Source organism: Pseudomonas sp. N-1-13 (assembly GCF_057787095.1).
Genome location: NZ_JBYNRI010000001.1, coordinates 933,193 through 1,047,708, shown reverse-complemented (window position 1 = coordinate 1,047,708; position 114,516 = coordinate 933,193). Strand labels below are relative to the sequence as shown.

The 114,516-nt window shown below is 58.9% G+C and carries 108 protein-coding genes, 1 tRNA gene and 4 pseudogenes (2 of these 113 cut by a window edge); 37 read left to right on the top strand and 76 right to left on the bottom strand.

The genetic code is table 11. The features are described 5' to 3' along the window. The 13 genes from AC3I65_RS04765 to AC3I65_RS04705 all read right to left on the bottom strand — a co-directional run. On the bottom strand, window positions 1-109 hold the 5' end (the start) of the coding sequence (locus tag AC3I65_RS04765; RefSeq protein WP_047227529.1) for a flavohemoglobin expression-modulating QEGLA motif protein. It extends 1,169 nt beyond the left edge of the window; only the first 109 of its 1,278 coding nucleotides appear in the window; its start codon is at window positions 107-109; the stop codon falls past the left edge of the window. A 36-nt stretch (window positions 110-145) separates the two neighbouring features. Next, window positions 146-700 carry a hypothetical protein gene (locus tag AC3I65_RS04760; protein WP_076386205.1) on the bottom strand — a complete coding sequence of 185 codons (555 nt, stop codon included), beginning with the start codon at window positions 698-700 and terminating at the stop codon, window positions 146-148. A gap of 154 nt (window positions 701-854) precedes the next feature. Then, window positions 855-1,571 carry a TetR/AcrR family transcriptional regulator gene (locus tag AC3I65_RS04755; RefSeq protein ID WP_047227527.1) on the bottom strand — a complete coding sequence of 239 codons (717 nt, stop codon included), beginning with the start codon at window positions 1,569-1,571 and terminating at the stop codon, window positions 855-857. Window positions 1,572-1,673: 102 nt separating this feature from the next. After that, window positions 1,674-3,176 (bottom strand): lysine--tRNA ligase, encoded by a 1,503-nt coding sequence (lysS, locus tag AC3I65_RS04750; protein ID WP_047227526.1) that lies wholly within the window; start codon window positions 3,174-3,176, stop codon window positions 1,674-1,676. 109 nt (window positions 3,177-3,285) lie between these two features. Further along, window positions 3,286-4,381 (bottom strand): peptide chain release factor 2 gene (gene prfB / locus AC3I65_RS04745; RefSeq protein ID WP_107321555.1). Its coding sequence is split into 2 segments (ribosomal slippage): window positions 3,286-4,308 and window positions 4,310-4,381, totalling 1,095 coding nucleotides; the frame shifts between segments, so codons are not numbered across the junction. Between the two features lie 256 nt (window positions 4,382-4,637). Continuing rightward, window positions 4,638-5,639, bottom strand: a complete 1,002-nt coding sequence (locus tag AC3I65_RS04740) for a diguanylate cyclase (RefSeq protein WP_076386206.1) — start codon at window positions 5,637-5,639, stop codon at window positions 4,638-4,640. 46 nt (window positions 5,640-5,685) lie between these two features. Beyond that, on the bottom strand, window positions 5,686-6,696 hold the full coding sequence (gene cheB / locus AC3I65_RS04735) for a chemotaxis response regulator protein-glutamate methylesterase (protein ID WP_076386207.1): 1,011 nt from the start codon (window positions 6,694-6,696) through the stop codon (window positions 5,686-5,688). Further along, window positions 6,693-8,954, bottom strand: a complete 2,262-nt coding sequence (locus tag AC3I65_RS04730; protein WP_107321552.1) for a hybrid sensor histidine kinase/response regulator — start codon at window positions 8,952-8,954, stop codon at window positions 6,693-6,695. Before AC3I65_RS04730 ends, cheB begins: the two co-directional genes overlap by 4 nt. Beyond that, the gene (locus AC3I65_RS04725; RefSeq protein WP_047227521.1) at window positions 8,951-9,622 is read right to left on the bottom strand and encodes a chemotaxis protein CheW; all 672 of its coding nucleotides are present in this window, start codon (window positions 9,620-9,622) and stop codon (window positions 8,951-8,953) included. The genes AC3I65_RS04730 and AC3I65_RS04725 overlap by 4 nt, the downstream gene beginning before the upstream one ends. Continuing rightward, on the bottom strand, window positions 9,619-10,896 hold the full coding sequence (locus tag AC3I65_RS04720) for a CheR family methyltransferase (protein WP_188251281.1): 1,278 nt from the start codon (window positions 10,894-10,896) through the stop codon (window positions 9,619-9,621). Before AC3I65_RS04720 ends, AC3I65_RS04725 begins: the two co-directional genes overlap by 4 nt. Next, on the bottom strand, window positions 10,893-11,429 hold the full coding sequence (locus AC3I65_RS04715) for a chemotaxis protein CheW (protein ID WP_076386210.1): 537 nt from the start codon (window positions 11,427-11,429) through the stop codon (window positions 10,893-10,895). The genes AC3I65_RS04720 and AC3I65_RS04715 overlap by 4 nt, the downstream gene beginning before the upstream one ends. Beyond that, window positions 11,429-13,051, bottom strand: coding sequence for a methyl-accepting chemotaxis protein (locus tag AC3I65_RS04710; protein ID WP_488523505.1), 1,623 nt, complete (start codon window positions 13,049-13,051; stop codon window positions 11,429-11,431). The genes AC3I65_RS04715 and AC3I65_RS04710 overlap by 1 nt, the downstream gene beginning before the upstream one ends. 271 nt (window positions 13,052-13,322) lie before the next feature. Further along, the gene (locus AC3I65_RS04705) at window positions 13,323-14,036 is read right to left on the bottom strand and encodes a tellurite resistance TerB family protein (protein WP_047227517.1); all 714 of its coding nucleotides are present in this window, start codon (window positions 14,034-14,036) and stop codon (window positions 13,323-13,325) included. Window positions 14,037-14,232: 196 nt separating this feature from the next. Between AC3I65_RS04705 and AC3I65_RS04700 the strand changes: the two genes are divergently transcribed. Next, on the top strand, window positions 14,233-15,657 hold the full coding sequence (locus AC3I65_RS04700) for a gamma-aminobutyraldehyde dehydrogenase (RefSeq protein ID WP_047227516.1): 1,425 nt from the start codon (window positions 14,233-14,235) through the stop codon (window positions 15,655-15,657). 267 nt (window positions 15,658-15,924) lie between these two features. Here the strand turns inward: AC3I65_RS04700 and AC3I65_RS04695 are convergent, their stop codons facing one another. Next, window positions 15,925-16,110: a hypothetical protein gene (locus tag AC3I65_RS04695; protein ID WP_047227515.1), complete on the bottom strand. Its 186-nt coding sequence runs from the start codon at window positions 16,108-16,110 to the stop codon at window positions 15,925-15,927. Window positions 16,111-16,474: 364 nt separating this feature from the next. On the opposite strand from AC3I65_RS04695, the gene AC3I65_RS04690 reads away from it, so the two are divergent. Then, window positions 16,475-18,100, top strand: coding sequence for a glucan biosynthesis protein D (locus AC3I65_RS04690; RefSeq protein ID WP_488523504.1), 1,626 nt, complete (start codon window positions 16,475-16,477; stop codon window positions 18,098-18,100). A 202-nt stretch (window positions 18,101-18,302) separates the two neighbouring features. Here the strand turns inward: AC3I65_RS04690 and AC3I65_RS04685 are convergent, their stop codons facing one another. The 3 genes from AC3I65_RS04685 to AC3I65_RS04675 form a co-directional block, all read right to left on the bottom strand. Next, window positions 18,303-19,409 carry an NADH:flavin oxidoreductase/NADH oxidase gene (locus AC3I65_RS04685; protein WP_047227513.1) on the bottom strand — a complete coding sequence of 369 codons (1,107 nt, stop codon included), beginning with the start codon at window positions 19,407-19,409 and terminating at the stop codon, window positions 18,303-18,305. A gap of 346 nt (window positions 19,410-19,755) precedes the next feature. Further along, complete coding sequence (gene recJ, locus AC3I65_RS04680; RefSeq protein WP_488523503.1) at window positions 19,756-21,465, bottom strand: single-stranded-DNA-specific exonuclease RecJ; 1,710 nt, start codon at window positions 21,463-21,465, stop codon at window positions 19,756-19,758. A 171-nt stretch (window positions 21,466-21,636) separates the two neighbouring features. Next, entirely contained in the window at window positions 21,637-22,179 is a 543-nt protein-coding gene (locus AC3I65_RS04675) for a YaeQ family protein (protein WP_047227511.1), read from the bottom strand. Window positions 22,180-22,325: 146 nt separating this feature from the next. Between AC3I65_RS04675 and AC3I65_RS04670 the strand changes: the two genes are divergently transcribed. Next, window positions 22,326-23,525 (top strand): CaiB/BaiF CoA transferase family protein, encoded by a 1,200-nt coding sequence (locus AC3I65_RS04670; RefSeq protein WP_047227510.1) that lies wholly within the window; start codon window positions 22,326-22,328, stop codon window positions 23,523-23,525. A gap of 332 nt (window positions 23,526-23,857) precedes the next feature. Here the strand turns inward: AC3I65_RS04670 and AC3I65_RS04665 are convergent, their stop codons facing one another. From AC3I65_RS04665 to ffh, 11 genes are all read right to left on the bottom strand, one after another. Continuing rightward, on the bottom strand, window positions 23,858-24,145 hold the full coding sequence (locus AC3I65_RS04665; RefSeq protein ID WP_047227509.1) for a DUF3509 domain-containing protein: 288 nt from the start codon (window positions 24,143-24,145) through the stop codon (window positions 23,858-23,860). A 185-nt stretch (window positions 24,146-24,330) separates the two neighbouring features. Next, window positions 24,331-25,701 (bottom strand): transporter substrate-binding domain-containing protein, encoded by a 1,371-nt coding sequence (locus tag AC3I65_RS04660; protein ID WP_047227508.1) that lies wholly within the window; start codon window positions 25,699-25,701, stop codon window positions 24,331-24,333. Between the two features lie 120 nt (window positions 25,702-25,821). Continuing rightward, window positions 25,822-27,231, bottom strand: coding sequence for a threonine synthase (gene thrC / locus AC3I65_RS04655; RefSeq protein WP_047227507.1), 1,410 nt, complete (start codon window positions 27,229-27,231; stop codon window positions 25,822-25,824). A 103-nt stretch (window positions 27,232-27,334) separates the two neighbouring features. Beyond that, on the bottom strand, window positions 27,335-28,639 hold the full coding sequence (locus AC3I65_RS04650) for a homoserine dehydrogenase (protein WP_047227506.1): 1,305 nt from the start codon (window positions 28,637-28,639) through the stop codon (window positions 27,335-27,337). A 132-nt stretch (window positions 28,640-28,771) separates the two neighbouring features. After that, the gene (dsbC, locus tag AC3I65_RS04645; protein ID WP_092402674.1) at window positions 28,772-29,503 is read right to left on the bottom strand and encodes a bifunctional protein-disulfide isomerase/oxidoreductase DsbC; all 732 of its coding nucleotides are present in this window, start codon (window positions 29,501-29,503) and stop codon (window positions 28,772-28,774) included. 321 nt (window positions 29,504-29,824) lie between these two features. Beyond that, a complete protein-coding gene (gene xerD / locus AC3I65_RS04640) occupies window positions 29,825-30,721 on the bottom strand; it encodes a site-specific tyrosine recombinase XerD (protein WP_488523502.1) in 897 nt (298 codons plus the stop codon). 131 nt (window positions 30,722-30,852) lie between these two features. After that, a complete protein-coding gene (gene rplS / locus AC3I65_RS04635) occupies window positions 30,853-31,203 on the bottom strand; it encodes a 50S ribosomal protein L19 (RefSeq protein ID WP_003175895.1) in 351 nt (116 codons plus the stop codon). A 9-nt stretch (window positions 31,204-31,212) separates the two neighbouring features. Further along, window positions 31,213-32,022: a tRNA (guanosine(37)-N1)-methyltransferase TrmD gene (trmD, locus tag AC3I65_RS04630; RefSeq protein ID WP_171061421.1), complete on the bottom strand. Its 810-nt coding sequence runs from the start codon at window positions 32,020-32,022 to the stop codon at window positions 31,213-31,215. Then, window positions 32,004-32,540 carry a ribosome maturation factor RimM gene (gene rimM, locus AC3I65_RS04625; RefSeq protein WP_047227502.1) on the bottom strand — a complete coding sequence of 179 codons (537 nt, stop codon included), beginning with the start codon at window positions 32,538-32,540 and terminating at the stop codon, window positions 32,004-32,006. Before rimM ends, trmD begins: the two co-directional genes overlap by 19 nt. Before the next feature lie 5 nt (window positions 32,541-32,545). Next, the gene (rpsP, locus tag AC3I65_RS04620) at window positions 32,546-32,797 is read right to left on the bottom strand and encodes a 30S ribosomal protein S16 (RefSeq protein WP_003198088.1); all 252 of its coding nucleotides are present in this window, start codon (window positions 32,795-32,797) and stop codon (window positions 32,546-32,548) included. 251 nt (window positions 32,798-33,048) lie between these two features. After that, window positions 33,049-34,425, bottom strand: coding sequence for a signal recognition particle protein (gene ffh, locus AC3I65_RS04615; protein ID WP_047227501.1), 1,377 nt, complete (start codon window positions 34,423-34,425; stop codon window positions 33,049-33,051). Window positions 34,426-34,632: 207 nt separating this feature from the next. Here ffh and AC3I65_RS04610 point away from each other — a divergent pair, with 207 nt between their 5' ends. The 8 genes from AC3I65_RS04610 (at window position 34,633) to cmoB (ending at window position 43,782) form a co-directional block, all read left to right on the top strand. Then, window positions 34,633-35,445, top strand: a complete 813-nt coding sequence (locus AC3I65_RS04610; protein ID WP_047227500.1) for a cytochrome C assembly family protein — start codon at window positions 34,633-34,635, stop codon at window positions 35,443-35,445. Window positions 35,446-35,457: 12 nt separating this feature from the next. After that, window positions 35,458-36,699: an HlyC/CorC family transporter gene (locus AC3I65_RS04605; RefSeq protein ID WP_488523501.1), complete on the top strand. Its 1,242-nt coding sequence runs from the start codon at window positions 35,458-35,460 to the stop codon at window positions 36,697-36,699. A 172-nt stretch (window positions 36,700-36,871) separates the two neighbouring features. Next, a complete protein-coding gene (locus AC3I65_RS04600; RefSeq protein WP_047227498.1) occupies window positions 36,872-38,185 on the top strand; it encodes an MFS transporter in 1,314 nt (437 codons plus the stop codon). Between the two features lie 150 nt (window positions 38,186-38,335). Continuing rightward, window positions 38,336-40,750 (top strand): endopeptidase La, encoded by a 2,415-nt coding sequence (gene lon, locus AC3I65_RS04595; protein WP_488523500.1) that lies wholly within the window; start codon window positions 38,336-38,338, stop codon window positions 40,748-40,750. A gap of 209 nt (window positions 40,751-40,959) precedes the next feature. Then, window positions 40,960-41,352: a protease inhibitor I42 family protein gene (locus tag AC3I65_RS04590; RefSeq protein WP_107321546.1), complete on the top strand. Its 393-nt coding sequence runs from the start codon at window positions 40,960-40,962 to the stop codon at window positions 41,350-41,352. Between the two features lie 2 nt (window positions 41,353-41,354). Then, the gene (locus tag AC3I65_RS04585) at window positions 41,355-41,990 is read left to right on the top strand and encodes a lysoplasmalogenase (protein ID WP_445577496.1); all 636 of its coding nucleotides are present in this window, start codon (window positions 41,355-41,357) and stop codon (window positions 41,988-41,990) included. 95 nt (window positions 41,991-42,085) lie between these two features. Then, entirely contained in the window at window positions 42,086-42,829 is a 744-nt protein-coding gene (gene cmoA, locus AC3I65_RS04580; protein ID WP_139051087.1) for a carboxy-S-adenosyl-L-methionine synthase CmoA, read from the top strand. Further along, window positions 42,826-43,782, top strand: a complete 957-nt coding sequence (gene cmoB, locus AC3I65_RS04575; RefSeq protein ID WP_488523499.1) for a tRNA 5-methoxyuridine(34)/uridine 5-oxyacetic acid(34) synthase CmoB — start codon at window positions 42,826-42,828, stop codon at window positions 43,780-43,782. Before cmoA ends, cmoB begins: the two co-directional genes overlap by 4 nt. A 236-nt stretch (window positions 43,783-44,018) precedes the next feature. Here cmoB and tadA read toward each other — a convergent pair whose 3' ends face one another. The 4 genes and pseudogenes from tadA to AC3I65_RS04555 form a co-directional block, all read right to left on the bottom strand. Beyond that, on the bottom strand, window positions 44,019-44,516 hold the full coding sequence (tadA, locus tag AC3I65_RS04570) for a tRNA adenosine(34) deaminase TadA (protein WP_488523498.1): 498 nt from the start codon (window positions 44,514-44,516) through the stop codon (window positions 44,019-44,021). Then, window positions 44,516-45,892, bottom strand: coding sequence for a multicopper oxidase family protein (locus AC3I65_RS04565; protein ID WP_076386220.1), 1,377 nt, complete (start codon window positions 45,890-45,892; stop codon window positions 44,516-44,518). The genes tadA and AC3I65_RS04565 overlap by 1 nt, the downstream gene beginning before the upstream one ends. Before the next feature lie 168 nt (window positions 45,893-46,060). Continuing rightward, window positions 46,061-46,585, bottom strand: a complete 525-nt coding sequence (locus AC3I65_RS04560; protein ID WP_288914163.1) for a helix-turn-helix transcriptional regulator — start codon at window positions 46,583-46,585, stop codon at window positions 46,061-46,063. Between the two features lie 3 nt (window positions 46,586-46,588). After that, window positions 46,589-46,863, bottom strand: a pseudogene (locus AC3I65_RS04555) (hypothetical protein). Between the two features lie 495 nt (window positions 46,864-47,358). Here AC3I65_RS04555 and AC3I65_RS04550 point away from each other — a divergent pair. Beyond that, window positions 47,359-48,258, top strand: coding sequence for an alpha/beta hydrolase (locus AC3I65_RS04550; RefSeq protein WP_488524299.1), 900 nt, complete (start codon window positions 47,359-47,361; stop codon window positions 48,256-48,258). Between the two features lie 268 nt (window positions 48,259-48,526). After that, a complete protein-coding gene (locus tag AC3I65_RS04545; protein ID WP_488523497.1) occupies window positions 48,527-50,824 on the top strand; it encodes an autotransporter family protein in 2,298 nt (765 codons plus the stop codon). Window positions 50,825-51,007: 183 nt separating this feature from the next. On the opposite strand, the gene guaA is transcribed toward AC3I65_RS04545, so the two are convergent. The 3 genes from guaA to AC3I65_RS04530 form a co-directional block, all read right to left on the bottom strand. Continuing rightward, window positions 51,008-52,585 carry a glutamine-hydrolyzing GMP synthase gene (guaA, locus tag AC3I65_RS04540; protein ID WP_139051090.1) on the bottom strand — a complete coding sequence of 526 codons (1,578 nt, stop codon included), beginning with the start codon at window positions 52,583-52,585 and terminating at the stop codon, window positions 51,008-51,010. Between the two features lie 79 nt (window positions 52,586-52,664). Continuing rightward, window positions 52,665-54,134 (bottom strand): IMP dehydrogenase, encoded by a 1,470-nt coding sequence (gene guaB / locus AC3I65_RS04535; RefSeq protein WP_047227487.1) that lies wholly within the window; start codon window positions 54,132-54,134, stop codon window positions 52,665-52,667. A gap of 243 nt (window positions 54,135-54,377) precedes the next feature. Continuing rightward, the gene (locus AC3I65_RS04530; RefSeq protein ID WP_488523496.1) at window positions 54,378-54,926 is read right to left on the bottom strand and encodes a sugar ABC transporter ATPase; all 549 of its coding nucleotides are present in this window, start codon (window positions 54,924-54,926) and stop codon (window positions 54,378-54,380) included. A 151-nt stretch (window positions 54,927-55,077) separates the two neighbouring features. Between AC3I65_RS04530 and xseA the strand changes: the two genes are divergently transcribed. The 3 genes from xseA to leuA all read left to right on the top strand — a co-directional run bounded on the left by xseA (window position 55,078) and on the right by leuA (window position 59,430). Continuing rightward, window positions 55,078-56,457, top strand: a complete 1,380-nt coding sequence (gene xseA, locus AC3I65_RS04525; protein ID WP_107323227.1) for an exodeoxyribonuclease VII large subunit — start codon at window positions 55,078-55,080, stop codon at window positions 56,455-56,457. A 3-nt stretch (window positions 56,458-56,460) separates the two neighbouring features. After that, entirely contained in the window at window positions 56,461-57,282 is an 822-nt protein-coding gene (locus tag AC3I65_RS04520; RefSeq protein ID WP_316912647.1) for a peptidoglycan DD-metalloendopeptidase family protein, read from the top strand. 468 nt (window positions 57,283-57,750) lie between these two features. After that, window positions 57,751-59,430, top strand: a complete 1,680-nt coding sequence (gene leuA / locus AC3I65_RS04515; RefSeq protein WP_047227484.1) for a 2-isopropylmalate synthase — start codon at window positions 57,751-57,753, stop codon at window positions 59,428-59,430. A 206-nt stretch (window positions 59,431-59,636) separates the two neighbouring features. On the opposite strand, the gene AC3I65_RS04510 is transcribed toward leuA, so the two are convergent. The 22 genes from AC3I65_RS04510 to trmJ all read right to left on the bottom strand — a co-directional run bounded on the left by AC3I65_RS04510 (window position 59,637) and on the right by trmJ (window position 79,071). After that, the gene (locus AC3I65_RS04510) at window positions 59,637-60,053 is read right to left on the bottom strand and encodes a hypothetical protein (protein ID WP_047227483.1); all 417 of its coding nucleotides are present in this window, start codon (window positions 60,051-60,053) and stop codon (window positions 59,637-59,639) included. A gap of 70 nt (window positions 60,054-60,123) precedes the next feature. After that, entirely contained in the window at window positions 60,124-60,915 is a 792-nt protein-coding gene (locus tag AC3I65_RS04505) for an amidohydrolase (protein ID WP_076386229.1), read from the bottom strand. Next, window positions 60,903-62,051 (bottom strand): pyridoxal phosphate-dependent aminotransferase, encoded by a 1,149-nt coding sequence (locus AC3I65_RS04500; RefSeq protein WP_488523495.1) that lies wholly within the window; start codon window positions 62,049-62,051, stop codon window positions 60,903-60,905. The genes AC3I65_RS04505 and AC3I65_RS04500 overlap by 13 nt, the downstream gene beginning before the upstream one ends. Before the next feature lie 237 nt (window positions 62,052-62,288). Continuing rightward, complete coding sequence (der, locus tag AC3I65_RS04495) at window positions 62,289-63,761, bottom strand: ribosome biogenesis GTPase Der (protein WP_076386232.1); 1,473 nt, start codon at window positions 63,759-63,761, stop codon at window positions 62,289-62,291. A 199-nt stretch (window positions 63,762-63,960) separates the two neighbouring features. Next, complete coding sequence (gene bamB / locus AC3I65_RS04490; RefSeq protein WP_047227480.1) at window positions 63,961-65,112, bottom strand: outer membrane protein assembly factor BamB; 1,152 nt, start codon at window positions 65,110-65,112, stop codon at window positions 63,961-63,963. Continuing rightward, window positions 65,105-65,746, bottom strand: a complete 642-nt coding sequence (locus AC3I65_RS04485) for a YfgM family protein (protein ID WP_076386234.1) — start codon at window positions 65,744-65,746, stop codon at window positions 65,105-65,107. The genes bamB and AC3I65_RS04485 overlap by 8 nt, the downstream gene beginning before the upstream one ends. A gap of 40 nt (window positions 65,747-65,786) precedes the next feature. Further along, on the bottom strand, window positions 65,787-67,076 hold the full coding sequence (gene hisS, locus AC3I65_RS04480) for a histidine--tRNA ligase (protein ID WP_047227478.1): 1,290 nt from the start codon (window positions 67,074-67,076) through the stop codon (window positions 65,787-65,789). Window positions 67,077-67,100: 24 nt separating this feature from the next. After that, a complete protein-coding gene (gene ispG, locus AC3I65_RS04475) occupies window positions 67,101-68,210 on the bottom strand; it encodes a flavodoxin-dependent (E)-4-hydroxy-3-methylbut-2-enyl-diphosphate synthase (protein WP_003185136.1) in 1,110 nt (369 codons plus the stop codon). Window positions 68,211-68,213: 3 nt separating this feature from the next. Beyond that, window positions 68,214-69,257 (bottom strand): RodZ domain-containing protein, encoded by a 1,044-nt coding sequence (locus AC3I65_RS04470; RefSeq protein ID WP_488523494.1) that lies wholly within the window; start codon window positions 69,255-69,257, stop codon window positions 68,214-68,216. After that, window positions 69,257-70,015 (bottom strand): type IV pilus biogenesis/stability protein PilW, encoded by a 759-nt coding sequence (gene pilW, locus AC3I65_RS04465; protein ID WP_488523493.1) that lies wholly within the window; start codon window positions 70,013-70,015, stop codon window positions 69,257-69,259. The genes AC3I65_RS04470 and pilW overlap by 1 nt, the downstream gene beginning before the upstream one ends. Before the next feature lie 12 nt (window positions 70,016-70,027). Further along, window positions 70,028-71,176, bottom strand: coding sequence for a dual-specificity RNA methyltransferase RlmN (gene rlmN, locus AC3I65_RS04460; protein WP_047227475.1), 1,149 nt, complete (start codon window positions 71,174-71,176; stop codon window positions 70,028-70,030). Between the two features lie 28 nt (window positions 71,177-71,204). After that, window positions 71,205-71,630, bottom strand: coding sequence for a nucleoside-diphosphate kinase (gene ndk / locus AC3I65_RS04455; protein WP_042727994.1), 426 nt, complete (start codon window positions 71,628-71,630; stop codon window positions 71,205-71,207). An 88-nt stretch (window positions 71,631-71,718) separates the two neighbouring features. Then, on the bottom strand, window positions 71,719-71,919 hold the full coding sequence (gene iscX / locus AC3I65_RS04450) for a Fe-S cluster assembly protein IscX (protein ID WP_274090881.1): 201 nt from the start codon (window positions 71,917-71,919) through the stop codon (window positions 71,719-71,721). Between the two features lie 13 nt (window positions 71,920-71,932). Next, window positions 71,933-72,274 carry an ISC system 2Fe-2S type ferredoxin gene (fdx, locus tag AC3I65_RS04445; protein ID WP_046063912.1) on the bottom strand — a complete coding sequence of 114 codons (342 nt, stop codon included), beginning with the start codon at window positions 72,272-72,274 and terminating at the stop codon, window positions 71,933-71,935. Between the two features lie 3 nt (window positions 72,275-72,277). Further along, window positions 72,278-74,140 (bottom strand): Fe-S protein assembly chaperone HscA, encoded by a 1,863-nt coding sequence (gene hscA, locus AC3I65_RS04440; RefSeq protein ID WP_047227473.1) that lies wholly within the window; start codon window positions 74,138-74,140, stop codon window positions 72,278-72,280. 50 nt (window positions 74,141-74,190) lie between these two features. Continuing rightward, complete coding sequence (gene hscB / locus AC3I65_RS04435; protein WP_047227472.1) at window positions 74,191-74,712, bottom strand: co-chaperone HscB; 522 nt, start codon at window positions 74,710-74,712, stop codon at window positions 74,191-74,193. An 8-nt stretch (window positions 74,713-74,720) separates the two neighbouring features. Then, window positions 74,721-75,044, bottom strand: a complete 324-nt coding sequence (gene iscA, locus AC3I65_RS04430) for an iron-sulfur cluster assembly protein IscA (protein WP_047227471.1) — start codon at window positions 75,042-75,044, stop codon at window positions 74,721-74,723. A 24-nt stretch (window positions 75,045-75,068) separates the two neighbouring features. Continuing rightward, window positions 75,069-75,455, bottom strand: a complete 387-nt coding sequence (gene iscU / locus AC3I65_RS04425) for a Fe-S cluster assembly scaffold IscU (protein ID WP_003185157.1) — start codon at window positions 75,453-75,455, stop codon at window positions 75,069-75,071. 43 nt (window positions 75,456-75,498) lie between these two features. Next, window positions 75,499-76,713, bottom strand: coding sequence for an IscS subfamily cysteine desulfurase (locus AC3I65_RS04420; protein ID WP_305467486.1), 1,215 nt, complete (start codon window positions 76,711-76,713; stop codon window positions 75,499-75,501). 50 nt (window positions 76,714-76,763) lie between these two features. Further along, window positions 76,764-77,255 (bottom strand): Fe-S cluster assembly transcriptional regulator IscR, encoded by a 492-nt coding sequence (gene iscR / locus AC3I65_RS04415; RefSeq protein WP_047227469.1) that lies wholly within the window; start codon window positions 77,253-77,255, stop codon window positions 76,764-76,766. A gap of 266 nt (window positions 77,256-77,521) precedes the next feature. Beyond that, window positions 77,522-78,298, bottom strand: coding sequence for a serine O-acetyltransferase (gene cysE, locus AC3I65_RS04410; RefSeq protein ID WP_488523492.1), 777 nt, complete (start codon window positions 78,296-78,298; stop codon window positions 77,522-77,524). Between the two features lie 2 nt (window positions 78,299-78,300). Further along, complete coding sequence (gene trmJ, locus AC3I65_RS04405; RefSeq protein WP_047227467.1) at window positions 78,301-79,071, bottom strand: tRNA (cytosine(32)/uridine(32)-2'-O)-methyltransferase TrmJ; 771 nt, start codon at window positions 79,069-79,071, stop codon at window positions 78,301-78,303. 144 nt (window positions 79,072-79,215) lie between these two features. Between trmJ and suhB the strand changes: the two genes are divergently transcribed. Both suhB and AC3I65_RS04395 read left to right on the top strand, forming a co-directional pair. Then, a complete protein-coding gene (gene suhB, locus AC3I65_RS04400) occupies window positions 79,216-80,034 on the top strand; it encodes a type III secretion system regulator SuhB (RefSeq protein ID WP_003185165.1) in 819 nt (272 codons plus the stop codon). 103 nt (window positions 80,035-80,137) lie between these two features. Further along, window positions 80,138-81,360, top strand: a protein-coding gene (locus tag AC3I65_RS04395) for an IS3 family transposase (protein WP_316911973.1) whose coding sequence is annotated in 2 segments (ribosomal slippage) — window positions 80,138-80,489 and window positions 80,489-81,360 — 1,224 coding nt in all. Because the reading frame shifts where the segments join, the coding sequence is not laid out codon by codon here. A 281-nt stretch (window positions 81,361-81,641) separates the two neighbouring features. Here AC3I65_RS04395 and AC3I65_RS04390 read toward each other — a convergent pair. The 6 genes from AC3I65_RS04390 to queA form a co-directional block, all read right to left on the bottom strand. Next, window positions 81,642-82,190, bottom strand: a complete 549-nt coding sequence (locus AC3I65_RS04390; RefSeq protein ID WP_047227466.1) for a glycine zipper 2TM domain-containing protein — start codon at window positions 82,188-82,190, stop codon at window positions 81,642-81,644. Window positions 82,191-82,306: 116 nt separating this feature from the next. Then, the gene (secF, locus tag AC3I65_RS04385) at window positions 82,307-83,221 is read right to left on the bottom strand and encodes a protein translocase subunit SecF (protein WP_188251294.1); all 915 of its coding nucleotides are present in this window, start codon (window positions 83,219-83,221) and stop codon (window positions 82,307-82,309) included. 9 nt (window positions 83,222-83,230) lie between these two features. Further along, a complete protein-coding gene (gene secD / locus AC3I65_RS04380) occupies window positions 83,231-85,099 on the bottom strand; it encodes a protein translocase subunit SecD (protein ID WP_047227464.1) in 1,869 nt (622 codons plus the stop codon). A 63-nt stretch (window positions 85,100-85,162) separates the two neighbouring features. Continuing rightward, window positions 85,163-85,498 carry a preprotein translocase subunit YajC gene (yajC, locus tag AC3I65_RS04375; protein WP_007956696.1) on the bottom strand — a complete coding sequence of 112 codons (336 nt, stop codon included), beginning with the start codon at window positions 85,496-85,498 and terminating at the stop codon, window positions 85,163-85,165. Window positions 85,499-85,541: 43 nt separating this feature from the next. Further along, window positions 85,542-86,657 carry a tRNA guanosine(34) transglycosylase Tgt gene (gene tgt / locus AC3I65_RS04370; protein WP_160891620.1) on the bottom strand — a complete coding sequence of 372 codons (1,116 nt, stop codon included), beginning with the start codon at window positions 86,655-86,657 and terminating at the stop codon, window positions 85,542-85,544. A gap of 14 nt (window positions 86,658-86,671) precedes the next feature. Then, window positions 86,672-87,721 (bottom strand): tRNA preQ1(34) S-adenosylmethionine ribosyltransferase-isomerase QueA, encoded by a 1,050-nt coding sequence (gene queA / locus AC3I65_RS04365; protein ID WP_025211994.1) that lies wholly within the window; start codon window positions 87,719-87,721, stop codon window positions 86,672-86,674. A gap of 108 nt (window positions 87,722-87,829) precedes the next feature. Here queA and AC3I65_RS04360 point away from each other — a divergent pair. The 4 genes from AC3I65_RS04360 to AC3I65_RS04345 all read left to right on the top strand — a co-directional run bounded on the left by AC3I65_RS04360 (window position 87,830) and on the right by AC3I65_RS04345 (window position 89,815). Further along, window positions 87,830-87,914 (top strand) — tRNA-Leu (locus AC3I65_RS04360). A gap of 356 nt (window positions 87,915-88,270) precedes the next feature. Beyond that, the gene (locus AC3I65_RS04355) at window positions 88,271-88,600 is read left to right on the top strand and encodes a hypothetical protein (protein ID WP_488523491.1); all 330 of its coding nucleotides are present in this window, start codon (window positions 88,271-88,273) and stop codon (window positions 88,598-88,600) included. A 98-nt stretch (window positions 88,601-88,698) separates the two neighbouring features. After that, complete coding sequence (locus tag AC3I65_RS04350) at window positions 88,699-89,103, top strand: hypothetical protein (RefSeq protein WP_488523490.1); 405 nt, start codon at window positions 88,699-88,701, stop codon at window positions 89,101-89,103. A gap of 355 nt (window positions 89,104-89,458) precedes the next feature. Continuing rightward, on the top strand, window positions 89,459-89,815 hold the full coding sequence (locus AC3I65_RS04345; RefSeq protein ID WP_488523489.1) for a colicin E1 family microcin immunity protein: 357 nt from the start codon (window positions 89,459-89,461) through the stop codon (window positions 89,813-89,815). Here AC3I65_RS04345 and AC3I65_RS04340 read toward each other — a convergent pair. Further along, the gene (locus AC3I65_RS04340; protein WP_488523488.1) at window positions 89,783-90,118 is read right to left on the bottom strand and encodes a colicin-like pore-forming protein; all 336 of its coding nucleotides are present in this window, start codon (window positions 90,116-90,118) and stop codon (window positions 89,783-89,785) included. The two genes, AC3I65_RS04345 and AC3I65_RS04340, sit on opposite strands and share 33 nt — an antisense overlap. Before the next feature lie 34 nt (window positions 90,119-90,152). On the opposite strand from AC3I65_RS04340, the pseudogene AC3I65_RS04335 reads away from it, so the two are divergent. Continuing rightward, window positions 90,153-90,326: pseudogene (locus tag AC3I65_RS04335) on the top strand (PD-(D/E)XK nuclease domain-containing protein); the annotation flags it as partial. 33 nt (window positions 90,327-90,359) lie between these two features. Here the strand turns inward: AC3I65_RS04335 and AC3I65_RS04330 are convergent. Next, the gene (locus AC3I65_RS04330) at window positions 90,360-90,686 is read right to left on the bottom strand and encodes a low molecular weight protein tyrosine phosphatase family protein (protein WP_488523487.1); all 327 of its coding nucleotides are present in this window, start codon (window positions 90,684-90,686) and stop codon (window positions 90,360-90,362) included. Further along, entirely contained in the window at window positions 90,683-90,877 is a 195-nt protein-coding gene (locus AC3I65_RS04325; protein ID WP_488523486.1) for a hypothetical protein, read from the bottom strand. Before AC3I65_RS04325 ends, AC3I65_RS04330 begins: the two co-directional genes overlap by 4 nt. Window positions 90,878-91,060: 183 nt before the next feature. On the opposite strand from AC3I65_RS04325, the pseudogene AC3I65_RS04320 reads away from it, so the two are divergent. The 3 genes and pseudogenes from AC3I65_RS04320 to AC3I65_RS04310 form a co-directional block, all read left to right on the top strand. Continuing rightward, window positions 91,061-92,087: pseudogene (locus tag AC3I65_RS04320) on the top strand (DUF927 domain-containing protein); the annotation flags it as partial. A gap of 91 nt (window positions 92,088-92,178) precedes the next feature. Further along, on the top strand, window positions 92,179-93,021 hold the full coding sequence (locus AC3I65_RS04315) for a chromosome segregation protein SMC (RefSeq protein WP_488523485.1): 843 nt from the start codon (window positions 92,179-92,181) through the stop codon (window positions 93,019-93,021). A gap of 66 nt (window positions 93,022-93,087) precedes the next feature. Next, entirely contained in the window at window positions 93,088-93,276 is a 189-nt protein-coding gene (locus AC3I65_RS04310; RefSeq protein WP_488523484.1) for a hypothetical protein, read from the top strand. 353 nt (window positions 93,277-93,629) lie between these two features. Here the strand turns inward: AC3I65_RS04310 and AC3I65_RS04305 are convergent, their stop codons facing one another. The 4 genes from AC3I65_RS04305 to AC3I65_RS04290 all read right to left on the bottom strand — a co-directional run bounded on the left by AC3I65_RS04305 (window position 93,630) and on the right by AC3I65_RS04290 (window position 99,677). Next, window positions 93,630-94,493 (bottom strand): AlbA family DNA-binding domain-containing protein, encoded by an 864-nt coding sequence (locus AC3I65_RS04305; RefSeq protein ID WP_488523483.1) that lies wholly within the window; start codon window positions 94,491-94,493, stop codon window positions 93,630-93,632. A gap of 23 nt (window positions 94,494-94,516) precedes the next feature. Continuing rightward, the gene (locus AC3I65_RS04300; RefSeq protein WP_488523482.1) at window positions 94,517-97,552 is read right to left on the bottom strand and encodes an ATP-binding protein; all 3,036 of its coding nucleotides are present in this window, start codon (window positions 97,550-97,552) and stop codon (window positions 94,517-94,519) included. Between the two features lie 588 nt (window positions 97,553-98,140). Next, window positions 98,141-98,833, bottom strand: coding sequence for a nucleotidyltransferase domain-containing protein (locus AC3I65_RS04295; RefSeq protein WP_488523481.1), 693 nt, complete (start codon window positions 98,831-98,833; stop codon window positions 98,141-98,143). Between the two features lie 253 nt (window positions 98,834-99,086). After that, window positions 99,087-99,677, bottom strand: a complete 591-nt coding sequence (locus AC3I65_RS04290; protein WP_488523480.1) for a pentapeptide repeat-containing protein — start codon at window positions 99,675-99,677, stop codon at window positions 99,087-99,089. Window positions 99,678-100,754: 1,077 nt separating this feature from the next. On the opposite strand from AC3I65_RS04290, the gene AC3I65_RS04285 reads away from it, so the two are divergent. Next, window positions 100,755-101,498 carry a hypothetical protein gene (locus tag AC3I65_RS04285; protein WP_488523479.1) on the top strand — a complete coding sequence of 248 codons (744 nt, stop codon included), beginning with the start codon at window positions 100,755-100,757 and terminating at the stop codon, window positions 101,496-101,498. Between the two features lie 253 nt (window positions 101,499-101,751). Beyond that, a complete protein-coding gene (locus tag AC3I65_RS04280) occupies window positions 101,752-101,952 on the top strand; it encodes a KTSC domain-containing protein (protein ID WP_488523478.1) in 201 nt (66 codons plus the stop codon). A 244-nt stretch (window positions 101,953-102,196) separates the two neighbouring features. Here AC3I65_RS04280 and AC3I65_RS04275 read toward each other — a convergent pair whose 3' ends face one another. Further along, window positions 102,197-102,556: a DUF6124 family protein gene (locus AC3I65_RS04275; RefSeq protein ID WP_488523477.1), complete on the bottom strand. Its 360-nt coding sequence runs from the start codon at window positions 102,554-102,556 to the stop codon at window positions 102,197-102,199. Window positions 102,557-103,047: 491 nt separating this feature from the next. Here AC3I65_RS04275 and AC3I65_RS04270 point away from each other — a divergent pair, with 491 nt between their 5' ends. Continuing rightward, the gene (locus tag AC3I65_RS04270; RefSeq protein WP_488523476.1) at window positions 103,048-104,241 is read left to right on the top strand and encodes a colicin E3/pyocin S6 family cytotoxin; all 1,194 of its coding nucleotides are present in this window, start codon (window positions 103,048-103,050) and stop codon (window positions 104,239-104,241) included. Further along, entirely contained in the window at window positions 104,238-104,468 is a 231-nt protein-coding gene (locus tag AC3I65_RS04265; protein ID WP_139051116.1) for a DUF7683 domain-containing protein, read from the top strand. The genes AC3I65_RS04270 and AC3I65_RS04265 overlap by 4 nt, the downstream gene beginning before the upstream one ends. A 41-nt stretch (window positions 104,469-104,509) precedes the next feature. On the opposite strand, the gene AC3I65_RS04260 is transcribed toward AC3I65_RS04265, so the two are convergent. After that, window positions 104,510-105,217, bottom strand: a complete 708-nt coding sequence (locus AC3I65_RS04260) for a class I SAM-dependent methyltransferase (RefSeq protein WP_274090871.1) — start codon at window positions 105,215-105,217, stop codon at window positions 104,510-104,512. 231 nt (window positions 105,218-105,448) lie between these two features. Between AC3I65_RS04260 and AC3I65_RS04255 the strand changes: the two genes are divergently transcribed. Together AC3I65_RS04255 and AC3I65_RS04250 are read left to right on the top strand one after the other, a co-directional pair. After that, window positions 105,449-105,847 carry a DUF488 domain-containing protein gene (locus AC3I65_RS04255; RefSeq protein WP_305467467.1) on the top strand — a complete coding sequence of 133 codons (399 nt, stop codon included), beginning with the start codon at window positions 105,449-105,451 and terminating at the stop codon, window positions 105,845-105,847. Window positions 105,848-105,982: 135 nt separating this feature from the next. Next, the gene (locus AC3I65_RS04250) at window positions 105,983-107,491 is read left to right on the top strand and encodes a DUF6630 family protein (RefSeq protein WP_488524298.1); all 1,509 of its coding nucleotides are present in this window, start codon (window positions 105,983-105,985) and stop codon (window positions 107,489-107,491) included. Window positions 107,492-107,551: 60 nt separating this feature from the next. On the opposite strand, the gene AC3I65_RS04245 is transcribed toward AC3I65_RS04250, so the two are convergent. Together AC3I65_RS04245 and AC3I65_RS04240 are read right to left on the bottom strand one after the other, a co-directional pair. Continuing rightward, a complete protein-coding gene (locus AC3I65_RS04245; RefSeq protein ID WP_488523475.1) occupies window positions 107,552-108,151 on the bottom strand; it encodes a hypothetical protein in 600 nt (199 codons plus the stop codon). Window positions 108,152-108,470: 319 nt separating this feature from the next. Continuing rightward, window positions 108,471-109,007, bottom strand: a complete 537-nt coding sequence (locus tag AC3I65_RS04240; RefSeq protein ID WP_488523474.1) for a DUF4256 domain-containing protein — start codon at window positions 109,005-109,007, stop codon at window positions 108,471-108,473. Between the two features lie 80 nt (window positions 109,008-109,087). Here AC3I65_RS04240 and AC3I65_RS04235 point away from each other — a divergent pair, with 80 nt between their 5' ends. From AC3I65_RS04235 to AC3I65_RS04225, 3 genes are all read left to right on the top strand, one after another. Continuing rightward, complete coding sequence (locus tag AC3I65_RS04235) at window positions 109,088-109,615, top strand: GNAT family N-acetyltransferase (RefSeq protein ID WP_488523473.1); 528 nt, start codon at window positions 109,088-109,090, stop codon at window positions 109,613-109,615. An 80-nt stretch (window positions 109,616-109,695) separates the two neighbouring features. After that, entirely contained in the window at window positions 109,696-110,427 is a 732-nt protein-coding gene (locus AC3I65_RS04230; protein ID WP_488523472.1) for a transporter substrate-binding domain-containing protein, read from the top strand. Between the two features lie 125 nt (window positions 110,428-110,552). After that, the gene (locus AC3I65_RS04225; protein ID WP_488523471.1) at window positions 110,553-110,969 is read left to right on the top strand and encodes a VOC family protein; all 417 of its coding nucleotides are present in this window, start codon (window positions 110,553-110,555) and stop codon (window positions 110,967-110,969) included. Between the two features lie 251 nt (window positions 110,970-111,220). Here the strand turns inward: AC3I65_RS04225 and AC3I65_RS04220 are convergent. Next, window positions 111,221-111,745: pseudogene (locus AC3I65_RS04220) on the bottom strand (hypothetical protein); the annotation flags it as partial. Window positions 111,746-112,301: 556 nt separating this feature from the next. Between AC3I65_RS04220 and AC3I65_RS04215 the strand changes: the two are divergent. Beyond that, on the top strand, window positions 112,302-112,613 hold the full coding sequence (locus AC3I65_RS04215; protein ID WP_160893502.1) for a hypothetical protein: 312 nt from the start codon (window positions 112,302-112,304) through the stop codon (window positions 112,611-112,613). 129 nt (window positions 112,614-112,742) lie between these two features. On the opposite strand, the gene AC3I65_RS04210 is transcribed toward AC3I65_RS04215, so the two are convergent. Then, window positions 112,743-113,114 carry a PH domain-containing protein gene (locus AC3I65_RS04210; protein WP_047229441.1) on the bottom strand — a complete coding sequence of 124 codons (372 nt, stop codon included), beginning with the start codon at window positions 113,112-113,114 and terminating at the stop codon, window positions 112,743-112,745. 449 nt (window positions 113,115-113,563) lie between these two features. Between AC3I65_RS04210 and AC3I65_RS04205 the strand changes: the two genes are divergently transcribed. Next, window positions 113,564-114,516, top strand: partial view of a TRAP transporter substrate-binding protein gene (locus AC3I65_RS04205; RefSeq protein ID WP_047229440.1) — the 5' portion only. 43 nt of this gene lie beyond the right edge of the window; the window shows 953 of its 996 coding nt (coding positions 1-953); the start codon lies at window positions 113,564-113,566; the stop codon falls past the right edge of the window.

The following is a 114,516-nucleotide window of genomic DNA, read 5'->3' as shown; positions in this document are numbered from 1 at the left end:
CCTTGCGGATGCTTTCGTCCCACTTTACTGCGTCGAGAATGCGAATCGGCGTTTGCGCCAGCACAATGCGATCGGACAAGGTGCGTATCGTCTGCTGGTAATCGTCCACCCGGAACTCCTGTGAAAAAACGTCCGCTTGTTGCAATTATTGGGATTTGACCAGCCGCTGGTAGCGCACGGCCTCCGAGAACACATCGGAGTTGGCCGGGTCGTCGAGGTAACGGAAAACCGTCCCCATGTCGCTGTCCACCAGCACGCCGTCACCTTCTTCGCTCTGGTTCGGCTGGCCACTGAGGATCTTCTGGCTGATGGCCTGGTTGATCTGATCCATATCCAGGTTGTAGATCACCAGTTCCTGCTTGTCGGTCAGTTCAAAACCGGCGATCACGAAATGCCCTCCAAAGCGGGCCGGCACCTTGGCCGACAGATACCAGCGGCTGCCGTGACGGGAGACGGTCACCGGGATGGCTTCGCGCTCCAGAGGCCTGGCCCTGAAGTAGGTGACGGCTTGATAACGGCGCGGGCCCACTTCGACCAACTCCAGATTGAGCGGCTCGCCCCAGGCGTTGGTACTGGTCCAGTGGCCGACCAGCCCTTGGGGCGCGGCTTCGCTGTCGGGCAACGGCGCCTTGAAGGACACCAGGCAGCCACTGAGCAGCAGCAACGACACGGCCATTACAACGGCACGCCAGGCTTTCATTTGAACTCCCTATGGCATACGGCGCCTAGTCTTTGTGAGGAGCCTTTGTGGCGAGGGAGCTTGCTCCCGCTTGAGTGCGCAGCGCTCACAAAAGGGGCCGCTACGCAGCCCAGCGGGAGCAAGCTCCCTCGCCACATGTGGTGCTCCTGAAAAACTAAACCGACGCCAATACCAGATGCATGTAGCGGGTCAGGATGCCGAGCATTTCTTCTGCCGCTACCGGCTCGGCGCCATTGAGCAAGCCTTGATATTCCATCCGTCCGATAATCGCCGTCAACACTTTGGCATCCTGCTGGGGTTCACGCGAGCCCAAAACCTGGAAAAACTGACAAGTGCCGTGCAACAGGATCTGCTGGTGAGAGCGCACCAGCTCCGCCAGGCGCGGGTTGAGCAGCGCTTCCTGACGAAAAGCCTGTTCCGCCATCAGGTATTCGCGCCGGCTGTGCAATTGATGCTGCACGTAGTCGGCGGTCATCCGGGCGATGTCGTCCGCCAGCTGCGAGCGGGATTCGGCGCTGCCGTCTCCGTAGGCAACCATCTCCCGCAGCAGGCCTTCATTGTTGGTCCACAACTTGGCCATGAACGCCGCGCTGCGCTCCACGTACTGGGCGAAGGTATCGGTCAACAGGTCATCGATGTCCTTGAAATAATAAGTCGTGGCCGACAGCGGCACACCCGCTTCGGCGGCCACGGCGCGGTGGCGTACCGCCCGCACACCATCACGCACCACAATGCGCATGGCCGCATCGAGAATCTCCTGGCGACGCTGTTCACTGCCCTGCCGGCTGGCCTTGCGACCCTGGTACTGAACACTTTCAGCGACAGCAGTGGCGACGCCCGCCGCACCTTCTGGAGCCATTACACGATTCACGACAGGTCTTTCCTCGCTATTTCAAAATTAACCAATTGATACGTTTGTACCAGACAGGCAATAAAAAGCCGCCTGTTCGAGGCGGCTTTTTAATTGAAACACTTACGCTTGGGGCCGCATGTGCGGGAAAAGAATGACATCCCGGATCGACGGTGAGTTGGTCAGCAACATCACCAGGCGATCGATGCCGATGCCTTCGCCGGCCGTCGGCGGCATGCCGTACTCAAGGGCGCGAACGAAGTCGGCATCGTAGTGCATGGCCTCGTCGTCGCCGGCGTCCTTGTCGGCCACCTGGGCCATGAAACGCTCTGCCTGATCTTCTGCGTCGTTGAGCTCGGAGTAGGCGTTGGCGATTTCGCGACCACCAATGAACAGCTCGAAACGGTCGGTCACGCTTGGGTTCTCGTCATTGCGACGGGCCAGCGGCGACACTTCGAACGGGTACTGGGTGATGAAATGCGGCTGCTCCAGCTTGTGCTCGACCAACTCTTCGAAAATCATCACTTGCAGCTTGCCCAGACCCTCGAAGCCGAGCACCTTGGCGCCGGCCTTCTTGGCGATGGCGCGGGCCTTTTCGATGTCCTGCAGGTCGGCCGCGGTGATGTCCGGGTTGTACTTGAGGATCGAGTCGAACACCGACAGGCGCACGAACGGTTCGCCGAAATGGAACACCTTGTCGCCGTACGGCACGTCGGTGGTCCCGAGCACCAGCTGCGCCAGTTCGCGGAACAGCTCCTCGGTCAGGTCCATGTTGTCTTCGTAGTCGGCGTAGGCCTGGTAGAACTCGAGCATGGTGAACTCGGGGTTGTGCCGGGTCGAAACGCCTTCGTTACGGAAGTTGCGGTTGATCTCGAAGACTTTCTCGAAGCCACCCACCACCAGGCGCTTGAGGTACAGCTCCGGCGCGATACGCAGGAACATTTCCATGTCCAGAGCGTTGTGGTGGGTTTCGAACGGCTTGGCCGCCGCACCGCCGGGGATGGTCTGCAGCATCGGCGTTTCGACTTCAAGGAAGTCACGCTTCATCAGGAAGCTGCGGATGTGGGCGATGACCTGCGAGCGCACGCGGAAGGTCTGGCGCACGTCTTCGTTGACGATCAGGTCGACGTAACGCTGACGATAGCGTTGCTCAGTGTCGGTCAGGCCGTGGTGCTTGTCCGGCAGTGGGCGCAGGGACTTGGTCAGCAGGCGCACGCTGGTCATTTCGACGTACAGGTCGCCCTTGCCGGAACGGGCCAGGGTGCCTTCGGCGGCAATGATGTCGCCCAGGTCCCAGGTCTTGACGGCGGCCAGGGTTTCTTCCGGCAGGGTCTTGCGGTTGACGTAGACCTGGATGCGCCCGGTCATGTCCTGGATCACCATGAACGAACCACGGTTGAGCATGATACGACCGGCCACCTTGACTGGAATCGCCGCCTCGGCCAGCTCTTCCTTGGTCTTGTCCGCATACTGCTTCTGCAAGACGTCGCAGTAGGCGTCGCGGCGGAAGTCGTTGGGGAAGGCCTGGCCCTTGGCGCGCTCGGCAGCAAGCTTTTCCTTGCGCAGGGCGATCAGGGAGTTTTCTTCCTGTTGCAGGGCTTGCGGGTCGAGTTCTAGGTCGCTCATGTCTTTAAAGATTCCATCACAGGTTCGTTGCCCCCGGCCCCGGGCCGGAGTTTGCGGCCAGGCCTCGCTCCTGGGTGGAAGCGCGCCTGCCCGCCGCATGGGTGTCGCGTTACAGCCCTTGTTTGAGGCTGGCGATCAGGTATTCGTCGATGTCGCCATCGAGCACCTTGTCACAGTCGCTGCGTTCGATGCTGGTGCGCAGGTCCTTGATGCGCGAGGCGTCAAGTACATACGAACGGATCTGGTGACCCCAGCCGATGTCCGACTTGGTGTCTTCCAGGGCCTGGGACGCCGCGTTGCGCTTCTGCACTTCCTGCTCGTACAAACGGGCCCGCAGCATTTTCATCGCGGTGTCTTTGTTCGCGTGCTGGGAGCGTTCGTTCTGGCAACTGACCACGGTGTTGGTCGGTACGTGGGTAATCCGTACGGCCGAGTCGGTGGTGTTAACGTGCTGGCCACCGGCCCCGGAGGAACGGTAGGTGTCAATGCGCAGGTCCGACGGGTTGATGTCGATTTCGATGTTGTCATCGATTTCCGGCGAAACGAACACCGCCGAGAACGACGTGTGACGACGGTTACCGGAGTCAAACGGGCTTTTGCGCACCAGGCGATGCACGCCGATCTCGGTGCGCAGCCAGCCAAAGGCGTATTCGCCCTTGATGTGCACGGTGGCACCCTTGATTCCGGCGACCTCACCGGCCGACAGCTCCATGATGGTCGCGTCGAAGCCGCGTTTGTCGGCCCAGCGCAGGTACATGCGCAGCAGGATGTTGGCCCAGTCCTGGGCTTCGGTGCCGCCGGAACCGGCCTGGATGTCCAGGTAGGCGTTGTTGGCATCCATCTCGCCACTGAACATGCGCCGGAATTCCAGCTTGGCCAACGCCTCCTCGAGGCGTGTCAGCTCGGCGACGACATCGCCGACGGCACCTTCATCGTTTTCTTCGACAGCCATGTCCAACAGGTCGCGGCAGTCGGCCAGGCCGCTGGACATTTCATCCAGGGTCTCGACGATCTGCGCCAGCGCAGCGCGCTCGCGGCCCAGTTCCTGGGCGTACGACGGGTTGTTCCAGACATTCGGATCTTCAAGCTCGCGATTGACTTCGGTCAGACGCTCATGCTTTTGATCGTAGTCAAAGATACCCCCGAATAGTTTCGGAGCGCTCGGACAGGTCCTTGATGGTGTTCAGGATCGGGTTGATTTCCATGGCGGGCAGCACTCGTTGGCGAACTTTTGAAAGCCGGCGAGTATAACGTAATCAAGCGCCAGCGGCAGCCCGCCTGGCGGCTTTAGGGACACCAATTCTTGTGGCGAGGGAGCTTGCTCCCGCTGGGCTGCGCAGCAGCCCTAAAAAACACAGCTCAGTCAACCTGACTCACCGAGCTATCTGGTTTCGGGGCCGCTACGCGCCCCAGCGGGAGCAAGCTCCCTCGCCACAAGAACTCTCCAGCCGGCCGGACGCACTACTCGATACCCACCCGATTACGCCCATTGTGCTTGGCCGTGTACAGCCCTTTGTCCGCCGCCGAAATCAGCTGGCGGCAATCGCCACCTTGCTGTGGCGTGAAGGTCGAGACGCCAACGCTGACAGTCAGGTTCGCCCCCTCATGAGGCGTGATGTGGGGGATGTTCAGGGCAACGACGCTCTGGCGCAGCTTTTCGGCCATCAACCGCGCGCCGCCAGCCGAGGTGCCGGGCAGTACCAGGGCGAACTCCTCGCCGCCGTAACGGGCCGGCAGGTCGGACGGACGACTGCACGCATCACGGATCGCCGTGGCGACCTTGCGCAGGGCTTCGTCCCCCTCCAGGTGGCCGAAATTGTCGTTGAAGGACTTGAAGTAATCCACGTCGATCATCAACAGCGAGAGCTGGGACTGGTCCCGCAGCGCCCTTCTCCACTCCAGCTCCAGGTATTCATCGAAGTGCCGGCGGTTGGACAGCCCGGTCAGACCGTCGGAATTCATCAGCCGTTGCAGCACCAGATTGGTGTCGAGCAGTTGCTGCTGGCTGACCCGCAGGGCGCGATAGGCCGCATCGCGTTGCAGCAGCATCATGTAGGACCGCGAGTGGTAGCGAATGCGCGCCACCAGTTCGATGTTGTCCGGCAACTTGACCAGGTAATCGTTGGCCCCGGCGGCGAACGCCGCGCTTTTGACCAGCGGGTCCTCCTTGGTGGACAGGACAATGATCGGAATATCCCGGGTCGCCGGATGGTTACGGTATTCGCGCACCAGGCTCAAGCCATCAAGACCGGGCATCACCAGGTCCTGGAGGATCACCGTTGGCTTGATGCGGACCGCATGGGCGATGGCCTGGTGTGGGTCGGCGCAGAAGTGAACGTCGATGTTCTCTTCATTGGCCAGCCCGCGCCGCACCGCCTCGCCGATCATCGCCTGGTCGTCGACGAGCAAGACCATGGCCGCGTTCTCGTCACGCTTGAAATCGTCGAGCTGTAAATCACTCATGGGAACTCACCTGAATACGGCTGGTGGACAAGGCTGCCGGGGTTCTTCATTGGGTAAAAATCTCCACTAACCGTGGCGCTATATGGTCCAGCGCAAGAATCTGCGCAGCCGCGTCGATGGCCGCGGCCGCTTTGGGCATGCCGTACACCGCGCTGCTCTGCTGGTCCTGGGCGATGGTCAGATAGCCCTGCTGGCGCATGAGTTTAAGCCCTTGGGCACCGTCGCGGCCCATGCCAGTGAGCAAAACGCCCACCGCGTCACCGCTCCAGAAGTGGGCGACGCTCTCGAAAAAGACGTCGATGGACGGCCGGTAGATCTCGTTGACCGGCTCGGCGGTGTAGGCCAGGGTGCCATTTTTCAATAGGCGCAGATGGTGGTTGGTGCCGGCCAGCAGCACCGTACCGCTTTGCGGCGGCTCGCCGTGCCGGGCCAGGCGCACCTGGTGGCCTGACGCACTGCTCAGCCATTGGGCCATGCCCGCAGCAAACACCTCGTCCACATGCTGGACCAGCACAATGGCCGGGGCGAAATGTCGGGGCAGGCCCTTGAGCAGGATCTCCAGCGCGGCCGGCCCACCCGCCGACGACCCGATGGCAACCAGGCTATTGCGTGACACCGACATCCGCTGCGCAGCCGGTGCAGCGCGCTCACGGTGATTGCGCTCACCGATCAGCCAGCCGATGTTGGTGATCTTGCGCAGCAGCGGTGCCGCCGCATCCGCGGGGTTGCCCACCCCCAAGGTAGGGGTATCAACCACATCCAGCGCGCCATACCCCATGGCTTCGAACACCCGGTGAACGTTCTGCTGGCTGTCACCGGTGACAATCACAATGGCGCACGGGGTTTCGGCCATGATCCGCCGGGTCGCCTCCACGCCATCCATGATGGGCATGAGCAGGTCCATCAGAATCAGGTCCGGGGTGTATTCGGCGCAACGCTGAACCGCCTCGGCACCGTTGGCGGCCACCCAGACCAATTGGTGCGCCGGCTCGAAAGCCAGGGCACGGCGCAGGGCTTCGACCGCCAGGGGCATGTCATTGACGATGGCGATCTTCAAGCGCGTGCTCCTCCGATCAATTCGACGACGGCATCGAGCAAGGCGTCGTCATGGAAACTGGCCTTGGCTAGATAATAGTCAGCGCCGGCATCCAGGCCACGGCGACGATCTTCTTCACGATCCTTGTAAGACACCACCATCACCGGCAGCGACTGCAGACGGTTATCGCGCCGCAACAGCGACACCAACTCGATGCCGTCCATGCGCGGCATGTCGATGTCGGTGATCAGCAGGTCGAAATCCTCCGCTCGCAGCGCGTTCCAGCCGTCCATGCCGTCCACGGCCACCGCCACGTCATAACCACGATTGAGCAACAGCTTGCGTTGCAGCTCGCGCACGGTCAGGGAGTCGTCCACCACCAGGATCCGCTTGCGCGGTGTCTGCGTCTGGTTCTGGCGGGCGATGCGTTCCAGGCGCCCGGTGTCGAGCAACTTGTCCACCGAGCGCAGCAGGTCTTCGACATCGACGATCAGCACCACCGAACCATCGTCCAGCAAGGCCCCGGCGGAGATGTCCTGGATCTTGCCCAGGCGTTCGTCCAGGGGCAGGACCACCAGCGTGCGCTCACCGATGAACCGTTCGACCGCCACGCCGTAGATGGCCTCGCGCTCACGGATCACCACGACCTTGAGCGCCTGGCTGCTGTTCTGTGATGCCGGACGATTGAGCAACTGACTGGCGGCGACCAGCCCGACATGCCGCCCTTCGTGCCAGAAGTGCTGGCGCCCTTCGACCTGCACAATGTCCTCAGGAGCGAGATCGCACATGCGCTCGATGTGAGCCAGGGGAAAGGCGTAGGCTTCCCCGCCGACTTCCACCACCAGGCTGCGCACCACTGAGAGCGTCAGCGGCACCTCAAGATGGAAGCGGCTGCCCTCGCCCGCTGTCTGCTCCAGCACCACCGCGCCGCGCAACTGCCGGACCATATGCTGGACGGCGTCCAGGCCGACGCCGCGCCCGGACACCTCAGTGACGGTGTCGCGCAGGCTGAAGCCGGGCAGGAACAGGAACGTCAGCAGTTCCTCTTCGCTCAAATTGGCTGCGGTCTGCTCAGGGGAAAGCCCTCGTTCGACGACGCTGCGCCGCACCCGTTCCAGGTCCACACCGGCGCCGTCGTCCGCCAGTTCCAGCACCAGCAGGCCAGCCTGATGGGAGGCGCGCAAGCGGATCAGGCCTTCGGCGGGCTTGCCGGCCAGCACCCGTTGCTCCGGAGATTCGATGCCATGGTCTACGGCGTTGCGCAGCAGATGGGTCAGCGGCGCTTCGAGTCTTTCCAGCACGTCGCGGTCGACCTGGGTTTTATCACCCTCAATCTCCAGGCGCACCTGCTTGCCCAGGCTGCGCCCCAGGTCACGGACCATCCGGGCCTGGCCGGAGAGCACATCGGCAAACGGTCGCATGCGACAGGCCAGCGCCGTGTCGTACAACACCTGTGCTCGCTGACCGGCCTGCCAGGCGAACTCGTCCATCTCCGCGGTTTTCTGCGCCAGCAATTGCTGGGTTTCGGCCAGCAAACGGCGGGCGTCGTTGAGCGCTTCCTCGGCCTGCAAACTCAACGCATGTTCCTTGAGGTGCACATTCAGCTCTTCCAAGGCCCGCAAGCCGTTGCTCTGTTGGCGCTTGAGCCGCTGCATCGTCGCCAGCCAGGGCTTGAGGCGCTGGGTTTCCACCAAGGATTTACTGGACAGGTCCAACAGGCTATTGAGGCGCTCGGCGGTGACCCGCAAGACCCGCTCGCCCCCTTCGGTGACCCGCTTCCCCTTGGGCAGCGGTTCCGTTGCCGCGAGCGGTTCTGCCTCGGCCGGCTCAACGCGAAAAGCCTCCGCTTGCATCTCGATTCGCGGCGACACGACAGGCGCTTGCGCAGCGGCAGGATCGAGCAGTTGCCCCATCAACGCCACATACGCATCGACGTCCTGGGCTCCGACGCTGTTGCCTGGCGTGGCAATTCGCGTCAACAGGTCGGTGCCTTGCAGCAAGGCGTCGATGTGCTCGGCGCGCAGGACCAGGCGACGCTCCTGGGCGCTGACCAGGCAATCCTCCATGACATGCGCCACGCTGACCCCGGCGTTCACGCCAACGATCCGCGCCGCGCCCTTGAGGGAATGGGCCGCGCGCATGCACGATTCAAGATAATCGGCCTGGGTCGGGTCGCGTTCCAGGGCCAGCAGGCCGGCGCTGAGCACCTGAGTCTGGGCTTCGGCTTCCAGGCTGAACAACTCCAGCAACGAGGCGTCACGCATTTGATCAGGGGTCATGACAGGCTCCGGGTCATGGCGGACAACAATTGTTCTTCGTCCAGCCAGCGCAGGCTGCGGCCCTTGAACTTCAATACGCCACGGGTGTACTTGGCCGCCGATTGCGAGGCCGCGCCCAGGACGCGCTCATCAATGGCGTGAATGCCGTCCACCTCGTCCACCGGCACCACTACCGGACCGCCCTGGGCCGCGACGATCAACATGCGCGGCATGACCCGCGCGCCGGCCACCACTGCCCCGCCGGGTTCCAGGTCCAACAGTTCCACCAGCGACAGGCAGGCCACCAAGGCCCCGCGCACATTCGCCACGCCCAACAAGGCCCGCGAGCGCTGGTGGGGCAGCGAGTGAATCGGCTGCAACGGCGCCACTTCCACCAGACTGCGGGTGGTCAGGCCCAGCCACTCTTCGCCCAGTCGGAACATCAACAGCGATCGTGTGACGATATCGGTGTCCAGCGGCGCGTGGGCCAGATCCCGGTCGTCGTGCTGCAAGGTGTAGCGATCGAGCAAACGGGTGGCAGCCGCCGAATACACCGCGCAGTTGCGGCAGTGAATATGCTCGGCCAGCAACGGACAGGATTTATCGCCATGCACCCCGATGCGATTCCAGCAATCGTCGATGGCCTGGGCATCGTCATGGGTCAGGTTGTCATTAGCCGAACCACTCATTGTTTACGCTCACTGTCAGCCATGCGCCCGCTGCGAGCGGCGCGGTCCTGCAATCGACGGGCACCGGCCGCGTCTCCCTGGGAAGCCAGCAACGCCGCCAGATGCACCAGGGCCTCGGCGTGTTGCGGTTCAAGATAGAGCGCCTTGCGATAAAAACCCTGGGCCTCAAGCGCGCTACCGGCCATGTCACTGAGCAGCCCCAGCCAGTAGAACACTTGGGCCGCCGGCGCATGATTGCGCAGGTACTGCTGGCAGGCCGCACGGGCTTCGGCGCTTTTGCCAGCATTGGCCAGCGCCGCGATATTGGCCAGTAAGGTAGTGGCGTCGCTGTTTTTCGGCTCAGTGATCGGGGTCACGCTGGCTGCGAACGGCCGAGGCCGGACCACCGGTGGAATGACTCGAGGCGCGACCTGGCCAAGCGGCAGCGGGGCCGGCAGTGGCGTCGACATCAAGGCGGGCACTGGCTGTGGCTGCGGGGCACCTTGGCGACTGAAAGCAAACGACTGGGCAATCCCGATTGAACGCATGCCCAACCGCCCCAGCAAACTGCCCTCGGCGGGGCCGATAAACAGCACGCCGTCCTGGTGGGTCAGGCGCTTGAGCACCTCGAACACCTGCTGCTGGGTCGGCTGGTCGAAATAGATCAGCAGATTGCGGCAGAACACAAAATCGTAAGGGGCCTCGTTCACCAGCAAGGTCGGATCCAGCAGGTTGCCCACTTGCAGACGCACCTGTTCACTCACCCGCTCGCTGAGGCGATACCCCTCTGCCTCGGCGCTGAAATATCGCTCGCGAAAGCCGAGGTCGGCGCCACGGAACGAGTTCCTGCCGTAAAGCGCTTGCCTGGCACGTTCTATCGACAGCGGACTGACGTCCAGCGCGTCCACCTTGAACTGATGCGGTCCCAGGCCCGCGTCGAGCAAGGCCATGGCAATGGAGTAAGGCTCTTCGCCAGTGGAGCAGGGCAAGCTGAGGATGCGCAGCGCACGCAGGTGCTTGATCTCGGCCAGGCGCTTGATGGCCAGCCTGGCGAGGGTGGCGAAGGACTCGGGATAACGGAAGAACCAGGTCTCCGGGACAATCACCGCTTCGATCAGCGCCTGTTGCTCCTGGGCAGAATGTTGCAGGCATTGCCAGTACTCATCTGCCGTACGCCCAGGCACGGCAATGATGCGCTGGCGCACGGCCCGCTCGATGATGGCGGTGCCGACGGAGGTGACATCCAGGCCGATGCGCACCTTGAGAAAATCGAAAAACCGCTGGTCGCTGTTCATGCCCGTCCCTCGAGGTCATCGAAGTTCAAGGGCGGCGTGGGAAACAGCACGGCACGGACCGACTCGTCGAGCAGGTCATTGACCCGCACCCATTGCAACAGGCCTTGCGCGTCTTCGCGCACCGGGCCCAGATACGGCGCCTGTGGGTTATCCAAGCCATAAGGTCGGAAATCCGCCGGATCGCAACGCAAGGTGTCGGTGGCCTGTTCCAGAATCAGCCCCAGAACCTGCCCCGCCTGCTGCGCGTCGGGTCGGTAATGCACCAGCACCAGTCTCGTACTGGTACGCGTCTGGGCGCTCTGACCGAAGGTCAGCGTGCACAGATCGATCACGGGCACCACCGCGCCGCGCCAGGCAAACACCCCCGCCACCCAGGACGGTGCCTGGGCAATCGGTTTGAGGGGCAAGCGCGGCAGCACTTCCACCACATCGATGGCTTGCAGGGCGTAGCGTTCGTTGCCGATGCAAAACACCAGGAACAACGACTGACGGGCCGCCGACACGGCGCCACGTCTGGCCTCGAACTCGCTCATCAGACTTTGAAACGCGAGACGCCACTGCGCAGCCCCACGGCCACCTGGCTCAGTTCATCGATGGCAGAACTGGCCTGGCGCAGGGACTCCACCGTCTGACTGCTGGCATCGCCCAATTGCACCAGGGCATGGTTGATCTGCTCGGCGCCGGTGGCCTGGGCCTGCATACCTTCATTGACCATCAACACCCGCGGCGCCAGCGCCTGTACCTGATGGATGATCTGCGACAGTTGCTCGCCGACCTGCTGCACCTCGGCCATGCCACGGCGCACTTCTTCGGAAAACTTGTCCATGCCCATCACTCCAGCGGATACGGCGGACTGGATCTCGCGCACCATCTGCTCGATGTCGTAGGTCGCCACGGCTGTCTGATCCGCCAGGCGCCGAACCTCAGTGGCGACCACGGCAAAACCGCGGCCATACTCTCCCGCCTTCTCGGCCTCGATGGCGGCATTGAGGGACAACAGGTTGGTCTGGTCGGCCACCTTGACGATGGTCACCACCACCTGGTTGATGTTGCCGGCCTTCTCGTTGAGGATCGCCAGCTTCGCGTTCACCAGATCCGCCGCGCCCATCACCGAGTGCATGGTTTCTTCCATGCGTGCCAGGCCTTGCTGGCCGGAACCGGCCGCCACCGAGGCCTGGTCGGCGGCGCTGGAAACTTCGGTCATGGTGCGCACCAGATCCCGGGACGTGGCGGCAATTTCCCGAGAGGTCGCGCCGATCTCCGTAGTGGTAGCGGCGGTTTCGGTGGCCGTGGCCTGTTGCTCGCGGGAGGTGGCGGCGATCTCGGTGACCGAGGTGGTGACCTGCACCGAAGAGCGCTGGGCCTGGGACACCAGCGATGTCAGCTCGGCCATCATGTCGTTGAAGCCGGTTTCCACCGCACCGAACTCGTCTTTACGCGCAAGGTTCAGGCGCCCGCTCAGGTCGCCGCTGCGCATGATGCCGAGGATTTCCACAATGCGGTTCATCGGCGCCATGATCGCGCGCATCAACAACAGGCCACAAAGCATGGCAATGAGCACCGCCACGAGAAACGACAGCCCCATGGCAACTTCAGCGGCGGTTACCGACTGACTGATGGTCAGGGCGGCTTTTTCCGCCAGCTCCCGGTTGCGTTCGATGATCTGGTTCAAATGCCCGCGACCGTCGAGCCATGCCGGCGTCAGCTCTTTCTCCAGCGCCAGCTGTGCCCCTTCGAAATCCTTGCGTTCATACAGGTCCAGAACCTTCGCCAGGGCCTTGTTGAAGTCCTGATGATTGACCTCGAATTCATCGAAGGAGACTTGATCGGCAGGGTCCTGGATCAGCTTTTGATAGTGCTGGATTTTCTCGCGCAGATGCTGCTCGTAGCCCTGGTAGAGGGCCTTGTCCTCGGCAGTGATTTCCCGCTGGCCCGAGAGGCCGACGATCTGCTGGGTCTTGACGTAGCTGTCGACCCAGCCACCGCGAATCATGGAACTGTAATACACCCCCGGCACCGCGTAGACGCGTACTTTTTCTTCGCTGGCCTCGATCCTCAATAACCGCGAATACGTGACGACCACCATCAGCAGCATGATGGCGATGATCACCGCAAAACTCGCCAGGATGCGTTGGCGCAACGTCCAGTTCTTCACAGTACAACCTCGGGCATTTTGAAATGCTGGGGAGTATAGCCGAGGGCGACGTTGCGGCTGTATGGCGGTGAGGAAGGAGTTTGGTGATTCGCTCAGCTGTTCAAACAGCTCAAGCCAGGCATCAATGTGGCAGTCGATGCAAAAGTTCTATGGGAGCGAACCTGCTCGCGATTGCGATGCATCAGTCAATAATAGTGTCGACTGACATACCGCTATCGCGAGCAGGCTCGCTCCCACAAGAGGTGATGTTTACCCAAGGGTCAGGCCTGACTCAAAGAGACGCCTGACGTACCTGCTTCTCCAGCTCAGTCTTCAACCCCGGCTCCAGTTTGAGCTGGCGCGCCAGTTCATCGAGGTAGGATTTCTCCATGAAGTTTTCCTCATCCACCAGCATCACACTGGCGATGTACATCTCGGCGGCCATTTCCGGCGTGCTGGCGGCCCGGGCGACGTCGGCGGGGTCCAGGGGTTTGTTGAGCTCGGCGTGCAGCCAGTGTTGCAGCTCCTGATCGTTGTCGAGCTTGGTGAACTCGCCTTCGATCAACTGCTTTTCACGCTCGTCGACATGGCCATCGGCCTTGGCCGCCGCCACCAGGGCCGTGAGGATCGCCTGGCTGTGCTGCTCGACCTGGGCCGGGGGAAGACGATCCAGCGTCTGCGGTTCAGTTTTCGGCGCACTGCCCTGCTGGGCTTGCCAATTGCCATAGGCCTTGTAGGCGATCACGCCCAATGCCGCCAGACCACCATAGGTCAGGGCCTTGCCGCCAAACTGGCGAGCCTTCTTGTTGCCCAGCAACAGGCCCATGGCTCCGGCGGCCAGCGCCCCGCCACCCGCGCCAGAGAGCATCCCGCCCAAATTGCCAGCACCACCGCCGAGCAAACCGCCCAGGCCGCCGGATGACTTGCCTTGGGAGCCGCCAGCCTTGTTCTGCAACATTTCCTGACCGGACTTGAGAAGCTGATCGAGCAATCCACGGGTGTTCATTTGCTGCCTCCACGCATTCGGGTAACCGGATCATTAAGGCAATCAGCCTAGTTCGAAAGTGCCCGAGTCTGTCGGTGAGAGTGCTTCGAGATGTTGCTTGCCAATTTTCCTGTGGCTGCGGCGAACCCGATAAAACGATATAGACTCGAATCAACTGAAAAACCGCAGCAAAAACAGCTTTGACGAGGGCTTGGACATGCAAACCAAACTGCTGATCAATGGTCACCTGGTGAACGGCGACGGGCCCGGCCAGGCCGTGTTCAACCCCGCGCTGGGCCGGGTGCTGGTGGAAATCAACGAAGCCAGCGAAGCTCAGGTCGATGCCGCCGTGCGCGCGGCCGACAGTGCCTTCCAAAGCTGGTCCCAGGTATCGCCCAAGGACCGCTCCCTGCTCCTGCTCAAGCTGGCCGACACCATCGAAGCCCACGGCGAAGAACTGGCCAGGCTCGAATCGGACAATTGCGGCAAACCTTTGAACGCCGTGCTGAACGACGAGATCCCGGCAATTGCCGACGTGTTCCGTTTCTTTGCCGGCGCCAGCCGTTGCATGAGCGGCTCGGCGGGTGGCGAATACCTGCCGGGGCACACGTCGATGATCCGCCGCGATCCGGTGGGCGTGATCGCCTCCATCGCGCCGTGGAATTACCCGTTGATGATGGTCGCCTGGAAAATCGCCCCAGCCCTGGCCGCCGGTAACACCGTAGTGCTCAAACCCTCGGAGCAGACCCCACTGACGGCGTTGCGGCTGGCGGAACTGGCGTCGGAAATTTTCCCCGCGGGTGTACTCAACGTGCTGTTCGGTCGTGGTCAGACGGTCGGGCAACCGTTGGTCACTCACGCAAAGGTGCGCATGGTTTCGCTGACCGGCTCCATCGCCACAGGCGCGAACATCATTTCCAGCACCGCCGACAGCGTCAAACGCACCCACATGGAACTGGGCGGCAAGGCCCCGGTGATCATTTTCGACGATGCCGACATTGACGCAGCCGTGGAAGGCATCCGCACCTTCGGTTTCTACAATGCCGGCCAGGACTGCACCGCTGCCTGCCGCATTTACGCCCAACAAGGCATCTACGACAGGTTCGTCGAGAAACTCGGTGCGGCGGTGGCCAGCATCAAATACGGCCTGCAAACCGCCCCGGACACCGAGATGGGGCCGCTGATCACTGCCCAGCACCGCGACCGCGTGGCCGGCTTTGTCGAACGGGCCATCGCCCAGTCGCATATTCGCCTGATTACCGGTGGCAAGGCCGTGGACGGCAACGGATTCTTCTTTGAACCAACGGTATTGGCCGACGCCCAGCAGGACGACGAAATCGTGCGCCGCGAGGTTTTTGGGCCGGTGGTGTCCGTCACACCGTTCATCGACGAAGCGCAGGTGCTGGCCTGGGCCAACGACTCGGACTACGGCCTGGCGTCTTCAGTCTGGACCGCTGACATCGGCCGCGCCCATCGCTTGGCGGCACGCCTGCAATATGGCTGCACCTGGGTGAACACCCACTTCATGCTCGTCAGCGAAATGCCCCATGGCGGTCAGAAACGTTCCGGTTATGGCAAGGACATGTCGATGTATGGACTGGAGGACTACACAGTAGTGCGGCATGTGATGTTCAAGCATTGAACCAAAGAACGACTACCACGGCCGGACGGCAGAGTCTGGTCGTGGCGGTTCAAGTGTCATGACGGCACTACCAACGCCACTGAGGGAAAATAACTTCGGTAGCGTTTGGCATCACGAGTGAGCAAAGGCAGGCCATTCACAGCCGCATGGGCACCGATAAAAAAATCGGCCAGCACGTTATTTTTTCCGCCTCCTACTGGCTGATGTGAAACCAGAAAGATGGATAAAGGCGCAATCCGAGCTCTCTACGAGCTGATCCGCACTCATTCAAAACCTCGAAACACTGCGCATCGCATCCATCAGGCAACGCATGGCGATCCGGTCGTTTTCCGACAGTTCGCGATAGCGTTCCACCAGTCTTAGTTCGTCCATGCTGAGCGGCCGGGTCCGGCGCGCGCTCGTCAAGCATGGAAGGATCCCCAGCAATTGGGTGATGCCCTGTATTTTTGTCATTGAGCCTTGTCCTTCTGTACGTCGAATTGACCGATAGCACCTGCTGAATCCGCGGGTTCAACCTCTATCACGCTAAAGGATAGGGAGGATTCACACCGTGAACAGGGAGTTTTAGAGTAATTAGTCAAAAAATGCAGAGTTACCCGTTAAAAAAGGAAATATCTGTAAGGAAATTTAACTAAACCACGCTTTCCTCTCTCTCCCGTGCCACGTATCCCCTATGATTTTGCGCCTCGGTGAACCGATCCAGCTCTCAGGTATCTGTTCTAACGTCCGTCGCGTTTGGCCAAAGGCATGTCCGAACTTCTTTACCAGTCTCTGTTGCCAGGAAAGGCTCGGGATTGTTTCCAGAAAGGTTGTATTTATGCACCGCAGGAATCTGCTCAAGGCGTCCATGGCTTTCGCTGCCTACACCGGGCTTTCGGCCTCAGGGCTTATGGCCGCACGCGCCTGGGCTGCTGACCGGACCGCCGACGGCGAGGCCCGTCCTTTCGATTTCAATGGGTTGAAAGAACAGGCCCGGGAACTGGCCAAGAGCCGTTACGTCGACACCAAGCAAGTTTTGCCGCCGACACTGGCGATGATGTCCCCGCTGCAATTCAACGCCATCCGCTACGACGCCAACCACTCGCTGTGGAAGGAGCTGGACGGTCAACTGGACGTGCAGTTTTTCCACGTCGGCATGGGCTTCAAGCAACCGGTGCGCATGTACAGTGTCGATGCCAAGACCCGCATGGCCCGTGAAGTGCACTTCCGCCCGGAGTTGTTCAACTATGAGAAAACCACGGTCAACACTTCGCAGTTGACCGGAGACCTGGGCTTCTCAGGGTTCAGGGTGTTCAAGGCGCCGGAGCTGGACCGGCACGATATCGTTTCGTTTCTGGGGGCCAGTTATTTCCGCGCCGTGGACAACACCGGCCAGTACGGATTGTCGGCCCGGGGCCTGGCCATCGACACTTACGCCAAGAAGCGTGAGGAATTCCCGGACTTCACCAAGTTCTGGTTCGAAATCCCGGACAAGAACAGTACCCGTTTCGTGGTCTACGCCCTGCTCGACTCGCCCAGCGCCACCGGCGCCTATCGTTTTGACATCGATTGTCAGCCCACCCGCGTCGTGATGGAAATCGATGCGCACATCAATGCCCGTACCGCCATCGAGCAATTGGGCATCGCGCCGATGACCAGTATGTTCAGCTGTGGCACCGTTGAGCGGCGCATGTGCGACACCATCCACCCGCAAATTCACGACTCCGACCGGCTGGCGATGTGGCGCGGCAATGGCGAGTGGGTTTGTCGCCCGCTGAACAACCCCGCCACCCTGCAGTTCAACGCCTTCGCCGACAACAACCCCAAAGGCTTCGGCCTGGTGCAGACCGATCACGACTTCGCCAGCTACCAGGACACCGTGGACTGGTACAGCAAGCGCCCGAGCCTGTGGGTCGAACCGACAACGGCCTGGGGCGAAGGCTCGGTCGATCTGCTGGAAATTCCTACGACCGGTGAAACCCTGGACAACATCGTCGCATTCTGGACGCCGAAGAAGCCGGTCGCTGCCGGTGAATCGCTGAACTACGGCTACAAGCTCTATTGGAGCGCCTTGCCACCGGTGAGCACCGAGCTGGCCCAGGTCAACGCGACCCGTTCAGGCATGGGCGGCTTCATCGAAGGCTGGGCACCGGGCGAGCACTACCCCACCGTCTGGGTCCGACGTTTTGCCGTGGACTTCAACGGCGGCGGCCTCGACCAGCTCCCCCCTGGCACCGGTATCGAACCGGTAGTGACCTGCTCCCACGGCGAGGTGAAGGACTTCAACGTGCTGGTGCTCGATGCGATCAAGGGTTACCGCATCACCTTCGACTGGTACCCGACCGACGACCGCGTGGACCCGGTGGAGATGCGCCTGTTCCTGCGCACCAATGACCGGACCTTGAGCGAGACCTGGCTGTACCAGTACTTCCCGCCGGCGCCGGATAAGCGTAGATACCCTTGATCCTTGCGCGTCAGGGATGACGCCATCGCGAGCAGGCTCGCTCCCACAGGGTGGGGTGTGGATCACAAATTCTGTGAATAACACCAATCCACTGTGGGAGCGAGCCTGCTCGCGATGAGGCACGTACAGACGCCGTACCATCCAGCCCAATAAACAAAAGCCCCGGCCAAAACGACCGGGGCTTTTTGTTTCAAGCTAACCCTTAATCGCGCAAATCCGACTCATGAATCGGCTGGTCCCGATGCGTGGCTCTCTGATACTGCGCTGGCCACGTGGCCTTGCGGCCCCCCAGGTCATCATCGGCATGCAACGCCCAGTACGGATCACGCAACAGTTCGCGGGCCAGGAAAATGATGTCGGCCTGGCAGGTCCGCAAGATGTGCTCGGCCTGGGCCGGTTCGGTAATCATGCCGACAGTGCCGGTGGCGATTTCCGACTCCTTGCGCACCCGTTCGGCAAAGCGCGTCTGATACCCCGGACCGGTGGGAATTTCCGCATTCACAGCGGTGCCGCCCGATGACACATCGATCAGGTCCACCCCCAGCGCCCTGAATCGCCGCGCCAGCTCCACGGTTTCATCCGGGTTCCAGCCATCCTCGACCCAGTCGGTGGCCGATACGCGCACGAACACCGGCAATTCCTCAGGCCATACCGCCCGGACCGCTTCGGTCACTTGCAGCACCAGCCGGATGCGATTCTCGAACGAGCCGCCGTATTGATCGCGCCGCTGATTGCTCAAGGGAGACAGGAATTGATGCAGCAGATAACCGTGGGCTGCATGGACTTCCACGACTTTGAACCCGGCCGTCAGGCTACGTTTGGCCGCCTCCACGAACGCCTGGATGACACCGGCAATCTGCCCCTCGTCCAGTTGGATCGGCTGGGTGTGCTGCGGATCGAAGGCAATCGGCGACGGGCCGACCGGAACCCAGCCGCCCTCCTCCGGTTTTACGCTGCCATGCTTACCGAGCCAGGGTCGCCAGGTGCTGGCCTTGCGTCCGGCGTGGGCCAGTTGAATGCCGGGCACGGCCCCTTGAGCGGTGATGAAGCGGGTGATGCGTTGCAGGGGGCCGATCTGTTCATCGTTCCACAACCCCAGGTCCTGATCAGTAATGCGGCCGTCGGCAGTGACGGCAGTGGCTTCGGTGAACACCAGGCCGGCACCGCCCACGGCGCGGCTGCCGAGGTGTACCAGGTGCCAGTCATTGGCCAGGCCATCGGCGCTCGAGTACTGGCACATCGGCGACACCGCGATGCGATTGGGCAGGGTCAATTGGCGAAGGGTATAGGGTTCCAGCAGCAGACTCATGGGGCACCTCTCGAATCAGTGGGCAGGCTCCAGGGTTCTGTTTGAAAAGTCGACGAGTGACAAAAGGTGCAACACCCGCCCCCGCGGGCAAAGAAATCCGACAAGACGTCACAAGGGCTATCAAGCAGTGCTTAGAGCCTAGTCGACAACCTGGGAGGCGGGAGGGTTCAGAACTTAAAAATCGACGGTGTGACGCAATGGTGTACCCCTGTGGCGAGGGAGCTTGCTCCCGCTGGGCTGCGAAGCAGCCCCGGCATTGCAGCCATCACATCGCAAGGGGACGCTGGCGCGTCCAGCGGGAGCAAGCTCCCTCGCCACAGAGTACGAACGCAAGATGGCGGCGTGTCTACCGCGGTTCGATATGGGCAATCATCAACTGCACCGTTTCCTGGCCGCGAAACTCGTTGAGGTCGAGTTTGTAGGCCAGTTCCACCCAGCGCACAGTGGGGTTTGGCCAGATATCGCGGTCGATGCCGAAGGCGATACCGTCCAGTTTCACCGAGCCGCATTCGCTTTTGAGGACGACCTTGAGGTGCCGTTCGCCCACCACGCGCTGCTCGACCAACTGGAACACACCGTGAAACATCGGCTCCGGGAAATGCTGCCCCCAGGGCCCGGCGTGACGCAGCGCCCGAGCCAGCTCCAGGTGAAACTCTTCCACCGCCAGGGTGCCGTCCGACAACAGGCGCCCGGTCAGGTCTTCTTCGCGCAATTGCCGGCGGACTTCAGCGTCGAACGCCTCGGCGAACAGTGGAAAATTCTCTTGCGCCAACGTCAGGCCCGCCGCCATGGCGTGGCCGCCATACTTGCTGATCAGCGTTGGATGTTGCGCCGCCACCACACTCAGGGCATCACGAATATGAAAACCCGGCACCGAGCGCCCCGAGCCCTTGAGCAGGCCGTCTCCGGCATCGGCAAAAGCAATGGTTGGGCGGAAATACCGCTCCTTCATCCGCGAGGCGAGGATCCCGATAACGCCCTGGTGCCACTGAGGATCGAACAGACATAGACCGAACGGCATGGACTCCACCGGCAAGTCCTTGAGCTGGGCCAGCGCTTCACGCTGCATGCCCTGTTCGATGGATTTGCGATCCTGGTTCATGCCGTCCAGTTGCGCCGCCATCTCCCGCGCCAAGGCCGGATCGTCAGTGAGCAGGCATTCGATGCCCAGGCTCATGTCGTCCAGACGCCCGGCTGCGTTCAGGCGCGGGCCGAGGATAAACCCGAGGTCCGTGGAAGTGATACGAGAATGATCGCGCCTGGCCACTTCCAGGATCGCCTTGATGCCGGGTCGGGCGCGCCCTGCACGAATGCGTTCCAGGCCCTGATGCACCAGGATCCGGTTGTTGGCGTCCAGAGGCACCACATCCGCCACGCTGCCCAGTGCCACCAGATCCAGCAGTTCGCCGATGTTTGGCTGGGGGCTGCTGGCATACCGGCCCAGGCTGCGCAGACGCGCCCGCAAGGCCATCAGCACATAAAAGATCACACCGACACCGGCCAATGCCTTGCTCGGGAACTCACAGCCCGGCTGGTTCGGGTTGACGATGGCATCCGCCACCGGCAGTTCGAGGCCCGGCAAATGGTGGTCGGTAACCAGCACTTTGAGCCCCGCCGCTTTCGCCGCTGCCACACCTTCGACGCTGGAAATGCCGTTGTCCACGGTGATCAGCAACTGCGGCTCACGGGTCAGGGCGACCTCGACAATTTCCGGGGTCAGTCCGTAGCCATACTCGAAGCGATTGGGTACCAGATAATCGACATGGGCCGCACCGAGCAAACGCAGGCCCAACATGCCCACCGTGCTGGCTGTCGCCCCGTCGGCATCGAAGTCGCCGACGATCAGGATGCGCTGGCGCTGCTCCAGCGCCACCACCAACAGATCCACGGCCGCGTCGATACCCTTGAGTTGCTGATAAGGAATCAAGCGCGCCAGGCTCTTGTCCAGTTCAGCCTCGGACTGCACGCCACGGGCCGCATACAGGCGCGTCAACAGGGGTGGCAGGTCACCGAGGAATGGCAGGGTGTCGGGTAGCTGGCGGGGTTCTATGCGCATGGGGTGACAAAGTTTTCTCTGGAAATCGTGAAGGTTGTGGCAAGGAAAGCTTGGGTGGGAGCGGGCTTGCTCGCGAAAGCGGCGGCACATTCAACATCAATGCAAACTGATCTGCCGCCTTCGCGAGCAAGCCCGCTCCCACAAGGGCTCACTCAATACCGGGTCAATGGCTCAGCCGCGCTCACCCAGCAACCATTGCAATTGGACTTCATGCTGGCCGCGATCATCGGTCACGAAAATCGTCCCCTCGCTGATCATCACATCCCACTTGATCACGCGGGGCATATCCTTAGCGAGCGTCTCCAGCACTTCCTGGGGCACGGCGGCGATGTTGACGTTCTTGAGGTTCTTTACCGCCGGGATCACCTTGCCTTCCCAGACTCGCAGGCTGCCGTAGGCCAGCAGGCTGGTGCGTTCAGTGCGTCGCGAGCACCAGGTCAGGCGGTCGGCGTCGGGTTGGCCCACTTCGATCCAGTGCAGCACACGGTCATCCAGGCTTTTTTCCCACAGCGCAGGTTCATCGACATCCGACAGACCTCGGCCAAATGCCAGCAGCTCGTTGTACCAGAAAGCGTAGGCCAACAGGCGCACGGTCATGCGTTCTTCGGTTTCCGAAGGATGACGGGCGATGGTCTGCTTCACGTTCTCGTACACACTGCGGTCGAGGTCGGTGAGGTTCAGTTCAAACTTATAGGTCGTGGACGGCTGGGCCATGAACGGGCTTCTTGATACGAGGAAAGGCGGCAAGTCTAACCGATGAGGAGGGCATTCCACGAATTGCCGACCATCAACCTGCGGCGACTGACGCCGGCCTATGATAAAACGCTCTTTCGTTCTGCCTTTGTTCTACAGGATCCGTCATGTCGCTTACTGCCAAACCCCTTGCGGGCGTCAAAGTCATCGAACTCGGCACCTTGATCGCCGGACCTTTTGCCTCGCGGATCTGCGGTGAATTCGGTGCCGAGGTGATCAAGGTCGAATCGCCCGATGGCGGCGACCCGTTACGTAAATGGCGCAAGCTGTATGAAGGCACGTCCTTGTGGTGGTTCGTCCAGGCGCGGAACAAGAAATCCCTGACCCTGAACCTCAAGCACCCTGAAGGTCTGGCGATTCTGAAAAAGCTGATCGGCGAAGCCGACATCCTGATCGAGAACTTTCGCCCCGGCGTGTTGGAAAAGCTCGGCCTGGGCTGGGATGTATTGCATGCGCTGAACCCGAAGCTGGTCATGGTGCGGCTCTCGGGCTTCGGTCAGACCGGGCCGATGAAAGATCAGCCCGGGTTTGGCGCAGTGGGCGAGTCCATGGGCGGCCTGCGTTACATCACCGGGTTCGAAGACCGGCCACCGGTGCGCACCGGCATATCCATCGGCGATTCGATTGCCGCCCTCTGGGGCGTGATTGGCGCACTGATGGCGCTGCGTCATCGCGAGGTCAACGGCGGAACCGGGCAAGTGGTGGATGTGGCGCTGTACGAGGCGATTTTCGCCATGATGGAAAGCATGGTGCCGGAGTTCGATGTGTTCGGTTTCATCCGTGAGCGCACCGGCAACATCATGCCCGGCATCACCCCGTCGTCGATCCACACCAGTGCCGATGGCAAGCACGTGCAGATTGGCGCCAACGGCGACGCGATCTTCAAGCGCTTCATGCAGGTCATCGGCCGTGAGGATCTGGCCAATGACCCACAACTGGCCAGCAATGACGGGCGCGACAGCCGCCGCGATGAGCTTTACGGGGTCATCGATCGCTGGGTCAATTCACTCCCGCTCGATACCGTTATCGAGCATTTGAACCAGGCGGGAGTGCCGGCCAGCCGGATTTTCAGCGCCGAAGATATGTTCAGCGATCCACAGTTCCTGGCCCGGGAAATGTTTCTCCAGGCCAAGCTGCCGGACGGCAAGGCGTTCAAGATGCCGGGCATCGTACCGAAACTCTCCGACACACCGGGCACCTCTGAATGGGTGGGACCGACGCTGGGTGAGCACAATGCCCAAGTGCTAGGCGAGCTTGGCTATGATGCACAGCAGATCGCCCAACTGCGCATCGACGGCGCCATTTGATGCCGTGAACGAAAGTCTGTGGCCACTGAAGATCAACTGTGGGAGCGAGCCTGCTCGCGATAGCGTCGGTTCAGTCGACTTGATATTGACTGACACACCGCAATCGCGAGCAGGCTCGCTCCCACAAGGGTTCGGCATCGCTCAGCGCCAGAGCACGCTAAAACCTTAAACGCCGGGCAAAAAGAAACCCCGAGAAGTGGGGAGACAACTCGGGGTTAAACGCGACCATTCAGGTCCGTACAACAAGCGACAAGCACCGGAGCACAATGCTTGATCTTGCTGGTAAAGGGTCTGACTCATCAGGACGTAGGAAGGTTCCCACGAAATAGTGTTCAATTTGGGAGAGCCATCACCTTGTCACGTGCCAGATTACGCAGCGCCGCGATCACACAGGGCTCAAGCCGGCCCTCGGCAATCAGCACGTCGCGGTGCAGGCCATCGACCACGTCCGTCAGTTGGCGTCTGTCGGTCAATTGCGCTTGGTTGAACATACGTTCGACCATGATGGCCCCGGAGGCATTCTTCAGCGTTACCAGACACTCGCCCCTGGCGCCAGAGGGAGTCAGCGTCACCTGATACGGGCTCAAAGCCTCACCCAGCAATAGGCTGATACTTTCCATTCGCTCACCCTTCAATAGTCCGAAAACAACTGCGTATTCACAGTAAATGACCGTGGGCCGCAGCAGAAAGTTCGTTCGCATACCGAGCCGGTACACCTCGACGTCGTTCAACCGAGCATGCGCGTCCAATATGACAGGCAAACAACAGCTACCGCTTGAAGAAATTTCCTCACGAGCAGCCTGCATCAAGCCAGCAATGGCTCAGCGCGGTTCCACCGGCGCCCGACATCGATCCAGCCTCCCAGCAAACCGCGCAACTGCCCATCGGCCCCATAAAAAGGCACCGACCAATGATAGATTTTGCGTAATCCACTCCTGAACATCAGTTGACGATCGACGAACCGGGACTGGCCGGTTCGCAGTTGTTCCATGACCTCTCCATGCAGCAGCTCGGCAGTCGCCGGCGGGAACACCGCGGAATCCGTCAGCCGGGTCCCCCGCAACTTTTCAAAGCGCGTCGCGAACTGCTCTTCGTAACTCTTGTTGCACATGATCAGGCGCCCTTCCAGGTCACGAATGAAGATCGGATCGGGAATGGCATCCATCAAGGCCCTCTGGAGCATCAACTGATCATTGAGGACAGCCTCGGCCTTGAGGCGCTGGTCGATTTGTATCTGCAGGCGGCGGTTCCAGAGCAGGGACAGCAGAGCGAACAACACGACCACCGTCACACACCAATAACCCCAGCGGGAAATCCGCAACCAGACCGATGGCGCCTGGCCAGGGGCGATACCGGCCATCCATTTGGAACGCAGCGCCCGCATTTCTTCGGCCGGAAAAGCTTCCAGCGCCTTGTTCAGAATACTCAGCAATGGGAGCAGATCCTGACGTACAGCCAGATAGTCCGGTTCCCACTTGCCCTCCAGACTTCTTCCTACACGCAATTGTCCCGCCGGATAAAGGTGCACCCCGGTTTCGTTTTCAATGGTGGCGTGGGCCTCCCGGCTCTCCACCAGGGCCCTCGCTTCCCCGTAAGTCTTGACCGTGCGCAACTCGATGGCCGGGTAGTCGCGCCGGATCTGCGCCTCCAATGCATGCCGTGCCGGCAATGCCAGGATCTTGCCATTGAGCTGCTCCAGCGAATCGGGGACGGACTCCCCGTCGCGCCCGACGAATACCCAGCCGGAACCGCCAAAGGCGTGGCTGAAGCTCAGAAAATCCCTGCGTTCGTCGTTCATCGCCAGCGTGGTCGTCATGTCGGCCTCTGCGTTTTCCAGCATCGCCAGCAATTGTTCAGGGGAGAACGACTCCCGATGCACAAACTCAAGGCCTGTCATGCGCGCAATACGCTGGAGAATGTCGTTGTTCAGGCCGTTCCACTGCCCATGCTCATTCTTGAACAGGTACAACGGAAACTGCATCGAGGCCACGATGACCTGCGGGTTTTGCTCGATCCATTTCAATTCCTGCGGATCCAGCACCAACCGTTCGCCGGGGCCGAACGGTGGCGTTTCGTAGGTCGCCAACTGTGCGGCGTCCACCCCCAGTGCCCAAAACACCAGGACCAGGCCCATCATCCAGCCCAGGGCTGGTTTGCGTCTGATAAAAAACAACATCTGCATATCCTTCGAGATTACTCGCCCGTCCCTCCAAGGGCGAAAACCCGATCAGTTTGGCATGCAGAAACAAGAAAGCCCGTCAGGAGACGGGCTTCAAAATGTGACAGGTTTCAGCGCTCAGAGAGGCTTGCCGCGGTTGCCATGCTGACTGACAAAGGCCTGCACGGCTTTCAAGTCATTAGGCAACACGGTGCAACGCTCATCTCGCTCAAACAAATCAGAAAGATGTGCGGGTAGTTCGAGCGCTTTTCCTACACCGGCCTTCTCCACCGCTTCCGGAAACTTGACCGGATGAGCAGTGCCCAGGATCACCATCGGAATGTCCAGACTGCGACGGCACTCACGAGCGGCTCTCACACCGATGGCCGTATGTGGATCGAGCAATTCACCGCTCTGCTCGAACACCTCGGCAATGGTCTCGCAGGTTTGCGCATCATCCACCGCCAGGGAGTCAAACAGCTTGCGCGCTTCGGTCCAGCGCTCAGGCTCGACGCTGAAACCACCGCCCTGCCGGAAGCTGTCCATCAGGCCGGCAATTGCCGCGCCATTGCGACCGTGCAGGTCGAACAGCAAGCGCTCGAAGTTCGACGACACCATGATGTCCATGGACGGCGACAGCGTAGCGTGCAGGGTTTCCTTGACGTACTGGTTGCCGCTCATGAAGCGGTGCAGGATGTCGTTGCGGTTGGTGGCGACGATCAACTGGTTGATCGGCAGCCCCATGTTGCGCGCCAGATAACCGGCAAAGATATCGCCGAAGTTACCCGTAGGCACCGAGAACGATACCGAACGGGCCGGGCCGCCCAGTTGCAGGGCCGCGTGGAAGTAATAAACGATCTGGGCCATGATCCGCGCCCAGTTGATCGAGTTCACTGCGACCAGCCGCGTACCTTTGAGGAAGCTCTGGTCGGCAAAACTGGCCTTGACCATTTCCTGGCAGTCATCGAAGTTGCCTTCGATGGCGATGTTATGGATGTTATCGCCGAAAATCGTCGTCATCTGCCGACGCTGCACTTCCGAGACACGGTTGTGCGGGTGCAGGATGAAGATGTCGACGTTCTCGCAATGCTTGCAGCCTTCGATGGCGGCCGAACCGGTATCGCCGGAAGTGGCACCGACAATCACGACACGCTCGCCACGCTTTTGCAGCACGTAGTCCAGCAGACGACCGAGCAATTGCAGGGCGAAGTCCTTGAAAGCCAGGGTCGGGCCGTGGAACAGCTCCATCACCCATTCGTTACCGTTGAGCTGACGCAACGGCGCGATGGCGTTGTGGGAAAAGACGCCATAGGTCTCTTCCAGGATTTTCTTGAAGTCGGCGTCCGGGATGCTGCCGGTGACAAACGGGCGCATGACCCGGAAGGCCAGTTCGTGATACGGCAAGCCGGCCCAGGAGGCGATCTCTTCCTGGGTGAAACGCGGCAGGTTTTCCGGCACATAGAGGCCGCCGTCCGTGGCCAGGCCGGCCAGCAGGACATCTTCGAAATTCAGGGCCGGTGCCTGGCCGCGGGTGCTGATATAGCGCATAGGGGCAAACCTTTGGTTTGAGCTGCAAGCTACGAGCTGAAAGCTACAAGTAAAGCGGGGTTGCTTTTAACTTGTAGCGTGCAGCTCGTCGCTTGTAGCTGCTTCAGTTCAAGTGTTCGACGCGGATACGGACCACCGGCCCGACGACGCCCTGGAGAGCCTCCAACGCGGTGATCGCGTCGTTGATGCGCTGCTCGACCACTCGGTGGGTCAGCAGGATCATCGGCACCAGGCCATCGTGTTCCTCGACTTCCTTCTGCATGATCGACTCGATGTTGATGCCGCGCTCCGAAAGGATGCTCGCCACCTGAGCCAGTACCCCTGGGTGGTCCTTGGCCTGGATACGCAGGTAGTAGGCACTTTCGCATGCTTCGATCGGAAGAATCGGATGATCCGACAGCGAGTCCGGCTGGAAAGCCAGGTGCGGCACACGGTTCTCCGGGTCGGAGGTCATCGCACGCACCACATCCACCAGGTCGGCCACCACCGAGGAAGCGGTCGGTTCCATGCCGGCGCCAGCGCCGTAGAACAGCGTGGAGCCCGCGGCGTCGCCGTTGACCATCACAGCGTTCATCACGCCGTTGACGTTGGCGATCAGGCGATCGGCCGGGATCAAGGTCGGGTGCACGCGCAACTCAATGCCACTGGCCGTGCTACGGGCTACGCCCAGGTGCTTGATGCGGTAGCCCAAGGCTTCAGCGTAGTTCACGTCAGCGGTGGTCAGCTTGGTGATGCCTTCGGTGTAGGCCTTGTCGAATTGCAGCGGAATACCAAAGGCGATAGACGCCAGGATCGTCAGCTTGTGCGCCGCGTCGATGCCTTCCACGTCAAAGGTCGGATCGGCTTCTGCGTAACCCAGGGCCTGGGCCTCGGCGAGCACGTCTTCGAAGGTGCGACCCTTTTCGCGCATCTCGGTGAGAATGAAGTTCCCGGTGCCGTTGATGATCCCGGCGACCCAGTTGATGCGGTTGGCCGAAAGGCCTTCACGAATCGCCTTGATCACCGGAATGCCACCGGCCACGGCGGCTTCGAACGCAACGATCACGCCCTTTTCCCGCGCCTTGGCGAAAATCTCATTACCGTGAACAGCGATAAGCGCCTTGTTCGCGGTGACCACATGCTTGCCATTCTCGATGGCCTTGAGTACCAGCTCGCGGGCAACGGTATAGCCGCCCATCAGCTCTATGACGATGTCGATCTCAGGGTTCGTGGCCACTTCGAAGACATCGTTGGTAATCGCAATACCGGTCGTCTGGAACTGAGGCTTTGGCGTGCGCATGGCAATTTGTGCCACTTCGATTCCACGCCCGGCACGACGAGCAATTTCCTCGGCGTTGCGCTGAAGTACGTTGAAGGTGCCGCCACCGACGGTACCTAACCCACAGATGCCTACTTTGACCGGATTCACTCTTGACTCCCCATGAAACGGCCGACGCAAGGTCGGCCGTGAAATACAGCCGCGCAGCAACGCGACTTTGTGTTTAACGGCCCGACGAAGGTTTTCGCCGAGCCGTGATCTTCATAAACGCACTGCCCATGATCATTTGGCACCAAGGGCCAGTTTGGCGACTTGTGGCGCCGGCTGGTAGCCCGGAATCACCTGGCCGTCCGCCAAAACGATGGCCGGCGTACCGTTCACACCGATGGACTGACCGAGGGCGAACTGCTTGGAAACCGGGTTTTCGCACTTGGCGGCCTTGATTTCCTTGCCATCGACCATCTTGTCCATGGCCGCTTTTTTGTCCTTGGAGCACCAGACCGCCTGCAACTGCTCATCACCCGGTGAACCCAGGCCCTGGCGCGGAAACGCCACATAGCGCACTTCGATGCCGCGCTTGTTCAGCTCCGGCACTTCGGCGTGCAGCTTGTGGCAATACGGGCAGGTGGTGTCGGTGAAAACGGTGATGTGGGACTTGGTTTCGCCGACCGCCGGGTAAACCACGGTTTCGGCAACAGGAATACCGTTGATCAGCTTGGAAATGCCCTGGCGCTCGGTCTTCTCGGTGAGGTTGACCGGCTTGCCACCCTTGAGCTCGAACAGGTTGCCCTGGACGATGTACTGACCGTCGGCGCTGGCGTAGAGCACGCGGCTGCCCTGGAGCTTGACTTCATACAGGCCGGACATGGGGCTGGCGGTGATGGTTTCGATCGGCACCTCCATCTGAAGGTTTTCCAGGCTCTTGCGGATAGCCTTGTCGGCCGCGTCGTCGGCGATGGCAACAGTACTGGCCAACGCAATGGCGGCGGCGGTGAACATCTGGATCAAACGCATGGGAGCTCCTGAGACGGACAAATGGGACGGGGAACGCCGACCGGCAGATTCGGGTTCCAACCGCCCACTGTGCAAACCGGCAAAGCCTACCACATAAGGCCCGCATGGCCGAATGCCGGTGATACAAGGCATATAGATGCCTTTTTTCTGTGTGCTGGCGTGGGTTCACATATCTGGCGCTCACCACAACTCCCTGTGGGAGCGAGCCTGCTCGCGATAGCGGTGGGTCAGCTTGCATTGATTTTGAATGCGCCACCGTCATCGCGAGCAGGCTCGCTCCCACATGGGCTATCGGGTACTCATCAATCCAGGGATCTTCATTCAGCCTCGGGGGTGATGCTTGGCGTGCAGATCCTGCAACCGCGCCCGAGCCACATGGGTGTAGATCTGAGTGGTGGACAGGTCGCTGTGGCCCAGCAGCATCTGCACCACACGCAAGTCGGCGCCGTGGTTGAGCAGGTGCGTGGCGAAGGCATGGCGCAAGGTGTGTGGGGACAGTGACTTGCCGATCCCGGCCACCTTGGCCTGGTGCTTGATACGGTGCCAGAAGGTCTGGCGAGTCATCTGCTCGCCGCGCAGGCTGGGAAACAGCACGTCACTGGAACGCCCGCCCAGCAGTTCATGACGCGCATCGCGCATGTAGCGCTCGACCCAGACGATTGCCTCTTCGCCCATCGGCACCAGACGCTCCTTGCTGCCTTTGCCCATCACCCGCAGCACGCCTTGACGCAGGTTGACCTGCTCCAGCGTGAGACTGATCAGCTCGGTGACCCGCAGGCCGCACGCGTACAAAACCTCCAGCATGGCCCGGTCGCGCTGACCGATGGCCTCGCTGAGATCCGGCGCCGCCAGCAGCGCCTCTACATCAGCTTCAGACAGGGACTTGGGTAACGGTCGCCCCAGCTGCGGCATCTCCACGCGCAAGGTCGGATCCACCGCAATCAGCTTTTCCCGCAGTAAATAACGATAAAACCCACGCAAACCCGAGAGAAAACGTGCGGTCGAGCGCGGCTTGTAGTTCTGCTCCAGACGCCACGCCAGGTGATCGAGGATCAACTCTCGCCCGGCATTGGCCAGCTCCAGGCCTTGTTCCTGCAACCAGCCATTGAACAGCGCCAAGTCGCTGCGATAGGCATCGCGGGTGTTGTCGGACAGCCCCTTCTCCAGCCACAGGGCGTCGAGAAACTGGTCTATCAGCGGGTGATCAATGGCTGGCATAAAAACTCATGAGGGATGCGTGCGTACGCGGCATCGAAATGGAAATGATGAGATGCAGGGTGCTCAAAGACCAAATCGCAGGCAACAAAAAAGCAGCCCGCAGGCTGCTTTTTTTGCATCGGAAGCTGGACTTAAGCCAGTTTTTCCTTGATGCGAGCTGCTTTACCGGACAGGTCACGCAGGTAGTACAGCTTGGCTTTACGTACGTCACCGCGACGCTTGACAGCCATGCTGTCGATTTGCGGGCTGTAGGTCTGGAAAGTACGCTCTACGCCAACACCGTTGGAGATTTTACGAACGGTGAATGCACTGTTTACGCCGCGGTTACGCTTGGCGATAACAACGCCTTCGAACGCTTGCAGACGCGAACGGTCGCCTTCCTTCACTTTCACCTGAACGACAATGGTGTCGCCCGGGGCAAAGGTAGGGATTTCTTTGGTCATCTGCTCTGCTTCGAGTGCAAGAATGATTTTGTTAGTCATGCTGTGCTCCTAAGGCAAGTCGTCGGACTTACCATCGATACGTTGTGAACTATCGTCCCGCTCGCGGATATATTCCTCGAGCAGCTTCTTCTCTTCTCCAGAAAGCGAGCGGCTTTCCAGAAGATCGGCGCGTCGTTCATAGGTCCGACCAAGGGACTGCTGTAAACGCCAACGCCGGATGTGCGCGTGGTTGCCACTTAGCAACACGTCGGGAACACGCTGATCCGCATACACCTCCGGTCGGGTGTAGTGCGGGCAATCCAGCAGACCATCCGTAAAGGAATCTTCCTCGGCGGAATCTGCATGCCCTAAAGCTCCAGGCAGCAGTCGTGTAACCGCATCGATCAGGACCATCGCCGGCAGCTCGCCGCCAGACAGTACATAGTCGCCAATCGACCACTCTTCATCGACATGAGCTTCAATAAAACGCTCGTCAATGCCTTCATAACGGCCGGCAATCAGGATCAATGCATCCGAATTTGCCAGCTCGCGTACCGCCGACTGAGTCAGCTGACGGCCTTGGGGCGACAGGTAAATCACCTTCGCGCCCTCCCCGGCTGCGGTTCTGGCCTGAACCAGAGCGTCTTCCAGGGGCTTGATCTTCATCACCATGCCCGGACCACCGCCAAACGGGCGATCGTCCACAGTGTGATGCCGATCCGTGGTGTAGTCCCGCGGATTCCAACAGGTAAGCTGCAACAGCTCCTGTTTCACCGCGCGGCTGGTTATGCCGTACTCGCTGATGGCGGAAAACATCTCGGGAAACAACGTGATGACTTCAACGCGCAAATTAGCCACGTTTAGAAATCCGCATCCCATTCCACCTTCATCTCGCCTGCTGCAAGGTCGACGGCCAACACGCATTGCTCGGTATAGGGCAACAGGCGTTCGCGATCATCCAGGCTGCCGACGCAAGGCTTGACCACCATGACATCGTTCGAACCGGTCTCGAGCAGGTGATCGATTTTCCCGAGCAATTGCCCGAGGTGGTCGATGACCTTCAGACCCACCAGCTGGTACCAGTAGTACTCGCCGTCGGTCAGTTCAGGGAACAGGTTGCGTGGCACGCAGATCTCAAAACCGGCCAGAAGACGCGCTTCTTCACGATCATCGAGATCCTTGAGCTTTGCGACCAGGAACTTGTCGTTCCCACGTCCGCTGACCAGCTCAACCTGTTTCACGCTACCTTCGCGCTTGAGCGTCCAGGTTTTGTAGTCCAACAGGTTTTTGATCGGATCAGTAAAGGAATACACCTTCACTTCGCCGCGAACGCCATGAACAGAATAGATTTTGCCGACAACGATCAAATCATCAGCATCTTTTGGCGTCGCGTTCATATTGCTCAGGCCGCAGCCTTAGCCGATTCCTTCAACAACTGAGCAACACGCTCAGAAGGTTGTGCACCAACGCTCAGCCAGTAGGCTACGCGCTCTTGGTTCACGGACAGACGAACTTCCTGACCACGGGCAACAGGGTTGAAGAAACCAACCTGCTCCTTGTGGGAACCGTCACGCGGGTTGCGGCTGTCGGTTACGGTCAGGTGGTAAAACGGGCGCTTTTTGGAGCCGCCAAGGGCAAGACGGATTGTTAGCATGTGAACATCGTTCCTGTAGTCGGTGCTGCAAATCTAAATGCACAGCGGGCATAGGTGCCCGAAAGGCCGCATATTCTAAGGAATATCCGGACTTTTGCAAATGTCTTTTTCCGGCGCCTGGCGCCATGCGATCAAGATTTGCCATAGAGCCGTCATGAAAAACGGCAGGTCAGCTCCCGTGCAGCACGGGTTTGCTGGAGATCCCCGCATCCGTGCGGGGCAACGCCGGCATGACAGCCGGCGCAGATTCTTTACATTTTCGGCATGCCGCCGCCGGGCAACATACCGCCCATGCCGCGCATCATCTTGGCCATCCCGCCCTTGGCGGAGAATTTCTTCATCATCTTCTGCATCTGCTTGTGCTGCTTGATCAAGCGACCGATGTCCTGCACCTGGGTACCGGACCCCATGGCGATGCGGCGTTTGCGCGAACCGCTGATCAGCTCAGGGTCGCGGCGCTCGGCCGGGGTCATGGAGTTGATGATGGCTTCCATCTGCTTGAACTGCTTTTCAGCCGCGCCCTGGGCATTGCCCATCTGCGCCAGGTTCACGCCACCGATGCTCGGCAGTTTGTCCATGAGGCCGCCGAGGCCACCCATGTTCTTCATTTGTTGCAGCTGATCGCGGAAGTCTTCGAGGTCGAAGCCCTTGCCCTTCTTCAGCTTCTTGGCCAGTTTGTCGGCCTTGTCCTTGTCGAGGGTCTGCTCGGCCTGCTCGATCAGGCTGAGCACATCGCCCATGCCGAGGATCCGCGAGGCAATACGCTCGGGGTGGAACGGCTCGAGCGCTTCGCTCTTCTCGCCCATACCGATGAACTTGATCGGCTTGCCAGTGATGGCACGGACCGACAGCGCGGCACCGCCACGGGCATCACCGTCGACCTTGGTCAGGATCACGCCGGTCAGCGGCAGCGCATCACCGAACGCCTTGGCGGTGTTGGCCGCGTCCTGGCCGGTCATGGCATCGACCACGAACAGGGTTTCCACCGGGTTGATCGCGGCATGCAACGCCTTGATCTCGCCCATCATCTCTTCGTCGATGTGCAGGCGACCGGCGGTATCGACGATGACCACGTCGATGAATTTCAGTTTTGCTTCTTTAATAGCCGCCTGGGCGATGTCCACCGGCTTCTGGCTCAGGTCGGACGGGAAGAACGTCACGCCGATGTCGTTGGCCAGGGTTTCGAGCTGTTTGATCGCCGCCGGGCGATAGATGTCCGCGGACACCACCATCACCGACTTCTTCTTGCGCTCTTTAAGGAAGCGCGCCAGCTTGCCGGCCGTGGTGGTCTTGCCCGCGCCCTGCAGGCCGGCCATCAGCACCACCGCTGGCGGCACGGCGCTCAGGTTCAGGTCTTCGTTGGCGGCGCCCATCAGGCTTTCGAGTTCGGCCTGGACGATCTTCACGAACGCCTGGCCCGGCGTCAGGCTGCGCGACACCTCGGCGCCGACGGCGCGTTCCTTGACCGAATTGACGAAGTCCTTGACCACCGGCAGGGCGACGTCGGCTTCGAGCAACGCCATGCGCACTTCGCGCAGGGTGTCTTTGATGTTGTCCTCGGTCAGCTTCGCCTTGCCGGTGACATGGCGCAGCGTCTGCGAGAGACGGTCGGTTAGGTTTTCAAACATGCGCGATCCTTTCAGGCCCAGATAAGACCGGGATAATGGCGGCCCAGACCGTAAAAAATGTGCTCGGCGAGCCTGCGGCGTGGGCAGGTCGCGGATTATAGCGAAGACTGCGCCCGGCGCACACCTCGCCGTCAGTTGCGCTGGTCTTTCGTGCGATGGGGATTCTATGCCAAACTCAGCGCCTTTCGGGCCTGCCTAACAGGATTTATGCTCCCCTTGTCACCCAGTTTGCTTGCCTCCCTCGCCGCCGCTTGTCTTTATGCCGCTGCGACCCTCTATCAAGGCTCCCGCCTGGCCACCGGCGCCAAGGCGAACAAACGCCTGCTGGTCATGCTTGGCGTGCTGGCGGTGCTCGGCCACGCGGCCAGCCTTTATACCCACCTGATGACGCCCATTGGCCTGGGCCTGGACTTCTTCAACGCCGCCAGCCTCATTGCCGTGGCCGTGATCGCCCTGACGCTGCTGGCCTGTTCACGCATCCCGGTGGAAAACCTGCTGGTGCTGCTTTTCCCGCTGGGCCTGGCCACGGTGCTGCTGGCGCAATTCGCGCCGTCAGGCACGGTACAGATCATCGATGAAGAACCGGGCATCCTGGCCCACATCCTGCTCTCGATCCTCGCTTACGGCCTGTTCACCATCGCGGTGTTCCAGGCCTTGCTGCTGCTGGTGCAGGATCACCAGCTCAAGCACAAGCACCCTTCCGGGCTGATCCGCAACTTCCCGCCCTTGCAGACCATGGAAAGCCTGTTGTTCGGCTTCCTCTGGGCCGGCTGGACGCTGCTGTCGCTGTCGCTGATCTCTGGCTGGCTGTTCGTCGAAAACCTGTTCGCCCAGCACCTGGTGCACAAAACACTGCTGGCGTGCCTGGCGTGGGTGGTGTTCAGCGTACTGCTGTGGGGCCGAAATCGGCTGGGCTGGCGCGGCCATAAAGCCATTCGCTGGACCCTGGCCGGTTTCTGCCTGCTGATGCTGGCGTACTTCGGCAGCAAGCTGGTTCGTGAATACATTCTGCATGTCTGACGGACGCCTCTGATGGATATGTTGCCCGTGGGCCCGCTGTTCGCTGTACTGGTCGTGCTGATCCTCTGGTCCGCCCTGTTCACGGCCATCGAAGCCGCCCAGCAGCATTTGCTGGCCCAACGCAAGGCTTCGCGCGCCGGTGACAAACCGCTGGCGAAGCTGAGTTTCCCCCGGGACAGTCTGATTCTGTGCAATACCCTCTGCCGCGCCCTCGCGGTGGTGATCGGAACGCTGCTGGCGATTTTTACCTGGCTGCAACACGGCGCCTGGGTAGCGTGGCTCGGTACCAGTGCGGCCTTGCTGGTCTTTGCCGATTACCTGCCGCGCACCCTGGCCACCCGCCATCCCGACGCGGTACTGGCGTTGGGTAACGCCTTGCTTGGCGTACCGTTGAAGATTCTTTATCCATTTGCCTGGCTGTTGAATGGCATCAGTCAATTGCTGCTGCGTCCGTTTGCCCGCCAGGCAAGCGTGGTACAGCAAAACGACGATGAAATGCCCACACCCGCGCGCAACGATCACGAACCCGAACACAACAGCGGTCGGCCGCATCCGGTTTCCGGCATCCATGCCCTGGACAACATTACCGTCAACGATATTCTCGTGCCCCGCAGTGAGGTCGATGGCATTAACCTCGACGACCCCATCGGCGACATCATTGAACAGTTGCGCCTGAACCGCCGCACTCGCCTGCCGGTGTTTCACAGCGACATCAACCAGGTCGAAGCGGTGCTCAACACCCGCCAGATCCGCCACCTGCTCAAGGATGCGAGCCTGACTCAGGAAGCACTGCTGGCTGCCTGCCACGAACCCTACTTCGTTCCCGAAAGCACGCCGCTGCAGCTGCAATTGCTGAATTTCCACAAGCAGCAACGGCGCCTGGGCATGGTGGTGGACGAATATGGCGAAGTGCTGGGCATTGTCACCCTGGAAGACATCCTTGAAGAAATCGTCGGGGAGTTCGAAAGCGAGCACAGCCTCGACAACCCCCACGTCCATCCCCAGTCTGATGGACGCCTCATGATCGATGGCGCCGCGTCGATCCGCGAACTGAACAGGACCCTGGGCTGGCACCTGCCTTGCGAAGGCCCCAAGACCCTCAACGGCCTGGTGACCGAAGCACTGGAGACCATTCCCGAAAGCCCGGTCTGCCTGAAGATCGGCCGCTATCGGCTGGAAATCATCGAAACCGTGGATAACCGCGTCAGCCAGGTGCTGGTGTGGCACAACAGTTCGGTGCCGCTGGCGTCCTAAGCCCTCGCCACAGGGTTGTGCGCAAGCGCCGCTATTGTGTACGGGCTCTCTTGTTGAATCGTTAGCCCCCTTCCTATACTCAACCCGCTTATCCAGCGCGCGCCAGCGAGCCGAGGGAGTTCGACCATAATAATTAGCTCCAACGGAGCACATGACTGTCAGGGATAACCGCATGACAACGACCACTTGCAACGAAGCTGTGTCTGCCCCGCCGACGAACTCCGCCACCCGCGTGGCGACCGCAAGCTTCATCGGCACGGCCATCGAGTTCTATGACTTCTACGTCTACGCCACGGCTGCGGCCCTGGTGATCGGGCCGGTGTTCTTCCCGCAAACCTCAGGCACGGCACAGATGCTCTCGTCCTTCCTGACGTTCGGCATCGCATTCCTCGCTCGCCCGCTGGGTTCGGCGCTGTTCGGCCACTTCGGCGACCGGATCGGGCGCAAGTCCACGCTGGTGGCGTCCCTGCTGCTGATGGGTGTGTGTACCACGCTGATCGGCGTACTGCCCGGTTACGCCAGTATTGGCGCCTGGGCGCCGATCCTGTTGTGCGTGCTGCGTTTTGGCCAGGGGTTGGGCCTGGGCGGTGAATGGGGTGGCGCAGCGTTGCTCGCCACTGAGAACGCGCCCAAGGGCAAACGCGCTTGGTTCGGTATGTTTCCCCAACTGGGGCCCTCGATCGGCTTTCTGGCGGCCAACGGGTTGTTCCTGACCCTGGCCATGACCCTGGACGACGAGCAGTTCCGTTCCTGGGGCTGGCGGATCCCGTTCCTGCTCAGTGCGGTGCTGGTGATCGTCGGCCTTTATGTGCGCCTCAAGCTTCATGAAACACCCGTCTTCGCCGATGCCATGGCCCGCCAGGAACGGGTGAAAGTTCCGCTGGTCGAGCTGTTCAGCCAGTACTGGGCGCCGACGTTGCTGGGTGCCGCGGCGATGGTGGTGTGTTATGCGCTGTTCTACATCTCGACCGTGTTTTCCCTGAGCTACGGTGTGTCCACCCTCGGCTACAGCCGCGAAACCTTCCTCGGCCTGCTGTGCTTTGCGGTGCTGTTCATGGCCGCCGCGACGCCGCTGTCGGCCTGGGCCAGCGACCGCTACGGCCGCAAACCGATATTGCTTATCGGGGGCGTACTGGCAATTGCCTCGGGCTTCCTCATGGAGCCCTTGCTGACCCAGGGCACAACCTTGGGCGTGGCGCTGTTCCTGTGCATCGAGCTGTTTCTGATGGGCGTGACCTTCGCCCCCATGGGCGCCTTGCTACCAGAACTGTTTCCCACCCATGTGCGCTATACCGGCGCCTCGGCCGCCTACAACCTGGGCGGCATCGTCGGCGCTTCGGCCGCCCCGTTCTTTGCCCAGAAACTGGTGGCAATGGGCGGTTTGAGCTACGTCGGTGGTTATGTCTCGGGGGCCGCGGTGCTCAGCGTGATCGCGGTACTGTGCCTGAAAGAGACGCGCCATAACGATTTGAACAGGGTCGCCTGAACCCTCGGTGCGGGCCCGGCGACAGGCCCGCACCGAACCTGTCACAAGGCTGAATGCCTTGCAATGAAATAACAGCTAACAATCGCCCACCATTGAAACCACCCCTCACCTGCCCCATCTAAGACCCATACTCCATTGCGCAGGTGCCCCATGAGCGACCAGCACTCTACTGAAGCCACGAACGATTACGCCGACTCCGAACACATCGAACACACCTCCTCCGGCACCGGCCTGGCCCTGCCCGGCCAAAACCTGCCGGACAAGGTCTACATCATTCCAATCCACAATCGCCCGTTCTTCCCGGCCCAAGTGCTGCCGGTCATTGTCAATGAGGAACCTTGGGCTGAAACCCTCGAATTAGTCGCCAAATCCGAACACCATTCCCTGGCGCTGTTTTTCATGGACACGCCCCAGGAAGATCCGCGCCACTTCGACACCTCAGCGCTGCCGCTGTATGGCACGCTGGTCAAGGTGCACCACGCCAGTCGCGAAGGCGGCAAACTGCAGTTCGTTGCCCAGGGTCTGACCCGCGTGCGCATCCGCACCTGGCTCAAGCACCATCGCCCACCGTACCTGGTGGAAGTCGAATACCCGCACCAGCCAAGCGAGCCGACCGACGAGGTCAAGGCCTATGGCATGGCGTTGATCAATGCGATCAAGGAGCTGCTTCCACTCAATCCGCTGTACAGCGAAGAGCTGAAGAATTACCTCAACCGCTTCAGCCCCAACGACCCGTCGCCGCTGACTGACTTTGCCGCCGCACTCACCTCGGCCACCGGCAGTGAGTTGCAGGAAGTGCTCGATTGCGTCCCCATGCTCAAGCGCATGGAAAAAGTGCTGCCGATGCTGCGCAAGGAAGTTGAAGTCGCGCGGCTGCAGAAGGAGATTTCTGCCGAGGTCAACAACAAGATTGGCGAGCATCAGCGCGAATTCTTCCTCAAGGAACAGTTGAAGGTCATCCAGCAGGAGCTGGGGCTGACCAAGGACGATCGCAGCGCCGATATCGAACAATTCGAGCAGCGGCTGGAGGGCAAGGACTTGCCGGCCCAGGCGCAAAAGCGCATCGAAGAGGAAATGAACAAGCTCTCGATCCTGGAAACCGGCTCGCCGGAATACGCCGTCACCCGCAATTACCTCGATTGGGCGACGTCGGTGCCGTGGGGCGTGTATGGCCAGGACAAGCTCGACCTCAAGCACGCGCGCAAGGTGCTCGACCAGCACCATGCCGGGCTGGGGGACATCAAGGACCGCATCCTCGAGTTTCTCGCCGTGGGTGCCTATAAAGGCGAAATCAGCGGCTCCATCGTGCTGCTGGTGGGGCCGCCGGGGGTGGGCAAGACCAGTGTTGGCAAGTCCATCGCCGAAACCCTGGGTCGGCCGTTCTACCGTTTCAGCGTCGGCGGCATGCGCGATGAAGCCGAAATCAAGGGCCATCGGCGCACCTACATCGGTGCTCAACCGGGCAAGCTGGTGCAGGCGCTTAAAGATGTCGAAGTGATGAACCCGGTGATCATGCTCGACGAGATCGACAAGATGGGTCAGAGCTACCAGGGCGATCCGGCCTCGGCCTTGCTGGAAACCCTCGACCCGGAGCAGAACGTCGAATTCCTCGATCACTACCTGGACCTGCGCCTGGACCTGTCGAAAGTGCTCTTCGTGTGCACCGCCAACACCCTGGACTCGATCCCTGGCCCGCTGCTAGACCGGATGGAAGTGATTCGCCTGTCGGGCTATATCACCGAAGAAAAGGTCGCCATCGCCAAGCGCCATTTGTGGCCCAAACAACTGGCCAAGGCCGGCGTGTCCAAAGGCAGCCTGAATATCACCGACAGCGCCCTCAAGGCCCTGATCGACGGTTATGCCCGTGAAGCCGGGGTGCGGCAGTTGGAGAAACAGCTGGGCAAACTGGTGCGCAAGGCGGTGATGAAACTGATCGACGACCCGAACGCCGTGATCAAGCTCGGGCCCAAGGACCTTGAGGCATCGCTGGGCAAGCCGGTGTTCCGCAACGAGCAAGTGCTGTCCGGCATCGGTGTGATTACCGGCCTGGCCTGGACCAGCATGGGCGGCGCGACTCTGCCGATCGAAGCGACGCGCATCCACACGCTCAATCGCGGCTTCAAGCTCACCGGGCAACTGGGGGAGGTGATGAAAGAGTCAGCGGAAATCGCCCACAGCTACGTCAGCTCGCATTTGAAGCAGTTTGGCGGCGATCCGAAGTTCTTCGACGAAGCCTTCGTTCACTTGCACGTACCGGAAGGCGCCACCCCCAAGGACGGTCCGAGTGCCGGGGTGACCATGGCCAGCGCCTTGCTGTCCCTGGCTCGCAACCAGGCGCCGAAAAAAGGCGTGGCCATGACCGGCGAACTGACCCTCACCGGGCACGTGCTGCCCATTGGTGGGGTGCGCGAGAAAGTGATCGCGGCGCGACGGCAGAAAATCAATGAGCTGATCCTGCCGGAAGCCAACCGGGGCAACTTCGAAGAACTGCCGGACTACCTCAAGGAAGGCGTCACCGTGCACTTCGCCAAGCGGTTTGCCGATGTGGTCAAGGTGTTGTTCTGATAGTCCTGTAGCGCTTGTGCGGGCCTCATCGCGAGCAGGCTCGCTCCCACAGTGGCTTTGTGTTGTTCACAACATGTGTGATCCACACCAAACCCTTGTGGGAGCGAGCCTGCTCGCGATAAGGCCATGAGATCCAACACATGCCCCGCTGACACACCCAGTAGCATCTTCGGTTATGCTCGCCGTTCGTCGTGAATGCCGGAGCCCTTATGTCCCTCACCCGCCTGCTCGTCCCTTTCAGCCTCGCCCTGCTGAGTGCCTGCGCCACGCAACCGAAACACAACGTGACCGTGGAAAAACTGAGCCAGTGCCCGGTGCAGCTCACTAACGGCCAGAACCTGATCCTGAATTTGCCCAGCAACCCCAGCACCGGTTATCGCTGGGCGGTCCAGGATTCGGCTGGCGGCGTGCTGAAGGCCTTGGGGCCTGAGGTTTACCGCAACCCGGAAGACGCCGGCATCGTCGGCGCGGCCGGGGTATCAACCTGGCGTTTCCAGGCATTTGCTGCCGGAACCGGTCGCTTGCGCCTGACTTATCAACAGCCCTGGGCACCTGAAGTGCCGCCGGTGGAAACCTTCGACTGCGCCATTTCGGTGAATTGACCATGGGTTGGCTGATCCTTGCATTGATGGGCGCGGCCACCTATGTGTACGGGCTCACTGTGCATGCCACCCTGCTGTGCCTGCTGGTCAAGCCGATGCCGGTGCTGGCCCTGCTCGGCTGGCTGCACGATGCGCCACCCAGCGAATATCGACGCTGGATCAGCCTGGGCCTGATTTTCTCGCTGGTGGGCGATGTGCTGCTGGCTTGGCCCGGGGATCTGTTCGTGTTCGGCCTTGGCGCGTTTCTGCTGGCGCACCTGGCCTATCTGAAAGCCTACCTCAGCGACTGTCGCCGTCCGGCGTTGCTATCGCTGGCCCTGGCATTGGGGCTTGGCGCAACGCTGCTGGGGATTCTGATATCGAGCGGTCTGGGGCCTTTGCTCGTCCCGGTGATTGTCTATGGCCTGGCCATCAGCGCCATGCTCTGGCGTGCGCTGGCGCGATTGGGTACTGCAGTCCCCGAGCGCTCGGCCTGGCTGGCCGCTGCCGGGGCTCTGGCGTTTGTGTTTTCCGACAGCGTCATTGGCATAAACCGGTTCGTGGCGCCCTTTCATGCCGCGCCTTACCTGATCATCATCAGTTATTGGCTGGGCCAGTGGGGCATTGCGGCGTCGGCCTTCACTCAAAAAAACCACTGAACCAGAGAGCAAGCCCGGCGCTCACAAAGGCTCGCTCCCAGAGGTTTTTTGGTTAAAATGCCGGCCTTTTCACCACCCATGCCGCTGGAACTGCCGTGAGCAAAGAACCCGATCGTCTATTCGCCCAGCCCCTGGCCCAGGTGCCTGACTTCGCCTTTAACGAGGACGTGGTGCGGGTGTTTCCGGACATGATCAAGCGTTCGGTGCCGGGTTACCCGACCATCGTCGAGAACCTGGGCGTGCTCGCCGCGCAATTTGCCCAGCCGGGCAGCGTCCTCTACGACCTGGGCTCGTCCCTGGGCGCGGTGACCCAGGCCCTGCGCCGCCATGTGCGCACCGACGGTTGCCGGGTGATTGCGGTGGATAACTCGGCGGCCATGGTCGAGCGCTGCCGCGAGTACCTTAACGGCCAGGACTCGATGTTCCAGGAGTTGCTGCCGGTTGAAGTGATCGAAGGCGACATCCTCGCCCTGACGTTCCAGCCGGCCTCGGTGGTAGCGCTGAACTTCACCCTGCAATTCATCGCGCCGGATCAGCGTACCGCCTTGTTGAGCCGCATCCGCCAGTCCCTGCTGCCCGGCGGTGCGTTGATCCTCTCGGAGAAGCTGCGCTTTAACGATGAACAAGAGCACGCGCTGCTCAACGACCTGCATGTGGCGTTCAAGCGCGCCAACGGCTACAGCGAGCTGGAAATCGCCCAGAAGCGCAGCGCCATCGAAAACGTCATGAAGCCCGACAGTCTCGAAGAACACCGCGAACGCCTGCTGGCGGCCGGTTTCTCGAAAGTCGTGCCGTGGTTCCAGTGTCTTAATTTTGCCTCGTTGATTGCCCTGCCATGATTGATCTGTCTCCCCTGGCCCGCCATCTGGCCGGCACACCTCTGGCCGATTGGGCCGCGACGCTGCAAACGCAACTGGACAGCAAAATGGAAAAGGGTCATGGCGACCTGGAGCGCTGGCAGAGCGCCCTCGATGCCTTGCCAGTGCTGCAACCGACCCGGATTGACCTGCTGAACGGCCTGACCCTCGACACCGATTGCAGCGACGAAACCCGAGCACAAATGCGTACGGCGCTGATGGGCCTGTCGCCATGGCGCAAAGGGCCTTTCGACCTGTTTGGCGTGCACGTTGACACCGAATGGCGTTCGGACTGGAAGTGGTCGCGGGTCGCCCCGCACCTGGACCTGGTGGGCAAGCGCATCCTCGATGTGGGCTGCGGCAACGGTTATTACATGTGGCGGATGCTCGGTGCCGGTGCCGACACGGTGATCGGCGTCGACCCCAACTGGCTGTTCTTCTGCCAGTTCCAGGCGGTGCAGCGCTACCTCTCGCAGCCCAACGCCTGGCACCTGCCTTTCCCATTCGAGGCGCTGCCGCCGGAGCTGGAAGGCTTCGACACAGTGTTTTCCATGGGCGTGTTCTACCATCGCCGCTCGCCGATCGAGCATTTGCTGGCGCTCAAGGATTGCCTGGTCAAGGGCGGAGAGCTGGTATTGGAAACATTGGTGATCGAGGGCGACGAACATCAGGTGCTGGTCCCCGAGGACCGTTACGCACAGATGCGCAACGTGTGGTTCCTGCCCTCGGTACCGGCCCTGGAACGCTGGCTGCGCCGCGCCGGGTTCAGCGATGTGCGCTGTGTGGACGTGAGCTTGACCACCGTGGAAGAACAGCGCAGCACCGAGTGGATGAAGTATCAGTCGCTTAGCGACTTTCTCGATACCGCCGACCACAGCAAAACCATCGAAGGACTGCCGGCGCCAATGCGGGCGGTGATTGTGGCGCGGAAATAAATCGCCCTGGTACCACAACCCCCCTCTGTGGGAGCGGGCTTGCTCGCGAAGGCGGCAGCACATTCAACATGAATGCAAGGCTCAGCTCCCACAGGGATTGTGGTGAACGCAGGATCTGTGGACACCCGGGACCCCATGTGGGAGCTGAGCTTGCTCGCGATGGCGGCGGACCATTCAACATCTATGTGACTGACACGCCGCTTTCGCGAGCAAGCCCGCTCCCACAGGGTACAGCGTCAGTCTTGGGATTTGGCTCTGCGGGCCTTGAAGAACTCGCTCAACACCGCACTGCACTCTTCAGCCAACACCCCGCCCTCGAACATCACCCGGTGATTCAGAAACCCCTGGCTGAAAAATTGCCCCTGGCTCTGCACAATGCCGGCCTTGGGCTCCAGGGCGCCGTAGACGACCCGGTCGATGCGCGAGTGAACGATGAGGCCGGCGCACATGCTGCACGGCTCCAGCGTCACATAGAGGGTGCTGCCGGGCAGGCGATAGTTGCTCACGGCCTGGGCGGCGGCGCGGATGGCGACCATTTCCGCATGGGCGCTGGGGTCGTGGCCGCTGATCGGGCAGTTGAAGCCGCGGCCGATGATCTCACCGTCCTGCACCAGCACCGCGCCCACCGGCACTTCACCCAAAGCCGCGCCTTGTGCGGCGAGGCTCAGGGCTTCGCGCATGAAATCCTGGTCACGGCTGCGGTCGATGATTTTGGCGGGGCGAATCTGGCGCATCACGCCACCTCGATGGCGGCCATCAGGCCGGTTTCCATGTGGTCGATCACATGGCAATGGAACATCCACACGCCTGGGTTATCCGCCACCAGCGCCACCTGCGCCCGCTCGTTCTTGCCCAGCAGATAGGTGTCGGTGAAATACGGGATGACCTTGTGCCGGTTGGATGCAATCACCTTGAAGCTCATGCCGTGCAAATGGATCGGATGCTGGTACTGAGTCATGTTCTTCAATTCGAAAATATAGCTCTGGCCTTTTTTCAACGTGGCGATTGGCCGGTCGGCGCAGGTCTTGTCGGTGATGTCCCAGGCCTTGCCGTTGATCTGCCACAAACTCGGTGGTTTGCCGTTGTCGACATTGACCGACACCGAACCGACCCACTCGAAATTGAAGTTGAGTTTCTCGGCATTGGCCAGGTCCGGCTCGGCCACCGGGTTAGGTGGCAGCGCGGGCGGCCACTGGGCCGGCGCCTCGTTGTTGGGCACGGAGCGCAAAGTGCCCAGCCGCACCGGACCATTGCGCAATGACAACTCCTCCCCGGCCGCCGGCGCCTTGATCGCCAGACAAATGCGCATGCCCGGACCCAGCCAGTATTCCTTGCCCAGCGGGCGCGGCGCGACAGGGTTACCGTCCAGGGCGTAGATCTGCGCCTCGACGCCAGGAATGTTGATGCGGTAGGTCAGGGTATTGTCCAGGTTCAGCAAGCGTACCCGAGTGATCTGCCCGGCCGGCAGATCAATCACCGGCAGCGGCACGCCGTTGATAGTCGACAGACGCCCGGCCGTCCCTCCACGCGCCGCTTCACGGGGAATGCTGAAGGCGACGAACTCGCCTTGCTCATCCACATGCCAGTTCTTGAGGCTGAGGGTTTGTTCGTATTTGAAGCCGGTGGGCTCACGCTCCTCGACAATCAAAGGCCCAACGAGCCCGCGACCGAGCTCCTCGCTGCTGTTGACGTGGGGGTGATACCAATAGCTGCCGGCGTCCGGCACGCGGAATTTGTAATCGAAGTATTCACCCGGCAGCACCGGCAATTGCGAGACATACGGCACGCCGTCCATCTCCAGCGGCAGCCGGATACCGTGCCAGTGAATGGTGGTCGCAACCGGCAGGTGATTAATGAAGCGCACCCGCAACCATTCGCCCTGACGCACCCGCAATTCAGTACCCGGTGCCGACGGACCAAAAGCCCAGGCCTGGGTCTTGTGCCCGGCCACCAGCTCCACGTCCAGGGGCGCGGCGATCAATTCATAGTCGTGACCGGCCTCGGCATCGGCCATCTTGCCCAACCAATACCGCGACGCGCCCCCCGCCCCTACGCCCACGACAACAAGACCGGCCAGGCCACCGAGTATTTGGCGACGGGTAAAGGACATGAAGCGACCACCTCTTGAATCTGCGGCGGACCCTGGGGCCCGCAAAAGGCGAATACGATACACCTGCAATTGAGAAATATTAAGTGAAGGATTGTCGCGCCACCCGGTCGAGCCATGATCGTCAGATGCGACAAGGGCGCCTAATGGCGCCCCAAGCGGTTCAGACGGTCACCCAACCAAAGCTTCCAACTCTCTGGCAGCCAAGCCAGGTAACCGCCGCCCCTCTTTCGCAACGTTGACCTGCAAAGCCACCTGCGCCAGATCCAACACGTGCTTGGGAAGTGAATAGCTGCCCTTGGCCTGCAGCCAGGTCAGGATGTCTGCCAAGTGCCAGATAGACGAACTCCCTTCGTGCACAGGCGTCGGGAAGCTGCCAGGATGAGCCAACATCAGCTTGCGCATGTTCTGTCGAGATACGCCTACGATTTCGGCTACGTCGGTCAGCCCGACCCAATCAGGAGCAACCTCGATCAGTTTGGCCGACGGCACCGCGCGGCGGACATCGCCCAGGGCGCTAAGCACGGCCTTGATCGCATCCGCAGCCTCCCGAGTGAACTCAAGCGCCAGCCGCCCCGGTTGCCCAATGCCTACCAGAGCGTCGTCGCAGCCAGCCTCACCCAGCCGCTCGACCAGTTCATCCGCGGGACAGTCATCACCAGCGAGCTGATATTTCAAGGTAAAGGTGTATTCCATTTCCTAGTCCTCAGCACCGTCATCAGCTTCGCGCCAATTACGATGCGCAGTGCAATTGTCCACAACGCGCCGCAATGCTCGCGCGTGATTGCCAGGGTTCTTTGGCGTGCTCCATATCGACGTAATGCAGAACTCACCGCAGCGGCAGTCCTCATCGTTATAAGGACAATAAGCCGCCCCCAGGCGTGACTACCGCCAACTACTACACGCCAGCCCTGCGCTTCGGCATGCCTAAGCACTTCTTCGACCTCTTTCTTCGGGTGCGAGGGACGACTTATCCGTGATCTCCAGTATTCGCATGGCCCACTAGGTTGTCAATCGACAACCTTGGCCCGCTCTTCAATAGCTGCGATACCCGCAGGCCATACCGCCCGATGATAAGCGCCTCTCGGCCCCCGCTGAGACGGTAATCGTAGCGAAACGTGACGGGAAAACCGCTTGACAGAAGCTTTCCTCAGGAGACCCGCAGATGAGAAATAGTAAGGCCAGTCAAAATGAAAAAACCCTGGAGAGGTTATCCACAGGGTTTTCCTGTACACATCGATACGGTGGTCATTCGTGCAGCATGCGCAGATAAGAGACTCTTCGCGCATCTGCTGCGTTGAATCAGCAACTTGGGGATCGAAATCGGATCTATAAATGGCAGCGCTTCGAACTGGGATAGGCTGGTCGCCACATCCTGCCATCGCTGCCCTAACTTAACCAAGAACTACACTGCCAATGCCGACTTCAATGCCGATGCTGCCAATTGCCAAGGTGTGTTACGACAGATGATGAGTAGATACTTTTCCTGTCGTGGGACATTGGCCGGCTTCTATAAAGCCTGGATGGTGATGGTCAGCGCGCTTCTCATCGCCTGCCAATCGCCGCGCGAGGCACTGCAACAACTGGCTGAAGAGCACGGGCGACAATGGGAGGTCTTGCCAGGCCACGCCTTCCCCCTCCTCATACTTGCGCCGCACACTGGGGAAAAGATGACTCGCCTGCGTGTCTACCTGGAAGGCGATGGCCATTCCTGGGCGACGGCCACTCAACCCAGCCTGGATCCGAGCCCGCACAATCTGTTAGTGCCACGACTGGCGGTCGATGATCCGACACCGAACGCGTACCTGGCACGCCCCTGCCAGTTCGTCATGGCCGCAGCCTGTCATTCAGCACTCTGGACCAATCGCCGCTTTTCTCAGGAAGTGGTCACCCGTCTCAGCCAGGCGCTGGACCAACTGAAACAGCGATATGGCAATAGGGAGTTCGAACTGGTGGGGTATTCAGGTGGAGCCGCTCTCGCATTATTGTTAGCGGCACAGCGCAATGATGTTACTCAGGTGCAAACCCTTGCTGGCAATCTCAGTCCACGTCTGTGGGCGACGATGAAAGGACTGTCGCCACTCGACGGTTCACTGGATCCGCTGGACTATCGTAGTCGACTCGCCTTATTGCCCCAGCGTCATCTCATCGGAGAAGCAGACCTGATTGTTCCAGGTCGTTTAGCTGATAGGTACCAACAGGCGCTGGGCTCGCCCCTTTCCCAATACGTCCATGTACCAGGAGCCAGCCATGATAGGGGGTGGGAAGCGACATGGAGCCGGTGGGCCAAAATTCCATTGGCACATGAGAATCCTGAGATTAAGGGTGGGCACGTCCGTTTAAAAACATCCGAACACTATTCCCCCTAGTGCCTGACCCGGGCGTGACCACAACGGTGACCTTAAGTTCCGCTTATTGCTGAATAACCCTATAAAGCCTCAAAAAATAACTGTAACGTCGCATTTTTTAGCTTTTTCTTCGTCATTTATTCTTTTTATGGTGATTTGCCCTACAAGCATCGTGTAAATTTCACCGCGCTTGAATCAGCACTTCACTGACAAGCTGGCAGGGAAGCCTAAAACAGACGCTGACGCGCAGGTTGTTCTCTGTCAGTTTCTACCCTGTAAGGATACTGTCTTGAACATCTCCCACCTGCGCCGCTCGTTGTTGGCGCTGTCCATCGCGGCTGCCACTGCCACGGTCCATGCCGCACCCGCACCCGACTTCAACCACGACCTGAGCACAGGGGCATACAGCAGCTCCGGTGACGTTTTCAATAACGCCACCTTCACCGGGACGTCGCAAAACGCTGGCGTAGAGCTGACCGACGTGACCCTGGCGGGCAACCTGGTCAACCAGGGCAACATCAACCTGACGGCCGCGAACCCCAGCGACATCCCGGCCGGCATCGCCATGACCCTCAATTCCAACGTCGCTGGCGATCTGGTAAATCATGGCGACATTACGGTGAGCGGCAATGGCGCCATGGGGCTGGACCTGTATCTGGCGAATATCGCTGGCGAAGTGAACAACAACGGCAACATCACTGTGACTGGCGAAGATGCCAACGGCATGATGATCACCTCGACCCAGGCGAACATCAATAACTCGGGCACTATCACCGCTCGTGGCATCGACTCTGCGGGTATCGAGATCGAGAACGCTCGCTTTACCGGTCAGATGACAGGCGCTCCCTTCAAGAGCGATATCAACAACAGCGGGACTATCTCCGCCGATGGAGTCGGTATCCATTTTCGCAGTCTCGACACCTCCGGCGGTTTCGACATCCTCACCATCAGGCAGACAGGTGGCCTGATCGAAGGCGGCACCGCAGCAATTCTGGCGGACGACAATGCCTCCCCTTCGTATTTCTACTGGCAAGGTGGTCAGGTCAAGGGTGACCTGCTGGGCCTGAGTGGTGTGCTGGTGCAAGGGGACGCGATGTTCGATGGCTCGACCATCCGCGCCGGTTTCGTCGATATCGACGGGGGCCGCCTGACTCTGCTTCGCCCGCAGACTACGATTGTGGGCGACCTCGACATGGACAGCGAGACTGCGCGTTTGCGCCTGCTGCTGGATAACAACACACTGCCCAACACGCCGATCCTGAAAGTCACCGGCAATACCTACTTCTCTCCTGGCAGCCAGATCGAACTGCAGGCTCGCTCCGACGACTTCCGCACGTCGGGCACCCGCTACACCCTCATCAACTCTGGCACTTGGGAAGACCCGCAGAACCTGTCCGTGGTTTCCTCCTCGGCGTTGCTTGAGGTGAGGAACTTCGGCATTGAAGGTCAGGACGTGAAAGCACTGGTTGCCACCCGCAGTGATGAGGCGATCACGCAAGACCTGCTGGGTGCCCGTGGTTCGAGCAACGCGGTGAACGCCATCAATCCGTTCAAGAACACGGTCATGGGCCAGTTGGACGAAAGTGACCCGGTATTCCAGCGTTTCGCCAACGCCGCCACCAGTGAAGATCTGGCCGAACTTGCCGAAACCCTGACCCCGGACGTCAGCCGCGGGGCGATCAACGCCGCCACCAACAGCCAGAACCTGGTCGCAAGTGCCATCAACCGCCGCGCCAGCAAAGCGCGTAGCGGTCTGTCCTCCGGTGACGTCCTGGCAGAACAAGGCGTATGGCTGCAAGCGCTGTCCAGCGATGCCAACCAGGACAGCCGCCACGGTATCGACGGCTACGACGCCAACACCAACGGCATCGCCGTGGGTGCCGACGGCAAGCTCAACGCCGATACCACCATGGGCCTGGCTTACAGCTACCTGACCAGCGACGTTAAATCCGACCTGGGCCACAAAACCGACGTCAGCGGCCATGCACTGACCTTGTACGGCAACTGGACCCATGACAACTTCTTTGTCGACACCTCGCTGATGTATGGCTGGAACGACAACGAGTCCAAACGCTACATCGCCGGTACCCGCGCCAAGGCCGACTACGACAGTGAGATCTTCGGCGTCAACGCACTGGCAGGCTACACTTTCCAGCTCGACAAGCAGTGGCTGCTGGAACCACAGATCGGTGCGCGTTATGCCAACGTGTCGATTGATTCGTACCGTGAAAAAGGTAGCTCAGCCGCCCTCAACGTCGGCAGCCAGCGTTATGAAATCGGCGAAATGGGCCTGGGCGCTCGTCTGGCGGCCGCTTTTGACGTAGGTGTGGGCAGCCTGGAACCGGAAGCCAAGCTGATGGCCTGGCACGATTTCATCGGCGACAAGGCCGGCACCACCTCCACCTTCGTACTCGGTGGTACCCCCTTCACCACCACAGGCGCGACACCGGCGCGCGACAGCTACGAGCTGGGACTGGGCGCGAACTACCGCGTGGGCGCGTGGAGCGTGGGAGGGACGTACAACTACCTGACCAGCAGTGGTTTCGACGCCGACACCTTCACTGCGAACGTGCGTTACGACTTCTGATCAACGTGTTCGTCTGAAACAACAAAACCCGCCAATGCGGGTTTTGTTGTTTGAGGCTGATGGTAAAGCCCGTAGCGTCTGGCGATGTCACCTGCCTGACTGAATATCACCCAGGTCGCAATTCTGTTTCGACCTGGGGCTCTCTAGTTTTTTACTTATAAAACAGAGAGCTGTGGATCAACCTTATTCCCACTCAATCGTCGCCGGCGGCTTGCTCGACACGTCATACGTCACGCGGGAGATGCCTTCGATTTCGTTGATGATCCGCCCGGAAACGGTTTCCAGCAGCTCGTACGGCAGGTGCGCCCAGCGAGCGGTCATGAAGTCGATGGTTTCCACGGCGCGCAGGGCCACGACCCAGGCGTAGCGACGGCCATCGCCGACCACGCCAACCGATTTCACCGGCTGGAACACCACGAACGCCTGGCTGACCTTGTGGTACCAGTCGGCCTTGCGCAGTTCTTCGATGAAGATATGGTCGGCGCGACGCAGCAGGTCGGCGTATTCCTTCTTCACTTCACCAAGGATCCGCACGCCCAGGCCCGGGCCTGGGAATGGGTGGCGGTAGACCATGTCGTACGGCAGGCCCAGTTCCAGGCCGAGGCGACGCACTTCATCCTTGAACAACTCGCGCAGCGGCTCGACCAGCTTGAGGTTCATTTCCTCTGGCAGGCCACCGACGTTGTGGTGGGACTTGATCACGTGGGCCTTGCCGCTCTTGGCGCCGGCCGACTCGATCACGTCGGGGTAGATGGTGCCTTGGGCCAGGTACTTGATGTTGTCCAGCTTGCAGGATTCGGCATCGAATACGTCGATGAAGGTGCGACCGATGATCTTGCGCTTCTTCTCCGGGTCGGACTCGCCGGCCAGGTTGTTCAGGAACTGCTCTTCGGCGTTGGCGCGGATCACCTTGACGCCCATGTTCTCGGCGAACATGGCCATCACTTGCTCGCCTTCGTGCAGGCGCAGCAGGCCGTTGTCGACGAAGACGCAGGTCAACTGGTCGCCGATGGCCTTGTGCAGCAACGCGGCAACCACCGAGGAGTCCACGCCGCCGGACAAGCCGAGCAGTACGTTGTCGGTGCCGACCTGGGCGCGAACCTGAGCGATGGCGTCTTCAGCGATTTTCGATGGTGTCCACAGGGCTTCGCACTCGCAGATATCGAGGATGAAGCGCGACAGGATGCGACCGCCTTGCTTGGTATGGGTCACTTCCGGGTGGAACTGCACGCCGTAGTAACGGCGATCATCGTTGAACATGCCGGCAATCGGGCAGCTCGGGGTGCTGGCCAGGATGTGGAAGTCTTCCGGCATCCTGGTGACCTTGTCACCGTGGCTCATCCACACGTCGAGACCGAACAGGCCGTCGGCGTCGATGTGGTCTTCGATGCCATCCAGCAGGCGGCTCTTGCCGACCACGTCGACGCGGGCATAACCGAACTCACGCAGGTCGGAGCCTTCTACCTTGCCGCCCAGCTGTTCAGCCATGGTCTGCATGCCGTAGCAGATGCCGAAGACCGGCACGCCCAGGTCGAACACCGCTTGCGGGCAACGCGGGCTGTCGGCTTCGTGCACAGACTCGGGGCCGCCGGCGAGGATGACGCCTTTAGGCGCGAATTCGCGAATCGCTTCGTCATCCATGTCGAACGGATGCAATTCGCAGTACACGCCGATTTCACGCACGCGGCGGGCGATCAGCTGGGTGTACTGGGAACCGAAGTCGAGGATCAGGATGCGGTGAGCGTGAATGTCGAGGGCCATGACTCATTCTCATGTAGTGAATCAGAAACAACTCGGGGCTGAATGAACAGCCCCGGTGATTAACGTTTTGCTGAAGGCCTTAACCTACGCGGTAGTTCGGCGCTTCCTTGGTGATCTGTACGTCGTGGACATGGGACTCGGCCATGCCGGCGCCGGTGATGCGCACGAACTCCGGCTTGGTGCGCATCTCTTCGATGTTGGCGCTGCCGGTGTAACCCATGGAAGAACGCAGGCCGCCCATCAGTTGATGGATGATGGCGCTCAGGGTGCCTTTGTACGGCACACGACCTTCGATGCCTTCGGGCACCAGCTTCTCGGCACCCGCAGAGGAGTCCTGGAAGTAACGGTCGGAAGAGCCTTGGGCCTGGGACATGGCACCCAGCGAGCCCATGCCGCGGTAAGCCTTGTAGCTGCGGCCCTGGAACAGTTCGATCTCGCCTGGCGCTTCTTCAGTACCGGCAAACATCGAACCCATCATCACGCAGGAGGCCCCGGCGACGATGGCCTTGGACAGGTCACCTGAGAAGCGGATGCCGCCGTCGGCGATCAACGGTACGCCAGTGCCTTCAAGGGCTGCGGCGACGTTGGCGATAGCGCTGATCTGCGGCACGCCGACACCGGCAACGATGCGGGTGGTGCAGATCGAGCCTGGGCCGATACCGACCTTGACCGCGTCGGCGCCAGCTTCGGCCAGGGCCTTGGCGGCAGCGCCGGTGGCAATGTTGCCGCCGATCACCTGCACTTCAGGGAAGTTCTGCTTGACCCAGCGAACGCGGTCGATCACGCCTTTGGAGTGACCGTGGGCGGTGTCGACCACCACCACGTCGACGCCGGCATTGACCAGGGCCGCGACGCGGTCGCCAGTGTCCTTGCCGGTGCCGACTGCAGCGCCTACGCGCAGACGACCCTGGTCGTCCTTGCTGGCCAGCGGATAAGCCTTGGCTTTTTCGATGTCATTGACGGTCATCATGCCCTTGAGGGCGAACTTGTCGTCGACGATCAGCACGCGCTCGATGCGGTGCTTGTGCAGCAACTCGCGAACTTCGTCCTTGCCGATGCCTTCCTTGACCGTGACCAGACGCTCTTTAGGCGTCATCACCTGACGGACGGTGGCGTCCAGGCGGTTCTCGAAACGCACGTCGCGGGAGGTGACGATGCCGACCAGGTCGCCATCGTGCAGCACCGGAACGCCGGAGATGTTGTGCATGCGGGTCAGTTCGAACAGATCACGAACCGTGGCGTCAGCCTCGATGGTGATCGGGTCCTTGACCACGCCAGCCTCGAACCGCTTGACCTTGCGCACTTCGGCGGCCTGCTGTTCGATGGTCATGTTCTTGTGGATGATACCGATACCGCCTTCCTGGGCCATGGCAATGGCCAGACGGGCTTCGGTCACGGTGTCCATGGCGGCGGAAACCAACGGGATATTCAGTTCGATGCCACGGGTAAGACGGGTTTTGAGACTGACTTCGTTAGGCAGTACCTCGGAATAACCGGGCACTAGGAGAATGTCGTCGAAGGTCAGAGCTTCTTGGCTGATACGCAGCATCGCGGGGGCTCCCGAGCGGGAAAATGGAAGCGCGCCATTATATACATGCACCCCCTCTGGCTCAATGTAAAACTCTGTCTATTATTGCCGGGGTGATTGAAGGGGCTAAACACTGCCCGATTGCTACACATTCCCTTGTGGGAGCGAGCCTGCTCGCGATAGCGGTGTATCGGTCAACACCGTGCCAACTGACCCGACGCCAATCGCGAGCAGGCTCGCTCCCACAGGGGGGGAATCGCTCTCTTACAACTCCACCTTCACCCAACTCACCGGCTGATCCAGCCAGTCGGCAAACTCGTCGATAAAGTCCTGCTTGAACCCCGCCTCCAGCCAGTTATTGAAAATGAAACCCAAATTCGAGAAGCCACACGGTTGCAGGAACAGAAACCCGTTGATGTCATCTTCATGCCCACACTCCGGGCAGGTGAAGTTGTCGGTGCGTGCCGGCATCCAGTCTTCCAGGCTTTCGAACAGCGCCTCGCCGATTTCCTTGCGGCATTCGGCGCAGCCCGCTTCCTCGAGAAAGCCTTTGGCCGGGGTATAGATGCAGCGCTTGGTGATGATTTCCAGGCCATTGACCGGTTCGCCAAACGGCAAGGCCTCAGGGTGCATGACCACCTCGCGGGCGCCGGGGGCGATGGCGTGGGCCATGCGATTGCCGGTACGCCCGCAGGTGGTCAGTTGTTCTTCGACGATATTCTTGCGCATCAGCCAGCGCACAACCGCCCGGGCCCGAGGCTCGTGGACCGGCAAGGAGGAAATTTTCGGGACGATGATGCTTTGCGAATTCATGGGACATCCTGCGGCGAATCTACGGGTGGCGACGAGCAAGCCCGCGCCCACCTTGAACCTATGGGCAATGGTGCATTGTACCGCGCCAATTCCCGGAAGGTTTTTCGGTGAACATGGAGATTGAGCCGCGAATGCCCTTATCATGCTGCCCATGATTAAAGATCCCTTTGCCCGACTGGGCCTGGACCGCGAGGTCCTGACTGTCAGCCAGCTCAACGGCCGTGCGCGGGTGCTGCTTGAAGATGTGTTCAGCAACATCTGGGTCGAGGGCGAAATTTCCAACCTTGCCCGCCCTGCCTCCGGCCATGTGTATTTCACCCTCAAGGACAGCGGCGCCCAGGTGCGTTGCGCACTCTTCCGGCAAAATGCCGCGCGGGTGCGTCAAGCCCTCAAAGACGGACTGGCGGTGAAAGTACGCGGCAAGGTCTCACTGTTCGAGGGGCGCGGCGACTATCAGCTGATTCTCGACACCGTGGAACCGGCCGGCGATGGCGCCCTGCGCCTGGCCTTCGATGCGCTCAAGGAAAAGCTCAGCGCCGAAGGCCTGTTCAGCGCCGAGCGCAAGGTGCCGCTGCCGGCCCATCCGCAACGCATCGGCATCATCAGTTCGCCCACCGGCGCGGTGATCCGCGACATCATCAGCGTGTTCCGCCGCCGTGCGCCGCAGATTTCCCTGACGCTGATCCCCACCGCCGTACAGGGCCGCGAAGCCACCGCGCAAATCGTCCGCGCGCTGAAACTGGCGGATGCCCGGGGGTTCGATGCGCTGATCCTGGCCCGAGGCGGCGGCTCACTGGAAGACTTGTGGTGCTTCAACGAAGAAGCCGTGGCCCGGGCGGTGGACGCCTGCGTCACGCCGATCGTCAGCGCCGTCGGCCATGAAACCGACGTGTCCATCAGCGATTTCGTCGCTGACGTGCGCGCCCCGACCCCGTCCGCCGCTGCCGAACTGCTGGCCCCCGATGCCGGCGACCTGGTGCGCCGGGTCGAAAGCCTGCACCGGCGGCTGGTGATGCGCATGCGCGACCGCCTGATGCGCGATCAACTGCGCCTTGAAGGCCTGACCCGACGCCTGCGCCACCCCGGTGAGCGCCTGCGCCAGCAAGCCCAGCGCCTCGACGACCTGGACATGCGCATGCGCCGGGCCTTCGAGCGCAGCCTCAATACCCGCCGCGAACGCCTGATCCGCCTGGAAACCCGCCTGGCCGCGCAACATCCGGGGCGGCACCTGGCACTGCTGCGCCAACGCCTGGACAGCCTCGCCGCGCGCCTGCCCCGGGCCATGCGCGAGGGCCTGAAGGCGCGACGCCTGCAACTGCAAAACCAGATGCAGACGCTGCACATCGTCAGCCCCCTGGCGACCCTCGGCCGCGGCTACAGTATTTTGCTCGACGAACGCGGCCAGGCGATCCGCAACGCCGCGCAGACCCAAACCGGCCAGCGCCTGACCGCGCGGCTCGGTGAAGGCGAACTGCTGGTGCGGGTCGAAGACAATCACCTGACGCCGGTCACCCTTTCTCTATTGGATTGATTCATGCCGCGATATCTCGCCCCATTGCTCTTGCTGTGCCTGACCTTCAACGCCAACGCCGACAGTTACATCACCCGCCTGCTGAACAAACCGGTGCCCGGCGGCGTGGCCGTGGTGGACCTGGGCAGCGCGGCCCAGGCGCCAAAAGCCAGTTACCAGGGCAAACCGGTGCTGGTGGTCAAGGAAAAGGACAACTGGCTGGCGATTGTCGGCATCCCGCTGACGGTCAAGCCCGGCACCCAGCAGATCAGCAGTGGCGGCAGCACCCAGCCGTTCGTGGTCGGCTATAAAAAGTACCCCGAGCAACACATCACCCTGAAGAACAAGCGTCAGGTCAATCCGAACCCGGCGGACCTCAAACGCATCAACGCCGAACTGGCCGTGCAACTGAAGGCCTATCGCAGCTTCAGCCCGAACATCCCCAGCAACCTGCTGCTGGACAAGCCGGTCAATGGTCCGATGTCGAGCAAGTTCGGCGTGCGGCGCTTCTTCAACGGCGAAGAACGCAACCCCCACGCCGGCCTGGACTTCGCCGTGCCCGCCGGCACACCCATCAAGACTCCGGCCGCTGGCAAGGTGATCCTCACCGGCAATTACTTCTTCAATGGCAACACCGTGTTCGTCGATCACGGCCAGGGTTTCATCAGCATGTTCTGCCACATGTCGAAGGTCGACGTGAAGGTCGGCCAGCAACTCAAGCGCGGCACAGTCGTCGGCAAAGTCGGCTCCACGGGCCGGGCAACTGGCCCGCACATGCACTGGAATATCAGCCTGAACGATGCACGGGTGGATCCGGCGATTTTTATCGGGGCATTCCAGCCCTGAGTTTTTGCGGTGAAGCTGCCGGCCTGATCGCGAGCAGGCTCGCTCCCACACTTGGATCTCTTGTGAACACAACATTTGTGACCAACAGAAAATCCCTGTGGGAGCGAGCCTGCTCGCGATGACGGCCGCTGCATCACCACCATCCAGCGAATTGCCAAGCTCAAAACATCGACGCAATTTCCAAGATCAACACTTCGAAACTGCGCGATTAAATCGCGCAAACCCGCCTAAAAACAGAACTTATCTCAATTTTTCCCGACTGCTTGCGATCCGCCCTCCGCGCGGTTAGGGTTGAAGGCATGAAAACCTCTCACACCCTCATTCAGCTTCGCCAGCACCGCAGCCTGTGCCTCGTCAGCGCACGACTGCCGGGCTGAATCGCGGCACCTCGTTCCGGCTGTAAAGCCACCCCGTTCGAACCACCGGCAGGCCGCCTTTTCCCGGCCACGACAATAAAAGGATTCTGCGATGAGCATGCTCAAAGACCCGTCTTCCAAGTACCGCGCCTTCCCGACCATCAACCTGCCGGATCGCACCTGGCCGTCGAAGACCATCACCGCCGCGCCGATCTGGTGCAGCTCCGACCTGCGTGACGGCAATCAGTCGCTGATCGAGCCGATGGACGCCGCCAAGAAGCTGCGTTTCTGGAAAACCCTGGTCGCCGTGGGTGTGAAGGAAATCGAAGCGTCGTTCCCGGCGGCTTCGCAGACCGACTTCGACTTCGTGCGTACCCTCATCGAAGAAGGCCACATCCCGGACGACACCACCATCCAGGTGCTGACCCAGGCCCGTGAAGACCTGATCGCCCGCACGTTCGAATCCCTGCGCGGCGCGAAAAAAGCCATCGTCCACCTGTACAACGCCACCAGCCCTTCGTTCCGCCGCATCGTGTTCAACCAGGACAAGGAAGGCGTGAAGGAAATCGCGGTGAATGCGGCCAAGCTGTTCGTCAAATACGCCGCGCAGCAGCCAGAAACCCAATGGCAGTTCGAATACTCGCCAGAAACCTTCAGCGCCACCGAGCTGGAATTCGCCAAGGAAGTCTGCGACGCAGTGATCGAGGTCTGGAACCCGACGCCTGAGCGCAAGGTCATCCTCAACCTGCCGGCCACCGTGGAAGTCGCGACTCCGAACGTCTACGCCGACCAGATCGAGTGGTTCGGTCGCAACATCACCCGTCGCGACAGCGTGCTCATCAGCCTGCACACCCATAACGACCGTGGCACCGGCGTAGCCGCCACCGAACTGGGCCTGATGGCCGGCGCCGACCGTGTCGAAGGCTGCCTGTTCGGCAACGGCGAACGCACCGGTAACGTCGACCTGGTGACCGTCGCGCTGAACCTCTACACCCAGGGCATCAACCCTGAGCTGGATTTCTCCGACATCGACGGCGTGCGCAAAGTGGTCGAAGAGTGCAACCAGATCCCGGTGCACCCGCGTCATCCGTACGTGGGCGACCTCGTTCACACCGCGTTCTCCGGCTCGCACCAGGATGCCATTCGCAAAGGTTTTGCCCAGCAGAAACCGGACACCCTGTGGGAAGTGCCGTACCTGCCGATCGACCCGGCCGACATCGGCCGCAGCTACGAGGCGGTGATCCGGGTCAACAGCCAGTCGGGCAAGGGCGGTATCGCCTACCTGCTGGAGCAGGAATACGGCATCAGCCTGCCGCGTCGCATGCAGATCGAGTTCAGTCAGGTGGTTCAGCGCGAAACCGATCGCCTGGGCCTGGAAATGACCGCCCAGCAGATCCATGCCCTGCTCCACAGCGAATACCTGCAAGCCAACACCCCGTACGCGCTGGTCAGCCATCGTCTGCAGGAAGAAAACGGCAACAGCGCCGTGGAAGTCGAAGTGGCCAGCAAGGGCCAGGGCGAAACCAACCTGCACTGGCGCGGCAAGGGCAACGGCGCGCTGGAAGCGCTGGTGGCCGGGCTGCCGATTCCGGTGGAGATCATGGACTACAACGAACACGCCATCGGCGCCGGCACCAACGCCAAGGCTGCGGCGTACATCGAGCTGCGGGTCAACGGTGAGCGTGCGGTGCACGGCGTGGGCATCGACGAAAACATCACCACCGCCAGCTTCAAGGCCCTGTTCAGCGCGCTGAACCGCTCCCTGAGCCAGCCGGAAGCCAAAGCGGCCTGATGGTTTAGCTGAAATGCAAAAAGGCCCTGGGGTGTGAACCCTGGGGCCTTTTTGTTTGGCTGATGACTTGGGTGACTGTTCCGGCCTCATCGCGAGCAGGCTCGCTCCCACAGGGAATCTGAGGTGGGCACAGGATTTTGAACCCGCTGAAGATCAGTGTGGGAGCGAGCCTGCTCGCGATGGCGGCCTGTCAGGCAATACAAGTCTCAGGCATGGGTATCAATCGAAATAGTCATCGCCTGCAGCAAAGCGGCCTGCAAGGTCTGCAATGTGGCCTGGGTCGCCATGATCTGAGTCTGGATCGCCATGGCTTCCTGGGCTTTCTGCTCCTGGTTGGCCTGGCTTTTCTGCACGCGAGCCAACTGGGCTTGCTGCTCGGCCAGCAGTTTTTCAGTTTGCTCTATCTGTTTTTTCAGCTGCTCGATGACATCGCCGCTGCCGCTGGCTGGAGCACCGCCGATGTTCGCGCCACTGGTGTCAACTTTCAACTGGCGGTCTTTGTCTTCGCTGGCGTCAGTCGATACCGCAGGGCTGACTGCTGCTTCGTCTTCCGCACCCTTGATGGAAACCTTGGGTGCAGAGAGAGGGTATGGATTTACCGTGATTGCGCTGATGCTGGTCATAAGGGACTTCTCCTTGGCTGCCCCGGTTATCGGCAAACACCAGCGCTTCTGAAGGGCTGAAACGTTTCAATCAGATGAATTCAAAACGATCGGCATCCAGGTTCGCCGGAAAGCGTGCGCGGTAAGCCGCCAGCTCCGCCGCACTCAGACACACAGTGAATACCCCGTCGGCCTCACCGGTGCTGAGCAGGGTTTCGCCCTGGAAGTCCAGCACCTGACTGTCACCGGTATAGGCAAAGCCCTTGCCGTCGTGGCCGATGCGGTTTACCGCGGCCACGTAGCACAGGTTCTCGATTGCTCGGGCCGGCAGCAGACGGTTCCAATGCTGGCGCCGCGCGCCGGGCCAGTTGGCGGTGTACAGCAACAGGTCGGTGTCCTCGGCGTCGCGGCTCCACACCGGGAAACGCAGGTCATAGCAAATCAGCGGGCGGATCCGCCAGCCGTTGAGTTCGAACAGCACCTGGCGCTCGCCCGGCGTGTAGTGATTATGCTCACCGGCCATGCGGAACAGATGACGCTTGTCGTAATGCAGCACTTCGCCGTCCGGTCGTGCCCAGAGCAGACGATTGCGATGGCTGCCGTCGGCGGCCTGGATAATCACACTGCCGGTGATCACCGCTCCGAGCTTCGCAGCCTGAGCCTGGAGCCACTTGTGCGAAGGACCGTTTTCCGGCTCAGCCAGGGTCTCGGACTCCATGGAAAAACCCGTGGTGAACATTTCCGGCAGGATAATCAGGTCCGCCCCGCGCGCCTGCGCAAGCAAGCCCTCGAAATGTTCCAGATTGGCCTGGCGATCGTGCCAGGCCAGGGTGGTCTGGATCAGCGCAACATTGAGATTGGGCAAGGTACTCAGATCACGCATAGTTTTTCCGCCGCTTCGCGCAGCGTCTCCTCGCGTTTGGCAAAGCACAGGCGCACCAGGCGCTGGCCTTCGGGTGGGTTCTGGTAGAACACCGAGACAGGGATCGTCGCCACGCCGTGCTCACGGGTCATCCAGACTGCCATGTCGACGTCATTGAGGTCCGGGCGGATCTGCGAGTAATCCACCAGCTGGAAATAGGTGCCGGGTACTCGCTTGAAACTGAAGCGCGAGGGGGCCAGCAAATCGCAGAACAGGTCACGCTTGGCCTGGTAGAAGTCCGGCAGTTCTTCGACGTGCTCCGGGTGATCGGCCATGTAGTCGGCCAGGGCGTACTGCAACGGCGTCACGCCGCAGAAGCTGACGTACTGATGCACCTTGCGCAGTTCCGCCGTCAGGGCGGGTGGCGCCACCACATAGCCGGTTTTCCAGCCGGTGACGTGGTAGGTCTTACCGAAGGAACTGACCACAAAGGCCCGCCGGTACAGTTCTTCATGGGCCAGGACACTGGCGTGGGCGACGCCGTCGAACACCAGGTGTTCGTAGACTTCGTCACTGATCAGGTAAATATCGCGGTCACGAATCAGCGCCGCCAACTGGTCGAGTTCGGCGCGGCTGATCAGCGCGCCACTGGGATTGTGCGGCGTGTTGAGAATGATCATGCGCGTACGCGGGCTCAGGGCTTCAGCGAGCTTCTGGAAATCGATGGCGAAATCATCCAGGCCCAATTGCACATGCACACAACGGCCACCGGCCAACTCGACGGCGGGCTCATAGCTGTCGTAGCAAGGGTCGAACACGATCACTTCGTCGCCGCTGTGAACCACTGCCGCGATGGCGCAGAAAATCGCCTGGGTCGCACCGGGGGTCACTGTCACTTCCTGGTCGGCATCGACGGTGACGCCATAGCTGCGGGCGATCTTCGCCGCGATCTGCTGGCGCAGCGCCGGCAAACCGGTCATGGGCGAGTATTGGTTATGCCCTTGGGCGACATGCCGGCCGACTGTATCGCGCAGGGCCTGCGGACCATCGAAATCGGGAAACCCCTGGGACAGATTGAGCGCGCCGGTCTGCGCGGCGAGCTGGGACATCTGGGTGAAGATAGTGATGCCGACATTCGGCAACTTGCTGGTGATCATTGGGGGTTCCCTGCGTCTACACCCGGCTCTGGTGCGGCGCGGGAGAGGTCGAGGATAGCCCAATCGCCGGGCATGAAAAAGGGTGCCACCAAGGGCACCCTTCTTACGCTGACACAACTCATACCCTGTGGGAGCGAGCTTGCTCGCGATGGCGGTGGATCAGCATGCATCCCTGTTGATGTACTGCCGCTATCGCGAGCAAGCTCGCTCCCACAGTGGAACTGCGGTGACTATCGATCAGCGTTTATCACGACGCTTCTTGTCAGCCTTCTTATGGTGCGACATCAAGCGGCGCTTCTTGTTGACCTGACGGTCGGTGAGCGTGTTCTTGTTGCCTTCGTACGGGTTCTCGCCGCCCTTGAACTCGATGCGGATCGGCGTGCCGACCAGCTTCAGGACGCGGCGATAAGTGTTTTCCAGATACCGGACGTACGACTTGGGCACCTTCTCGATCTGGTTACCGTGAATCACGATGATCGGCGGGTTGGCGCCACCCAGGTGAGCGTAACGCAGCTTGATCCGGCGGTTGTTGACCATCGGTGGCGCGTGCTCGCCGACGGCGTCTTCGAGGATCTGGGTCAGACGGTTGGTCGGCCAGCGGGTGACCGCCGACTTGAACGAGTTCTGCACCGACGCGTAGAGGTTGCCCACGCCCGTACCGTGCAAGGCCGAAATGAAGTGGATGTCGGCGAAGTCAACGAAGAACAGGCGACGCTGCAGTTCAACCTTGACGAAATCCCGTTCGCTAGGTGTCATGCCGTCCCACTTGTTGATCGCGATGACCAACGCACGGCCGGCTTCCAGGGCGAAGCCCAGCAGGTTCAGGTCGTGATCGACCACGCCTTCGCGGGCGTCCATCACGAAGATCACCACGTTGGCGTCTTTGATCGCCTGCAGGGTTTTGACCACGGAGAACTTTTCGACTTCTTCGTGGATCTTGCCGCGCTTGCGCACACCGGCAGTGTCGATCAGCGTGTACTTCTCTTCGTTACGCTCGAACGGGATGTAGATACTGTCGCGGGTGGTGCCGGGCTGGTCGTATACGATGACCCGGTCTTCGCCGAGCATGCGGTTGACCAGCGTCGACTTGCCAACGTTAGGGCGGCCGATGATGGCGATCTTGATCCCGTCTTTTTCGCTAGGGCCAGGAATGCGCTTGGCTTCCTCGCCTTCGGCAACGATTTCTTCTTCACCGTCTTCCGGTTCGTCTTCGTCGTCTTTGGGGAAATCAGCCAGGGCGATTTCCAGCATCTGGGTGATGCCACGACCGTGGGCGCCGGCGATCGGGATCGCCTGGCCCATGCCCAACGGCGCGAATTCAGCGCGAGCCATGTCCGGGTCGATGTTGTCGACCTTGTTGGCCACCACGTAGGAACGCTTGTTACGTTTGCGCAGATGCTCGGCGATCATCTGGTCGGCGGCGGTAAAACCGGCCTTGGCGTCTACCAGGAACAGCACCACATCCGCTTCTTCGATGGCGAGCAGCGACTGCTCGGCCATTTTTTCGTCCATGCCGTGTTCATCACCGGAGATGCCACCGGTGTCGACCAGAATATAGGTACGCCCTTGCCACTTGGCCTCACCGTATTGGCGATCACGGGTCAGACCGGACAAGTCGCCGACAATGGCGTCGCGAGTCCTGGTCAGGCGGTTGAACAAGGTGGACTTGCCGACGTTCGGTCGGCCCACCAGGGCGATTACGGGAACCATGCGGCTCTCCACTTCGTTATTTCAGAAAATACAAAAGCCGCTGCGAGGCAGCGGCTGGTGCTCGGGGGCCATCCTGTGGGAGCGAGCCTGCTCGCGAAAGCGTTGGATCAGTCGACATCCATGCCACTGGACCACCGCATTCGCGAGCAGGCTCGCGCCCACAAAAATGAAGCCGCTTGGGATTAACCCAAGCATAGTCTTACTTGATGGTCAGGGCTTCCAGTTTGCCGCTGTTGCCATACACATAAATCATGTTGCCCACCACCAGCGGACGGGCACGCAGGCCGTCGCTGTCGATGCGCTCACGGCCGACGAAACGACCGTCCACCTGGCTGAGCAGGTGCAGGTAACCTTCCAGGTCACCGACTGCAACGTAGCTGGAGAACACTTCCGGGGCCGACAGTTGACGACGGGCCAGGGAGTCGTTGCTCCACAATGCGGTGGTGGAACGCTCGTCGACGCCTTCAACCGTGCCCGAGGACAGGCTCACGTAGACGCTGCCCAAACCCTCGGCGACACCGGCGTAGCTGGACGCATCGCGCTGCCACAGCGGGCGACCGCTTTCCAGGTCCAGCGCCGCAACGCGTCCCTGGTAGCTGGCAACGTACAGCGTACTGCCAGACAACAGCAGGCCGCCGTCGATGTCGACCACGCGCTCCAGTTCCGAACGGCCCTGCGGGATGGCCACGCGCTGTTCCCAGACCGGCACGCCGTTGGAAATATCCAGGGCCACCACTTTACCGGTCGACAACCCGGCCACCGCGAGGCGGTTGGTGACGATCGGCGCACTGGTGCCGCGCAGGGTCAGTACCGCCGGGGTGCTGTCGTACAACCAGCGCTGCTCGCCAGTGGCGGCATCCAGACCGATCAGGCTGTCATCCTGGGTCTGTACCACGACCACGTCACCGTTGGTGGCCGGCGGTGCGAGGACTTCACTGGTCACGCGAGCGCGCCATTTCTCTTCACCGCTGCTGGCGTCCAGGGCCACGATTTCGCCCTTGAGCGTGCCGATCATGACCAACCCGTAACCCACGCCAACGGCGCCGGAAACGGGCAGTTCGAGATCCTGCTCCCACTTGACGTCGCCATTGGTGCGATCCATCGCCATCACCACGCCAGTGACGTCGGAGGCATAGATAGTGTCGCCATCGATGGCTGGCACCAGCATGTTGTAGGTTTCACCCTGGCCGTCACCGATGGAGCGACTCCATTGCTTCTGCAGCACGACTTCTTCTTTGAAGTCGGTCAGTTCGGCCGGTGGCAGTTCTTTCTTGCTGTTGCTGCTGCAACCCGCGGCCAGAATGGCCAGAGCCAGCAATGCTGCATGTTTCCAACGGATCACGTCACGCATCCCCTTTGGCCAGGTCGTCCAGCTTGATTTGCAGGCCACCGACCGCGGCTTCATCCGACAGCGCAGCCTTGGCTTTTTGGTAGGCCGCATGGGCCTCATCAGCACGACCAAGCTGTACCAGCAGGTCGCCCTTGAGTTCTTCGCGGGTCGCCAGGAACGCCTTGTCGGCATCACCGTCGAGCAGCTTCAACGCCTCTTCGGCCTTGTTCTGCGCCGCCAGCACCTGCGCCAGGCGCTGACGCGCCACTTCGCCCAGGGTCGGGTTGACCGGCTTGTCGACAATGGCCTTCAGCTCGGTGGCGGCGTCGTCCAGCTTGCCGGTGTCTACCGCGACCTTGGCCACGAACAGACGGCCATATTGCGCGTAGGCCGTGCCGCCGAATTCGTTGTCGAGCTTGCCGGCCAACTCCGCCACGCGGGCAGCGTCAGGCTTGCCGTCCGGGGTCAGGGTGGTTTCCAGCAACTGCTGATAGAGCATCGAAGCGCCTTGCGCCTGGTTGCTCTGGTATTTCTGCCAGGCCTGCCAGCCGAACACGATGACCAGCGCCAACAGGCCGCCAGTGACCAGCGGCTTGCCGTTGCGCGTCCACCAGTCCTTCAAATCCGCCAGCTGTTCATCTTCGGTACTCGACACCCCAATACTCCTTAATCGCTAAATCGGCTGTTTGACAGCTTCAACCCTGCACGACGCAGGTGGCCAGGTGTGCGGCAAGCGCATCCCAGGCAATGCTTTGTTGTTCGCCCTGGCCACGCAGGGGTTTGAAACCTACCACTTGCTGGGCCAATTCGTCGTCACCGAGAATCAGTGCATACAGCGCACCACTCTTGTCGGCCTTCTTGAACTGGCTCTTGAAGCTGCCGCCGCCGGCGTTGATCTGCAGGCGCAGGTTGGGCAACTGGTCGCGGACCCGCTCGCTCAGCGCCAGGGCCGCCAGTTCGGCTGCTTCGCCGAAGGCGCACAGGTAGACGTCGACCTGACGGGCGATTTCCTGCGGGATCTTGTCCAGCGTCTCAAGCATCAACACCAGACGTTCGATGCCCATGGCAAAACCCACGCCCGAGGTCGGCTTTCCGCCCATCTGTTCCACCAGCCCGTCGTAACGGCCGCCGGCACACACAGTACCCTGGGCACCCAACTTGTCGGTGACCCATTCAAAGACGGTCTTACTGTAGTAATCCAGGCCGCGGACCAGCTTCGGGTTGATGACATAGGGAATACCGACGGCATCCAGGCGCGCCTTCAGCCCCTCGAAGTGCGCACGGGATTCATCGTCGAGGTAGTCAGCCATTTTCGGCGCATCGACCAGGATCGCCTGCGTGTCGGCGTTCTTGGTATCCAACACCCGCAGCGGATTGGTCTTGAGGCGGCGCTGACTGTCTTCGTCCAGCTTGTCCAGGTGAGCGGACAGGAACTCCACCAGCGCTTCGCGGTAGCGCCCACGGGACTCGCTGGTGCCCAGGCTGTTGAGTTCGAGCTTGACCGCATCACGAATGCCCAGCTCGCCCCACAGGCGCCAGGTCAATACGATCAGCTCGGCGTCGATGTCCGGACCGTCGAGGTTGAATACCTCCAGGCCTATCTGGTGGAACTGGCGATAACGACCTTTCTGCGGACGCTCGTGGCGAAACATCGGGCCGATGTACCAGAGTTTCTGCACCTGGCCACCACCGGTAATGCCGTGCTCGAGCACTGCACGCACGCACGCCGCCGTACCTTCGGGGCGCAGGGTCAGCGAATCGCCGTTGCGGTCTTCAAAGGTGTACATCTCTTTTTCGACGATGTCGGTCACTTCGCCGATGGAACGCTTGAACAGTTCGGTGAACTCGACGATCGGCATGCGGATCTGCCGGTAACCGTAGTTATCCAGCAAACGCGCCACGGTGCCCTCGAAATAGCGCCACAGGGGCGTCTGCTCGGGCAGGATGTCGTTCATGCCACGAATGGCTTGCAGGGACTTGCTCACAGGTAATCCTTAAATTCGTTCGACTCAACCACGCGCGATTACAGCAGCGTCGGCCTCGACCTTTTCGGCCGCTTTCTGGCGGATCAGTCGTTCCAGTTCATCCACCAGATTGTCATTCGTCAGTTTCTGCGACGGCTTGCCGTCGATGTAAATCAGGTTCGGTGTACCGCCGGTGAGGCCGATATGGGCTTCCTTGGCTTCACCTGGCCCGTTGACCACGCAACCAATCACCGCGACATCCAGCGGCACCAGCAGGTCTTCCAGGCGCCCTTCCAGCTCGTTCATGGTCTTGACCACATCGAAGTTCTGCCGCGAGCAGCTTGGGCAGGCAATGAAGTTGATGCCACGGGAACGCAGGTGCAGGGACTTGAGAATGTCGTAGCCGACTTTCACTTCCTCCACCGGATCGGCCGCCAACGAGATGCGGATGGTATCGCCAATTCCTTCGGCGAGCAGCATACCGAGGCCGACGGCGGATTTCACCGTGCCCGAACGCAACCCACCGGCCTCGGTGATGCCCAGGTGCAGCGGCTGGACGATTTCCTTGGCCAGCAAGCGATAGGCTTCGACGGCCATGAACACGTCGGAAGCCTTCACGCTGACCTTGAAGTCCTGGAAGTTCAGGCGTTCCAGGTGCTCGACATGGCGCAGGGCCGACTCCACCAGCGCAGCCGGGGTCGGTTCGCCGTATTTCTTTTGCAGGTCTTTTTCCAGGGAACCGGCGTTGACGCCGATGCGGATCGGAATACCACGGTCGCGGGCAGCATCCACCACCGCACGCACGCGGTCTTCGCGACCGATGTTGCCCGGGTTGATGCGCAGGCAGTCCACACCCAGCTCGGCCACGCGCAGGGCGATGCGGTAGTCGAAGTGAATGTCGGCCACCAGCGGCACTTTGACCAACTGCTTGATTTTGCCGAACGCCTCGGCGGCGTCCATGTCCGGCACGGAAACCCGCACGATGTCGACACCGGCGGCTTCCAGTCGGTTGATCTGCGCAACGGTGGCGGCCACGTCGTTGGTGTCGCTGTTGGTCATGCTTTGCACAGCGATGGGCGCATCGCCGCCAACAGGAACGTTGCCGACCCAGATCTTTCGCGATTCGCGACGTTTGATTGGAGATTCGCCGTGCATGACTTATTGACCCAACTTCAGGCGAGCGGTCTCGCCACTGGTGAACGGAGCCACGTCGACCGGTTGGCCGTTGTAGCTGACCTGCGCGCCACGGGCATAACCCAGGCGCACGGCAAACGGCGGCGTGCCGTTGACGGAAGTGCTGTCGCCCTTGCGCTTGAGGCCACTGAACAGCACCTTGCCGGTGCCATCGGTGATCTGCGTCCAGCAGTCGGCGGTAAATTGAATCTGTACCTGGCCTTGACCGGCTGCGGGAGCGACGGGCGCTACCGCAGTGGTGGAGGCTGTCGGAGTTGCTGGCGCTGCGGCGGGCGCAGCCGGAGTCTCGACGACAGGGGCTGGCGTGCTCGGTACAGCCGGCGCTTGAGTAGCCGACGCATTGGCGGTCGGGGCTGGCGTGGCGGGTGCAGCAGGCGCGTCTGCCGGAGCGGCCGGCACACTCGGTTCAGCACCGACGGCCGGATCTGCGCCATCCTGCCCCTGAGGCAACACCAGGTTGGTCTCCCCTGCGCTCTGGCCTTCCACCACAGCCTGATCTTCCGGCTCGTCCAGCGGATGTATGCGGGTGGTGCCGTCGGCGCCTTCGACCTCGACGTGCTCAGGGTTCATGGCGATGGGATCCTTGGCGCGCAAGGCGGCCTGGTCCTGCCACCAGAGGAAACCGCCACCAATCACCGCGATCAACAGCAACAAACTGACGATTCGCAAAATGGTGTGGGAAACGCGAACCGGCTCTTCGATGCGGCCCAGGCTGTGCACGCTGCTGCCCTGGGCGTCGGAACCGGTGTATTGATCGAATTGCTGGACCAGTTCGGTCTGGTCCATGCCGAGCAATTTGGCGTAGGCACGGATGTAGCCCCGAGCGAAAGTATGCCCAGGCAATTTATCGAACGCGCCGGCTTCCAGGTTGCCCAGGGAAGCCACGGTGAGATTGAGCTTGAGGGCCACCTCTGCCAGCGACCAACCATTGCTTTCGCGAGCTTGGCGCAGGGTCTCACCGGGATTTACGCGAGTCGCTGCTACAACTTCAGGATGCGCCGCTTTCATCATTGCTCCGACAGGTATTGCTGATATTCCGGCGTACCGGGATAGAGTCTTTTTAGTTGCAGGCCAAAACTGGCGGCCTTGTCACGATCTTCGAACACGTGGGCCAGCCGAACACCGAGCAATAGACTACGTGCATTTTGCTCGCTCAGCAGGCTAAAACGTTCGTAATAATCGCGCGCGGGCACATAATGCCTGTCTTCGTAAGACAACTCAGCCATTTCCAGCAATGCCCGTGGCTGCTGGCGGTTGAGCCGCAGCGCTTTTTCAAGCTGCTGGCGAGCCAGATCACGCTGGCCGAGTTTCGAGGCCGTCATGCCCAGGTTTTCAAACACCCGCGAACGCTCGGGGTAAAGGGTATCGGCGGTCGCCTGCTCGAAGCGCTCGTAGGCCTCTTTGTAACGCTTCTGCTCGAAAAGGAAGCTGCCGTAGTTGTTCAGGATCCGCGCATCCTGCGGCACGGCGGAGAGCGCCTTGCGAAAATGCGCGTCGGCCAGTTCAGGTTCCATCTCGGCCTGGAATACCAACGCCAGGGCCGCGTTGGCATCAGCATCTGAATCGTCCAGCTCCAGGGCTTTCTTGAGCGGCACCTTGGCCCGCTCGGTCATGCCCTGTTGCAGATAGCCTATGCCCAATTGCACATAGGCTTCACGCGCCTCGTCGCGCCCCTTGCTGGTTTTCATGGGGTTGTAGTCACCCGACAGAACACAACCGGCGCAAAGACCGGCCAACAGCAACAGCAGCGCGAAGCGCAGGGACATAGAGTTCCTCTCTTAGTGACTGTTCGCAGCGTTTTGCGCAACATCGTCGGCGGCGTTCAACTCACGCACGGCAATGTAGCGTTCACTGCGACGGGTGCGATCCAGCACCTGTCCTACCAATTGGCCACACGCGGCATCGATGTCTTCGCCGCGGGTGGTACGCACGGTGACGTTGAAGCCCGCGTGATGAAGCTGGTCCTGGAAGCGACGAATCGCGTTGTTGCTCGGACGCTCGTAACCGGAATGCGGGAACGGGTTGAACGGGATCAGGTTGATCTTGCAAGGGATGTTCTTGAGCAGCTCGATCATCTCGACCGCGTGTTCAACCTTGTCGTTCACGTCCTTGAGCAGCGTGTACTCGATGGTCAGCACGCGTTTTTCGCCCAGGGACGACATGTAGCGCTGACACGATTCCAGCAGCATCTTAAGCGGATATTTCTTGTTGATCGGCACCAATTGGTTACGCAATGCGTCATTGGGTGCGTGCAGCGACAACGCCAGGGAGACGTCGATGTGCTTGGCCAGCTCATCGATCATCGGCACCACGCCGGAGGTGGACAGGGTCACTCGGCGCTTGGAGATGCCATAACCCAGATCATCCATCATCAGGTGCATGGCAGCGATGACGTTGTCGAAGTTCAGCAGCGGCTCACCCATGCCCATCATCACCACGTTGGTGATGGCACGGTCGACGGTCGCCGGGACGCTGCCAAAGGATTTGTTGGCAATCCACACCTGGCCGATCACTTCGGCGGCGGTGAGGTTGCTATTGAAGCCTTGCTTGCCGGTGGAGCAGAAACTGCAATCCAGGGCACAGCCTGCCTGGGACGAAACGCACAAGGTGCCGCGTTTGCCCTGGGGAATGTAGACGGTCTCGACGCAGCTACCGGACGCCACGCGCACCACCCACTTACGGGTGCCGTCGCTGGAGATGTCCTCGCTGACCACTTCCGGACCGCGAATTTCAGCAACGGCCTTGAGCTTTTCGCGCAGGGCCTTGCTGACATTCGTCATGGCGTCGAAGTCGTCGACGCCAAAGTGGTGAATCCATTTCATCACCTGGCCGGCACGGAAACGCTTCTCCCCGATCGAGTCGAAGAATTTCTCCATTTCCGGCTGGGTCAGGCCCAACAGGTTGGTTTTGCCGTTCGATGTAGTCATGGATTCACCTTCACTCAAAAGCCTGGGCTTAGCGAGTGGTTACTTCAGTAGCGGAGAAAAAGTAAGCGATTTCGCGAGCAGCAGCGGCTTCGGAGTCCGAACCGTGAACGGCGTTGGCGTCGATCGACTCAGCGAAGTCAGCACGGATGGTGCCGGCAGCAGCTTCTTTAGGGTTGGTGGCGCCCATCAGCTCACGGTTGCGAGCAATGGCGTTTTCGCCTTCCAGCACCTGAACGACAACCGGACCGGAAGTCATGAAGGCAACCAGCTCACCGAAGAAGCCGCGCTCGCTGTGCTCAGCGTAGAAGCCTTCGGCTTCGGCTTTGGACAGTTGCTTCATTTTCGAAGCTACAACGCGCAGGCCAGCGTCTTCGAAGCGGGTAACGATCTTGCCGATCACGTTTTTAGCAACGGCGTCAGGCTTGATGATGGAGAAAGTACGTTGAACAGCCATGGTGTAACTCCAGAAACGGTAATTTGCGAAAAATTAAACCCGCGAATTATACGCGGGTTCAGGGGTATTGCCTAACCTGCCAGGTGGATCAGTCGATTTCATCGATCCAGAGCTGTTGGACGGCCTCCAACACCTTCTCGCCACAACGGCCAGAGGTATTGTCAAAATCGGGAAGCTCCATGATCCAGCGCTGCAGATCGACAAAATTCACAGTCAACGGATTCACGTCCGGCTTGGCTTCGGCCAGTTCTTCTGCGATGCGTTGTACATCATTCCAACCATAGCTCATGACAGTGTCACCATCAGTGCGGCGCTTCGGCCGCATGGTTAAGCGAATATTTCGGAATTTCGACGGTCAGGTCTTCGGTGCCGACAATGGCTTGGCAGCCCAGACGCGATTGGGCTTCCAGGCCCCAGGCCTTATCGAGGAAATCTTCTTCCAACTCGTCCGCTTCTTCCAGCGAATCGAAGCCCTCGCGAATAATGCAATGGCAAGTCGTGCACGCACAGACGCCGCCACAGGCACTTTCCATCTCGATATGGTGCTCATGGGCCAGCTCGAGAATGGAAATTCCGGGCTCACACTCCACGACCATGCCCTCGGGACAGAACTTCTCGTGGGGCAGAAAAATCACCTGCGGCATCAGTTATTCCTCAATTTCATTCAGGTTGCGCCCCGCCAGGGCGGCTTTGACCGTCGAGTCCAGGCGGCGGGCAGCAAAGGCATCGGTGACTTGCGACAGACGCTTGGTCTGCTGCTCGATGGCATAACCATCGGTGCCTTTGATCAATTCAGACAATTCCTGCATTTGCAGCTCGATCACCATGCGTTCCTCGGCGTCCAGCAGACGGTCACCATCGGCCTCAAGAGCAGCCTGCACGGCTTCGACCAGACGCTGGCCGTCGACCTGCTGCTCGCGCAATACCCGGGCGACCTTGTCGTCGCTGGCATGCTGGAACGAATCCTTGAGCATTTTGGCGATTTCGCCGTCGGTCAGACCGTAGGACGGCTTGACCTGGATGCTCGCCTCGACGCCCGAACCCAGCTCGCGGGCGGAAACATTGAGCAAACCGTCGGCGTCGACCTGGAAGGTCACGCGAATCTTCGCCGCACCGGCCACCATCGCCGGGATGCCGCGCAATTCGAAGCGAGCCAAGGAACGGCAGTCGCTGATCAGTTCACGCTCGCCTTGCAGCACATGAATCATCATGGCCGACTGGCCGTCTTTGTAAGTGGTGAAGTCCTGGGCGCGGGCAACGGGGATGGTGGTGTTGCGCGGAATCACCTTCTCCATCAGGCCGCCCATGGTTTCCAGCCCCAGGGACAATGGAATCACGTCGAGCAACAGCAGCTCGCCGCCGTCGCGCTTGTTGCCGGCCAGTGTATCGGCCTGGATCGCGGCGCCGATGGCAACCACCTGGTCCGGGTCGATTTCAGTCAGCGGCTGGCGGCCAAAGGCCTCGGCAACGGCTTCGCGAACCCGAGGCACACGGGTCGAACCACCAACCATGACCACGGCCTTGACGTCTTCGAGCTCCACGCCGGAATCACGCACGGCGCGGCGGCAAGCCTTGAGGCTGCGGGCGACCATGGGCTCGATCAGCGCATCAAAGGCCTCACGGCTCAGTGCAGCCTTCCAGTCGCCGTACGCCACTTCGACACTTGCAGCGTCGGTCAGGGCTTCCTTGGCGGCGCAGGCCGTTTGCAGCAGGTGACGTTGCGCGCCCGGATCAAGGTCGGCGGACAGGCCCGCTTGCTCGATGATCCAGCCGGCGATGGCGTGATCGAAGTCATCGCCGCCCAGGGCGCTGTCGCCGCCGGTGGCCAGGACTTCGAATACACCGCCGGTCAGGCGCAGAATGGAAATATCAAAGGTGCCGCCGCCCAAGTCGTAGATAGCGACGAGGCCTTCGGCGTGCTGGTCCAGACCGTAGGCCACCGCAGCGGCGGTCGGCTCGTTGAGCAGGCGCAGCACGTTCAGACCGGCCAGCTTGGCCGCGTCCTTGGTGGCTTGACGCTGAGCGTCGTCGAAATAGGCCGGGACAGTGATGACCGCACCGACCAATTCGCCGCCCAATGCCGCTTCGGCGCGCTGGCGCAGCACCTTGAGAATGTCAGCGGAAACTTCCACCGGGCTTTTCGGGCCCTGCACCGTTTCAATGAACGGCATGTGGGATTCGCCGTCGACGAAACGGTACGGCAGCTGATCACCCAATTGCTTGACGTCGGACAGACCACGCCCCATCAGGCGCTTGACCGACACAATGGTATTGAACGGATCGGTCGCGGCGGCCAGCTTGGCTGACTCGCCCACTTCCACATGATCGGCGTGATAGCGCACGGCAGACGGCAGGATCACTTGCCCCTGCTCATCGGCCAGCGGTTCGGAAAGACCGCTGCGCAACGCAGCGACCAGGGAATTGGTAGTACCCAAGTCAATTCCCACAGCCAGGCGACGCTGGTGCGGTTGTGGACTTTGGCCGGGTTCGGCGATCTGCAGTAGGGCCATCGTAATCAGGACTTATCTGTAATCAGGCGTGCGACCGGAGCGGCACTGGGTTAATCGTCGAGGCGCTCTTCGAGCTGGCGCACTTCGTAGGTGAGCTTGTCGAGGAACTGCATGCGCCGCATCAGGCGTTCGGCCTGTTCGCGTTGCGCGGCATCGTCCCAACAGGCTGCGAAGCTTTCATTCAAGGTGTGCTGGGCGTCCTTCAAGCGGCGCTTGAACACCGCGACACCGGCCAGATCGGCGCTGTCCTGCAGATCTTCGAGTTCTTCGCGCCACTGCATCTGCTGCAACAGAAACTCGGGATCATGCACGGTGACTTCCAGAGGCAACTCATGACCACTGATGGCCAGCAGATAACGCGCGCGCTTGGCCGGGTTCTTGAGCGTCTGGTAAGCGTCGTTGAGGTTCGCCGACTGTTCCAGCGCGCGCCGCTGCTCTGCCTCCGAGGCATCAGCGAAGCGGTCGGGATGGACACCGCGGGCCAGTTCCAGATAACGAGCGGACAACTGCTCGAGATCCAGGGAAAAGCCCGGCTGCAACTGGAACAAAGCAAAATGACAAGGAGTACCCACAAGCCGCCTCAGATGTTGAAGCTTTCGCCGCAGCCACATTCACCGCGCACGTTGGGGTTGTTGAACTTGAAGCCTTCGTTCAACCCTTCCTTGACGAAATCCAGCTCAGTGCCGTCCAGGTACGTCAGGCTTTTCGGGTCGATGATCACTTTCTGACCATGACTCTCGAACACCTGATCGTCTTCGCCCACTTCGTCGACGAATTCGAGCACGTAGGCAAGACCAGAGCAGCCCGTGGTGCGAACACCCAGGCGGATACCCTCGCCCTTGCCGCGCCCCTCAAGAGAGCGCTGCACATGCTTAGCTGCCGCTTCTGTCATCTGGATAGCCATGAAAACTCCTTACCTGTGCGCGGATCAGATCAAGCCTTTCTTCTGCTTGTAATCGCGAACGGCAGCCTTGATGGCGTCCTCGGCGAGTACCGAGCAGTGGATCTTCACTGGCGGCAGGGCCAGTTCTTCGGCCAGCTGAGTGTTCTTGATGGTTTCAGCCTCATCAAGGGTCTTGCCCTTCATCCACTCGGTGGCCAGGGAGCTGGACGCAATGGCCGAACCGCAGCCGTAGGTCTTGAACTTGGCGTCTTCGATGATGCCTTGCTCGTTGACCTTGATCTGCAGACGCATGACGTCGCCGCACGCTGGGGCGCCGACCATGCCGGTGCCAACATCAGGATCCTGCGCGTCCATCTTGCCGACGTTGCGCGGGTTTTCGTAGTGGTCGATGACCTTTTCGCTATATGCCATTTGCTTCAATCCTCATCAGTGAGCCGCTCTGGTGGCGACTTCTTCAGTGCGCCGCCCACTCGATTTTCGAGATGTCGACGCCGTCTTTGTACATGTCCCACAGCGGCGACAGAGCGCGCAGCTTGGTAACGGCCTCGCAGACTTTCTGCGCGGCGTAATCGATTTCTTCTTCGGTGGTGAAGCGGCCGAAGGTGAAGCGGATCGAGCTGTGAGCCAGTTCGTCGTTGCGGCCCAGGGCGCGCAGTACGTACGAAGGCTCGAGGGACGCCGAGGTGCATGCCGAACCGGACGACACGGCCAGATCCTTGAGCGCCATGATCAGCGACTCGCCTTCAACGTAGTTGAAGCTCAGGTTCAGGTTGTGCGGTACGCGGGCGATCATGCTGCCGTTGACGTAAAGCTCCTCGAGGTGCTCGACCTGCTTGAAGAAGCGGTCGCTCAGGGCCTTGATGCGTACGTTCTCGGCGGCCATGTCTTCCTTGGCCACACGGAAGGCTTCGCCCATGCCGACGATCTGGTGGGTCGCCAGGGTGCCGGAACGCATGCCACGCTCGTGACCGCCGCCGTGCATGGTCGCTTCAAGGCGAACACGCGGCTTGCGGCTCACGTACAGCGCGCCGATGCCTTTAGGGCCGTAGGTCTTGTGGGCAGAGAACGACATCAGGTCGACTTTGAGCTTCGACAGGTCGATGTCGACCTTGCCGGTGGACTGCGCGCCGTCGACGTGGAACAGGACGCCCTTGGAGCGAGTCAGCTCGCCGATGGCTTCGATGTCGTTGACGGTGCCGATTTCGTTGTTCACATGCATGATCGAAACCAGGATGGTGTCGTCGCGCAGTGCGGCTTCCACCATGGCCGGGGTGATGATGCCGTCTTCACCCGGCTCGATGTAGGTGACTTCGAAGCCTTCACGCTCCAGTTGGCGCATGGTGTCCAGGACAGCCTTGTGCTCGATCTTGGAGGTGATCAGGTGCTTGCCCTTGGTGTGATAGAAGTGCGCGACACCCTTGATTGCCAGGTTGTCGGACTCAGTAGCACCAGAGGTCCAGACGATTTCACGCGGGTCGGCATTGACCAGGTCAGCGACCTGGCGGCGGGCGTTTTCGACCGACTCTTCGGCTTTCCAGCCGAACACGTGGGAGCGGGACGCCGGGTTACCGAAGTTTCCGTCGACCAGCAGGCATTCACTCATCTTTTGCGCGACACGCGGATCAACCGGGGTGGTCGCAGAGTAATCAAGGTAAATCGGCAATTTCATGGACTTTCTCCTAAATCAGGCTGGCTGGCGTTCCGCTTGCTCTGCGGCGGTCATTCGACGGCGGACGCTTCAATCTTGTCCAGGTGCGGCGTCTTGCCATTGCAACGACGCTGGTCCTGACGCTGGGCTACTTCCTGCACCTCACGACGAGTTACAAGGTCAGCCAAGCTGATACCGCTAAGAAATTCGTGGATCTGCAGGCTCAAGTCACACCACAAGTGGTGGGTCAGGCAAGTATCGCCGCCATGGCAGTCGCCAAGGCCCTGGCATTTGGTCGCATCGACCGATTCGTTCACCGCGTCGATCACCTGGGCAACCTGGATGCCCTGCATGTCGCGTGACAGCTGATAACCGCCGCCGGGGCCGCGCACACTGGAAACCAGGTTACTGCGGCGCAGCTTGGCGAACAGCTGTTCAAGGTAAGACAGGGAAATGCCCTGGCGCTCGGAGATATCGGCCAGGGACACCGGCCCGTGCTGCGCATGCAATGCCAAATCCAGCATCGCGGTCACGGCGTATCGGCCTTTTGTAGTCAGTCGCATGGACAATTACCACGGAGTTCGGAATGGGGCGAGTATGCAATTCCCGAGTATTTAAGTCAAGTATAAGACCTAGTGCTTTACTCAGGTTTACCCGCAAAAGAGCGCGCGCATCATAGCAAAGGCTGGCCAGTGGCGACCAGCGATACCGCGTTATCGTTCATCGCGAGCAAGCTCGCTCCCACAGGGGTCTTGGGTGGCTGCACAATTTGTGTACACCACAGATCCAATGTGGGAGCGAGCCTGCTCGCGAAGGGGCCTACAGGATTTCAGCTGGCCTGACTCTGATCCTTATCCTTCACACACGCAAAATCTTCCTCGCGCAGTTCAGGCAGGTCCTTGGCGCAGTAATTACTGCCCAGATCCTTCAGGGCGCCGCACATCCCCTCCAGGCGCCCATCGACGGCCTGCAGGTGATCGAGCAGTTGATTGATGGCACGGGCGACCGGGTCGGGCATGTCTTCGCCAACACCGTAGGCATCGAAGCCGATCTTCTCGGCCATGGCCTTGCGGCGGGCGTCCTGCTCGTCATCGGACTTGACGATGATCCGCCCCGGAATGCCCACCACGGTTGCACCGGCCGGCACAGCCTTGGTCACCACCGCATTGGAGCCGACTTTCGCCCCCGCACCCACGGTGAATGGCCCGAGCACCTTGGCGCCGGCACCGACCACCACGCCGTCTTCCAGCGTCGGGTGGCGCTTGCCTTTGTTCCAGCTGGTGCCGCCGAGGGTCACGCCCTGGTAGAGCGTCACGTCATCGCCGATCTCGGCGGTTTCACCAATGACAATGCCCATGCCGTGGTCGATGAAGAACCGCCGACCGACCTTGGCGCCCGGGTGGATCTCGATCCCGGTCAACCAGCGTCCGAAGTTGGAGACGACCCGTGCCAGCCACTTCCAGCCCATGCCCCACAAGGCAGCCGCCAGGCGATGGATCCAGATGGCGTGCATGCCCGGGTAGCAGGTCAGCACTTCAAAGGCATTGCGCGCCGCCGGGTCACGATGGAAAACGCTTTGGATATCTTCACGCAAACGATCGAACATCTTTATTCCTTCCGCTTAATCAGCTCGCCACGGGCCGCTTTCTGGGTTTCCGTGAGGATGCCGCGCAATATATTCATCTCCGCCCGGCTGACCGAGCTTCGTCCGTACAACCGACGCAGGCGCGCCATCAAGTGCCGGGGCTTGTCCGGGTCAAGAAACTCGATGTCCACCAGGGTCTGCTCCAGGTGCTCATAGAGCCGCTCCAGCTCGTCCATGGTCGCCAGTGTCTCACTGCGCGGCGACGTGGCCTCGAATTTTTCCACCTTGCTGGGCTTGCCTTCGGCTGCCAGCCAGGCCATGCGCACTTCATAACTCAACACCTGCACCGCCGCCCCGAGGTTCAGGGAACTGAACTGTGGGTCGGAAGGGATATGCACGTGAAAGTGACATCGCTGCAGCTCTTCGTTGGTCAGGCCGGAATCTTCACGGCCAAACACGAGGGCGATCTCAGCGCCCTGCCCGGCTTCCTCGACCACTTTGGTTCCGCATTCGCGGGGGTCGAGCAGCGGCCAGGGGATACGGCGGTCACGGGCGCTGGTGCCGAGCACCAGGTTGCAGCCCACCAAGGCGTCTTCCAGGGTGGCGACCACTTGGGCGGCTGCCAGGATGTCACCGGCACCGGAAGCCCGGGCATCGGCTTCGTGATGGGGAAACGAGCGTGGCTCGACCAGCACCAGCCGCGACAGGCCCATGTTCTTCATGGCCCGCGCAGCCCCGCCGATATTTCCCGGATGGCTGGTATTGACCAGGACGACACGAATGTTCTGCAACAAGGGAGGCGCTCTCGAACACGATAAAGGGAGCAAATCTTACCTAAGCACCTACCGTTAAGCTATGAAAGCGAACACCAACCTTCTCCTGGGAAAACTTTCTGATAGAATGCGCGGCTTTCTTTAACAACCTTAGGTGACACATCCATGCAGCCCATGCTGAATATCGCGCTGCGCGCCGCCCGCAGCGCCAGTGAACTGATCTTCCGCTCCATCGAGCGCCTGGATACCATCAAGGTCGATGAAAAAGACGCCAAGGACTACGTGTCCGAGGTTGATCGCGCCGCCGAACAGAAAATCGTCGACGCACTGCGCAAGGCTTACCCGAACCACTCGATCCTGGGTGAAGAGACCGGCATGCACGCCGGCACTGGCATCGAAGGTGAAGAGTACCTGTGGATCATCGATCCGCTGGACGGCACCACCAACTTCCTGCGCGGCATCCCTCATTTCGCTGTCAGCATCGCCTGCAAATACCGTGGTCGCCTGGAACACGCCGTCGTGCTGGACCCGGTTCGCCAGGAAGAATTCACCGCCAGCCGTGGCCGTGGCGCCCAGTTGAACGGTCGTCGCCTGCGCGTCAGCGGTCGCACCAGCCTGGACGGCGCCCTGCTGGGTACCGGCTTCCCGTTCCGCGACGACCAGATGGACAACCTGGACAACTACCTGGGCATGTTCCGCGCCCTGGTCGGCCAGACCGCCGGCATCCGCCGCGCTGGCGCCGCGAGCCTGGACCTGGCATATGTCGCCGCCGGCCGTTTCGATGCATTCTGGGAGTCGGGCCTGTCCGAATGGGACATGGCAGCAGGCGCCCTGCTGATCCAGGAAGCCGGTGGTTTGGTGAGCGACTTCACCGGCGGCCACGACTTCCTTGAAAAAGGCCACATCGTTGCCGGCAACACCAAATGCTTCAAGGCCGTACTCACCGCCATCCAGCCGCACCTGCCGGCTTCGTTGAAGCGCTAAGCAGCTCGGCTACAGAAAAAGCACCCTTCGGGGTGCTTTTTTTATGCCTGTGTCTCGTCCTGAATAAGGTTTACACCTTCTGACCTATCCTCAGGAGGAACCAATGGATTCAGGAAGAAGGCGTAGTCAGCGTGATTACACGCTGGGCTTTAAATTGGCGGTTGTCGATCAGGTTGAAAAGGGCGAACTGAGTTATAAAGAGGCTCAACGGCGTTATGGGATTCAGGGCCGGTCGACTGTGTTGGTATGGTTACGCAAGCATGGGCGGCAGGACTGGAGCCAAGGCGCCTCCATTCGTGCCCAGAGGAACCGACCGATGGCCGAGCCAAATTTGCCGCTGACACCAGAGCAGCGAATCAAGGAGCTGGAAGAAAAGCTGGCCCTTGCCAACCAGAAAGCCCAATTTTTTGAAGCTGTCGTTGACGTGCTGAAAAACGATTACGGTGTTTCTGTCGTAAAAAAGCGATCCGGCAAGTCCTCAGCCAAGGGCAAATCGAAGGCCTGAGTGTCACCAGGGCTTGCCAGTTTCTGGGCATCTCACGGCAGGCGTATTACAAGCGCAATCGAGCTTACGACGCGCAAACTAGCCATGCGCAAAAGGTGCTGGGATTTGTGCTGGAGGCACGCCTTGAAATGCCTCGGTTGGGCACCCGTAAGCTGCATGGGCTAATGCAAGCCGAACCTGAACTAACGCAAACGGTAGGCCGAGATCGATTGTTCGATATTCTGCGAGACCATCGACAACTGGTCCCACGCAAACGCGCTTATCACAAGACTACCGACAGTCATCATCGCTTCCGTCGACATCCGAATCGGCTCAAGCCCGGCCCTGACCAAGTCACTGCCACCGGCCCGGAACAGGTGTGGGTGGCGGATATAACCTATTTACCGACCGAGCAAAGCGTCGCTTACGTAAGTCTGGTCACTGATGCGTTCTCGCGCAAAATAGTCGGCCATCATGTGCATGAAAGCCTGCATACCGAGTCAGTCATCCGGGCGATGACGAAAGCTCTTCGACACCGAAGAACCAATCAGCCACTGGTACATCACTCCGATCGGGGCTCGCAATACTGCTCTGATCTCTACCAAAAGCTGCACGCCAAGCATGGCGTCAGGTGTTCGATGACGGATGGCTACGACTGCTACCAGAATGCCCTAGCGGAACGAGTGAATGGGATTCTGAAAACAGAATTTCTTTTACACCGTCCCAAAGACCTCGCCCAAGCCAAGCGCATGGTTGAGGAATCGATAGAAATCTATAACCGTAAGCGACCTCATTTGGCCCTGAAATACAAAACGCCCGATGCGGTGCATCGGGCGTTTTGAGACTGAAACAGGTGTAAACCTATTTCAGGACTAGACACTGCCTCACACCACTCACTGATCGTTCCCACGCTCTGCGTGGGAATGCATCCGGTGACGCTCTGCGTCACCTCTAGAAGCGGAACGCGGAGCGTCCCTGGCGGCATTCCCACGCAGAGCGTGGGAACGATCAACATTCACACCGCTATCGCGAGCAGGCTCGCTCCCACAGGGGATGGGTGGTGGGCCATAAAATCCGGGCGTAAAAAAAGCACCCCGAAGGGTGCTTCTTCATAACCGCTGGATCACTGAGCCGGTTCGTTCTGACCCAGGATCAGTTGGCCTTCCTTGTTCACCGGGATCTGGTTGCCCGGGTCGCGGTCCATGCGGACTTTGCCTTCCTTGCCGTCGAGCATGTAGCGAACGTCATAACCTACAACCTTGTCGCTGATGTCGTTGACCGTGTTGCAGCGAGTTTGGGTGGTGGTGTAGGTGTCGCGCTCCTGCATGCCTTCCTGAATCTTGTTACCGGCATAACCGCCGCCGGCCGCACCCGCCACGGTGGCGATTTTCTTGCCGGTGCCGCCGCCGATCTGGTTACCCAACAGGCCACCGGCCACTGCGCCCAATACGGTACCGGCGATCTGGTGTTGATCCTGGACCGGCTTCTGCCGGGTCACGGTGACGTCCTTGCACACTTCACGGGGGGTCTTGATTTGTGTTTTAACCGGGTCCACGGCCAATACTTGCGCATACTCAGGGCCGCTTTTGACCAAGCTGTAGGTGGCTACCGCACCACCGGCAGTCACACCGACAGCACCCAATACCGCACCAACCAGCATCGATTTGTTCACTTGAACCTCCTGACCATCACATGCGGATTTATCCGCGCTTCTCCCAGCCTTGGAGCACAAAAAAAGGCGCGAGTTCAACTCGCGCCTTTCAGGCCGTGACGAGCGGAGACCAAACCTTACGGTCGGTCGTCCACTTCCGTATCCGTGGCCACCGGAGGAATCAGATCCTCGGTGCTCAGGTTCAGCCAGATCAGCACCACGTTGGCGATGTAGATCGACGAGTAAGTACCCGCCAATACACCAATGAACAGCGCAATGGAGAAGCCGAACAGGTTGTCGCCACCGAAAATCAGCAGCGCGCCGATCGCCAGCAACGTGGAGATCGACGTCGCCATGGTCCGCAGCAGGGTCTGGGTGGTCGAGATGTTGATGTTCTCGATCAGCGTCGCCTTGCGCAGCACACGGAAGTTTTCACGCACCCGGTCGAACACCACGATGGTGTCGTTGAGCGAGTAACCGATGATCGCCAGCACCGCCGCCAACACCGTCAAATCGAAGGTGATCTGGAAGAACGACAGGATGCCCACAGTCACGATCACGTCGTGGATCAGCGAGACAATCGCGCCCACCGCGAACTTCCACTGAAAGCGGAAAGCCAGGTACAGCAGGATCCCGCCCAGCGCCATCAGCATGCCGAGGCCGCCCTGGTCGCGCAGCTCTTCACCCACTTGCGGGCCGACATACTCGACACGCTTGACCTGCGCCGGGTTGTCGCCGCCGGCCTTCTGCAAGGCCTCGGCCACTTGCTGACCCAGTTGCGGGTCTTCACCCGGCATCCGCACCAGCAGGTCGGTGGTCGCGCCAAAGCTCTGCACCACAGCGTCGGTGTAACCCGAGGTCATCAGTTGCTCGCGCACCTTGGTGACATCGGCCGGACGCTCGTAGGTCAGCTCGATCAGCGTACCGCCGGTGAAGTCCAGGCCGTAGTTCAGGCCCTTGCTGAACCAGCTGAACAACGCCAGCAAGGTCAGCAATACAGTGACGCCGAACGCAACGTTGCGAACGCCCATGAAGTTGATTGTACGTAACATGGCAGCCCCTTAAATCCACAACTTCTTGAAGTCACGGCCACCATAAATCAGGTTGACCATTGCACGGGTCACCAGAATGGCTGTGAACATCGAGGTAAAGATCCCGAGGGACATGGTCACTGCGAAGCCCTTCACCGGGCCGGTGCCCATGGCGAAGAGAATCCCGCCCACCAGCAAGGTGGTCAGGTTGGCATCGATAATCGCAGTAAATGCCCGGCCGAAGCCTTCGTTGATTGCCCGCTGGACCGACATGCCCGCGGCGATCTCTTCACGAATACGCGAGAAGATCAGCACGTTGGCGTCCACCGCCATACCCATGGTCAACACGATACCGGCAATACCCGGCAGGGTCAGCGTAGCCCCCAGCAGCGACATCAGCGCCAGCAGCAGCACCATGTTCACCGCCAGCGCAACCGTGGCGATCAGGCCGAAGAAGCGGTAGATGGCGATGATGAACAGCGAGACAAACAGCATGCCCCACAGCGACGCATCGACACCCTTGGCAATGTTGTCGGCACCCAGGCTCGGGCCAATGGTGCGCTCTTCAGCGAAGTACATCGGCGCAGCCAGACCACCGGCACGCAGCAGCAGGGCCAGTTCCGAGGATTCACCCTGGCCGTTGAGGCCGGTGATGCGGAACTGGCTGCCCAGTGGCGACTGGATGGTCGCCAGGCTGATGATCTTTTTCTCTTCCTTGAACGTCTGGACCGGTACGTCTTTCTCGACGCCGTTGACCACTTGCTTGGTGTAAGTGGTGGTCGGCTTCTGCTCGATGAAGATCACCGCCATGCTGCGACCGACGTTGCTGCGCGTGGCGCGGCTCATCAGTTCGCCGCCGTGGCCGTCCAGGCGAATGTTCACCTGTGGGCGACCCTGCTCGTCGAAGCCCGCCTGGGCGTCGGTCACCTGGTCACCGGTGATGATCAGGCCGCGCTCGATCTGCGCCGCCGGACGACCGCCTTCACGGAACTCGAAGCTCTCGGTAGTGGCGCGGGAAGCACCCGGTTCGGCCGCGAGACGGAATTCCAGGTTGGCGGTCTTGCCGAGGATACGCTTGGCTTCAGCAGTGTCCTGCACGCCCGGCAGCTCAACCACGATGCGGTTGGCGCCCTGGCGCTGCACGATCGGCTCGGCCACACCCAGCTCGTTGACCCGGTTACGCACCGTGGTCAAGTTCTGCTTGATGGAGTATTCGCGGATTTCCGCCAGCTTGGCCGGGGTCATCGCCAGACGCAGCACCGGCTGACCATTGAGGTCGGCTGGCACAATGTCGAAATCGTTGAAGTTCTTGCGGATCAGCGCACGGGCCTTCTCGCGTACATCTTCGTCAGTGAAACCCAGCTGAATGGCACCGTCGAGCTGCGGCAGGCTGCGATAGCGCAAACGCTCTTTACGCAACAGGCTCTTGACGTCGCCTTCGTAGACTTTCAAGCGTGCATCCAGCGCCTTGTCCATGTCCACTTCCAGCAGGAAGTGCACACCACCGGACAAGTCCAGCCCCAGCTTCATCGGATGCGCGCCGAGGTTGCGCAGCCATTGCGGGGTGGTCTGGGCCAGGTTCAGGGCCACGACATAGTCGTCACCGAGGGCCTTGCGCACCACGTCCTTGGCCGGCAGCTGGTCTTCAGCCTTGAGCAGACGCAACAAACCGCCCTTGCCGCCTTCGGCAATGGTCGCGGCCTTCACGTCGATACCGGAGGCCTTGAGCGCAGCGCTCGCACGGTCCAGATCGGCCTGAGTGACCTGCAAGGCAGTGCTTGCGCCACTGACCTGAATGGCCGGGTCATCAGGATAAAGATTGGGAGCGGAATAAATCAGACCGACCGCCAGCACCGCCAGGATCAGTAAATATTTCCACAGAGGGTATTTGTTCAGCATCACGCCGCCCGCTTATGACGCGGGGCGCCTTGCGCGCCCCGTCGATTGAATAGAAGTTGTTACTTAGATCGCTTTCAGCGTGCCTTTTGGCAGCGTGGCCGCGATGGCGCCCTTCTGGAATTTCATTTCAACGGTGTCGGACACTTCCAGTACCACGAAGTCATCGGCCACTTTGGTGATCTTGCCAGCGATGCCGCCGGTGGTGACCACTTCATCGCCCTTTTGCAGGCTGCTGAGCAGGTTCTTCTGCTCTTTGGCACGCTTGGCCTGTGGACGCCAGATCATCAGGTAGAAGATGACCAGAAAGCCAACCAGGAAAATCCACTCGAAACCGCCACCCATTGGCGCTGCTGCAGGGGCAGCGGCATCAGCCATGGCATTAGAGATAAAAAAGCTCATTTAGCACTCCAGTTGCAAGTATTGAATCTTAGGATCGGAAAACTCAGTCCAAGGGCGGAACAGGCAACCCGCGCTTGGCATAGAAGGCATCGACAAAGGCGGCCAATGTACCCTGTTGAATAGCCTCGCGCAAACCAGCCATAAGCACCTGGTAATGGCGCAAATTGTGGATGGTATTCAACATGCTACCCAGCATTTCGCCGCACTTGTCCAAATGGTGCAGATAAGCACGGGAGAAGTTCTGGCAGGTGTAGCAATCGCAGGTCGGATCCAGCGGCGATTCATCATGGCGATGGAACGCGTTACGGATCTTCAGCACGCCTGTATCAATGAACAGATGCCCATTGCGGGCATTACGGGTTGGCATCACGCAATCGAACATGTCCACACCGCGGCGCACACCCTCAACCAGATCTTCCGGTTTGCCAACGCCCATAAGGTAACGAGGTTTGTCAGCCGGCATCTGACCCGGCAGGTAATCGAGCACCTTGATCATTTCATGCTTGGGTTCGCCCACCGACAGACCGCCGATGGCCAGGCCGTCGAAGCCGATCTTGTCGAGGCCTTCGAGCGAGCGCATGCGCAAATCCTGGTGCATACCGCCCTGGACAATACCGAACAGCGCCGCCGTGTTCTCGCCATGGGCGTTCTTGGAGCGCTGGGCCCAGCGCAACGACAGCTCCATGGACACCCGCGCCACATCTTCATCGGCCGGGTACGGCGTGCATTCGTCGAAGATCATCACGATGTCCGAGCCCAGGTCGCGCTGGACCTGCATCGACTCTTCCGGCCCCATGAACACCTTGGCGCCATCCACCGGAGAAGCGAAGGTCACACCCTCCTCCTTGATCTTGCGCATCGCCCCCAGGCTGAACACCTGGAAACCGCCGGAGTCGGTCAGAATCGGACCTTTCCACTGCATGAAATCGTGCAAGTCACCGTGGGCCTTGATCACTTCCATGCCCGGGCGCAGCCACAGGTGGAAAGTGTTGCCGAGGATGATCTCCGCGCCCGTGGCCACAATATCCCGTGGCAGCATGCCCTTGACCGTGCCGTAAGTGCCCACCGGCATGAACGCGGGGGTTTCCACCGTACCGCGGGGGAAGGTCAGACGACCGCGACGAGCCTTGCCATCGGTAGCAAGCAACTCGAAGGACATGCGACAGGTGCGACTCATACTGTTTCCTCGGGTCCGCGTGGCGCGGGGTTACGGGTGATGAACATCGCATCACCGTAGCTGAAAAAGCGGTATCCATGCTCGACGGCGGCCTTGTAGGCGGCCATGGCTTCGGGATAACCGGCGAACGCCGAAACCAGCATCAACAGCGTGGATTCGGGCAAATGAAAATTGGTGACCAGGGCATCGACCACATGAAACGGCCGGCCCGGGTAGATAAAGATGTCAGTGTCGCCACTGAACGGCTTGAGCACGCCATCGCGCGCAGCGCTTTCCAGCGACCGCACACTGGTGGTCCCCACCGCCACCACCCGCCCACCGCGAGCGCGGCAGGCCGCCACGGCATCGACCACTTCCTGGCTCACTTCGAGCCATTCGTTATGCATGTGGTGATCTTCGATACGCTCCACCCGCACCGGCTGGAACGTGCCGGCACCGACGTGCAGCGTCACAAACGCCGTCTCCACGCCCTTGGCGGCAATCGCCTCCAGCAACGGCTGATCAAAATGCAGCCCCGCCGTCGGCGCCGCCACCGCCCCCAAGCGCTCGGCGTACACGGTCTGATAACGCTCGCGGTCCGAACCTTCGTCCGGGCGGTCTATATAAGGAGGCAACGGCATGTGGCCGACACGGTCGAGCAGCGGCAACACCTCTTCGGCAAATTCCAGCTCGAACAACGCATCATGCCGCGCCACCATCACCGCCTCACCGCCGCCGTCGATCAAAATCGACGAACCCGGCTTGGGCGACTTGCTCGACCGCACATGGGCCAGCACACGGTGACTGTCCAGCACCCGCTCCACCAGAATCTCCAGCTTGCCGCCGGAGGCCTTCTGGCCAAACAAACGCGCCGGAATCACCCGGGTATTGTTGAACACCATCAAATCGCCCGGGCGCAAATGCTCAAGCAAATCAGTGAATTGACGGTGAGCCATGGCACCGCTGACCCCGTCCAGGGTCAACAGTCGACTGGCGCGACGCTCGGCCAGAGGGTGGCGAGCGATCAGCGAATCAGGGAGTTCGAAGGTAAAGTCAGCAACACGCATGATGGGGTTCGTCTAGCAGGGCCGGAAAGTCTAGCGGAATTATCAAAAATTCACCATGAAACGTGATTGACCAACGGTAGGCACCTCTCTATACTTCGCCGCCATTGAGCCCTGATGGCGGAATTGGTAGACGCGGCGGATTCAAAATCCGTTTTCGAAAGGAGTGGGAGTTCGAGTCTCCCTCGGGGCACCATCTTAAAGAAAGACCTTGAAATTCAAGGTCTTTTTTTTCGCCTGCAGGAAAGTGTTTTTTCGCGGCGAACGCAGATCCCAACCAATCCCCCACCCGCTTTTGTGGTGGGGGGATAAATCACCGCTCCCCTTTGTGGCGAGGGGATTTATCCCCGCTGGGCGGCGACGCGGCCCCAGAATACCCAACCCCATGGTGAGGAAGAACCAGTGGCGAGGGAGCTTGCTCCCGCTTGAGCGCAAAGCGCTCACAAAAATGTCACCGCCCCCACCGATGCTCCGAGTTGCCACTGCAAAGGCATAACCCATCAACCCAGCTCCACCCCACCCTCCTCACCCAGTCACTAAGGATTTCACCCCATGGAATTGCTGCTGGAAACGGTCGCTCTTTACTCCCTCAAACTGGCTTATGAGACGGAAGGCCACAGCCCGATTTTGCGGGATGATCCGTTGATGGGGGGTTGTGATCGGGAGGTTTTTGGGTTGTTGGTGCGGCGGGGGGATCTGGTTGGGATTCAGGGCGAAATCGGTCGATGCCTGGATTTAGCTTTGGGGGCGATTGGTGGGGTGGATACGGTGCTGGGCCGAGAGCTGCATCGTCTGGCTGCGGATTTCAGGGCAGTGCAGAAAATGGACGACCTTTACGCTCCGCTCATCGCGCTTAACGGTTATGTGAAAGATATCCTATAAACCGGAGCGCTCGTTCCCACGCTCCGCGTGGTAACGCATCCCGCAACGCTCTGCGTTGCAGACTAAACAGGCAGAACACACTCCTACGCAGGTAATCCATGGACGACATCATCGCAGCGATAGGCAGTTGGCTAACCGAAACCCATGAAGCAAAGCGGCGGATGGTGAGCAACCTGGAAACGCTCTTCTGGATCGCTTTCGGGATTGCCAGCGTGATCGCCGCGAAGGATCACGCTGCGAAACGTAAGGCGCTGATGACGCGAACGGAGCAGGCCTTGCCGGAGAAGGATCTCGTCGCGACGTCGTTTAGTGACGAAGAAGGTCGTGCGGTTAAATATGTTGGCACCCTGCGGCGGGTTGAGGGCGGGTATACCGTTGGACTGACTCGGGAGGCTAATGGGGAGCGCACCGAGTCGTGTAGCGAGGTGATGCCCTCGTTGGAGAGGGTTGCGGCTTATCTTACTAGCTGTACGTCGTTTGTTTTGTCGGATTTCAAAGGCTGAAAATGTCGCGGTTGTGGCTTCATTACCGTGTGGTCAGCGACGAGATTCGTGCCCCGATAATCGCATTTGGGTACATTTAGGAAAAATAAAGCATCTCTAAACCTACCATTTAACGATCTCCCTTTTCGAAATATGCCGCCTGCGGTGGGCCAAGGGTATCAACACCGCCAGTTTGAGTCTTGAGATTGGCAGGATGCCCAGAGTAGAATAACGACACCATATAGACATCAGAAGGAATTGAATTCTACATCTTAATAATTACACATCCAATATATTATTTAGCTCAGCAATCAAGACCTGCGAGCGCCGATAAACAACCTACCATACAAGACGTAAAAATCGAACTAAACTCAACATGATTCTCGAGAGCCCCTTGAACAAAAAATATTACCTTAACAATCTATTAATTTCCCTCAGCCTACTCGCACTGGGCCTAACCGTTTGGTTTTACAACGAGCCGTTATACGAAGCGGTAAACCTTAGCTATCTAGCTATATCTTTCTGCAGTGCTTTACTTTTTCCTTTTTCCCGAAAGTTTATTGAAGACACATGTTTACGCTTTACCAGCCGTGAGTTTTGGACAACTGGACTATTGACTGAGAGCCCCGGAAAGAACGGACTCTACGTCATCTTTTTTTTCATATGCATGGCTACAGCAATACCTTTGGGCTGTGTTTTTTTAATATATCTCGGGATGAAGAGAGCGGCCTAAATAGACCACCCTCATTTCTGCTATCAGACCCGTCGCGGCTGCGCCGGCAAATAGGGTTTTAACTTTCAATACCGTCCTGTTCCAGCCACCAGCCCCATAACCTTTTTTGGTTTCGACAAGCAGATCCATGGCGTCAATAGCTTTCCCCACGCACCCAAAAGCCTTACCAAAAATATTTAGATTCTTTGCCAGCTCGCCCCTGTCTAACGACTCAAGAGCGTTAGCAATTGCCGTTCGATCAGCGACATTGAATTTTTTGTTCGGATTATCTTTTGTACTGATCGAACGCTCGCAAAGCGTCATCAGCTCTTCGAAGTAATTTGCAAGATCGCTAGCCGACGAGCTTATTCTGGATATCGCACGCTATCGGGCCCATCCCGAATGCCATGCAATCACTTTTTTCGTTTATGACCCTCGCGGCCTTGTTAAAAACCCTGTGGCATTGCAAACGGAGTTATCGGAAATTGCAGGCGAGTTACCTGTAAGCCTGATCGTTTCGCCTAGCCATTAGGAGAGGGCAGCTTGTGGAGACTGCCCTAAATGCTCAAATACACAGGTACGACGTCACCGCTCGCTCAAGCATGTCCACCAGCTCAGGATCCATGAAGCGATAGTCATCGGGAATATCCAGAACATGCAGCCGCTTGTGTTCAAGCAACCGAGCGTACTCTGCCCGTAGACGATGCTCGTGCTTGCGCTCCATTACAAAAATGACATCGGCCCAACGGATATCCGCTGGCCCGATAGGTTTGCGTGCATTGGGGCTAGTGCCTGCCGAACGAGCGTCGAAACCGGGACGCCGATGCCAGATCGCCTCTCCGGTTGGACTACGCCATTGGTTACGACTGCAAACGAACAGGAGATTGGTCACTCTTGATCCAACAGTTGGCGAGTGGTGCGGATGGGATAATTCATACCGAGCTGACGCGCCCGGTGCAGCTTGTCGGCACGGGTGTACATCTGCTTCCAGTTCTTTACTGGCTTGAAGTCCTGTGGACTAATCGCTTCGCGTCCACCGTGTTTACGGGATTGCGTGCGTCTCCAGCTACGGGTTCTTTCCATGGTCATTTCCTCGTGAGTACCGGGTTCAGCAGCCGCGGTAATACGAGGTGGCAAGATGGTAAGCGTGAATCGAGTTTGTGGCTAGTGTGGGCGGTGTTGGACAGCTGCGGTTAGGGTTCGTAGTAGCTATCGATTCGAAATGCCGGGGTCAGGAGAAATACATCTGCCCCTAATTCCACTCGATTCCTCCTGCTGGATGAAATCGGCATGTGCGACCCGCGCATCATCGGTGAAACGGTGTACATGCTGGGCAATGGCACCGGTAAGGCTCGCGCCAATGATCGAGGACAAGCGGGCCGACAGGTACAGGAGTGGCGCTTGCTGTTTCTTTCGACGGGCGAGAAGACGTTGGCGCAGCACATGGCCGAGGCTAACAAGGAGCTGAAAGCCGGCATGGAAGTGCGCATGTTGGCCGTGCCAGCGGACGCCAGTAAAGGCCTCGGCATGTTCGATGTGTTGAGTGGTTTCGACGACGCAGCGGCCCTCTCTGACGCGCTCAAGGCTCGGGTAGCCAAATACTACGGCACGCCACTCACCGCGTTCCTGGCGGCCCTTTGCGAGCCCGGCAAGATGCAAGATGCATGGATGGTCAAACATCCTCCGCCGTACTCTGGAAGGCTTTGTTTCCAAAGCGCTCCCCGCTTCGGCCAGTGGGCAGGCACACCGAGCCGCCGCACGCTTTGGGCTGGCCGCCGCTGCCGGAGAGCTGGCGACCGCTCTCGGCATTACCGGCTGGCCCGACGGCACCGCGACCACAGCGGCACGTGTGTGCCTGAGCGCGTGGCTGAATGAGCGTGGCGGTGCCGGAAACCTTGAAGGCGATGCGATTTTGGCCCGTCTGCGCCAGATCATCGAGCGCTTTGGTGAAAGCCGCTTCACCCGCTGGGAAACCGCCGCCGCGAAGATCGATGAGCACGGGCCCCGCACCATTGACCGGCTGGGCTTTCGCAAAACCCTGGAGCACGGCATGGGCGACACCATGCACACCACCCACACCTACTACGTGCTGCCCGAAGCATGGCGATCCGAGATCTTTCGGGGCATGAACATCAACGCTGTAAACAAAGAACTGCTGCACCGGGGCGTGCTGGAACCTGGTAGCGACGGCAAGGCATCGAGTTTGGTCCGGTTGCCCGGTTTAGGCCCGCAACGCTGCTACATCGTGAAGACGATACAGGGAACGGATGAGAGCGAGGCTCGGGCTGCCTGACGGCCTCCCTATTGATCGAGGTAGCGCCGGCTCATTCCCGGCCTCGCCAGCCGCTCAACCCAACCCAATCGAATTACACAGAGACGAAACAATGAACGACATCCAAAAACTGAAAGACCGCCGTGAACAACTGACCTCCGAAGTGGAACGCATGCGAGCCGAACTCTTGCACTATGAGACCGCTCTAGCCGCCCCCGAGTCTATCCAGCGAGGCCGGGAGCGGGACGTGCAGGATCAGTACGCCGAGCGGAAAAGAAAATGTGATTCGCTGGACTTTGAAATCAATCAGTTAAATCAAAAAACTCTTCGACGCGAAAACATCGCCAATCACGAAACACTGATGGCGGGCTACCGCAACGCCATGGCGACGTGGAAAGCCGACGAGAACGAGCTCAACGAAAAGCGGCAGAGTGTCAGCACCCGTCTGAATGAAATCCGTCAGCAAGCCGCAGACGAAATGGCGAAGGCACGTCAGGCAGAGACAGAAGCGGCGACTGCCTACGCTCAGGCCGTCGCGTGGGGCGACACCGAGGGCGAGAAGACCGCTAACGCTGACGCTCAAAAAGCCGCCAAAAACCTCGCGACGGTAGCCGAACAAAACCGTCGTCAACAGCTGATGATCAGCGCTCTCGAACAAGAGCTGTCCACCATCGATCAGCACATCGCTGAAGCGCAGCAAGAACACCAAAAAATCGAGAACAAGGCGCTGCACCTCGCCAACGCGGTGCTTGAAGAGAAGTGGAATGAGGCGGCTCAGGCTTTGCTTGATGTGGGCGGACAACTTTGCGCGGCGCGTCGGATGATCGACCGGGATCCTGTTGCGCTGCTCAAGCTCAACGTTCCAGAGCAAGGGGAAAATTTTAGCAGTTGGGCCTGGAATGATTTGTCGGAGCGCTCAGTGCGGTACAACGTGCAGGACGTGCTGGCTTTGTAACGACCTGCCCCACCTGAAACAGCCTACGCGTGTGGGCTGTTTAAACAATGCCCAAGGATCAGCACTATGAACACTGCCATGCAGAACAGCCCCAGTCATACCGAAACGCTGAAGGCAAGGAAAACCCATCTGAGCAGCCTGCTCAAGCTCATGGGCTCTCGCTGGGGCAAAAGCACAGCGATACAGAACCTCACCGCAAACGCGATCAAGGCAGAGCTGAGCCTCATTGATCAGAAACTAAAGCGCCGGAGTTAACGCACGTGGAAGCCTAGCCGGCTTCCGCTGCCTGTTCTATAGGGAATTGGTTGGGCCGACAGGTTTAACTGCTCAGTTCCACCCTCACATTTAAAAGGGCAGCTTTCGGCCCAAAAAGCCGTCGTTCATAGTTCAGATCACTCTGCGCTAACGCGGTACCCGAGTTCGACGCTAAAGAAGAAAACGTCAATTTATGCGCTTTCATGTCGCAGATCATGGATTCGTCACACCGAATTTTGCGCCAGTCACCAAAGGCGAGAAGGATTGGCGTTGAGATTTTCACGGCAAAATTTGCCTGTACAAAAAAAACAAATGGGCAGGTATTTATTCTTAGATAAATGCCTGCCCATCGCTCAAAAATGATCTTCAATGTATGCTATCGCCTGCCTTATACCGAGCAACTCTGTTTGAGGGCCTACCCTTACATAAAATAGCTCATCATACTGACTTTGTCCCGCGAATTTCCACTTCAGGAATACGGGACGATTACTGGGAAGGCAGCTCACAGAAAACACAAACTTATTATCCACCTCTATTACACCCGCCCTGACAAACTCTGAAAATTCCGAACCAATCGCCCCCCTGAAAACATTCCAAAAGTGAAGTTGAAATTTATCATTATCGGGAAACAAATCACCATCAATACCCAACAGTTCTCCTTCATCGTTAACCCCGACCAGCAACGTGCCACCTGAAGAATTGCAAAAGCCGGTTATTGTTTTAAGCACTGAAAACTCCATCTCACGATCTTTATTACCGGTCCGAAGGTTTATTCTTAAGGTCGATTTAAATTCAACAACATCTGTTTCGCCGCCCTTAATCATAGATAACAAACTTGCGAGCCGTTGTGATTTATTATCTAGGGCACGCTTCAGTTGCTGTGGAAGTTCAGTTATCAAATTCTCTTTTGTGACATAATCGACAGCCCCTAATCGGAGCGCCTTGATTGTTTCAGCTTGACTGCCCTCACCAGAGACAACAATTGAAGGGAGGTTGCATTTCAACTCATTAATTTTTTGCAGAAGCCACAATCCCCCCCAGCGGCCTGGAGGCATGGCCAAGTCGATAAGCACAAGATCATAAACTTTATTTTGTATCTTGAGCAGTGCATCTTCGCCATCATTGGTAAATTCAAAATTTACTTCATTAAGTCCCAAAATTTGCACTATGCTAGCAATTAATTCCTGCTGATCGTCAGCCCAGAGAATATTTATCATAAATGATTCCCACCGCTCTGCTATTAATTTATTTGCATTGAAGGGATCCAGACCTTAACAGTGGCCCCCACATTTTCACCATTTGAAAAAGCTATGCTCCCTCCTAGTTCCTTTACAGTTAACATTACTGCCATAAGACCTATGCCATGACCAGTTTTTTTAGATGTTTTCAGTGGAACACCATTCTCTAGCGAAACTAGTTGCTCCTCTTTAAATCCAGGACCTGCATCAGATATAACGAACTCTATACCTTCTAACGTTTCATCTATAATGTAAGAGATATAGACGCTCCCGCCACCACCCATCGCCTCTATAGAGTTTTTAACAAGATTACTTATTAGCGCCCGCAGGCGAAATTCGTCTGTGCATATCTCAATTTTCGAGTCACAAGGTAAAAAAATCAAACTAACCGAACTCGGCACCCATGACCACAACTCGCTGATTAATGCCTTAATGAATACATTTACTTGTACGGGAGCGATCGTTGCTGAACCAGTTTCCTTGGATAGATTCTTTACAATATTTAGTGCGGCTTTAGCTTTATCTAAGTGGCCGCTAGCGTCGGCAGCAAGCAAGTACCGCTCTCGCCCTGTGCTTTTATTTTTTGCGTACTCAGAGGTAAAATAATAACCCAATATACTATTTTTTACATCGTGCAATATAGAAGCTATTTGGTCATTTGCAGCCGCCTCATAAGGCTCCTTAAAATAATATTGCCACCAAAGCTCTAAGGAAATTTTTCTAGCGACGCTTGTTGCAAGCGAACTTATAAATATCTTAATAGAATCTTCAAATGTAACTGTTTTTGTTATACCAAGTATAATTTTCAAATCATACAACGCTGGTGACACAAGCACAGATTCTAGCTCATTTCTTGCAAGGCCTTTAATGGCTATACATAGTTCGTCATGCTCAATATCAAGTTCAACATTGATCGCATCATCCTTGGCATCTACAACTTTGAAAATATCGAGTAGACACAAGTGGGCCCCATCGACCTCAAAAACTTCAGCAAGGGGATCAGCCTGACATATTATATTTGCTTCACCTCGCCTGAGAAGTTTGAATTCTTCAACAATTTCTCCGACACTGGTAATGGCTATATCTCCGCCTTTCAATCGTGTAATGGTCGCTTCAGAAATTAAATTTTTAAAAGCAATACTACTTCGTATGTCGTGCGACTCTTGAAGAGGATCCGCTTCAGATAACTCCAACTCAAGATCATCAATAGTTTTAGACAAGCTACTTTTTTTGTTTGAGACCAAATTCCTGCCAGCATGGCCGTAATATTTTATAAGACCAGCTTTATTTACATCATCCTCTAGATCAACAAACTTGCTCATCAGGTCAATGAAGCGTTCGAAACCTGTAAAGTACATATCTCTAACAAGATTCACGCCTAGAAAATTCTTATTCATGAGTTTTGAAACTCTCAGTGATCCACTTTTATCTCCCGCATTCCTTGCCAAACTAATGGAATGTTTGAAAATCCACCTTATATAATTATCCTGACCAAACTCAAATACAGGAGCAGCTTCATTAAGTAGAACCGCATCAAATATGTTTTTGTTTTTTCGAGCGAGCTCCGACTCTAATACAACGTTTGGCTCCCCGTCGTTGCGTTTAGAAAGCTGTGTGTCCCCTCGGATATTTAATACACAATCAAGGTAGTCTGACTCAATCGTGATATTTGGTGTTGCGCTCCGCTGTTGATCGCGAAATAACACATCAGTTTTAAATCTAGTTTTCAAACCAAGAGCCTGGCATTTTTCTTGGAATACTGACTTTACCGGAACGACCTCATCGCGAGACAAATTCATATTTTTAGGCTTGGTCTCAAAGTGCTCTAAAAATATCGGCACATCATTAATTAAGACTTTAGCAGACTCTAACCTTCTTCCTTCAATCAAGAAGATCACACCAAATAATGCCTGAACAAATTCGCACTTAGTTGCTTGGGTTAAATTTTTCTCTCCGGCACCTAACAAAAGCACATCACGCGTCAGCAACTCTTCATAAATCTCACTAATACTACGCTCGTTGACTAGCACCCTGACTACTTCTCGAATTCCTCCAGCTTTTGAAAGATCATCCAAGCTGAGAGTTCTGATAACCGTATCGAATGCTATCCATTCAATGACGCTGGCTCCTAAAAAGGCCAAAATAGTATTGTTTTTACCAAGGATGGAATTTCCCCTTGCCAACCTGTAGCTTCGATGAGTTAGAGCAAGGCCAACTAGAGGGGCAGACCAGACGGGCAGCTTCAGCTTTTCTACAATTAAATCAACTCTACGAGAATTGGTCGGTGGTGGCATCAACTTAGTTTCTAAAATATAATCAACTTGTTTTTTTGCATTCACTGACTTCTTTTTGCGTTGCACTCGTATGGAGTGCTTTTCAATAAAGAGTTCTGCTGCTTGGAGCTCCGCTAACCGCTTAGAGGGCCCCGCACCTTCACACCGTGCATTTAGAGCTTCCACCTTGACCTTGAAAGTCCGTGAGTGCGCAGGACCTACTTCCTCAAGTACAATATAATTGGGCAACTCCCTTCCAACACTTTGACAATATTCTTGTAGTTTCGTCTTGCTATCTTTTTCCGGAACTATGTCTATTGACTCTAGCGATAATAGCTTATCGATAAATTCGTCATATAGTCTTGCATAGCCGAAACTGTATTGAATCGATCCGATTAGTTGATTGGTAAGGGAATTATTAACTTCTACCGAATTTTTTTCGTGTGAAGCAGTCCCGCGACCAAATCTTCCTTTGCCGGTGAACTTAATTTTTTTACCTAGCTGCTCGTAAACGCAAACTTTTATTTTTCTTTCTGCTAAAGAACAAGCACCGGAGGTTTTCTCAGCTATATCCACGGCTCGGCAAGCTGAGTATAAATTTATTACGGATTTCCCAAGCGACTCCCATGCATCAATTATTCGATCGTCGAGATTGTATTCTTTTAGTTTTTCCGAGGCGTACTTCCTAGCCGATTTATGATGGAGTGCGGCCAACATAAAATTATTCTGTTCAATTTCTGCAGCCAGCCTTCTGATGTCATCCATGCCTATTCTAACCCTCGTAATAAATGCTATCGGAGACCTTTTATTTAATTCTGAGAGGGTCCTTAGTCACAGTCTAAGCAATGAGTTGTGGTCGGTACAGTTTTTCCTCTGAATTAGGGCCAATGAGTTACCCTTCCAAGCCAATGCAGCACTAATGCACGGTAGAGTGCAAAAAATCACGTCGTAAGGATGTTAGGGATGGACCGAACCTCTAATCTCGACGTAATTTTCTATGCACAATCGTCCGCTTTTGGCCAGAAGCAGTCGGTTGCTACCTAGCCTTGTAGGCAGGCTTTACGAATTTGGATAAGCAAATCAGATATAGGAAGACGGTGTTGTGCCTCATCGTCGAAGACTATACGACTCTGGTCAGCCTCAGACTTACACCTTGCGGAGACCCGATGAAGAAGGAAGCAAATGGCATCGAGTTTGTCTTCCGGTCTTTCAACCGCAGCACATCGCTTTTGCCATTGCTGGATCGCCTCAGTGGTCAAACCATGTAGTTCCGCGACACTTGAAAATCTGTCGTTGACTATAGCGAGCACGTTGCGTTCAGTTTGGACTCGTGAAAAGAAGGAGCCAAAGCGGTCAGGAGAAGGAGTTCTCACGTGCAACCTCAATTATGTTCTGTGTCCATGTGTATGCTGACTGAATACCCTCCACTAGTTTTTCAATAGCGATAGGAGGTGCAGGTAATCCGCGTTGTGACGCATGGCGTGCGTTAATAAGTGTTTGGTAGAAATATTTGCTGCACGGCGGCGCTAGCTGAAGTCGCGCCGACACGTCAAACGGTGCAAATCGGCTAAAGCAAGGCAGCCCTAGGACGGACGGGCTCAATGACATACCAACATTGCGAAGAGCAACATAAGCAATACCCGCTTCGTATACTGGAGATTTACTGCCAAGTAGTACGGATTGCAGCGCAGACTTGAGTAAATCGCTAAAGTTTATCGCGTCGACTAAACCTCCAGTGTAAGGTGCTGGGGATGGGAAGGTGTGCAGATAGTCTTGACGATTTTCCCACCCTGGTATCGGACGAGCCTCTAGATGCAGATGCCAAGCGAATAAGTGGCCTTCTTTGAACATGCGCTCTAAGTGGCCACACGAATACTCCGCGAAGGTGCAATGCATGGACATCGCGGAGGAAACCTGCTCCCTGGCATCAGCCTGTAACCGGCTGTCGAGCACTTTGTCGTAAACCAATAGCACGTCGGTGTCGCTCATACGGTCTTGGTCACCACGCGCAACCGAACCGAAAAGGTACGCTTTAAAATAATTCATTTTTTACCCTATCTTCTGGCTATGTATTTATACAGCACAGGTATAGCTAAACCTATAGATACATAGCGCAAGGTCACCGCGAGTACAGATGTGATAGGGCTGGCTGAAACCTCCGAAGCACTTACACTTGGGAGATCAACATACAGTGACGACAGAAAATACAAGCTCTTAAAATACTGGTTAAATAACGCACCAATAGATACGGCCTCCATGTCTGCGACTTGACCTGCAGCGTGAAAAGAACTAAATACAATCAGAAAAAAATAGTCGACAATGCTAGCCGAAATAGTGACTCTCCATGCCCCCAAACGTATCGTTCTGCTAAAAGGCGAAGGTGGTGAAACCGCGCGGCTAACCGCTGGCGCATGGAGTATTTTTGATAATAGCCAGTACCTGCGTTTGCGATGCCACGCCAATGTTCAATCTCCGTGCGAGCCTCATGGTATACGACATCTGCTTCCCACTTCGTATCGCCGACGCTGTGAGCATTTGCTCTTAAGTTATGCAGCATTTCCCAGCGTACGTTCGGATAGCCTGGAAGGTTAGCGAGAAGTTGCGGCACTGGTAATATGCAACGATGAAAATCAACATAACTAAAGTCGCAGTTCTCAAAAGTCGCCGAGCGAAAAATCGATTCGCGAATGCGTGCGCCGATGAATTTACAGTTGATAAAATTCGCCTTATGGAAGTAGCCACGCACAATGATGCTATAAGAGAACGTACAGTCACTATAAGTGACTTCCTTACCCTCGATGTCGCTTAAGTAGCGCCCAGAAAAGTCTAGACGCGATAGGGTTCGTGCCGAGCCGGCACCGAGATCATCCCGGGTTATGAGGCTTTCCATGAATACGCCGTAAGTAATAGGTCTGAGGTATCACTGCTGGCTCAATATAGCAGTGCTTTAAGCAGTTCTCATGGCAAAATTGACACTCCCTACGTGAAGCACATGGGGGGTAGGATAATAACTGAGCGGGCGGAGTCTACATCCTAGCCAAAATTACGAAGGCGACCGTCTGAATCTACTGATTTCCGCCGGTCGCGACCGACAGCAAAGGGAGGTATCGCTCCGTCACTAATGTGTATGAACGTCATACCTAACTGCCAATCGTTGCTGATGGCAGTGACAGTTCGACGAGAGCTTCTTTCCTGTTTATGGATCTACTTGAGACCTCGGAAGCGTTACACCAGTAGGCTTAGTAACATCCCTAAAACTCATGGCTAAACACAGTGTTACGCCGATAATATCCAATGAATACAGTCATTTATCGACAACCGTTACACCCGTAACGTTCGTAACACTGCTTTCAGAAGGATGCGTATTCCCCCGCACCCCGGAAGCATCAATGCCACCAGCGAACGTCAGTAGCAGTTCCAAATTTTGCCGGGGACCCTGAGATTTCTTTAGGACACGGGGTCGGAAACCCGCGTGATCGTGTTAGCGAAGAAGTGCACAGCTTAGTGAACAGGTGAACCTGGTGAACTGATGGTTCACCTGTGCATTTGCCCTGTCGCTTGGTGGCTCGCCGGGGACCCTGGGCATTTCGAATGGGTACGGGGCAAAGAACCCGCAGCATCTTGTTAGCGACTGAGTTTTCTACGTCGGTTGACAGGTTGACGTGGTTGACAGCATCCCCAAGGTTGACCGGGTTCAACCGTTCGCTATCAACAACACAATGGCTAACCTTTAACGTTGCGGTAACGATCCCCTTTTTTCGTCAGGATCCTTTCAATTTCAACGTTGAAATTTCAGTAAGCTGCAATCTCTGTCGCTACCAAGATCCCGCGGGTTTCCGACCCCGTGTCCTTCTAAATTCGTCAGGGGCCCCCGGCGTTTTTTCAATCAGAAGACCGAGTCGGGCTAGCGACGAACGCTTTGATTTGGGTATGGTGCCATCCCGTTAAAGTCTGCAGGGAAGCACTGATGTTCTGGAAGAAAGACAAATCAATCCGTGTCGAATTGGTCACGCCCATCACGCTCGTCACCGCTCCTTCTTTAGGCGCACAGAGCCCAGTGGTATCCGAGCAAGTACCTGGCGTTAAAAAACTCGAAACCAACGTCGATTTGGCGTTCAAGCTCATCAACTACGCGGCACTTGGCCTCCAAGCGGCACTTGTGGTGTATGGCTACTCTTTGTTGGTTGGCTACTACAACAGCTTCGGAATCGATACCAACGAGATTGCATTGAGTACGCCTAGCCTGCTTCTATTCGGCTACATCAGCTTGTTTTCCGGCGCCTTGGAAGCCGCGAATTACGTCCCCATCATCGGCCCAGGCATTCTAGCGTTTTGCTTCATTTTGGTAGCGGGCGCGTTCATCCGGGCCGTGGTAAAGAACGCGAAACGAGACACAAAAATTGTTCTAGCCTGCTGGGTTGGATTTCTTTTGTTCATAGCCTTTTTCACGCCGGCTATCGGTGTTCAACAGGGCATAAAAATGGGTAAAGCTGACACTAAGGGGTTTACTCAGCAGGAACTTATCAAGGGGTTGGACAAGCAGCACGCGTTGACAACCGACAAGGGCGTGAAGCTTACAGGCACCCTCATTTTGGCTGATGGCAAGAATACTTTCTTACTGGTAGACAAAACCGTATACAAGATGGAAAACAGAAGTGGCCGCGTGCTGAGAGAAACGCTGCTGACTTCGAAGCCGGGGTTACCTCAATAATGCCTAGCGAGCACTCAATTAGCCCATACAAAAACGCAGATGGGAGTCAGCCCTAAGGGGCTGATTGAGCATGGTGAAGGCAGCGTGTATCCCTCCTTAATCCTGGATATCGCGAGCAGTCACTGAGACCAATATTTACAAGGCTCTACGAGGCGAGTTCAATCGACGCCAGCAACAGTCCGAATGGATATCGTGAGCTACGATCTTCAGTGATGCTGACCTGTCGGTTAGCCCCTCTGTGAAGGACATCCCTATGGACATGGTTCGTGTGAACTCAAGAGCGATCGCAGCGGTAGGTTACGATCCAGCGACCAACCGCATGAAGATTACCTTTAAGCAGGGGAAGACATACGACTTTTGCCGTGTGCCATTGAACGTCTATCAAGGGCTCCTCAACGCAGTGTCCAAAGGTGGTTACTTCGACAAAGTCATAAAGGATCGCTATCAATGCTGAAACGGGGCCGAGCTAAACGTGCCAGGGTTCACAATGAAGAATGATCGAGGGTTTGCATGGAGTCGCCGAAACTCTTCATACTCCCCCCAGCAATGGCGAGCATGTATCCCTACATGTATCCCTAGAAAGCAAACCTCTCTGGAGGCCTTGAGTTTACTGGAACACTACAGTCTCCCTCGGGCACAAAAAAAGGTCTTGCTGGGCAAGACCTTTTTTCATCCGAGCCGCACGCAGCATTGCAGCCCTACCTCACCTCAACAATATCCAACGCCCGATTAGCCAACAGCTCACTCACCTCAATCACCTGCAAAATCCCCAACGCAACACGCCGCCTTGACCCATCCAGATCAAACGCCAAATCACTAATCATCGCGTTCGCCGAAGCAAGGTTCTCACTCAGATTCGCCAGCAAACACTCAGAATCAACCCCCGGATCAATCCGTAAAATGGAGTCGGACTTGTCAGTCGTTTCTTTCTCAGACTTGGGCTTCAGATAAAAATCTAACGCTCGCGTGGCAGCGTCATCGATTTTCTTGTTGCGGGCGGACTGGGCGCGGGAGGTGGGTTCGTCTGCCGCAGGGGGATTCGGAGTAACTTTTGCCATCGTCTTGCTTCCTGTAGTTGGAGCCACCACCCGCTCGCGACTAAACGATGGGAGGCAGCTGTACGCAGGTTAGTCGACCGGGGAAACAAGAAACCGGCGCGTCCGAGGACGCCCTGCGCACAGCCACCATCGAGTGCAGGATGGGAATCCTGACTGGATGACGCCTTGCACAACCTGTTTCACCTTGGGCGACTAAACCCGATCACTGATGAGCAGTGACAGGTCCCAAACTACCGACGCAACCCAAGGCGAACAAGCCGGCGGATTCTGGCGTAGTTGTAGGCAAAGGCGCAAGGCGAGGTCGGCTGGCGAGTTGCGGGCGCCCAATGACTGACAGCCCGATCTGACGCTTCAGATTGTTCCGAGTCTCAATATTCAACCCTACCGGTATTGAGGAAACCAGAACAACCACTTCAAGAAACCTCCTACATCACGTCCCTCTCTTCCCGCGTTAGCGTCTGTCCTGCATTTTTCCGGACGAGACTCACTACGTGGCGGCAAGCAAAAACGACATCCCCCAGGTCCGAAACCCGCCCAGCGGCGATGGGCATCACGTCACTTATCGGGACATGACCGCCAGCGAACTGGCCGAGCGCGAAACCCGGCAGCGGGCTTATGAAGCCATGCTTGCCCGGCAAGCTGCCCATGAACAAGCGCGCTGGGCCGCGGTGGATAGCAAGCCTTTGTCCACCGCTACCGGATGCGTGTTTGCCAAGAGCTGCAAGCTCCCCAACGGCATCATCGATTACAGCAACCCCAGCGGCTACGTGCCGGCAGATCTGGTCAAGCAGTACGGCGATCTCATGTGGCTCGGCGGCCGGAGCGCCGACCCGTTCGGCACGATCCCTCTCAAGCAGATCGGCGCAGGCACGGTGCCCGTTACCTTGGGCAGGCTCGCGCTGGGCGGTTCGGCAACTTCCACGGCTGCGGCTGCCGGCGGCACCGTCGGCGCAGCGCTGCTGACCGGCATCGTCGCCCTGCTCTGGCCGTCCAATCTGGGTGACAGCGCGCTCTACAGCGAAGAGCAGTTACGCAACCTCAAACAGGCCCGCAGCCGCATGCGCTTGAGCATCGAGCAGCAGGCCGATGGCAGCCTCAAGGGCTACGGCTTTTACACCGGCCAGAACAGCGATTGGGAAATGGTCGACGTTGTTCAGTTCACCCCGCGAGCCGATCAGTTCATCGCCGACCTGGGGGATGGCATCGAACTGATCTGGACGCCGGTTACCAACCCGTCCGACACCCTTGGCATTCCCGCTCTGGAAGCGGCGCCTCAGGCACCACCTATTTGGATCTATCCGCCGACGCCGGTGGCCGACAGCATCATCGTCGACCCGATCTATCCGCCGGAGTACAGGGATTTCATTCTGGTGTTTCCGGCGGATTCGGGGGTTCGGCCGGTTTATGTGGTTTTGAGTGTTCCGGGGGATCATAAGTACTACCCTGCTCCATCGTCACTTCCGGCGTTTCCAGACGCAACGTCTGCCCCATTAAAAACTGCTGTGCGTGGAGGAGGTAAAAAACGCCGACGATGGAAAGATCGCTCAGGAAAAATTTATGAATGGGACTCACAGCATGGCACCGTAGAGCTGTACACAAAACAAGGTAAACACCTTGGTGAGTTCGATTCTGAAACGGGTGAACAAACAAAACCCGCAAACCCATCAAGGAGGGTAGAAAAATGAAACACGTTATTGAAATTTTCGACACAACGTCCGAAGAGTTGTTGCAGAGCGTGGAAATTCCACAGTCGTATTCAGCACAACTCGCTGAGCTGATGGGCTGGACACAACCTGACGACCCATATGATGGCTATGATCTTTCACCGGAGCAGATAGAAACATTAGAGAAATGGACCCATACCACATTGAATGGCGACAACCGCATCATTCAAATCGTCTGTCTTGAATAAAGCCAAGGAGTACTCTGGCGGCTTCGCCCAACACTTCTAACTCACTCCACATCTGCCTGCCGCGTACAGACCCATCCGTGCATCAATCCCGCCTGAAAGAACTGCACAGGAGCGTCAAACCCGGCGGCCTTGATAAGGCTCGCGACCTGTTGCGCAGGCAGGATCGCAACATCTCTGGCGTAAGCAATACGCGCTCGCTCCAGCACTTCTGGCTGAAGACCATCGGAGGACATCAAAGTCATCCAACTGCGTAACAGCACCTCATAGGCAGGCGATTCGGTATCAGAGGCGAGGTCGGCGTTCGCCAATATTCCGTGGGGTTTAAGGCGCTGGGCTATTTCGCGAAAGAACCTGGTGCGGGCATCTTCTTCCAACAAAAATTGGGAGACCAGCAAGCAGGTAGCCGCGTCGTAGCTGGCCTCGGCGACGAGCGTATCCAGGTAGCCTTCGTGAAAATGGCAGCGCGATAGAAAGCCATGCTGAACGGCCCTCTGACGACAGACATCAAGCATAGCGCCCGAAGGGTCGACAGCAGTGAAATGCCAGCCGGGGAAGCGCTCCGCCAGATGGGCAAGTTCCGCCCCCGTGCCAACGCCGACGCAGAGTATCCGAGCATTTTCCGGCAGGCCGGCGAACTGAGATTCGAGCAGCAAATAGAGGGCGGCGCGAATCGGCGCCATCCTTTCCCATTGCTTGTCGTAGCTGACAGCTTGCTGGTCGAACAATATCTTGAGGTCTTCACTGCGCATAGGGCACCTTGTGTCGTGATAGACGCATCGCGTAACCGCGGTACTGCTTTCAGTATCCCAGACCTGTCAAGCCCCACACCTTTGCGGCCGCCATGCTGTGGATCAGCACTTCCCAGGACCCCAGTCGAGCATTGATATTAGGATTATCTCAGCAGGTTGCGAGGGGGGACTCAACCCGATCACTGACCTCGGCCTATTCTGACGCTGTCCCCTCTCCCACAGGCAGGCCCCATGATCCACTGCAAACGAGCCTACGAAGCAGCCAGCACCGAGGACGGCGTACGGGTTCTGGTGGACCGTCTATGGCCGCGTAATTGTCGCAAGGACGAACTCCCCATCGCGCAGTGGCTGCCGGAGGTGGCGCCTTCTCATGAGCTGCGCAAGGCGTTCAAAGCGGGGGCGGTTTCGTTTGAGCAGTTCAAGGTGGCCTATCGCAAGGAGTTGGCTGCACGGCCGGAGGGGTGGTGGCGGTTGGTGGATGTTGCGCGGGGCGGCAATCTCACTCTGGTATATGCCGCCAAGTCCACGGTCGAGAACAATGCCGTGGTGTTGGCTGAATGGTTGGAGGATGAGGTGGAGAAGCAGGCGGAGGGGAGTTCGCCGGTTTGTTATTTGGGTGGGGAGTTCTGATGGGCGGCAGGATGGTTTTGGGGCCGCTGCGCAGCCCAGCGGGAGCAAGCTCCCTCGCCACGGTGGTAGTTATTCTTTTCAGGCGGTGTGCGGCTAAGATGGCGCGCAGGCGAGTTCACAAGGAAGGCTGGCGTGATGCAATCCCGTTTTGATCCCTTGGTTCATATCGATTGGAAAACACCGGGCGCTGAATTGCTTGGGCTGCTGCAGCATTACTATCCCGACATCGGTGTATTTTCCGGGCCGGAATTCGAGGCGCTGTTGGATGAGCTTTCCAACGAAATGGCCGAGGTCTGTTTCGAGGCGTTGGCACCTGTGCTGGCGCGTCACGGCTTTGACCTGTGGAACCTGGACGCCGGCGGTGATGATTACCGACCGGTGATTGTCCCAGCCGATCAACGCGAGGCTTTTGCACAACACTGGCAAGGCCAAAGCGCAGAACCGAGGTTCACGCCGAGGCTGATCGAACCGCAAAAGCCTGCCGCCCCCGACCGTAAATCCAGCAAGCCCAAGCGCAGCAAGTTGAACTGGCTACAGGACGTCCACGACTATCCCGGCCCCACTTACGTGCATGACTACAACTACCGCAACGGCTGGGCCGCCATCACCGAGCAGGACGAAGACCAGTGGCTGTGTTTTCTGATCGATTACAACCCATGGCCGCCCTCGGAGCAGGACATGCTCGAACACCGCACCGATGGGGTGGACGGCGCAGACTTGCAGCTCATCGATGCCAACACCCAGCGCAGCCTGTGGAAGCGCCGGGTGAAAAGCGGCGCTTACAGCTCGGATGACCGCTACCAATATGAGATTCGCGAGGGCGATGACATCCAGGGTTTCGGACCTGTCGGGATGCAATGGTCGGAGTTTGAAGATCCCTGTGTCGTGGTCGATTCAGAGATATTCGAACGTCAGCGTATTTACGAACCCGAGCATTTGACGCGGATCTGGCGGATCACGGCGGACTCCAGCGAGGTCATTTTCGAGTACGCGGATGAACTGACGATCCTGCCCATCGGCCCGCGCCGCTTGCTGTTCATGCAGCACAACGGCCCGCGGTGTTGGGTCTGGAATCAAGACCCGCCGCACCAGGCCATTGCCGCCAAGCCGATGCCGGCTGACGCCTATAAATTGCGGGCGGCGACCGCGTACCTGGGCGGTGACGAGGTCCTGCTGTTCAGCGAAGGCGAGCGGCAGAACCTTGAGCACTCGGGCTATCAGGAGACGGTGCTGCTGGCGTGGCGCTTCAACTTCGTGACCGGCGCTACGACGAAGGCGCTGTTGGACGGCTTTGGCAGTGAGCTGCGCCAGGACACCCGCCTGCTGGTTACGCAGCCAAAGCAGGTCATCACGTTGCGCACGTTTCATGGGCAACTGCATGTTGCCCGGGGGCATGGGGATTGGTGGGTGTGGAATTACCGGACGAATACGTTTGGCACGCAGACCTTGGCGTGGTTTTGGAATCAGCGCAGCCATGAGGTGTTGAAGCTGTCGTCCAAGGATATTGCGCGGGTCAAGCCGGAGATTCGTTACCTGGCGGCGCAGGATCGGTATCTGGCGTTTGAGGCGGAGTTTGTGGCGCGGTTGCCGGGGTTTGCGCAGATGGTTGAGGCTAAGGGGTGTGAGGTTTTGGTCTTTGAGTGAGGCGGATTTGCTGCGTGCGGGGAACAAGAAAGGGCTCCTGAGAGCCCTTTCCAGTTGAGGTTACTCTATAACTGGATACCACGTTGCATAGTTATCGCTAAAGTCCTCCAGCAGGGGAAACTCCTCATTGCGGGGGCCTTTCACCACAGCCTTTTTTCGCTCAAACGCTTCTTTCATGTGCTCTTTGCAGAGCTCAGCGGAGATGTAACACAGCCCGTGCCAGCGATGGCGCCATGCGATTAACTGACGGTCCGTTTCTACGATAAAGACGGTTTTATCAAGCGACTTGCGCAGACGGGGAGCCGACTCGCCATGCAACGACCTGGGAACCCTGACTTCCTGCCCAAATTTGTCCCAGCCAGCCCATTGGCTATAGAACCTTAGCCGGGTGTCGTTGTTGACCGAGAGGAATTCATAGTAAGCGACGTTTGGCTTGGGCTGAGCCACCTCGCAATATCGGCGCATCAGCGTGGTGGAGATATTGCCGATCAGGTCTTCGGGGAGACGCTCAACGACCTTACGCAAGTGATGGAAATTATTGAAACCGAACTCTTTGCTGATGTGGGTCAATCGCTGGCAATACGTGTATTCGCCAATGACAGACACGCGGGCCAACTCTTTGAGGTCGTCGATACACTCAGCAGCACTTGAACGGGACATAGCTCACTCCTTTAGCCAAATCGAAGACGTACTTCGACTAGCATGCTGCTTGCAGTGGCTAAATAAGTGGGTAAGTTCACTTAGATTTTTCGTATTTCCCATCGCAGCAGGGAGGCTACTTGTGCCTGCCCGTATAAAAACACAGGGACGCCTGCGGCGTAAACCACCTGGTGAAAACCTGTGGCGAGGGAGCTTGCTCCCGCTCGGCTGCGCAGCAGTCGCAAACCTGCAGATGCCGTTTTTCCTGGTACATCGCGTTGAATGGCTTTGGGGCTGCTGCGCAGCCCAACGGGAGCAAGCTCCCTCGCCACAGGTTTGCTTAAATGCACAGCACGCCGCGAAACCCTCGCGCCGCGTAATACGACTGCACACCATTGTGATAAACGAACACCCGTTCATAACGATAGTCACCGAATAGCGCACCGCCGAGGGCGCGAAGTTCAGGGGGTGTTGCCAGCCAACTGGACGTTTTGGCATCAAACTCGCCAAGCTGCTGCAAGGCTCGGTACTGGTCTTCAGTCAGCAAGGCGATGCCCATTTCTTCGGCCACTTCTACCGCACTGCCTTTGGGTTTGTTCTCCTTGCGTGCGTCCAGGGCGGCGCGGTCGTAGCAGAGGCTTCGGCGACCGGTCGGGCTTTCTTTGGCGCAATCGCAGAAGGTGATGAGACCGGTCTCTTTGTTCTGGTCGATGACGTCGGGTTCGCCGCCGGTGGTTTCCATTGCCTGGAGTGACTTCAGGGCGTTAGGGTTGCTTTCCAGCTTGGCCTGAACGTCGGTCCAGAGGATGCCTGGATGGCGATGTGGGTTCTGGTCGAAGCGGGTTTTCAGGGTTTGGAGGAGGTCTGATCTTTTCATGGTTTTGGGTCCGTTGCTGGTCGGTTCCAAATTCTGGCAGAACCAGCGTAGCAACCCATTGAAGCATGAGGTCACGAACCATGATGCGCAGCGACGCTCAACCCGATCTTCTCCTGCACTTGCGTCCGGTCAACCTCGACCAGGACAGCGACGTTTGCGTGCGTTTCTTTGAGGACATGCTGTTCTGCTCGTTTGGATCCGCACAACAGCTTAACGGCCCCGATGGCGTGCCGCGTTACCTTCAATCCCTCCAAGAAAAAGCAGCCGAGCTTCCTGGTAGCATTGTCCATGCCTGGGATGAAACACAGATCGTGGGCCAGATAGAAATGTCGCTGCTTAAGGCAGAACCTGCAGTGGGTTACATCCACTTTTTCTACCTCGTCCCTGAGTGGCGATCACGCGGTGCCGGGAAATTGCTGCTGGCCTACGCCACCGACTTTTTTACAGGGCTGGGGTGCGAACGGATGAGGTTGTCTGTGAGCGAAACGAACCAAAGGGCGGCGCGGTTTTATAGCCACCATGGTTGGATTGATATCGGGGCCAGGCAAGATAAGCCGGAACTGCGTTTGCGGTTGATGGAAAAAGCCATTGGCCTCATGCAGGTATGATCAAGGCTATTCATCTGGGTCGTTTCCAAACCTTGCCCAGTTGATAAAAACCAATACCCCCCCTACCAGGAGCAAAAAGGATGACGTCTCTCGACCGTGCAGTGCTTGAAGATCTAGCCCCCAATGGAGTGCTGCGTGCCGCAATCAATTTCGGTAACCCCGTGTTGGCTCAACAGGGTCCGGACGGTTCCCCCCAAGGGGTGTCGGTAGCTTTGGCCAAGGCACTGGCCCAGGAACTGGGTGCCCAGTTGGAGATGGTCACTTTCGATGCCGCCGGCAAAGTGTTTGCAGCGCTGGATCAGGATGTGTGGGACGTCGCGTTCCTGGCCATTGAGCCTGTGCGCGAAGAGCAGATTGCGTTCAGCGAACCTTACGTCATTATCGAAGGGACTTATCTGGTGGCAGCTGATTCGGGCTATCAGCACGTCCAGGATCTCGACCAGCCGGGACTAAAACTCGCCGTTGGCCAAGGCGCTGCGTACGACCTTTTTCTTTCTCGCACGTTGGAACATGCACAACTCGAACGCGCTGCGACCTCTGCGGCTGCGGTAGACCTGTACATCGAAAAATCCCTGGATGCGGCAGCCGGTGTGAGGCAGCCGCTGGAGAAAGTGGCGGCTAACAACCCGGCATACCGCGTGCTCGCCGGTGCTTTCACTTCCATCAGGCAAGCCATGGCGGTTCCAAGGGCCCATGAAGCCGGCGCGGCCTACGTCAGGGCTTTCATTGAGCGAAAGAAAGCGGACGGTTTCGTGCGTGCGGCGTTGATCGACAGCGGCCAAGCGGACGTGACTGTTGCGCCTTTAGCCTGAGAAAAACGTCGCGCAGCCCGCTGATTCGCGGCAGGCGGGGTCCATTCGTGGGGCGACATCCCAGCGTTGTCCGCTATGGTGAAGTAACCCCTTGGCCCTGCCACTACTGAACACAGGAGGCCCGTATGAGGAACTTCACGATCCAACACATCGACCACATCGTCCTGCGCGTAAAAGACATCGAGCGCAGTCTCGATTTCTATACGTCGGTGCTTGGTTGCGAGCTGAAGAAGCGCCGGGACGATCTTGGAATGATTCACCTCAGCACCGGTGTTTCGATGATTGATCTGGTTGCTGTCGACGGGCCGCTGGGTCGCGAGGGTGGGCCGGCGGCTGGCAAGCAAGGGCACAACGTCGACCACCTCTGCCTGCGCATCGAACCGTTTGATGAACAAGCCCTCATCGCTCATTTGGCCTCAGCCGGTCTGAGTGTTGAGAAAGCGCAGATGCGCTATGGCGCGGAGGGTAAGGGTTGGTCGATCTACTGCTTCGATCCGGATGGCAATCAGATTGAGTTGAAGGGGCCCGCGCTGGAGACCTGAGCTTCATGGTCTGTCTGGGCCAGTAATGTTGAATATGCCGCCGTCATCGCGAGCAAGCTCGCTCCCACAGGGGATGTGGGGCGGGCACAAAATCCGTGAACACCACCAACCAAAACTGTGGGGGCGAGCCTGCTCGCGATAGCGGTCTGCCTGAAACGGTGATGTTGGATGGGCCACCGTCATCGCGAGCAGGCTCGCTCCCACAGGGGATGTGGGGCGGGCACAAAATCCGTGAACACCACCAATCAAAACTGTGGGAGCGAGCTTGCTCGCGATAGCGGTCTGTCTGAACCGGTGATGTTGGATGGGCCGCCGTCTTCGCGAGCAGGCTCGCTCCCACAGGGGATCTGTAGCGGGCACAAAATTCGTGAACACACCGATCAAAACTGTGGGAGCGAGCTTGCTCGCGATGGCGGTCTGTCTGAAACGGTGATGTTGGATGGGCCACCGTCATCGCGAGCAGGCTCGCTCCCACAGGGGATCTGTGGCGGGCACAAAATTCGTGAACACACCGATCAAAACTGTGGGAGCGAGCTTGCTCGCGATGGCGGTCTGTCTGAAACGGTGATGTTGGATGGGCCACCGTCATCGCGAGCAGGCTCGCTCCCACAGGGGGATGTGTGACGGGCACAAAATCCGTGAACACCACCAAAAAACTGTGGGAGCGAGCTTGCTCGCGATAGCGGTCTGTCTGAAACGGTGATGTTGGATGGGCCGCCGTCTTCGCGAGCAAGCTCGCTCCCACAGGGGATGTGGGGCGGGCACAAAATTCGTGAACACCACCAATCAAAACTGTGGGAGCGAGCCTGCTCGCGATAGCGGTCTGCCTGAAACGGTGATGTTGGATGGACCATCGTCATCGCGAGCAGGCTCGCTCCCACAGGGGATCTGTGGCGGGCACAAAATCTGTGAACACCACCAAAAAACTGTGGGAGCGAGCTTGCTCGCGATAGCGGTCTGCCTGAACCGGTGATGTTGGATGGGCCGCCATCTTCGCGAGCAAGCTCGCTCCCACAGGGGGATGTGTGACGGGCACAAAATTCGTGAACACCACCAATCAAAACTGTGGGAGCGAGCCTGCTCGCGATAGCGGTCTGCCTGAACCGGTGGTGCTGAATGGGCCGCCGTCATCGCGAGCAGGCTCGCTCCCACAGGGGATGTGTGGCGGGCTTTCGCTTATAGCGTTCCAATACAAAATCCGTATTCACTTACTTCCATCAGGTCTTGGCTACTGTCAGATATGACAGTGGTCCTCACTGCGGCTCACTTCTAACCTGATCCAGCCTCGCAAGTACGCGAAGCCAATCTTCGATGACCCGCAAGGAGTTCATGATGAACACAAGATACTGTGCCACTAAACCGACCCTGCTGGCTCTTTCCCTATTATTGAGCGGCATGACTTTTCAAGCTTTCGCGGCAGGACGCGAGCCTTGCAGCGCGGACAAGGTCGCGCAAGCCAAGGAGTTGAAACCAGGAGGGATGGGTGAAACGGCTCTGTCCGAAGAAGAGTACGTATCGCAACTGAACCTGGAAGCGGTCAGGGTCACTGGAGTAGTCATGACCAAGGACTTGAGAAATGATCGTCTCACTGTGGTTACCGACAACTCCAGCAGCAAAATAGTGACCGACATGTACTGCAAATGAACGGTCCCGAAGGACTCGCCACATGCCCCTCATTGAAGTGGTATGTGGCCGTCCCTGCGCTTGAACGCTCAACGTAACAGGCGCCACTTCACCCCCCGAGTTTTCGTATTCACTCAGGGTCCACTGACATCAGGCCAAAAGATGCCTGGAGATCAGCTTCGATATTTCGACGATGCCTGTCTTGCCGGTGAATTCGAACTTCACCTTGCCCAGGGATGAAAAGTAAATCTCCAGTTCCGAATCCAGGTCGAAGGTGCCGGAGGTTTCTACCGAGTAGGCGACGATGTTTTTATAAGGCAGAGAGGTGAAGTCTTTTTTGCTGCCGGTGATGCCTTGCACGTTCACCGCGATGATGCGTTTGTTGGTGAAGACTACGCCGTCGCGCATGGACTTATAGGCGTCGATGACCTGTTCGCCATCCAGCAGCAGGGCTGTTACGCGTTCGGCATACTCATCGTTCTGCTTGAGCTTGAAGAAGCCTTTGTTGTTGAAATCGATCATCCGTAAATCCTTGTGGGGTTGAAAAGCGTTCCAGGCTTCCTGGGCCCATATCGAGACGGGCGCGGGGATTCTCGCGCAGCCAGGAGTAACATCACAAGGCCATGACCGAGCATTTCGCCGTCTCACCGGGCTAAATCCTCCGACACCCGATGCGTGGCCAGCGAACAGGCCAGTAGCCATTATTTCGCTTTTATGGTTTCCTGACCCCCGTTACGGTTGCAGGCTGAAACCTTTCGCCCTGTTTCGGTCCCGATGGTTGTCGCCCCAGCCCTGGAAGGCTCTAACGCACCCTTTTGAGGCGTTAGCCAATACCCGCGATTTTTCCCGCACTGACCGTCACAATCCCCCGGCAAACTGTTTTTCTGCCTAGACTTGCAACTGTCCCGCCGTGCGCTGCGTTTTGAATGAGCCCGCACGATAAATACAAAAACAAAAGAGGAAACCCCACAATGTTCAAACCTATCTGGAAAGCGCTCGCCTGTACGCTGGCACTCAGTGCGTTGAGCACGGCCATGGCGGCGGATCCTGTCGTCATCAAGTTCTCCCACGTAGTAGCCGAACAAACGCCCAAGGGCCAGGGCGCACTGATGTTCAAGAAGCTCGTGGAAGAGCGTCTGCCAGGCAAAGTGAAGGTCGAGGTGTACCCCAACTCCTCGCTGTTCGGCGATGGCAAGGAAATGGAAGCCCTGCTGCTGGGCGACGTGCAGATGATTGCGCCGTCGCTGGCCAAGTTCGAGCACTACACCAAGTCCGTGCAGTTGTTCGACCTGCCGTTTCTGTTCGATGACATCTCCGCTGTGGACCGCTTCCAGTTGAGCCCTGAAGGCCAGAAGCTGCTCAAGTCCATGGAAAGCAAGAACATCACCGGCCTGGCCTATTGGCACAACGGCATGAAGCAGTTGTCGGCGAACAAGCCACTGCGTGAACCCAAGGATGCCCGTGGCCTGAAGTTCCGCGTGCAGGCCTCGGCCGTGCTGGAAGAGCAGTTCAAGGCGGTGAACGCCAACCCGCGCAAAATGAGTTTCGCCGAGGTCTACCAAGGCCTGCAGACTGGCGTGGTCAACGGTGCGGAAAACCCGTACTCGAACATCTACAGCCAGAAAATGCATGAAGTACAGAAGTACATCACCGAGTCCAACCACGGTGTACTCGACTACATGCTGATCACCAACACCAAGTTCTGGAACGGCCTGCAACCTGACATCCGTACCGAACTGGACAAGATTCTGGTTGAAGTCACCACCCACGTGAACAACGAGGCGGCGCAACTGAACCAGAAAGACAAGCAGCGCATCCTGGACGCCAAGACCACCGAAATCATCACCCTCACGCCTGAAGAGCGCGGCGAGTGGCGCGACAAGATGAAGCCGGTGTGGAAGAAGTTTGAAGGTGACATCGGTGC

Coding starts and splice junctions, on each gene's coding strand:
- AC3I65_RS04760 (WP_076386205.1), bottom strand. CDS start 700: ATGAAAGCCTGGCGTGCCGTTGTAATGGCCGTGTCGTTGCTGCTGCTC.
- lysS (WP_047227526.1), bottom strand. CDS start 3,176: ATGAGCGACCTAGAACTCGACCCGCAAGCCCTGCAACAGGAAGAAAAC.
- AC3I65_RS04740 (WP_076386206.1), bottom strand. CDS start 5,639: ATGAGTGATTTACAGCTCGACGATTTCAAGCGTGACGAGAACGCGGCC.
- AC3I65_RS04730 (WP_107321552.1), bottom strand. CDS start 8,954: ATGACCCCTGATCAAATGCGTGACGCCTCGTTGCTGGAGTTGTTCAGC.
- AC3I65_RS04725 (WP_047227521.1), bottom strand. CDS start 9,622: ATGAGTGGTTCGGCTAATGACAACCTGACCCATGACGATGCCCAGGCC.
- AC3I65_RS04720 (WP_188251281.1), bottom strand. CDS start 10,896: ATGAACAGCGACCAGCGGTTTTTCGATTTTCTCAAGGTGCGCATCGGC.
- AC3I65_RS04715 (WP_076386210.1), bottom strand. CDS start 11,429: ATGAGCGAGTTCGAGGCCAGACGTGGCGCCGTGTCGGCGGCCCGTCAG.
- AC3I65_RS04705 (WP_047227517.1), bottom strand. CDS start 14,036: ATGAACACCCGTGGATTGCTCGATCAGCTTCTCAAGTCCGGTCAGGAA.
- AC3I65_RS04700 (WP_047227516.1), top strand. CDS start 14,233: ATGCAAACCAAACTGCTGATCAATGGTCACCTGGTGAACGGCGACGGG.
- AC3I65_RS04695 (WP_047227515.1), bottom strand. CDS start 16,110: ATGACAAAAATACAGGGCATCACCCAATTGCTGGGGATCCTTCCATGC.
- AC3I65_RS04690 (WP_488523504.1), top strand. CDS start 16,475: ATGCACCGCAGGAATCTGCTCAAGGCGTCCATGGCTTTCGCTGCCTAC.
- AC3I65_RS04685 (WP_047227513.1), bottom strand. CDS start 19,409: ATGAGTCTGCTGCTGGAACCCTATACCCTTCGCCAATTGACCCTGCCC.
- recJ (WP_488523503.1), bottom strand. CDS start 21,465: ATGCGCATAGAACCCCGCCAGCTACCCGACACCCTGCCATTCCTCGGT.
- AC3I65_RS04675 (WP_047227511.1), bottom strand. CDS start 22,179: ATGGCCCAGCCGTCCACGACCTATAAGTTTGAACTGAACCTCACCGAC.
- AC3I65_RS04670 (WP_047227510.1), top strand. CDS start 22,326: ATGTCGCTTACTGCCAAACCCCTTGCGGGCGTCAAAGTCATCGAACTC.
- AC3I65_RS04665 (WP_047227509.1), bottom strand. CDS start 24,145: ATGGAAAGTATCAGCCTATTGCTGGGTGAGGCTTTGAGCCCGTATCAG.
- AC3I65_RS04660 (WP_047227508.1), bottom strand. CDS start 25,701: ATGTTGTTTTTTATCAGACGCAAACCAGCCCTGGGCTGGATGATGGGC.
- thrC (WP_047227507.1), bottom strand. CDS start 27,231: ATGCGCTATATCAGCACCCGCGGCCAGGCACCGGCCCTGAATTTCGAA.
- dsbC (WP_092402674.1), bottom strand. CDS start 29,503: ATGCGTTTGATCCAGATGTTCACCGCCGCCGCCATTGCGTTGGCCAGT.
- xerD (WP_488523502.1), bottom strand. CDS start 30,721: ATGCCAGCCATTGATCACCCGCTGATAGACCAGTTTCTCGACGCCCTG.
- rplS (WP_003175895.1), bottom strand. CDS start 31,203: ATGACTAACAAAATCATTCTTGCACTCGAAGCAGAGCAGATGACCAAA.
- trmD (WP_171061421.1), bottom strand. CDS start 32,022: ATGGGATGCGGATTTCTAAACGTGGCTAATTTGCGCGTTGAAGTCATC.
- rimM (WP_047227502.1), bottom strand. CDS start 32,540: ATGAACGCGACGCCAAAAGATGCTGATGATTTGATCGTTGTCGGCAAA.
- rpsP (WP_003198088.1), bottom strand. CDS start 32,797: ATGCTAACAATCCGTCTTGCCCTTGGCGGCTCCAAAAAGCGCCCGTTT.
- ffh (WP_047227501.1), bottom strand. CDS start 34,425: ATGTTTGAAAACCTAACCGACCGTCTCTCGCAGACGCTGCGCCATGTC.
- AC3I65_RS04610 (WP_047227500.1), top strand. CDS start 34,633: ATGCTCCCCTTGTCACCCAGTTTGCTTGCCTCCCTCGCCGCCGCTTGT.
- AC3I65_RS04605 (WP_488523501.1), top strand. CDS start 35,458: ATGGATATGTTGCCCGTGGGCCCGCTGTTCGCTGTACTGGTCGTGCTG.
- AC3I65_RS04600 (WP_047227498.1), top strand. CDS start 36,872: ATGACAACGACCACTTGCAACGAAGCTGTGTCTGCCCCGCCGACGAAC.
- lon (WP_488523500.1), top strand. CDS start 38,336: ATGAGCGACCAGCACTCTACTGAAGCCACGAACGATTACGCCGACTCC.
- AC3I65_RS04590 (WP_107321546.1), top strand. CDS start 40,960: ATGTCCCTCACCCGCCTGCTCGTCCCTTTCAGCCTCGCCCTGCTGAGT.
- AC3I65_RS04585 (WP_445577496.1), top strand. CDS start 41,355: ATGGGTTGGCTGATCCTTGCATTGATGGGCGCGGCCACCTATGTGTAC.
- cmoB (WP_488523499.1), top strand. CDS start 42,826: ATGATTGATCTGTCTCCCCTGGCCCGCCATCTGGCCGGCACACCTCTG.
- tadA (WP_488523498.1), bottom strand. CDS start 44,516: ATGCGCCAGATTCGCCCCGCCAAAATCATCGACCGCAGCCGTGACCAG.
- AC3I65_RS04565 (WP_076386220.1), bottom strand. CDS start 45,892: ATGTCCTTTACCCGTCGCCAAATACTCGGTGGCCTGGCCGGTCTTGTT.
- AC3I65_RS04560 (WP_288914163.1), bottom strand. CDS start 46,585: ATGGAATACACCTTTACCTTGAAATATCAGCTCGCTGGTGATGACTGT.
- AC3I65_RS04550 (WP_488524299.1), top strand. CDS start 47,359: ATGAGTAGATACTTTTCCTGTCGTGGGACATTGGCCGGCTTCTATAAA.
- guaA (WP_139051090.1), bottom strand. CDS start 52,585: ATGGCCCTCGACATTCACGCTCACCGCATCCTGATCCTCGACTTCGGT.
- guaB (WP_047227487.1), bottom strand. CDS start 54,134: ATGCTGCGTATCAGCCAAGAAGCTCTGACCTTCGACGACATTCTCCTA.
- AC3I65_RS04530 (WP_488523496.1), bottom strand. CDS start 54,926: ATGAATTCGCAAAGCATCATCGTCCCGAAAATTTCCTCCTTGCCGGTC.
- xseA (WP_107323227.1), top strand. CDS start 55,078: ATGATTAAAGATCCCTTTGCCCGACTGGGCCTGGACCGCGAGGTCCTG.
- AC3I65_RS04520 (WP_316912647.1), top strand. CDS start 56,461: ATGCCGCGATATCTCGCCCCATTGCTCTTGCTGTGCCTGACCTTCAAC.
- leuA (WP_047227484.1), top strand. CDS start 57,751: ATGAGCATGCTCAAAGACCCGTCTTCCAAGTACCGCGCCTTCCCGACC.
- AC3I65_RS04510 (WP_047227483.1), bottom strand. CDS start 60,053: ATGACCAGCATCAGCGCAATCACGGTAAATCCATACCCTCTCTCTGCA.
- AC3I65_RS04505 (WP_076386229.1), bottom strand. CDS start 60,915: ATGCGTGATCTGAGTACCTTGCCCAATCTCAATGTTGCGCTGATCCAG.
- AC3I65_RS04500 (WP_488523495.1), bottom strand. CDS start 62,051: ATGATCACCAGCAAGTTGCCGAATGTCGGCATCACTATCTTCACCCAG.
- der (WP_076386232.1), bottom strand. CDS start 63,761: ATGGTTCCCGTAATCGCCCTGGTGGGCCGACCGAACGTCGGCAAGTCC.
- bamB (WP_047227480.1), bottom strand. CDS start 65,112: ATGCGTGACGTGATCCGTTGGAAACATGCAGCATTGCTGGCTCTGGCC.
- ispG (WP_003185136.1), bottom strand. CDS start 68,210: ATGCACGGCGAATCTCCAATCAAACGTCGCGAATCGCGAAAGATCTGG.
- AC3I65_RS04470 (WP_488523494.1), bottom strand. CDS start 69,257: ATGAAAGCGGCGCATCCTGAAGTTGTAGCAGCGACTCGCGTAAATCCC.
- pilW (WP_488523493.1), bottom strand. CDS start 70,015: ATGTCCCTGCGCTTCGCGCTGCTGTTGCTGTTGGCCGGTCTTTGCGCC.
- rlmN (WP_047227475.1), bottom strand. CDS start 71,176: ATGACTACATCGAACGGCAAAACCAACCTGTTGGGCCTGACCCAGCCG.
- ndk (WP_042727994.1), bottom strand. CDS start 71,630: ATGGCTGTTCAACGTACTTTCTCCATCATCAAGCCTGACGCCGTTGCT.
- iscX (WP_274090881.1), bottom strand. CDS start 71,919: ATGAGCTATGGTTGGAATGATGTACAACGCATCGCAGAAGAACTGGCC.
- fdx (WP_046063912.1), bottom strand. CDS start 72,274: ATGCCGCAGGTGATTTTTCTGCCCCACGAGAAGTTCTGTCCCGAGGGC.
- hscA (WP_047227473.1), bottom strand. CDS start 74,140: ATGGCCCTACTGCAGATCGCCGAACCCGGCCAAAGTCCACAACCGCAC.
- iscA (WP_047227471.1), bottom strand. CDS start 75,044: ATGGCTATCCAGATGACAGAAGCGGCAGCTAAGCATGTGCAGCGCTCT.
- iscU (WP_003185157.1), bottom strand. CDS start 75,455: ATGGCATATAGCGAAAAGGTCATCGACCACTACGAAAACCCGCGCAAC.
- AC3I65_RS04420 (WP_305467486.1), bottom strand. CDS start 76,713: ATGAAATTGCCGATTTACCTTGATTACTCTGCGACCACCCCGGTTGAT.
- iscR (WP_047227469.1), bottom strand. CDS start 77,255: ATGCGACTGACTACAAAAGGCCGATACGCCGTGACCGCGATGCTGGAT.
- cysE (WP_488523492.1), bottom strand. CDS start 78,298: ATGTTCGATCGTTTGCGTGAAGATATCCAAAGCGTTTTCCATCGTGAC.
- suhB (WP_003185165.1), top strand. CDS start 79,216: ATGCAGCCCATGCTGAATATCGCGCTGCGCGCCGCCCGCAGCGCCAGT.
- secF (WP_188251294.1), bottom strand. CDS start 83,221: ATGTTACGTACAATCAACTTCATGGGCGTTCGCAACGTTGCGTTCGGC.
- secD (WP_047227464.1), bottom strand. CDS start 85,099: ATGCTGAACAAATACCCTCTGTGGAAATATTTACTGATCCTGGCGGTG.
- yajC (WP_007956696.1), bottom strand. CDS start 85,498: ATGAGCTTTTTTATCTCTAATGCCATGGCTGATGCCGCTGCCCCTGCA.
- tgt (WP_160891620.1), bottom strand. CDS start 86,657: ATGTCCTTCGAGTTGCTTGCTACCGATGGCAAGGCTCGTCGCGGTCGT.
- queA (WP_025211994.1), bottom strand. CDS start 87,721: ATGCGTGTTGCTGACTTTACCTTCGAACTCCCTGATTCGCTGATCGCT.
- AC3I65_RS04355 (WP_488523491.1), top strand. CDS start 88,271: ATGGAATTGCTGCTGGAAACGGTCGCTCTTTACTCCCTCAAACTGGCT.
- AC3I65_RS04350 (WP_488523490.1), top strand. CDS start 88,699: ATGGACGACATCATCGCAGCGATAGGCAGTTGGCTAACCGAAACCCAT.
- AC3I65_RS04345 (WP_488523489.1), top strand. CDS start 89,459: ATGATTCTCGAGAGCCCCTTGAACAAAAAATATTACCTTAACAATCTA.
- AC3I65_RS04340 (WP_488523488.1), bottom strand. CDS start 90,118: ATGACGCTTTGCGAGCGTTCGATCAGTACAAAAGATAATCCGAACAAA.
- AC3I65_RS04325 (WP_488523486.1), bottom strand. CDS start 90,877: ATGGAAAGAACCCGTAGCTGGAGACGCACGCAATCCCGTAAACACGGT.
- AC3I65_RS04315 (WP_488523485.1), top strand. CDS start 92,179: ATGAACGACATCCAAAAACTGAAAGACCGCCGTGAACAACTGACCTCC.
- AC3I65_RS04310 (WP_488523484.1), top strand. CDS start 93,088: ATGAACACTGCCATGCAGAACAGCCCCAGTCATACCGAAACGCTGAAG.
- AC3I65_RS04305 (WP_488523483.1), bottom strand. CDS start 94,493: ATGATAAATATTCTCTGGGCTGACGATCAGCAGGAATTAATTGCTAGC.
- AC3I65_RS04300 (WP_488523482.1), bottom strand. CDS start 97,552: ATGGATGACATCAGAAGGCTGGCTGCAGAAATTGAACAGAATAATTTT.
- AC3I65_RS04295 (WP_488523481.1), bottom strand. CDS start 98,833: ATGAATTATTTTAAAGCGTACCTTTTCGGTTCGGTTGCGCGTGGTGAC.
- AC3I65_RS04290 (WP_488523480.1), bottom strand. CDS start 99,677: ATGGAAAGCCTCATAACCCGGGATGATCTCGGTGCCGGCTCGGCACGA.
- AC3I65_RS04285 (WP_488523479.1), top strand. CDS start 100,755: ATGTTCTGGAAGAAAGACAAATCAATCCGTGTCGAATTGGTCACGCCC.
- AC3I65_RS04280 (WP_488523478.1), top strand. CDS start 101,752: ATGGACATGGTTCGTGTGAACTCAAGAGCGATCGCAGCGGTAGGTTAC.
- AC3I65_RS04275 (WP_488523477.1), bottom strand. CDS start 102,556: ATGGCAAAAGTTACTCCGAATCCCCCTGCGGCAGACGAACCCACCTCC.
- AC3I65_RS04265 (WP_139051116.1), top strand. CDS start 104,238: ATGAAACACGTTATTGAAATTTTCGACACAACGTCCGAAGAGTTGTTG.
- AC3I65_RS04260 (WP_274090871.1), bottom strand. CDS start 105,217: ATGCGCAGTGAAGACCTCAAGATATTGTTCGACCAGCAAGCTGTCAGC.
- AC3I65_RS04255 (WP_305467467.1), top strand. CDS start 105,449: ATGATCCACTGCAAACGAGCCTACGAAGCAGCCAGCACCGAGGACGGC.
- AC3I65_RS04250 (WP_488524298.1), top strand. CDS start 105,983: ATGCAATCCCGTTTTGATCCCTTGGTTCATATCGATTGGAAAACACCG.
- AC3I65_RS04245 (WP_488523475.1), bottom strand. CDS start 108,151: ATGTCCCGTTCAAGTGCTGCTGAGTGTATCGACGACCTCAAAGAGTTG.
- AC3I65_RS04240 (WP_488523474.1), bottom strand. CDS start 109,007: ATGAAAAGATCAGACCTCCTCCAAACCCTGAAAACCCGCTTCGACCAG.
- AC3I65_RS04235 (WP_488523473.1), top strand. CDS start 109,088: ATGATGCGCAGCGACGCTCAACCCGATCTTCTCCTGCACTTGCGTCCG.
- AC3I65_RS04230 (WP_488523472.1), top strand. CDS start 109,696: ATGACGTCTCTCGACCGTGCAGTGCTTGAAGATCTAGCCCCCAATGGA.
- AC3I65_RS04225 (WP_488523471.1), top strand. CDS start 110,553: ATGAGGAACTTCACGATCCAACACATCGACCACATCGTCCTGCGCGTA.
- AC3I65_RS04215 (WP_160893502.1), top strand. CDS start 112,302: ATGAACACAAGATACTGTGCCACTAAACCGACCCTGCTGGCTCTTTCC.
- AC3I65_RS04210 (WP_047229441.1), bottom strand. CDS start 113,114: ATGATCGATTTCAACAACAAAGGCTTCTTCAAGCTCAAGCAGAACGAT.